Source organism: Rahnella sp. RcJ3, assembly GCF_009498575.1.
GTDB classification, from domain to species: Bacteria; Pseudomonadota; Gammaproteobacteria; order Enterobacterales; family Enterobacteriaceae; genus Rahnella; species Rahnella aceris.
On sequence record NZ_QSNX01000014.1, the window covers coordinates 1 to 115,343 of the forward strand.

97 protein-coding genes and 1 pseudogene (1 of these 98 running past the window's edge) are annotated in these 115,343 nt (G+C 53.8%); 58 read left to right on the plus strand and 40 right to left on the minus strand.

Annotated features, from left to right (window positions below; all coding sequences use genetic code 11):
* Positions 1 to 111: 111 nt before the first annotated feature.
* On the minus strand, positions 112 to 705 hold the full coding sequence (locus tag DXU84_RS17835; protein ID WP_013573548.1) for a YhgN family NAAT transporter: 594 nt from the start codon (positions 703 to 705) through the stop codon (positions 112 to 114).
* Between the two features lie 210 nt (positions 706 to 915).
* On the opposite strand from DXU84_RS17835, the gene asd reads away from it, so the two are divergent.
* The 6 genes from asd (at position 916) to glgP (ending at position 11,927) form a co-directional block, all read left to right on the plus strand.
* Positions 916 to 2,019: an aspartate-semialdehyde dehydrogenase gene (gene asd, locus DXU84_RS17840; RefSeq protein ID WP_013573549.1), complete on the plus strand. Its 1,104-nt coding sequence runs from the start codon at positions 916 to 918 to the stop codon at positions 2,017 to 2,019.
* Between the two features lie 412 nt (positions 2,020 to 2,431).
* Positions 2,432 to 4,615 (plus strand): 1,4-alpha-glucan branching protein GlgB, encoded by a 2,184-nt coding sequence (glgB, locus tag DXU84_RS17845; RefSeq protein WP_013573550.1) that lies wholly within the window; start codon positions 2,432 to 2,434, stop codon positions 4,613 to 4,615.
* On the plus strand, positions 4,615 to 6,639 hold the full coding sequence (gene glgX / locus DXU84_RS17850; protein WP_153376408.1) for a glycogen debranching protein GlgX: 2,025 nt from the start codon (positions 4,615 to 4,617) through the stop codon (positions 6,637 to 6,639). The genes glgB and glgX overlap by 1 nt, the downstream gene beginning before the upstream one ends.
* Positions 6,640 to 6,656: 17 nt before the next feature.
* Positions 6,657 to 7,934: a glucose-1-phosphate adenylyltransferase gene (glgC, locus tag DXU84_RS17855; RefSeq protein WP_013573552.1), complete on the plus strand. Its 1,278-nt coding sequence runs from the start codon at positions 6,657 to 6,659 to the stop codon at positions 7,932 to 7,934.
* Positions 7,935 to 8,005: 71 nt separating this feature from the next.
* Positions 8,006 to 9,442 (plus strand): glycogen synthase GlgA, encoded by a 1,437-nt coding sequence (glgA, locus tag DXU84_RS17860; RefSeq protein WP_013573553.1) that lies wholly within the window; start codon positions 8,006 to 8,008, stop codon positions 9,440 to 9,442.
* Between the two features lie 37 nt (positions 9,443 to 9,479).
* Complete coding sequence (gene glgP, locus DXU84_RS17865; RefSeq protein ID WP_014411488.1) at positions 9,480 to 11,927, plus strand: glycogen phosphorylase; 2,448 nt, start codon at positions 9,480 to 9,482, stop codon at positions 11,925 to 11,927.
* A 144-nt stretch (positions 11,928 to 12,071) separates the two neighbouring features.
* Here the strand turns inward: glgP and glpD are convergent, their stop codons facing one another.
* From glpD to DXU84_RS17890, 5 genes are all read right to left on the minus strand, one after another.
* On the minus strand, positions 12,072 to 13,583 hold the full coding sequence (gene glpD, locus DXU84_RS17870; RefSeq protein ID WP_370461810.1) for a glycerol-3-phosphate dehydrogenase: 1,512 nt from the start codon (positions 13,581 to 13,583) through the stop codon (positions 12,072 to 12,074).
* Positions 13,584 to 13,860: 277 nt separating this feature from the next.
* Complete coding sequence (locus DXU84_RS17875; RefSeq protein WP_013573556.1) at positions 13,861 to 14,619, minus strand: DeoR/GlpR family transcriptional regulator; 759 nt, start codon at positions 14,617 to 14,619, stop codon at positions 13,861 to 13,863.
* A 9-nt stretch (positions 14,620 to 14,628) separates the two neighbouring features.
* A complete protein-coding gene (glpG, locus tag DXU84_RS17880; RefSeq protein ID WP_037033718.1) occupies positions 14,629 to 15,462 on the minus strand; it encodes a rhomboid family intramembrane serine protease GlpG in 834 nt (277 codons plus the stop codon).
* Positions 15,463 to 15,570: 108 nt separating this feature from the next.
* Entirely contained in the window at positions 15,571 to 16,839 is a 1,269-nt protein-coding gene (locus tag DXU84_RS17885) for a type II toxin-antitoxin system HipA family toxin (RefSeq protein ID WP_013573558.1), read from the minus strand.
* Positions 16,836 to 17,243: a helix-turn-helix transcriptional regulator gene (locus DXU84_RS17890; RefSeq protein ID WP_232829664.1), complete on the minus strand. Its 408-nt coding sequence runs from the start codon at positions 17,241 to 17,243 to the stop codon at positions 16,836 to 16,838. Before DXU84_RS17890 ends, DXU84_RS17885 begins: the two co-directional genes overlap by 4 nt.
* Between DXU84_RS17890 and DXU84_RS25175 the strand changes: the two genes are divergently transcribed.
* A complete protein-coding gene (locus tag DXU84_RS25175) occupies positions 17,183 to 17,329 on the plus strand; it encodes a hypothetical protein (protein ID WP_223509957.1) in 147 nt (48 codons plus the stop codon). The genes DXU84_RS17890 and DXU84_RS25175 overlap by 61 nt on opposite strands.
* Positions 17,330 to 17,443: 114 nt before the next feature.
* On the opposite strand, the gene DXU84_RS17895 is transcribed toward DXU84_RS25175, so the two are convergent.
* The 4 genes from DXU84_RS17895 to ulaG form a co-directional block, all read right to left on the minus strand.
* The gene (locus DXU84_RS17895) at positions 17,444 to 18,634 is read right to left on the minus strand and encodes a PLP-dependent aspartate aminotransferase family protein (RefSeq protein WP_153376412.1); all 1,191 of its coding nucleotides are present in this window, start codon (positions 18,632 to 18,634) and stop codon (positions 17,444 to 17,446) included.
* 140 nt (positions 18,635 to 18,774) lie between these two features.
* Positions 18,775 to 19,095, minus strand: a complete 321-nt coding sequence (gene glpE / locus DXU84_RS17900; protein WP_014411491.1) for a thiosulfate sulfurtransferase GlpE — start codon at positions 19,093 to 19,095, stop codon at positions 18,775 to 18,777.
* Positions 19,096 to 19,179: 84 nt separating this feature from the next.
* Positions 19,180 to 19,935, minus strand: a complete 756-nt coding sequence (gene ulaR, locus DXU84_RS17905; protein ID WP_013573562.1) for an HTH-type transcriptional regulator UlaR — start codon at positions 19,933 to 19,935, stop codon at positions 19,180 to 19,182.
* A gap of 114 nt (positions 19,936 to 20,049) precedes the next feature.
* Positions 20,050 to 21,114 (minus strand): L-ascorbate 6-phosphate lactonase, encoded by a 1,065-nt coding sequence (ulaG, locus tag DXU84_RS17910; RefSeq protein ID WP_013573563.1) that lies wholly within the window; start codon positions 21,112 to 21,114, stop codon positions 20,050 to 20,052.
* Between the two features lie 412 nt (positions 21,115 to 21,526).
* Between ulaG and ulaA the strand changes: the two genes are divergently transcribed.
* The 8 genes from ulaA (at position 21,527) to malQ (ending at position 30,731) form a co-directional block, all read left to right on the plus strand.
* Entirely contained in the window at positions 21,527 to 22,930 is a 1,404-nt protein-coding gene (gene ulaA / locus DXU84_RS17915) for a PTS ascorbate transporter subunit IIC (RefSeq protein WP_153376414.1), read from the plus strand.
* A 56-nt stretch (positions 22,931 to 22,986) separates the two neighbouring features.
* Positions 22,987 to 23,295 (plus strand): PTS ascorbate transporter subunit IIB, encoded by a 309-nt coding sequence (gene ulaB, locus DXU84_RS17920; RefSeq protein WP_013573565.1) that lies wholly within the window; start codon positions 22,987 to 22,989, stop codon positions 23,293 to 23,295.
* A gap of 10 nt (positions 23,296 to 23,305) precedes the next feature.
* Positions 23,306 to 23,776 (plus strand): PTS ascorbate transporter subunit IIA, encoded by a 471-nt coding sequence (ulaC, locus tag DXU84_RS17925; protein ID WP_112151939.1) that lies wholly within the window; start codon positions 23,306 to 23,308, stop codon positions 23,774 to 23,776.
* 25 nt (positions 23,777 to 23,801) lie between these two features.
* Positions 23,802 to 24,458, plus strand: a complete 657-nt coding sequence (locus DXU84_RS17930; RefSeq protein ID WP_013573567.1) for a 3-keto-L-gulonate-6-phosphate decarboxylase UlaD — start codon at positions 23,802 to 23,804, stop codon at positions 24,456 to 24,458.
* 10 nt (positions 24,459 to 24,468) lie between these two features.
* The gene (locus DXU84_RS17935) at positions 24,469 to 25,329 is read left to right on the plus strand and encodes an L-ribulose-5-phosphate 3-epimerase (protein WP_013573568.1); all 861 of its coding nucleotides are present in this window, start codon (positions 24,469 to 24,471) and stop codon (positions 25,327 to 25,329) included.
* Positions 25,326 to 26,015 carry an L-ribulose-5-phosphate 4-epimerase gene (locus tag DXU84_RS17940; RefSeq protein WP_014411493.1) on the plus strand — a complete coding sequence of 230 codons (690 nt, stop codon included), beginning with the start codon at positions 25,326 to 25,328 and terminating at the stop codon, positions 26,013 to 26,015. Before DXU84_RS17935 ends, DXU84_RS17940 begins: the two co-directional genes overlap by 4 nt.
* 217 nt (positions 26,016 to 26,232) lie before the next feature.
* Positions 26,233 to 28,647: a maltodextrin phosphorylase gene (gene malP / locus DXU84_RS17945; RefSeq protein ID WP_013573571.1), complete on the plus strand. Its 2,415-nt coding sequence runs from the start codon at positions 26,233 to 26,235 to the stop codon at positions 28,645 to 28,647.
* Between the two features lie 8 nt (positions 28,648 to 28,655).
* Complete coding sequence (gene malQ / locus DXU84_RS17950; protein ID WP_153376416.1) at positions 28,656 to 30,731, plus strand: 4-alpha-glucanotransferase; 2,076 nt, start codon at positions 28,656 to 28,658, stop codon at positions 30,729 to 30,731.
* A 53-nt stretch (positions 30,732 to 30,784) separates the two neighbouring features.
* Here malQ and nfuA read toward each other — a convergent pair whose 3' ends face one another.
* The gene (nfuA, locus tag DXU84_RS17955) at positions 30,785 to 31,360 is read right to left on the minus strand and encodes a Fe-S biogenesis protein NfuA (protein ID WP_013573573.1); all 576 of its coding nucleotides are present in this window, start codon (positions 31,358 to 31,360) and stop codon (positions 30,785 to 30,787) included.
* 97 nt (positions 31,361 to 31,457) lie between these two features.
* Positions 31,458 to 32,147 (minus strand): DNA utilization protein GntX, encoded by a 690-nt coding sequence (gene gntX / locus DXU84_RS17960; RefSeq protein ID WP_013573574.1) that lies wholly within the window; start codon positions 32,145 to 32,147, stop codon positions 31,458 to 31,460.
* A 46-nt stretch (positions 32,148 to 32,193) separates the two neighbouring features.
* Here gntX and bioH point away from each other — a divergent pair, with 46 nt between their 5' ends.
* The 12 genes from bioH to DXU84_RS18020 all read left to right on the plus strand — a co-directional run bounded on the left by bioH (position 32,194) and on the right by DXU84_RS18020 (position 41,635).
* Positions 32,194 to 32,976 carry a pimeloyl-ACP methyl ester esterase BioH gene (gene bioH / locus DXU84_RS17965; RefSeq protein ID WP_013573575.1) on the plus strand — a complete coding sequence of 261 codons (783 nt, stop codon included), beginning with the start codon at positions 32,194 to 32,196 and terminating at the stop codon, positions 32,974 to 32,976.
* 220 nt (positions 32,977 to 33,196) lie between these two features.
* The gene (locus DXU84_RS17970) at positions 33,197 to 33,466 is read left to right on the plus strand and encodes a YdgH/BhsA/McbA-like domain containing protein (protein ID WP_014333504.1); all 270 of its coding nucleotides are present in this window, start codon (positions 33,197 to 33,199) and stop codon (positions 33,464 to 33,466) included.
* Positions 33,467 to 33,773: 307 nt separating this feature from the next.
* Positions 33,774 to 35,435, plus strand: coding sequence for a malonate decarboxylase subunit alpha (mdcA, locus tag DXU84_RS17975; RefSeq protein WP_153376418.1), 1,662 nt, complete (start codon positions 33,774 to 33,776; stop codon positions 35,433 to 35,435).
* Positions 35,436 to 35,440: 5 nt separating this feature from the next.
* On the plus strand, positions 35,441 to 36,298 hold the full coding sequence (locus DXU84_RS17980) for a triphosphoribosyl-dephospho-CoA synthase (protein ID WP_037033698.1): 858 nt from the start codon (positions 35,441 to 35,443) through the stop codon (positions 36,296 to 36,298).
* A 40-nt stretch (positions 36,299 to 36,338) separates the two neighbouring features.
* On the plus strand, positions 36,339 to 36,641 hold the full coding sequence (locus DXU84_RS17985) for a malonate decarboxylase subunit delta (protein WP_013573579.1): 303 nt from the start codon (positions 36,339 to 36,341) through the stop codon (positions 36,639 to 36,641).
* The gene (locus tag DXU84_RS17990; protein ID WP_153376420.1) at positions 36,631 to 37,473 is read left to right on the plus strand and encodes a biotin-independent malonate decarboxylase subunit beta; all 843 of its coding nucleotides are present in this window, start codon (positions 36,631 to 36,633) and stop codon (positions 37,471 to 37,473) included. Before DXU84_RS17985 ends, DXU84_RS17990 begins: the two co-directional genes overlap by 11 nt.
* Positions 37,470 to 38,285: a biotin-independent malonate decarboxylase subunit gamma gene (gene mdcE / locus DXU84_RS17995; RefSeq protein ID WP_153376422.1), complete on the plus strand. Its 816-nt coding sequence runs from the start codon at positions 37,470 to 37,472 to the stop codon at positions 38,283 to 38,285. The genes DXU84_RS17990 and mdcE overlap by 4 nt, the downstream gene beginning before the upstream one ends.
* 190 nt (positions 38,286 to 38,475) lie before the next feature.
* Positions 38,476 to 39,438: an AEC family transporter gene (locus DXU84_RS18000; RefSeq protein WP_013573582.1), complete on the plus strand. Its 963-nt coding sequence runs from the start codon at positions 38,476 to 38,478 to the stop codon at positions 39,436 to 39,438.
* A gap of 17 nt (positions 39,439 to 39,455) precedes the next feature.
* Positions 39,456 to 40,082, plus strand: a complete 627-nt coding sequence (locus DXU84_RS18005; RefSeq protein ID WP_153376424.1) for a malonate decarboxylase holo-ACP synthase — start codon at positions 39,456 to 39,458, stop codon at positions 40,080 to 40,082.
* A gap of 27 nt (positions 40,083 to 40,109) precedes the next feature.
* Complete coding sequence (gene mdcH / locus DXU84_RS18010; RefSeq protein ID WP_013573584.1) at positions 40,110 to 41,045, plus strand: malonate decarboxylase subunit epsilon; 936 nt, start codon at positions 40,110 to 40,112, stop codon at positions 41,043 to 41,045.
* Positions 41,046 to 41,145: 100 nt separating this feature from the next.
* Entirely contained in the window at positions 41,146 to 41,385 is a 240-nt protein-coding gene (locus DXU84_RS18015) for a DUF4160 domain-containing protein (protein ID WP_013573585.1), read from the plus strand.
* Positions 41,369 to 41,635: a DUF2442 domain-containing protein gene (locus DXU84_RS18020; RefSeq protein ID WP_013573586.1), complete on the plus strand. Its 267-nt coding sequence runs from the start codon at positions 41,369 to 41,371 to the stop codon at positions 41,633 to 41,635. The genes DXU84_RS18015 and DXU84_RS18020 overlap by 17 nt, the downstream gene beginning before the upstream one ends.
* Here DXU84_RS18020 and DXU84_RS18025 read toward each other — a convergent pair.
* The 6 genes from DXU84_RS18025 to greB form a co-directional block, all read right to left on the minus strand.
* Positions 41,615 to 42,535, minus strand: coding sequence for a LysR family transcriptional regulator (locus tag DXU84_RS18025; protein WP_013573587.1), 921 nt, complete (start codon positions 42,533 to 42,535; stop codon positions 41,615 to 41,617). The genes DXU84_RS18020 and DXU84_RS18025 overlap by 21 nt on opposite strands.
* 68 nt (positions 42,536 to 42,603) lie before the next feature.
* Positions 42,604 to 42,843, minus strand: coding sequence for a FeoC-like transcriptional regulator (locus DXU84_RS18030; RefSeq protein WP_013573588.1), 240 nt, complete (start codon positions 42,841 to 42,843; stop codon positions 42,604 to 42,606).
* An 8-nt stretch (positions 42,844 to 42,851) separates the two neighbouring features.
* Positions 42,852 to 45,170, minus strand: coding sequence for a Fe(2+) transporter permease subunit FeoB (feoB, locus tag DXU84_RS18035; RefSeq protein WP_013573589.1), 2,319 nt, complete (start codon positions 45,168 to 45,170; stop codon positions 42,852 to 42,854).
* A gap of 86 nt (positions 45,171 to 45,256) precedes the next feature.
* The gene (gene feoA / locus DXU84_RS18040; protein ID WP_153376426.1) at positions 45,257 to 45,481 is read right to left on the minus strand and encodes a ferrous iron transporter A; all 225 of its coding nucleotides are present in this window, start codon (positions 45,479 to 45,481) and stop codon (positions 45,257 to 45,259) included.
* A gap of 398 nt (positions 45,482 to 45,879) precedes the next feature.
* On the minus strand, positions 45,880 to 48,210 hold the full coding sequence (locus DXU84_RS18045; RefSeq protein ID WP_153376428.1) for a Tex family protein: 2,331 nt from the start codon (positions 48,208 to 48,210) through the stop codon (positions 45,880 to 45,882).
* Between the two features lie 111 nt (positions 48,211 to 48,321).
* Positions 48,322 to 48,795 carry a transcription elongation factor GreB gene (greB, locus tag DXU84_RS18050; protein ID WP_013573592.1) on the minus strand — a complete coding sequence of 158 codons (474 nt, stop codon included), beginning with the start codon at positions 48,793 to 48,795 and terminating at the stop codon, positions 48,322 to 48,324.
* 231 nt (positions 48,796 to 49,026) lie between these two features.
* On the opposite strand from greB, the gene DXU84_RS18055 reads away from it, so the two are divergent.
* On the plus strand, positions 49,027 to 55,044 hold the full coding sequence (locus DXU84_RS18055) for an MG2 domain-containing protein (RefSeq protein ID WP_153376430.1): 6,018 nt from the start codon (positions 49,027 to 49,029) through the stop codon (positions 55,042 to 55,044).
* 56 nt (positions 55,045 to 55,100) lie between these two features.
* Complete coding sequence (gene pbpC, locus DXU84_RS18060; RefSeq protein WP_121019995.1) at positions 55,101 to 57,470, plus strand: penicillin-binding protein 1C; 2,370 nt, start codon at positions 55,101 to 55,103, stop codon at positions 57,468 to 57,470.
* Positions 57,471 to 57,484: 14 nt separating this feature from the next.
* Here the strand turns inward: pbpC and DXU84_RS18065 are convergent, their stop codons facing one another.
* From DXU84_RS18065 to DXU84_RS18080, 4 genes are all read right to left on the minus strand, one after another.
* Entirely contained in the window at positions 57,485 to 58,600 is a 1,116-nt protein-coding gene (locus tag DXU84_RS18065) for a fimbrial protein (RefSeq protein WP_112198406.1), read from the minus strand.
* Between the two features lie 9 nt (positions 58,601 to 58,609).
* Positions 58,610 to 61,153 carry a fimbria/pilus outer membrane usher protein gene (locus DXU84_RS18070; RefSeq protein ID WP_153376432.1) on the minus strand — a complete coding sequence of 848 codons (2,544 nt, stop codon included), beginning with the start codon at positions 61,151 to 61,153 and terminating at the stop codon, positions 58,610 to 58,612.
* Between the two features lie 72 nt (positions 61,154 to 61,225).
* Positions 61,226 to 61,912: a molecular chaperone gene (locus DXU84_RS18075; RefSeq protein WP_013573597.1), complete on the minus strand. Its 687-nt coding sequence runs from the start codon at positions 61,910 to 61,912 to the stop codon at positions 61,226 to 61,228.
* A 104-nt stretch (positions 61,913 to 62,016) separates the two neighbouring features.
* Complete coding sequence (locus tag DXU84_RS18080; RefSeq protein WP_013573598.1) at positions 62,017 to 62,565, minus strand: fimbrial protein; 549 nt, start codon at positions 62,563 to 62,565, stop codon at positions 62,017 to 62,019.
* Between the two features lie 589 nt (positions 62,566 to 63,154).
* Here DXU84_RS18080 and ompR point away from each other — a divergent pair.
* Positions 63,155 to 63,874, plus strand: coding sequence for a two-component system response regulator OmpR (gene ompR / locus DXU84_RS18085; protein ID WP_009635740.1), 720 nt, complete (start codon positions 63,155 to 63,157; stop codon positions 63,872 to 63,874).
* Positions 63,871 to 65,232: a two-component system sensor histidine kinase EnvZ gene (envZ, locus tag DXU84_RS18090; RefSeq protein WP_013573600.1), complete on the plus strand. Its 1,362-nt coding sequence runs from the start codon at positions 63,871 to 63,873 to the stop codon at positions 65,230 to 65,232. The genes ompR and envZ overlap by 4 nt, the downstream gene beginning before the upstream one ends.
* Positions 65,233 to 65,444: 212 nt before the next feature.
* Here the strand turns inward: envZ and DXU84_RS18095 are convergent, their stop codons facing one another.
* The 7 genes from DXU84_RS18095 to DXU84_RS18125 all read right to left on the minus strand — a co-directional run bounded on the left by DXU84_RS18095 (position 65,445) and on the right by DXU84_RS18125 (position 72,410).
* Entirely contained in the window at positions 65,445 to 65,924 is a 480-nt protein-coding gene (locus DXU84_RS18095) for a twitching motility protein PilT (protein ID WP_013573601.1), read from the minus strand.
* Positions 65,921 to 66,133 carry a plasmid stabilization protein gene (locus DXU84_RS18100; protein WP_013573602.1) on the minus strand — a complete coding sequence of 71 codons (213 nt, stop codon included), beginning with the start codon at positions 66,131 to 66,133 and terminating at the stop codon, positions 65,921 to 65,923. Before DXU84_RS18100 ends, DXU84_RS18095 begins: the two co-directional genes overlap by 4 nt.
* 103 nt (positions 66,134 to 66,236) lie before the next feature.
* On the minus strand, positions 66,237 to 67,859 hold the full coding sequence (pckA, locus tag DXU84_RS18105; RefSeq protein ID WP_121019993.1) for a phosphoenolpyruvate carboxykinase (ATP): 1,623 nt from the start codon (positions 67,857 to 67,859) through the stop codon (positions 66,237 to 66,239).
* Positions 67,860 to 68,086: 227 nt separating this feature from the next.
* Positions 68,087 to 68,971 carry an Hsp33 family molecular chaperone HslO gene (gene hslO, locus DXU84_RS18110; protein ID WP_153376434.1) on the minus strand — a complete coding sequence of 295 codons (885 nt, stop codon included), beginning with the start codon at positions 68,969 to 68,971 and terminating at the stop codon, positions 68,087 to 68,089.
* 58 nt (positions 68,972 to 69,029) lie between these two features.
* On the minus strand, positions 69,030 to 69,434 hold the full coding sequence (hslR, locus tag DXU84_RS18115) for a ribosome-associated heat shock protein Hsp15 (RefSeq protein WP_153376435.1): 405 nt from the start codon (positions 69,432 to 69,434) through the stop codon (positions 69,030 to 69,032).
* 24 nt (positions 69,435 to 69,458) lie between these two features.
* Entirely contained in the window at positions 69,459 to 70,148 is a 690-nt protein-coding gene (gene yrfG / locus DXU84_RS18120; protein ID WP_131638455.1) for a GMP/IMP nucleotidase, read from the minus strand.
* 114 nt (positions 70,149 to 70,262) lie between these two features.
* Positions 70,263 to 72,410, minus strand: coding sequence for an intracellular growth attenuator family protein (locus DXU84_RS18125; protein WP_153376438.1), 2,148 nt, complete (start codon positions 72,408 to 72,410; stop codon positions 70,263 to 70,265).
* A 442-nt stretch (positions 72,411 to 72,852) separates the two neighbouring features.
* On the opposite strand from DXU84_RS18125, the gene nudE reads away from it, so the two are divergent.
* Positions 72,853 to 73,410, plus strand: coding sequence for an ADP compounds hydrolase NudE (gene nudE / locus DXU84_RS18130; protein WP_013573609.1), 558 nt, complete (start codon positions 72,853 to 72,855; stop codon positions 73,408 to 73,410).
* Positions 73,411 to 73,484: 74 nt separating this feature from the next.
* Here the strand turns inward: nudE and mrcA are convergent, their stop codons facing one another.
* The gene (gene mrcA, locus DXU84_RS18135) at positions 73,485 to 76,040 is read right to left on the minus strand and encodes a peptidoglycan glycosyltransferase/peptidoglycan DD-transpeptidase MrcA (protein ID WP_013573610.1); all 2,556 of its coding nucleotides are present in this window, start codon (positions 76,038 to 76,040) and stop codon (positions 73,485 to 73,487) included.
* A gap of 121 nt (positions 76,041 to 76,161) precedes the next feature.
* On the opposite strand from mrcA, the gene pilM reads away from it, so the two are divergent.
* From pilM to trpS, 11 genes are all read left to right on the plus strand, one after another.
* Positions 76,162 to 77,001, plus strand: coding sequence for a pilus assembly protein PilM (pilM, locus tag DXU84_RS18140; protein WP_013573611.1), 840 nt, complete (start codon positions 76,162 to 76,164; stop codon positions 76,999 to 77,001).
* Positions 77,001 to 77,564, plus strand: a complete 564-nt coding sequence (locus DXU84_RS18145; protein WP_013573612.1) for a PilN domain-containing protein — start codon at positions 77,001 to 77,003, stop codon at positions 77,562 to 77,564. The genes pilM and DXU84_RS18145 overlap by 1 nt, the downstream gene beginning before the upstream one ends.
* The gene (locus tag DXU84_RS18150; protein WP_013573613.1) at positions 77,561 to 78,421 is read left to right on the plus strand and encodes a hypothetical protein; all 861 of its coding nucleotides are present in this window, start codon (positions 77,561 to 77,563) and stop codon (positions 78,419 to 78,421) included. Before DXU84_RS18145 ends, DXU84_RS18150 begins: the two co-directional genes overlap by 4 nt.
* Complete coding sequence (gene hofQ / locus DXU84_RS18155; protein WP_013573614.1) at positions 78,421 to 79,683, plus strand: DNA uptake porin HofQ; 1,263 nt, start codon at positions 78,421 to 78,423, stop codon at positions 79,681 to 79,683. The genes DXU84_RS18150 and hofQ overlap by 1 nt, the downstream gene beginning before the upstream one ends.
* Before the next feature lie 348 nt (positions 79,684 to 80,031).
* On the plus strand, positions 80,032 to 80,553 hold the full coding sequence (gene aroK / locus DXU84_RS18160) for a shikimate kinase AroK (RefSeq protein WP_014333540.1): 522 nt from the start codon (positions 80,032 to 80,034) through the stop codon (positions 80,551 to 80,553).
* A gap of 57 nt (positions 80,554 to 80,610) precedes the next feature.
* Positions 80,611 to 81,693 (plus strand): 3-dehydroquinate synthase, encoded by a 1,083-nt coding sequence (aroB, locus tag DXU84_RS18165; protein WP_013573616.1) that lies wholly within the window; start codon positions 80,611 to 80,613, stop codon positions 81,691 to 81,693.
* A gap of 127 nt (positions 81,694 to 81,820) precedes the next feature.
* Positions 81,821 to 82,870, plus strand: a complete 1,050-nt coding sequence (locus DXU84_RS18170; RefSeq protein WP_112151928.1) for an SPOR domain-containing protein — start codon at positions 81,821 to 81,823, stop codon at positions 82,868 to 82,870.
* Between the two features lie 82 nt (positions 82,871 to 82,952).
* Entirely contained in the window at positions 82,953 to 83,768 is an 816-nt protein-coding gene (gene dam / locus DXU84_RS18175; RefSeq protein ID WP_013573618.1) for an adenine-specific DNA-methyltransferase, read from the plus strand.
* Positions 83,769 to 83,818: 50 nt separating this feature from the next.
* Positions 83,819 to 84,496, plus strand: a complete 678-nt coding sequence (gene rpe, locus DXU84_RS18180) for a ribulose-phosphate 3-epimerase (protein WP_153376442.1) — start codon at positions 83,819 to 83,821, stop codon at positions 84,494 to 84,496.
* Complete coding sequence (locus DXU84_RS18185; protein ID WP_013573620.1) at positions 84,489 to 85,187, plus strand: phosphoglycolate phosphatase; 699 nt, start codon at positions 84,489 to 84,491, stop codon at positions 85,185 to 85,187. Before rpe ends, DXU84_RS18185 begins: the two co-directional genes overlap by 8 nt.
* 1 nt (position 85,188) lies before the next feature.
* Positions 85,189 to 86,205 (plus strand): tryptophan--tRNA ligase, encoded by a 1,017-nt coding sequence (gene trpS / locus DXU84_RS18190; protein ID WP_013573621.1) that lies wholly within the window; start codon positions 85,189 to 85,191, stop codon positions 86,203 to 86,205.
* 79 nt (positions 86,206 to 86,284) lie between these two features.
* Here trpS and cysG read toward each other — a convergent pair whose 3' ends face one another.
* The 3 genes from cysG to nirB all read right to left on the minus strand — a co-directional run bounded on the left by cysG (position 86,285) and on the right by nirB (position 90,670).
* The gene (gene cysG / locus DXU84_RS18195; protein ID WP_112151927.1) at positions 86,285 to 87,679 is read right to left on the minus strand and encodes a siroheme synthase CysG; all 1,395 of its coding nucleotides are present in this window, start codon (positions 87,677 to 87,679) and stop codon (positions 86,285 to 86,287) included.
* A gap of 91 nt (positions 87,680 to 87,770) precedes the next feature.
* The gene (nirD, locus tag DXU84_RS18200; RefSeq protein ID WP_119261122.1) at positions 87,771 to 88,121 is read right to left on the minus strand and encodes a nitrite reductase small subunit NirD; all 351 of its coding nucleotides are present in this window, start codon (positions 88,119 to 88,121) and stop codon (positions 87,771 to 87,773) included.
* A complete protein-coding gene (gene nirB / locus DXU84_RS18205) occupies positions 88,118 to 90,670 on the minus strand; it encodes a nitrite reductase large subunit NirB (protein ID WP_013573624.1) in 2,553 nt (850 codons plus the stop codon). Before nirB ends, nirD begins: the two co-directional genes overlap by 4 nt.
* Before the next feature lie 223 nt (positions 90,671 to 90,893).
* Between nirB and DXU84_RS18210 the strand changes: the two genes are divergently transcribed.
* The 8 genes from DXU84_RS18210 to DXU84_RS18245 all read left to right on the plus strand — a co-directional run bounded on the left by DXU84_RS18210 (position 90,894) and on the right by DXU84_RS18245 (position 98,856).
* Positions 90,894 to 92,177, plus strand: coding sequence for a cytosine deaminase (locus tag DXU84_RS18210; RefSeq protein WP_370461811.1), 1,284 nt, complete (start codon positions 90,894 to 90,896; stop codon positions 92,175 to 92,177).
* Positions 92,178 to 92,322: 145 nt separating this feature from the next.
* Positions 92,323 to 92,889 (plus strand): peptidylprolyl isomerase A, encoded by a 567-nt coding sequence (gene ppiA, locus DXU84_RS18215; RefSeq protein ID WP_013573626.1) that lies wholly within the window; start codon positions 92,323 to 92,325, stop codon positions 92,887 to 92,889.
* Positions 92,890 to 93,030: 141 nt separating this feature from the next.
* Positions 93,031 to 94,554 carry a helicase HerA-like C-terminal domain-containing protein gene (locus DXU84_RS18220; RefSeq protein ID WP_153376444.1) on the plus strand — a complete coding sequence of 508 codons (1,524 nt, stop codon included), beginning with the start codon at positions 93,031 to 93,033 and terminating at the stop codon, positions 94,552 to 94,554.
* Between the two features lie 243 nt (positions 94,555 to 94,797).
* Positions 94,798 to 96,003 (plus strand): aldose 1-epimerase family protein, encoded by a 1,206-nt coding sequence (locus DXU84_RS18225; RefSeq protein WP_013573628.1) that lies wholly within the window; start codon positions 94,798 to 94,800, stop codon positions 96,001 to 96,003.
* Positions 96,004 to 96,100: 97 nt separating this feature from the next.
* Positions 96,101 to 96,271: a YhfG family protein gene (locus DXU84_RS18230; RefSeq protein ID WP_013573629.1), complete on the plus strand. Its 171-nt coding sequence runs from the start codon at positions 96,101 to 96,103 to the stop codon at positions 96,269 to 96,271.
* Positions 96,261 to 96,863: a putative adenosine monophosphate-protein transferase Fic gene (locus tag DXU84_RS18235; RefSeq protein WP_153376447.1), complete on the plus strand. Its 603-nt coding sequence runs from the start codon at positions 96,261 to 96,263 to the stop codon at positions 96,861 to 96,863. Before DXU84_RS18230 ends, DXU84_RS18235 begins: the two co-directional genes overlap by 11 nt.
* Positions 96,864 to 96,939: 76 nt before the next feature.
* A complete protein-coding gene (locus DXU84_RS18240; protein ID WP_013573631.1) occupies positions 96,940 to 97,515 on the plus strand; it encodes an aminodeoxychorismate synthase component II in 576 nt (191 codons plus the stop codon).
* Between the two features lie 123 nt (positions 97,516 to 97,638).
* Complete coding sequence (locus tag DXU84_RS18245) at positions 97,639 to 98,856, plus strand: aspartate aminotransferase family protein (RefSeq protein ID WP_013573632.1); 1,218 nt, start codon at positions 97,639 to 97,641, stop codon at positions 98,854 to 98,856.
* Between the two features lie 695 nt (positions 98,857 to 99,551).
* On the opposite strand, the gene DXU84_RS18250 is transcribed toward DXU84_RS18245, so the two are convergent.
* Entirely contained in the window at positions 99,552 to 101,627 is a 2,076-nt protein-coding gene (locus DXU84_RS18250; RefSeq protein ID WP_119261126.1) for a YccS/YhfK family putative transporter, read from the minus strand.
* Positions 101,628 to 101,688: 61 nt separating this feature from the next.
* Entirely contained in the window at positions 101,689 to 102,321 is a 633-nt protein-coding gene (gene crp / locus DXU84_RS18255; protein WP_013573634.1) for a cAMP-activated global transcriptional regulator CRP, read from the minus strand.
* Between the two features lie 362 nt (positions 102,322 to 102,683).
* Between crp and DXU84_RS18260 the strand changes: the two genes are divergently transcribed.
* Positions 102,684 to 103,091 carry an OsmC family protein gene (locus tag DXU84_RS18260; RefSeq protein ID WP_013573635.1) on the plus strand — a complete coding sequence of 136 codons (408 nt, stop codon included), beginning with the start codon at positions 102,684 to 102,686 and terminating at the stop codon, positions 103,089 to 103,091.
* Positions 103,092 to 103,094: 3 nt separating this feature from the next.
* Here DXU84_RS18260 and DXU84_RS18265 read toward each other — a convergent pair whose 3' ends face one another.
* Both DXU84_RS18265 and allS read right to left on the minus strand, forming a co-directional pair.
* Positions 103,095 to 103,964, minus strand: coding sequence for a phosphoribulokinase (locus DXU84_RS18265; protein ID WP_013573636.1), 870 nt, complete (start codon positions 103,962 to 103,964; stop codon positions 103,095 to 103,097).
* 135 nt (positions 103,965 to 104,099) lie between these two features.
* Positions 104,100 to 105,014 carry an HTH-type transcriptional activator AllS gene (allS, locus tag DXU84_RS18270; protein WP_013573637.1) on the minus strand — a complete coding sequence of 305 codons (915 nt, stop codon included), beginning with the start codon at positions 105,012 to 105,014 and terminating at the stop codon, positions 104,100 to 104,102.
* Positions 105,015 to 105,228: 214 nt separating this feature from the next.
* Between allS and DXU84_RS18275 the strand changes: the two genes are divergently transcribed.
* From DXU84_RS18275 to DXU84_RS18290, 4 genes and pseudogenes are all read left to right on the plus strand, one after another.
* Positions 105,229 to 105,735, plus strand: coding sequence for an ureidoglycolate lyase (locus tag DXU84_RS18275; protein WP_013573638.1), 507 nt, complete (start codon positions 105,229 to 105,231; stop codon positions 105,733 to 105,735).
* 86 nt (positions 105,736 to 105,821) lie between these two features.
* A complete protein-coding gene (allR, locus tag DXU84_RS18280) occupies positions 105,822 to 106,631 on the plus strand; it encodes an HTH-type transcriptional repressor AllR (RefSeq protein ID WP_013573639.1) in 810 nt (269 codons plus the stop codon).
* Positions 106,632 to 106,745: 114 nt separating this feature from the next.
* Positions 106,746 to 108,473, plus strand: a pseudogene (gcl, locus tag DXU84_RS18285) (glyoxylate carboligase); the annotation flags it as partial.
* A 309-nt stretch (positions 108,474 to 108,782) separates the two neighbouring features.
* Positions 108,783 to 109,928 carry a glycerate kinase gene (locus DXU84_RS18290; RefSeq protein WP_153376449.1) on the plus strand — a complete coding sequence of 382 codons (1,146 nt, stop codon included), beginning with the start codon at positions 108,783 to 108,785 and terminating at the stop codon, positions 109,926 to 109,928.
* A gap of 67 nt (positions 109,929 to 109,995) precedes the next feature.
* Here the strand turns inward: DXU84_RS18290 and allE are convergent, their stop codons facing one another.
* Genes allE through allD form a run of 3 tightly spaced genes read right to left on the minus strand, consistent with a single transcriptional unit; the run spans position 109,996 to position 113,111 of the window.
* Positions 109,996 to 110,787, minus strand: a complete 792-nt coding sequence (gene allE / locus DXU84_RS18295; protein WP_153376451.1) for a (S)-ureidoglycine aminohydrolase — start codon at positions 110,785 to 110,787, stop codon at positions 109,996 to 109,998.
* 22 nt (positions 110,788 to 110,809) lie between these two features.
* On the minus strand, positions 110,810 to 112,036 hold the full coding sequence (allC, locus tag DXU84_RS18300; protein WP_013573648.1) for an allantoate deiminase: 1,227 nt from the start codon (positions 112,034 to 112,036) through the stop codon (positions 110,810 to 110,812).
* A gap of 25 nt (positions 112,037 to 112,061) precedes the next feature.
* Positions 112,062 to 113,111 carry an ureidoglycolate dehydrogenase gene (allD, locus tag DXU84_RS18305; RefSeq protein ID WP_153376453.1) on the minus strand — a complete coding sequence of 350 codons (1,050 nt, stop codon included), beginning with the start codon at positions 113,109 to 113,111 and terminating at the stop codon, positions 112,062 to 112,064.
* 297 nt (positions 113,112 to 113,408) lie between these two features.
* Here allD and fdrA point away from each other — a divergent pair, with 297 nt between their 5' ends.
* Both fdrA and DXU84_RS18315 read left to right on the plus strand, forming a co-directional pair.
* The gene (gene fdrA / locus DXU84_RS18310; RefSeq protein WP_153376455.1) at positions 113,409 to 115,076 is read left to right on the plus strand and encodes an acyl-CoA synthetase FdrA; all 1,668 of its coding nucleotides are present in this window, start codon (positions 113,409 to 113,411) and stop codon (positions 115,074 to 115,076) included.
* A gap of 33 nt (positions 115,077 to 115,109) precedes the next feature.
* Positions 115,110 to 115,343: the start of a DUF1116 domain-containing protein gene (locus DXU84_RS18315; protein WP_037033614.1), read on the plus strand. Its footprint extends 1,035 nt past the window's final position; only the first 234 of its 1,269 coding nucleotides appear in the window; its start codon is at positions 115,110 to 115,112; its stop codon lies beyond the right edge, outside the window.

Genomic DNA, 115,343 nt, shown 5'->3' on the forward strand with positions numbered 1-115,343 from the left:
AGGGTCCATGATGAGCATGAACCCTTTTTACACGAGCCACCGGATCGGTCAACTGATCCTTAAACGATCGGCATTAAGCCACGTGGCTCGCCTTTTTCGTTTTTTCTGCTGCTAAATCTTCAGATACGCCCTGATCCCATCAAGGAACATTTGTGTTGAGAGCATCACCAGAATCAGGCCCATCAGGCGTTCGAGGGCGCTGACGCCTTTGTCGCCGAGCAGGCGCAGGAACAAGTTCGACAGCAGAAGGATCGCCATCGACATGCCCCAGGCGATAAACAGCGCCAGCGTGAGATGACTCATCTGATTCGGGTACTGGTGCGAAAGCAGCATCAGCGTCGCGAGAATCGACGGGCCAGCAACCAGCGGGATGGCCATCGGTACGAGGAAGGGTTCTTCACCGGCTGGCAGGCCGCTGCTGCTTTTCTCTTCTGACGGGAAAATCATTTTGATGGCAATCAGGAACAGAATAATACCGCCGGAAATCGACACGGTTTCGGTACGTAAATTCAGGAACGACAGGATTTTTTCCCCGGCGAACAGGAAGATCAGCATCAGGATCAGTGCGATCAGCATTTCGCGGATTAACACGACCCGGCGACGTTTCGGGTCGAGATGTTTTAAAACCGACATAAAAATCGGTAAGTTGCCCAGCGGATCCATAATTAAAAACAGCAAAATGGTTGCTGAAATCATTTCGGTCATGACTACCTCAGAAAAAATGCCTGTTATAAGTTGCGCTGCTATTAAAAGCTGCACTATTGATTAAATTCACTTGCCACTTCTACTACATTTTGTAAGGTGGTAGACCAGCGCGTTAACGGGGCACAGTGCATCAAAACAGGCACTAACTTAGTGCAAACGCGCGTTCAAGCCGTTTTAAGCAGTTATCACCCTCAGGGCAGGACAGATATTATGAAAAATGTAGGTTTCGTTGGCTGGCGCGGGATGGTCGGTTCTGTACTCATGCAACGCATGATTGAAGAACGCGATTTCGACGCTATCCGTCCGGTATTCTTCTCCACCTCTCAGCACGGTCAGGCCGCGCCTTCTTTCACGGGTCAGTCCGGAACCTTGCAGGATGCCTATGATCTGGACGCTCTGAGCGCGCTGGACATTATCATCACCTGTCAGGGCGGCGATTATACCAATGAAATCTATCCTAAGCTGCGTGAAATCGGTTGGTCTGGCTACTGGATTGACGCAGCATCCTCTCTGAGAATGGAAGATGACGCGATAATCATCCTTGACCCGGTGAACAGCGCAGTGATCCATCAGGGCATCGACAAAGGCATTAAAACCTTTGTGGGCGGTAACTGTACCGTCAGCCTGATGCTGATGTCGCTCGGCGGCCTGTTTGCGAATGACCTGATCGAGTGGGCGTCTGTTGCCACGTACCAGGCAGCTTCCGGTGGCGGCGCGCGTCATATGCGTGAACTGCTGACCCAGATGGGTATGCTGCATAGCAGCGTGGCGAAAGAGCTGGAAAACCCGGCGTCCGCCATTCTGGACATCGAACGTAAAGTGACCGCGCTGACCCGCAGCGGTACGTTGCCAACCGATAACTTCGGTGTTCCGCTGGCGGGCGGTCTGATCCCGTGGATCGACAAACAGCTCGATAACGGCCAGACCAAAGAAGAATGGAAAGGTCAGGCGGAAACCAACAAAATTCTCGGCACTTCCAGCATTATTCCGGTGGATGGCCTGTGTGTTCGTATCGGCGCGCTGCGTTGTCACAGCCAGGCTTTCACGCTGAAATTGAAACAAGACGTGTCAATTCCGGAAATCGAACAGATGCTGGCTTCGCATAATGACTGGGTTCGCGTGATCCCAAATGACCGCGAACTGTCGATGCGTGAACTGACGCCAGCGGCTGTCACCGGCACCATGAATACACCGGTCGGCCGTCTGCGTAAACTGAATATGGGCCCGCAATATCTGTCTGCATTCACCGTGGGTGATCAGCTGCTGTGGGGCGCGGCAGAGCCTTTACGCCGCATGCTGCGTATTCTTCTCTAACGCGATGCAATATTGAAAACTGCCCTGTTTTCTTTGTAAAGATTTCCCTGCGGGACACCAGCACGGTGTCCCGTTTTTGATTCTGTCATCAATCACTTCACCGTTTATCCGCCTTTTTCCAGCGCAACTCTCTGTATTTCATTTTGCGAAAAATTCATCGGTTTCTTCCCGCTGATTTTTCGAACCTTTGTCTATGCTTAGTAGAAGAGCTATGCCTCTTTGAGAAGCTGAAATAAGCACTTATTTGGAAATTGTGAGCGTAAGCGTCATCGCGCACTTTTTGGCAAAACCGAAACACAGCCGGATCACAAAGCGGCGATAAAAAGGGGAGCACACTGGGATCACGTTTCGTATTGAATACCTGAATGATTTTATTGGATTTATTGATTTAATTAATCATAGGACGAAATACATGTCTGTACTTCCCGATCAGCACGTCATTAACCAAATTATATCTGGCCACTACGCTGATCCTTTTTCTCTTTTGGGTATGCATTCTGTGGCCGCCGGGCTGGAAGTGCGTGCCCTGTTGCCGGATGCGGATCAGGTCTGGGTTATTGATGTAGAAAAAGGTAAACAGGTGGCGGAACTGCGTCGTTACGATGATCGCGGTTTCTTTGTCGGCCTGATCCCGCGGCGTAAAAATGCCTTTCGTTACAAGCTGGAAGTCCGCTGGGGCGAGAATCTGCATGTGATTGACGATCCGTACCGGTTCGGCACATTGTTGCAGGAACTGGATATCTGGTTGCTGGCAGAAGGCACGCACCTGCGGCCATACGAAAAACTCGGCGCACATCTGCAAACGCTGGATGACGTCGAGGGTGTCAGTTTTGCCGTCTGGGCACCGAACGCCACGCGGGTTTCCGTCGTGGGTGAATTCAACTTCTGGGACGGCCGCCGACACCCGATGCGCCAGCGCCGTGAAAATGGTATCTGGGAACTCTTCATTCCCGCCGTCCGCGAAGGTCAACTGTATAAATTCGAAATTATCGACTGCCGCGGGCATGTCAGCCTGCGCGCCGACCCTTATGCTTTTGAGGCGCAGATGCGTCCGGATACTGCCTCGTGCGTGCGTAAATTACCGGATGTTGTGCCGCATTCAGAAAGCCGAAAGAAAGCCAATGCGCTGAATCAGCCGGTTTCCGTGTATGAAGTGCACCTGGGTTCCTGGCGTCGTCATACCGATGATAATTTCTGGCTCAGCTATGGTGAACTGGCCGAGCAATTAGTCTCATATGCCAAATGGATGGGTTTTACGCACATCGAACTGATGCCGGTCAACGAACATCCGTTCGACGGGAGCTGGGGTTATCAGCCGCTTGGCATGTATGCGCCGACCCGTCGTTTCGGCACGCCGATGGAATTCAAAGCCTTTGTTGATGCCGCGCATAACGCCGGGCTGAACGTCATTCTCGACTGGGTGCCGGGACATTTTCCGAGCGACACCTATGGTTTAGCGCAGTTTGACGGCACCGCGCTGTACGAATATGCCGATCCCCGTGAAGGTTATCATCAGGACTGGAACACGCTGATTTATAACTATGGCCGCCATGAAGTGCGTAACTATCTGGCAGGCAATGGTTTTTACTGGATTGAACGGTTTGGCATTGACGGCCTGCGTGTCGATGCGGTGGCTTCCATGATTTACCGCGATTACAGCCGTAAAGCCGGGGAGTGGATCCCTAATTATTACGGTGGCCGCGAAAACCTCGAAGCCATTTCCTTCCTGAAATACACCAACCAGACTATTGGTCGTGAACTCGGCGGTGCGGTGACGCTGGCGGAAGAATCGACCGATTATCCTGGCGTCACCATGCCGCCGGATGCTAACGGGCTGGGTTTCCATTACAAGTGGAATATGGGCTGGATGCACGACTCCCTGACCTATATGCAGCTTGATCCGGTTCACCGCAAATATCATCACAATCTCATGACATTCGGCGTGCTTTACGCTTACAGCGAGAACTTCATATTGCCGCTGTCGCACGACGAAGTGGTACACGGTAAAAAATCCTTGCTGGATAAAATGCCCGGCGATGTGTGGCAGAAGTTCGCCAACCTGCGCGCCTACTACGGCTTTATGTGGGCACATCCGGGTAAGAAACTGCTGTTTATGGGCAATGAATTTGCGCAGGGGCGTGAGTGGAATTTTGACGCCAGCCTCGACTGGCATCTGCTTGACGATCCAAGCGGCTGGCACAGCGGCGTACAACATCTGGTACGCGACCTGAACCAGACCTATCAGGCCAATGCGCCGTTGTATGAGCTCGATTACAACCCGCGCGGTTTCGAATGGCTGGTGGTCGACGATCACGAAAACTCGATTTTCGCCTTTGCCCGCCGTGACGAAAATGGCGGTGAAGTGATCGTCATCAGTAACTTTACGCCGGTTCCGCGTGAGCATTATCGCATAGGCATCAGTCAGCCTGGGCGTTATCACGAAATCCTCAATACCGATTCGCATTTCTACCGTGGCAGTAATGTCGGCAACGGTTGCGATATTTACAGTGAAAATATTGGCCATCATCAGCGTGACCATTCGATCAGCGTGACTATTCCGCCGCTGGCGACGGTTTATTTGCGAAGGGAGGCGTAATGAAACAGCTCGGTCCCGGTCTGCCCGCACCTTTTGGTGCGCATCTCAGAGATAGTGGCGTCAATTTTTGCCTGTACTCTGCACATGCGGAAAAAGTGGAACTCTGTCTTTTTGATGAGACCGGCAGCGAGCAACATTTGCCTTTGACCGGGCGCACCGGCCATCTCTGGCATGGGTTTGTGCCGGGGCTGAAAGCCGGACAACGCTACGGCTACCGGGTTTACGGACCGTTCGACCCGAAAAAGGGTCACCGGTTTAACCCGAAGAAAGTGCTGATCGACCCAAGCGCACGTGCGATTGACGGCGTACTGCTCGACAACGCACGGTTCACCGGCGGCACCGATGCGCCCGACGATAAAGACAGCGCCGTGGTTGCGCCGAAATCCGTGGTGGTCGCCGGAAATTTCGACTGGGGTGATGATCAACCGCCCGCGAAACCCTGGGGTGAAACGGTGATTTACGAGGCGCATGTGCGCGGCCTCACTCGCCAGCATCCCCATATTCCGGCAGCCCTTCGCGGCACCTATGCCGGGCTGGCGCATCCGGTGATGCTTGAATATTTGCAGCATCTGGGCGTCACCGCGATAGAACTTTTGCCGGTGCAGCATCATGCCGACGAACCACGCCTGCAACACCTTGGACTGAGTAATTACTGGGGCTACAACGTGCTGGCACCGTGCGCGGTTGAACCGCGTTACGCCAGCGGGCTGGGCGGTGTATCGGCGCTGAATGAATTTAAATCGGCGGTTAAAGCACTGCATCAGGCGGGTATTGAAGTGATCCTCGATGTGGTGTTCAACCACAGCGCTGAGCTGGATATCGACGGGCCGTTTATTTCGTTTCGTGGCATTGATAACGCCAGCGGGTACTGGCTTAACGACGACGGTTCCGACAACAACATGACCGGCTGCGGCAACACGATACGGCTGATGGACGAGGACATGATCGCCTGGACCCTCGATTGCCTGCATTACTGGGTACGTGAATGTCATGTTGACGGCTTCCGTTTTGATTTAGCGACAGTTCTCGGCAGAACGCCGGAATTCACCGCACAATCGCCGTTGTTCCTGGCCATTAAACACGATGACATCCTCTCGAAAATCAAACTGATTGCCGAGCCGTGGGATATCGGGGCCGGGGGCTATCAGCTCGGAAATTTCCCCGCACCCTTTGCCGAATGGAGTGATGTGTGGCGCGACGATATGCGCCAGTTCTGGCTGCATGGCGATCTTTCTCTGGGGCAGTTTGCCGGGCGTTTTGCCGCCTCCGCCGACAAGTTCAACCCCGCGCAGCGTGAGCCTTACTCCAGCATCAACATGCTGACGGCGCACGACGGCTTCACGTTGCGCGATCTCGTCAGTTTTAACCAGAAACATAACCAGGCCAACGGTGAAGAAAATCGCGACGGCCATAACGAAAATTTCAGCCAAAACCACGGTGAAGAAGGGCTTGCGGCGTCTGAAGGCGTATTACAGCAGCGCCGTCTCAGCCAGCGTGCCTTGCTGGCGACGCTCTGTTTGTCACAGGGCACGCCGATGTTGCTGGCCGGTGATGAACTCGGCAACAGCCAGTCGGGCAACAACAATGCCTACTGTCAGGACAATCCGCTGACCTGGCTGGACTGGGAGAACGCCGATGAAAGCCTGACAGCCTATACCTGCGCGCTGATTGCGCTGCGCCGGAAAATTCCGGCACTGACGCAAAACCGCTGGTGGCAGGAAGGCAGCGATGACGTGCAATGGCTGAATCAACAGGGGCAACCGATGAGCCCCGGCGACTGGGAGCAGGGGCCGCAGCAGTGGCTGCAAATCTGCCTGTCACAGCGCTGGTTGGTGATCGTTAATGCCTCACTGCACGAGGTGGATTTGCACCTGCCGCCGGGAAACTGGCAGCCAGTGGCACCGTTCAACAGCGTGCTTTTTGATGAGGAACCCCGGCGTGTCATGGAAGGCTCGCAATGGCGGGCAGCAGCAAAAACCCTCTGTGTCCTACAAGATTTCACTTCACAGAGCCGGTCATTATAAAAACAAAGGAGTCAGATATGGCGACATTAGATAACCGGGACCCGGTCATGCTGGCAAGGCAGTTGCCGCTGAAATCCGTGGCATTAATCCTTGCCGGGGGCCGTGGTTCAAGACTGAAAGATTTAACCGCAACCCGGGCAAAACCCGCCGTTCACTTTGGCGGAAAATTCCGCATCATTGATTTCGCCCTGTCAAATTGCCTGAACTCCGGCATTCGTCGCATCGGCGTGATTACACAATATCAGTCACACACGCTGGTTCAGCATATCCAGCGCGGCTGGTCTTTCCTTAACGAAGAAATGAACGAATTCGTGGATTTACTTCCGGCGCAGCAACGCCACAGCACCGAGCACTGGTACAAAGGTACCGCCGATGCGGTTTATCAGAATCTGGATATCATCCGCCGCTATAACGCCGAGTTTGTGGTGATCCTGGCGGGTGATCATATCTACAAGATGGACTACTCGCGGATGCTGATCGACCACGTGCAGAAGGGCGGTGAATGTACCGTCGCCTGCCTGGAAGTGCCGCGCACCGAGGCCAGTGAATTCGGTGTTATCGGCGTCACTGAGGATTATCACATCACCAGTTTCGTCGAAAAACCCAAAGACCCGCCGCCGATGCCCGGCAATCCCGATATGGCGCTGGCGAGCATGGGCATCTACATTTTTAATGCAGACTATCTGTTTCGCATGCTCGAAGAAGATATGGCGAGTGAAGAGTCGAGCCACGATTTCGGCAAAGACCTGATCCCGAAACTGACCCGTCAGGGCGTCGCCCGCGCGCATCCGTTTGGTCTTTCCTGCGTCACGCAAAACGATGAAGCGCCGCCGTACTGGCGTGATGTCGGCACGCTCGATGCCTACTGGCGCGCTAATCTGGATCTGGCGTCAGTCACGCCGGAGCTGGATATGTACGACCGCGACTGGCCGATCCGTACCCACATGGAGCCGCTGCCGCCCGCCAAATTTGTACAGGATCGCTCAGGCAGCCACGGCATGACCATGAATTCGCTGGTGGCCGGTGGCGTGATTGTTTCCGGTTCGGTGGTGGTGCATTCCGTGCTGTTCCCGCGGGTACGCGTCAACTCTTTCTGCAATATCGATTCGGCCATCATCCTGCCGGATGTGAATGTGGGGCGTTCATGCCGTCTGCGCAAATGCGTCATTGACCGCGCTTGTCAGATCCCTGAAGGCATGGTGATTGGTGAGAATGCCGATGAAGACAGCCGCCGTTTCTACCGTTCGGAAGGTGGCGTGGTGCTGGTGACCCGCGCAATGCTGGCGAAACTATAAACAGACGATAGAAGTACGACTTTTCGTCATCCCGGTGAACGCCGGGATGACCGGGATAATCAGGAGCGCGAATGCAGGTTTTACATGTTTGTTCTGAGCTGTTTCCGCTGTTAAAAACGGGCGGCCTTGCGGATGTCGCCGGTGCATTACCCGCCGCTCAGATTGCGGAAGGCGCGGATGTCCGCGTGCTCATTCCGGCTTTCCCTGACGTCAAAAAAGGACTGGGGGAAACACAGGTGATTGGCACGCTGGCAACTTTTGCCGGGCATGTCACCCTTTCACTGGGTTACTTTGATGGCGTGGGTATTTATCTGATTGATGTGCCGGGATTGTATGACCGTCCCGGCAGCCCGTATCACGATCAATCGTCGTTTGCCTATCCGGATAACCATCTGCGCTTTGCGTTGCTGAGCTGGATGGCCTGCGAACTGGCACTGAATTTCGATCCACACTGGCAACCCGATATCGTCCACTCTCATGACTGGCACGCCGGTCTATGTTCCGCGTATATCCGCGCCCGTAATGCGCCGGTGCGGACGGTTTTCACCGTACATAATCTGGCGTTTCAGGGGCTGTTTGGCGCGCATCATCTCGATGAGCTGTATATCCCGCGCGAGTTCTTTCAGATGCACGGGCTGGAATTCTACGGCCAGATATCTTTCCTGAAAGCCGGTCTGTTCTATTCCGACCACGTGACCACCGTCAGCCCAACGTACGCGAAAGAAATCACCCGTCCGGAATTTGGCTATGGCATGGAATCGCTGCTGCTGGAACGTGAAATGCAAGGGCGGCTGACGGGGATCCTTAACGGCGTCGATGATGCTATCTGGCAGCCGCGTGATGACGTGCTGCTGTCAGCGCGTTACGACGCGGAGGATTTACGCTCGAAAGCGGTCAATAAAGCCTATCTGCAACGGGCGATGGGGCTGGATGTGGATGATTCGCGGCTGGTATTTGCTGTCGTCAGTCGCCTGACCAGCCAGAAAGGGCTGGATCTGGTGCTGGAAGCCTTGCCGGATTTACTCGAACGCGGCGGTCAGCTGGCGCTGCTGGGCGCGGGTGACGCGGTGCTGCAACAGGCATTTCTGGCAGCCGCGGCGGACAACCCTGGCCAGGTCGGCGTGCAGCTCGGCTATCACGAAGCGTTTTCCCATCGCATTATCGGCGGGGCGGATGTCATTATGGTGCCGAGCCGTTTTGAGCCTTGCGGATTAACCCAATTATATGGCCTCAAATACGGTACGTTGCCGCTGGTGCGCCGCACCGGCGGGCTGGCCGACACGGTGGTCGATTGTGCACTGGAAAATCTGGCCGACGGAACAGCCAGTGGTTTTGTCTTTGAAGAAGCAACGGGGAAATCGCTGGGAAATGCGATCCGCCGGGCATTTGTTTTGTGGAGCCGACCGAAACACTGGCGACACGTCCAACAACACGCCATGGGTATTGATTTTGGCTGGAAGGTGGCTGCGCAGGAATATATCACCCTGTATAACCGCCTGCTGTCCTGACCCTGAACGTAGCTAACTTGATCGGGAATGTAACGCTATGACTTCACCGTTTAATTACAACTCACCGACAGTCAGTGTCGAAGCGCTTAAGCATTCTATTGCCTATAAACTGATGTTTATCATCGGCAAGGATCCGTCTATTGCGACACAACACGACTGGCTGAACGCCACATTGTTTGCGGTGCGCGATCGCATGGTGGAACGCTGGTTGCGTTCTAACCGGGCGCAAACCTCACAGGACGTCCGGCAGGTTTATTACCTGTCGATGGAGTTTCTGATTGGACGGACGCTTTCCAATGCGTTGCTGGCGATGGGTATTTACGACGACCTGAAAAGCGCGCTTGATGAAATGGGCTTTGATCTCGAAGAACTGATCGGTGAAGAAAATGACCCTGGTTTAGGCAACGGCGGTCTCGGACGACTGGCGGCCTGTTTCCTTGATTCGCTGGCGACGCTGGCGCTGCCGGGGCGCGGTTACGGCATCCGGTATGAATACGGTATGTTTGCGCAAAGCATCATCAACGGTGAGCAAAAAGAAGCGCCGGATTACTGGCTGGAATACGGTAACCCGTGGGAATTCCAGCGTTACAATACCCGTTATAAAGTGCGTTTCGGCGGACGGGTGCAGCATGAAGGCATCAAAACCCGCTGGCTGGAAACCGAGGAGGTCATCGCCTGCGCCTATGATCAGGTCATTCCCGGCTACGACACCGACGCGACCAACACGCTGCGCTTGTGGGGCGCGCAGGCCAGTAACGAAATCAATCTGGGGAAATTTAATCAGGGCGATTACTTCGCGGCGGTGGAAGATAAAAACCATTCTGAGAACGTGTCCCGCGTGTTGTATCCCGATGACTCAACTTATTCTGGCCGCGAGCTGCGGTTGCGTCAGGAATATTTTCTGGTGTCGGCGACCGTGCAGGATATTCTCAACCGGCATTACACCACGCACCATACTTACGACAATCTGGCCGATAAAATCGCCATCCACCTCAACGACACGCACCCGGTATTGTCGATCCCTGAGCTGATGCGCCTGTTAATCGACGAGCATAAATTCGAGTGGCAAGCCGCGTGGCAAACCGTGTGCAGCGTGTTCTCTTACACCAACCACACGCTGATGAGCGAAGCGCTGGAAACCTGGCCGGTAGACATGATCGGCAAAATCCTGCCGCGTCATCTGGAGATTATTTTCCAGATTAACGATCACTTCCTGAAAGAAGTGGCGGAAAAGATCCCCAATGATAATGGCCTGCTGTCGCGTGTCTCGATTATCGATGAAGGCAATGGCCGCAAAGTGCGGATGGCATGGCTTGCGGTGATCGCCAGCCACAAAGTTAACGGTGTGTCTGAGCTGCATTCCGAGCTGATGGTGCAGTCGTTGTTTGCTGATTTCGCCCGTATTTATCCGGACCGTTTCTGTAATAAAACCAACGGCGTGACGCCGCGCCGCTGGCTGGCACTGGCCAACAAACCGCTGTCAGCGGTAATTGACGATGCCATCGGCCAGACCTGGCGTTCTGATCTCAGCCAGCTGGCGGAACTGAAACAGAATCTGGATTACCTGAGCTTCCTGCAGGCAATCCGCAAGGCCAAGCTGGACAACAAAAAACGGCTGGCGCTGTATATCGCCCAGAAGCTGAATATTGTGGTGGATCCGAAAAGCCTGTTCGACGTGCAGATTAAGCGTATCCACGAATATAAACGTCAGCTAATGAATGTGCTGCACGTCATCACCCGTTATAACCGCATTCTCGAAGAGCCAGATGCCGAATGGGTGCCACGCACAGTGATTTTCGCCGGCAAAGCGGCCTCGGCGTATTATGCGGCGAAGCAGATCATCCGGCTGATCAACGATGTGGCGGCGGTGATCAACAACGATCCGCGTATTGGCAACAAGCTGAAGATCGTTTTCATTCCGAACTACAGTGTCAGCCTGGCGCAACTGATCATTCCGGCGGCAGATCTTTCCGAGCAAATCTCTCTGGCCGGTACCGAAGCCTCCGGCACCAGTAACATGAAATTTGCTCTCAATGGCGCGCTGACTATCGGTACGCTTGACGGTGCCAACGTCGAAATGCTCGAACACGTGGGCGAGGAGAATATCTTTATCTTTGGCAATACCACGCCGCAGGTCGAGGAATTACGCCGCAAAGGCTACAACCCGCATACTTACTTCGAGCAGGACGCCGAGCTGCATCAGGTGCTGACGCAAATCGCCACCGGGGTCTTCAGCCCAGGCGAGCCGAAGCGCTACACCAACCTGTTCGATACGCTGGTCAATCTCGGCGATCACTATCAGGTGCTGGCGGATTACCGCAGTTATGTCGATACGCAGGATAAAGTCGATGAGCTGTATAAACTGCCGGAAGAATGGACGCGCCGCACGCTGCATAACATCGCCAACATGGGCTATTTCTCCTCGGACCGTACCATTCAGGAATACGCCGATGAGATCTGGAACATTAAGCCGGTGAAGTTGTAGAGGAGTCGCTCCCTCCCCTGCGAAGGGGAGGGTTGGGGTGGGGTATTAAGGTCAAAAACAAGATGTTAAGTGTGCATAAGCACTTGTTTTGTCTGTTAAACCCCCTCCCGGCCTCCCCCTTCGCAGGGGGAGGAGCTAACTAAATCAAGACGCCAGCGACAGATGTTTCTTCTGCTGTTTGTGCGTTTCCAGCCACTCGGCGACGCGTTGTTGCTGGGTTTTATCCAGCCACATACCGAGTTTGGTACGACGCCAGATGGCATCATCAAGCTGTGAAACCCACTCTTTTTCCACCAGATAACGCAGTTCAGCTTCGTAGAATCCGTGACCGAAATCTTCGCCCAGCGATTCAAGACTGGTCGCGTCATTCAGGAATAACTCTGTCTGGCTGCCGTACGTACGCGCATAACGGCGTGCCAGTGATTCCGGTAACCATTTGAAGCGGGAACGCAGATTGGCGCTGTAGGTATCACGGTCTCCGTTCAGTTTCCCGCCAGGCAGCACGGCCGTTTTGGTCCACGCCGGGCCGGCTTTCGGATAGTACTTCACCAGTTTTTCCAGCGCGTGTTCTGCCAGTTTACGGTAGGTGGTCAGCTTGCCGCCGAATACAGAAAGCAGCGGCGCTTTGCCATCCTGATCGTGAACGTCGAGCGTGTAATCGCGGGTCACCGCCTGTGGTGAATCTGATTCGTCATCGCACAGCGGGCGCACGCCGGAATAAGTCCAGACGATGTCTTCAGTGGTCAGTTGTTTCTTAAAGTGGTCGTTATACACTTTCAGCAGATAACCGATTTCATTGTCATCGATTTTCACGTCTTTCGGATCGCCGTGATATTCCACGTCGGTGGTGCCGATGATGGAGAATTCATCCATCCACGGGATCACGAAAACAATGCGGTGATCTTCGTTTTGCAGAATGTAGGCCTGCGGCTGATTGTGTGCACGGGGCACCACAATATGGCTGCCTTTGATCAGACGGATGCCGTATGGCGATTTCAGCTTCAGGCCGTCGTCGAAGAAATGTTTTACCCACGGACCGGTAGCGTTCACCAGACCTTTGGCGTGCCAGGTGAAGGTTTTGCCGGTGTCGATATCTTCGGCTTCCACCATCCACATGCCGTCCTCACGCCATGCGCGGGTCACGCGGGTGCGGGTACGAACTTCGCCGCCACGTTCTTCCACTTCCTGTGCATTGACGACCACTAAACGCGCATCGTCGACCCAGCAATCCGAGTATTCAAAACCTTTGGTCAGTTCTGGTTTCAGCACGGACTCGCTGCCGAATTTCAGACCTTTACTGGCCGGCAGGCTGGTGCGTTTGCCCAGATGGTCGTACAGGAACAAACCGGCGCGGATCATCCAGGCCGGGCGCAAATGCGGCTGATGCGGTAAACGGAAACGCATCGGGAATGCAATATGCGGTGCCATTTTCAACAGCACTTCACGTTCAGCCAGCGCTTCGCTGACCAGACGGAATTCGTAATGTTCCAGATAGCGCAGGCCACCGTGGATCAGTTTTGAACTGGCCGAAGAGGTCGCGCAGGCCAAGTCTTGCGCTTCAAGCAGCAGAACAGACAGCCCGCGGCCAGCTGCGTCGACTGCGATGCCGGTACCATTAATACCGCCACCAATTACGATCAAGTCTTTGGTTTCCACGTCATCTTCCTCCAGATGTTCGCAATAGCTCTTTTATGTTCGTTTTCGCTCACGATTGTAATCGAGAATCGACAAACAAGCCAAGCGTTAACCAAATAAAAACAATTATGCGTGATGAAGGTAACATTTTTGTGTCGGTTTCGAGCAAAATAGCAAGGCGGGGACGAAACCGAACGCCGCTACGCGTGGAATTTTTCGAAATTGTTCGTTTTGCCGGGCGGGGCGGAGGGAGGAAAAGCAGGAGCGCCAGCCGCAGCGCTCCTTAAATGCAGGCAAATCAGCACAGTTCGAGATGCACGTCGTACTTGTCGATTATCTGCTTCACGCTGTCCGGCGGCTGTTTATCAGTGAACAGATAATGAATCAGATCCATTTTGCCGAGGTTGACCATCGCGTTTCGGCCAAATTTGGAATGGTCCGTCACCAGCATCACGCAGCGGGAGTTTTCGATAATCGCGCGTTTGGTACGGGCTTCGTGATAGTCGAATTCGAGCAGCGAACCGTCCATATCGATGCCGCTGATGCCGAGAATGCCGTAATCAAGGCGGAACTGAGAGATGAAATCGAGCGTTGCCTCGCCCATGATGCCGCCGTCGCGGGCGCGCACTTCACCGCCTGCGAGGAACAAACGAAAATCCTCTTTGGCTGTCAGCAGCGTCGCGACGTTCAGGTTGTTGGTCACGATGCGCAGATTTTTATGGTTAAGCAGCGCATGCGCCACGGCTTCCGGCGTGGTGCCGATATCAATAAACAGCGTTGAACCGTCAGGGATCTGGCTGGCGACTCGTTCGGCGATACGCGCTTTCGCTTCCGACCACATCACTTTACGGTCGTTGTATGCCGCATTCACCGAGCTGGACGGCAAGGCTGCCCCACCATGGTGACGGTGAATTTTATTCTGTTCCGCCAGATCATTCAGATCACGGCGGATAGTTTGCGGGCTGACTGCAAAATGCTCCACCAGCTCTTCGGTGCTGACATACCCCTGCTGGCGGACTAAATCGATAATCGCATCATGGCGTTGTGTTTGTTTCACCCGAATCCCCTACTTATTTTTTTTGTTGCGCGGAGTGCGCGTGTCAACAAATGCCATGACCAGGCCGAGACCCAGACCAAACGCATGCGCGGCATTCGACACGGCCGCGCCGCCCGTAGCATAGCCAATGAACATAAAAATCAGCGAAATGACCAGTAATCCGCCGGGCACATACAGACGACTTTCCGGTTTCAACTGGCCGGTCAGCCAGGCGTAACCCATCAGCGCGTACACCACACCGGATAATCCGCCGAACCACGAACCGCTGACCATCGACTGGCCCCAGCCGCTGATCAGGGCCGAAATGAGTGTCACGGTGAACAGTTTGCCGCTGCCCAGATGCATCTCAATCTGGCTGGCGAGATACCACCACCATGCCAGATTAATCAGCAAGGCAATAAAGGAGAAATTCATCAGAGCCGGGGTGAACCAGCGCCATAACTGGAAAACGCGCGAACTGTCCGGCCAGGCGAGCCAGCTCATCACCAGTTCGTCGCCGACCATCTGTTGCAGGATAAACACCGCCAGACTCAGCACAATCATGCCTATCGTCAGCGGCCCGGCGCGGCTGCGCAGGGTTTTCAGGAAGGGCGTGTGCGACATCTTTAAATGTGGCTGTGCCTTGCCGGTTTTCCAGCTTGCTTCCTGATAGCGTGGATGCAGGGGATCGCGCACAAACAGCGCCACCTGCTTCTCGGCCTCTTCCAGACGGGATTCATCTTCCAGCCAGAGCTGCACTTCCTGACTTTCGTGTTTCATCGTCAGCGTAAAACCCTGGGTTGCCATGTAATCGACAAAAGCCTGAGCCAGGCGGGGGTTGTTCAGGTTAAGAATGCGCACCATAGCGTTTAGCGGTTTCCCTAATTGTTTGACTGCGGTAATTCATTGTTATGTAGACAGGCGATAATGGTATCGCCTGATTATCTGTCAGCAGGCTTCTGGTTAACAGGGTCATGCTAACCTAAATGCTGATGACATCGCATTTTGCTCGCGTACAGAGAGGCCAATTTTGCTGGCAATCGTTGGCCACTGTCTGACGATTTGCTGGCAGCGACGGATGATATCCAGCGCATCGCTGTTTGAAATCCTAAACACCGGCGCGACAGAAAGCGCTAAATCGAGATCCATCGCATTATCGGATTCGCTGATATTCAGTTTTAATCCTGTGCTTTGCGCCACCGGATTCATGTCATAGGCGGGTGAAAGACGCCATCCTTTTCCCGGTTCCAGTAGAAAACCGTGATTGCGCAGATGATCGTCGGTATTGGATACCAGCAAATTGAACACGATACGCGACCAGAGTTCGCGTAAATCCTGATTTGGCTGCGCGCCCTGATTAATAATTACCGCCGCCAGCTCAAGGTAGCTGATACCTGAAGAGGCGTCGTCGCCATCCTGATGGCCGGTCAGCGTCATCGCCGAGGCAAAGTGTTTACGCTGACCCTCTGTCGTCCGGTCAAAACGCTTCACTAAAAAACAATGATGAGGATTGGCGTAGCGGCGGGCAAGGCTTTCAGGCACATTCAGACCACAGGCTTTTGCCAGCGTATTGACGACCAACTCCCATGCACCGATATCATATTCGTCATTAATGCTGGGAAATTTTGCTATCCACAGATGACCATCTGGTGCGCTGACGCTGGCTTTTGGGCGGGCGCCGCCAAGCGATCCGCCTGGTGCAATCAGTAAACGTAACCATTCATCTCCTGCGGCATCCTGATTTTCACGGTCCTTTTCCAGCGCCCGGCTGGCGGCTTCGAGTTCACGAATTTGAATGAAAGGAGGAGCAGCGACATCATGACGGTCATCCAGAAAATTGCCTTCATCATTGAGCCGAAACCGCAGCGCGCCGATACGAAAACTGTCATGCACGCCCAGCAGGTAATCAGATTCATAAAGACGCTGGCTTGCAGAGGCCACACCTGCCCGTTTTTCACGTTCCAGCCGTCTTTTCATCAACAACCGTCCCCAGCGATCCGGACTGGTATCCGCAAAGGCACCAAAAATATCCTGCCTTTGTGCCGGATATTGGGGGCCAGTGAATAACCCTATTCGTGGATCAAGCTGAAGATGGGCAAAATCAGGATGCTCCAGCGCAGCCTGATCATATTCAAAGGCAAAAATTTCGCGACCTGCAGCCTGATGCACATTGAGATAACCGATGCGCAAAGGCGATGGGAGGGGCGCCCAGTCGGCATACACGGCAATCCTTACCGTCATTTCTTCGTCCTTTTATGGGTTTTTTTACCGGTATTTTCACCACCTTGAAGCAGTGACGCTAATGAACCCGCACTTAAAAAATCATCCTTAGCCCAGTCACTTTCTGTATCCGGTTCATCTTGTTTTAAAAGAGTATTATCTGAGGACACAGAGGAAGGCGTCCGTTTTGAACGGGAGTTGCGTGAGGTGGGTTTACGGGGAATTAATGTAGCGTCCTGCAACTGGCGGCCGAACGGATCATCTTTGAGCAACAAATTGAGATCTTGTTCTACGCCCAGAACCTGCATTACCGCCAGACAGGCACCGAGAGTGACGCCTGTGTTGCCGCGTTCAAGATTGCGCAATGTCATGGGAACCATACCTGCCCGTTCTGCGACCTGTGCTGCCGTCAGTTTGCGGCGCAACCTCGCCAGACGAAGACGATCGCCAAACTCAGTTAATAGCGATTCAGTTGCCGGAAGCAAGGGCGATGTTTTTCGGGGCATGGTAGCAGCCAATTTGAAGTGTAAACTGAAAGTATTATGGCGATATATGCTCTATATCGCCATAATAATTACACTTTAGCATGCAGGAGATGTGATGCTGAGCGTGATTTCAGATCCGCTTAAAGCCCTTCCAGCGCCTGTTGCAGATCAGCAATCAGGTCTTCGGTATCTTCGATACCGATGCTGATGCGCACCAGTCCGTCGGTGATACCGCTCTGGCGGCGAACTTCCGGCGCGACGGCGCTGTGCGTTGTCGATGCCGGATGGCAGGCCAGCGAATCGGTGTCGCCGAGCGATACCGCCTGCGTGATGATGCTCAGCTTATCGAGGAACGTCCGTGCGGCGTTGAGGCCGCCTTTCAGCTCAATGGCCATAATCCCGCCAAACAGTTTCATTTGTTTTGAGGCGGTGGCATGTCCCGGATGCTGCTTCAGCCCCGGATAGAACACGGTGTCTACCGCGCTGTGGCCGTCGAGGAATTCCGCCACCGCCTGTGCGCTCAGCGAACTGGCTTCGACGCGCAGCGGCAGAGTTTTCAGGCCGCGGATCAGCAAACTGGCTTCGAACGGGCTCAGGTTGCCGCCGAACTGCTTCAGACTCAGGGTGCGGATTGGCGTGATTAATGCCGCCGAACCGGCCACTACGCCACCGGTCGCATCGCCGTGACCGCTGATGTATTTGGTCGCGGAATGCAGAACGATATCAATGCCCAGTTCCAGCGGGCGCGTCAGGTACGGTGTGGCAAAAGTATTATCCGCCACACTGACTGCACCGGCGGCTTTCGACAGACGGGCGACTTCAGCCAGATCGGCGATATCCAGTCCCGGGTTAGCCGGGGTTTCCACCAGCACCACTTTGGTGTTTTTTGTGAATGCCGCTTCCAGTTCGCTCACATGGGTAACGTGAACCGGTTTGATGCCATAACGTGGCAGCAGGTTACGCACCACGCCTTCAGTGCCGCCATACAGCGTGCCGATATGAATGATTTCATCGCCGGGAACCAGCAGGGCAAACAACGTGGCGCTGATCGCTGCCATGCCACTCGCGCAGGCAACGGCGGTTTCTGCACCTTCGAGCGCCGCCAGTTTCTGTTCAAAAACGGCCACCGTCGGATTGGCGAAACGGCTGTAAATATAACCCGGTTCTTCACCACTGAAACGGCGTACGCCGCTGTCAAAATCCGGATATGAAAATGCCGATGCGGCGGTGATAGGTGTCGCAATCGCGCCGGTCAGGGCATCGGGCTGCTGTCCGCCATGAACGGCGAGCGTACGCATCCCTAAAGAACGTGAAGTGTTCAGTTTTTTCATCTTGGAATCCTGTCGATAGTAGGCAGAAATTATATCAACACTGGAGAAAGGTAGCTTTTTCAGCTTAAGAACATTTTCGGCGCAAACCCGATAGCCTGGTTATAAAGACTATAGCGTGCGCCGGCGTCAATAAAGGGGGATCAGGCTTCGATATCTTGCGGGAAGGTTTGCGACCAGGCTTCGAAACCGCCGTCAACGCTGTAGACCGATTCGAAACCCTGAGAAATCAAAAATTGCGCGGCACCGCGGCTGCTGATGCCGTGATAACACATCACCAGTACCGGTGTTTTGGCATCGGCATGCTGGATAAACGCAGGCAGGCTGTCGTTGCTCAGGTGATAAGCGCCAGGTGCATGTGCTGCGCCGAAGCTTTGCGGGTCACGAATATCGACCATCACGGCTTCGCCTGAGGTCAGGCGGGAATGTGCTTGTTCAACGCTGATTGCTTCAAATTGTTCCATTCTGGTCTTGCCTCATAAAAGGTTATGCCGCCATTCTACCCAATAATTGCACAACTAAGACCAGACGAAATACAGGGATAAAGGCTAAACCAGGATCACCTGCACGCCTTTCTGACGTAATTGCCCGATGATTTCATCATTCGCTTCTTTGCCGGTGATCAGCACATCGATTTGTTCGGTGCGGCTGAACAGCATGCCCGCGCGCTGGCCGATTTTGCTGCTGTCGACCAGTACCGCCAAATTCCCAACATAATTCAACATCTTCTGCTCGGCCATCGCGGTCAGCATATCGGTTTTGTACAGGCCATCGGCGGTCAGCCCCGCGCCGCTGGTGAACATCCAGTGCCCGGCATACAGGCTGGCATCGCCGTCTTGTGGTGCCAGCGTAATTGACTGACTTTTATTGTACTGACCGCCCATGATCACCACGCTGTCGTGCTCCTGTTCAATCAGATAATTGGCCAGCGGCAGATAATTGGTAATGACCTGAATATCTTTTCCGCACATTTCACGGCCGAGCAGAAACGCCGTCGAACCGCAGTTTATCACCACGCTTTCACCCGGCTGGCACAGTTCGGATGCCGCTTTGGCGATGCGCATTTTCTCGTTGAGATTGTGCGTCTGATGGATATTCAGCGGTGTCCAGTTCTGGCGTGGCTGATTCACGGCTTCAGCGCCATTGCGCACTTTCCGCAATTTGCCCAGTTCGTTGAGCTTGGTGATGTCACGACGCGCCGTAGCGGGTGAAATATCAAACTGATCAATCACATCAGCGACGGAAATCTGCCCCTGACGTTGCAGCAGATCGAGAATAGCATTGTGGCGTTGTGGCTCAGTCATGGTGGCTCCGCAGGTAAATAGGTGATTACCGCGTGATTATAAACGAGCAGTAATGGCAATTACATGGTTTATAAAAAAGCGGAGTCTGCTGCCTCCGCCTGTTCATAACATACTTTATAAGAAAGACTTGAATGGCAGATCAGTCTCTGTCGTAAAGCAGTCGTCAAAGCCACGCGGATAGTGATACTCGAAGTTATCCTTATCATCCGGATACGTGAATTTACCGCCGACCTGCCAGATAAACGGCTTGAAGCCGTATTTCAGGCGATCTTTTTTCATCTCCCACAGCACGCGGATTTCCTGCGGATCGGCCTGGAAATTCGACCAGATATCATGGTGGAACGGAATAACGACTTTGGTGTTGAGGGATTCCGCCATGCGCAGCATATCGACGCTGGTCATTTTGTCGGTCACACCACGCGGGTTTTCGCCATAAGAGCCGAGCGCCACGTCTATCTGATATTCGTTACCGTGTTTGGCGTAGTAGTTGGAATAGTGCGAATCGCCGCTGTGATACAGGTTACCGCCCGGCGTTTTGAACAAATAATTCACCGCGCGCTGATCCATCATATCCGGCAATACCCCTGCGGCTTTCTGGTCTGCGGGCAGGGTGATCAGCACCGTGCGGTCGAAAGAATCCAGTGCGTGAATTTCCACGTCTTTGATCCTCACCACTTTGCCCGGCGTCATCACGATGCAACGACTGGCGGGCACGCCCCAGCTCATCCACAAATCCACACAGGTTTGCGGGCCGATAAAGGGCACGTCAGCAGCACAGTTTTGCATGACAGCGGCGGCCACGTTCACATCGATATGATCGTTATGATCGTGGGTGGATAACACCGCGTCGATCTCCCTGATCGCAAAGGGATCGAGCACAAACGGTGTGGTGCGCAGATTCGGCTGGAGCTTCTTTACACCGGCCATGCGCTGCATCTGGTGGCCGGTTTTCATCAGCGGGCTGCTGTGATTTTGCTTGCCGACGCCACACCAGAAATCGACACAAATATTCGCGCCGCCCTCAGACTTCAGCCAGATCCCCGTACAGCCCAGCCACCACATGGCAAAGGTGCCCGGCGCGACCTTTTCCTGCTCGATCTCTTCGTTTAACCAGGTGCCCCATTCCGGGAAAGTGCTGAGGATCCAGGATTCGCGGCTGATCGTTTCTACTTTGCTCATAGTATTCCCTCATCTGAGTTGGCTTTGAAATAGAGTCACAATAAATCATTTAGTGATTATATATGATTTGTTTGTGAGAAGTTATCATCGAAAATTCATAATGACAATGATTATAAACGAGCGATTTTTAGCATTAAGCAGGGGGTGACAAAGGAGGATGGGAGGATTTCAGGCGGTTTTCACATGCCTTTTTTTGTAGTATATGGCTGATATTTATCATAAAAACAGAGTGATTTAGTTTGTTAGCTCATTCTGCCGATGACGATATCTTGCGAGACTGCTCACAAATAATCATTGCGAATCTTTATTTGATTCGATGTGAGCATTAGAGTGCGTTTGTCCCTCACTTTTTAGCGCAGCGGTTATGTTCAAGTGCGTTGAAGAGATCAAACAAGGTCAGACGGAGAGTCTTATGGAATTCCTCTACACCATCTTCACCGTATTTTTTAATCAGGTAATGACTAACGCGCCGTTGCTGCTGGGTATTGTGACCATGCTCGGTTACATCCTGCTCAGGAAGAGCGCGACGGTGATTATCAAGGGCACCATCAAAACCATTATCGGCTTTATGTTACTGCAGGCGGGGTCCGGCATTCTGACCGGTACCTTCAAACCGGTGGTGGCAAAACTTTCAGAAGTGTATGGCATTAACGGTGCAATATCAGATACCTATGCCTCAATGATGGCCACGGTGGAGCGCATGGGCGAGGCCTATAGCTGGGTCGGTTACGCGGTGCTGATCGCCCTGGCGCTGAATATCCTGATGGTGGTATTTCGCCGCATTACCGGCATTCGCACCATCATGCTGACCGGCCATATCATGTTCCAGCAGGCGGGGCTGATTGCGGTGTTCTTCTTCATCATGGGCTATCCGATGTGGACCACCATCTGGTCAACCGCAATTCTGGTATCCCTGTACTGGGGAATTACCTCGAACATGATGTACAAACCGACGCAGGCCGTGACCGAAAACAGCGGCTTCTCGATTGGTCACCAGCAGCAATTTGCCTCGTGGATCGCTTATAAAATCGCGCCGTATCTCGGCAAGAAAGAAGACAGTGTTGAAGATCTCAAACTGCCGGGCTGGCTGAATATTTTCCATGACAATATCGTGTCTACCGCCATCGTGATGACCGTGTTCTTCGGCATCATTCTGTGTTCCTTCGGCCTCGACACCCTGCAGCAAATGGCCGGAAAAACCCACTGGACGATTTACATCCTGCAAACCGGTCTGATGTTTGCAGTGGCGATTTTCATCATTATTCAGGGCGTGCGTATGTTCGTTGCTGAACTGACCGAAGCCTTTAACGGCATCTCCCAACGCCTGATCCCGGGTGCCGTGCTGGCCATCGACTGCGCGGCTATTTACAGCTTTGCGCCGAACGCCGTGGTCTGGGGCTTTATGTGGGGCACCATCGGCCAGCTGATTGCTGTCGCCATTCTGTTTGGCATGGGCTCTTCCATCATGATCATCCCCGGCTTTATCCCGATGTTCTTCTCTAACGCCACCATCGGCGTGTTTGCCAATCACTTCGGCGGCTGGCGCGCGGCGCTGAAAATCTGTCTGGTAATGGGGATGATCGAAATCTTCGGCTGCGTCTGGGCCATCAAACTCACCGGCCTGAGCGCCTGGATGGGCATGGCAGACTGGTCGATTCTGGCACCGCCAATGGTGCAGGGCTTCTTCAGCATCGGTATGGCCTTTATGGGCGTCATTGCGGTGATTGTGCTGCTCTACATGTTCTTCGCGGGTCGCGCATTGCGGGCCGAAGAAGATGCTGAAAAACAGGCGCTTAATCAGTCCGTTTCTCACTAATGACTGTTCACTAATGACTTCTCACAAATAACTTCTCACCAAACAAAGAGGTTCCCATGACAGTACGAATTCTGGCGGTATGCGGTTGCGGGCAAGGCAGTTCGATGATCATGAAGATGAAAATCGGCCAGTTTCTGACGCAGGAAGGCGTGGATCACACCATGAATAGCTGCGCGGTGGGGGAATACAAATCCGAGCTGAGCGGGGCTGACATTATTGTCGCCTCCACGCACGTGGCGGATGAAATCACCGTCAGCGGCAACAAATACGTGGTCGGCGTGCGCAACATGCTGTCGGCGGCGGACTTCGGTCCGAAAGTGATGGAAGTGATTAACGCGCACTTTTCCGCAGACCTGAAAAAGTAAGGAGCGATGTATGAAACTGCGAGATTCGCTGGCTGAAAACAACTCGATTCGCCTCAACGCAGAAGCAGAAACCTGGCAGGGCGCAGTGAAAATTGGCGTCGATATGCTGGTAGAAGCCGGAGTGGTAGAGCCGCGTTATTACCAGGCGATTCTGGACGGCGTCGAACGTTTCGGGCCGTATTTCGTGATCGCGCCCGGGCTTGCCATGCCGCATGGCCGTCCGGAAGAAGGTGTGCTGAAAACCGGTTTTGCGCTGGTGACGCTGAAAAAACCGCTGGTGTTCAATCATGAAGATAACGATCCGGTGGATATCCTCATCACGCTGGCGGCGGTGGATGCCAATGCGCATCAGGAAATCGGCATCATGCAGGTGGTGAACCTGTTTGATGATGAAGCCAATTTTGACCGCCTGCGTGCCTGCACCACGGCGCAACAGGTGCTGGATCTGATCGACCTGACCTCCGCCACGGCGGTTCACTAATTCGTTAGCAGAGAAGGAATATATTATGTCTCATTCATTACCGATGTTGCAGGTGGCGCTGGATAACCAGTCGATGGACGACGCTTACAAAACCACGCGTCTGATCGCCAGCGAAGTCGACATTATCGAAGTCGGCACTATTTTGTGTGTCGCAGAAGGTGTGCGCGCGGTGCGTGACCTTAAGGCGCTGTATCCGGAAAAAATTGTGCTGGCCGATGCCAAAATCGCCGATGCCGGAAAAATCCTCTCGCGCATGTGTTTCGAAGCCCATGCTGACTGGGTGACGGTGATTTGCTGTGCCGACATCAACACCACCAAAGGTGCGCTGGAAGTGGCGAAAGAATTTAACGGCGACGTGCAGATTGAGCTGACCGGTTACTGGACGTGGGAACAGGCGCAGGAATGGCACGACGCAGGCATCGGGCAGGTGGTTTATCACCGCAGCCGCGACGCGCAGGCCGCCGGGGTGGCGTGGAGCGATGCCGATATCTCGGCGATTAAACGCCTTTCCGCCATGGGTTTTAAAGTGACCATTACCGGCGGACTGGCGCTGGAAGATTTGCCGCTATTTAAAGACATTCCGGTGCACGTCTTTATCGCCGGACGTAGTATCCGCGACGCCAAAGATCCGGTTGACGCAGCACGTCAGTTCAAAAAATCCATTCGCCAGCTCTGGGGCTAAGGAACACCGAATGATGCATAAAGCCGTTCCACTCGGTATCTATGAAAAAGCCCTGCCTGCGGGCGAAGACTGGCTGATGCGCCTGACACTGGCGAAAGAGCTGGGCTTCGATTTCGTTGAAATGTCGGTGGATGAAACCGACAACCGGCTGGCGCGGCTGGACTGGTCACGCGAGCAACGTTTGCGGGTAGTTGATGCAATATCGCGCACCGGCATCCGCATTCCGTCCATGTGCCTGAGCGCGCACCGGCGGTTCCCGCTTGGTGCAGAAGATGATGAAACCCGCAATCAGGGTCTGGAAATCATGCGCAAGGCCATCGTGCTGGCGCAGGATCTCGGCATTCGCGTGATCCAGCTTGCCGGTTATGACGTGTATTACCAGCAGGCCAATGAAAATACCCGCGAGCGTTTTCGCGATGGCTTGCAGGAGTCCGTCGAAATGGCCAGTCGTGCGCAGGTCACGCTGGCGATGGAAATCATGGATTACCCGCTGATGAATTCGATCAGCAAAGCGCTGGGTTACAGTCATTACCTGAACAATCCGTGGTTCCAGCTTTATCCGGATATCGGCAATTTATCGGCATGGGATAACGACGTGCAGATGGAACTGGCAAGCGGCGCAGGGCATATCGTCGCTGTGCATGTTAAAGACACACAGCCCGGCGTATTCAAAAACGTCCCCTTTGGCAACGGCGTGGTGGAGTTCGAGCGTTGCTTTGCCACGCTGCAAAAAAGCGGTTATCGCGGGCCGTACCTGATCGAAATGTGGAGCGAAACCGCCGCCGATCCGATGCAGGAAGTGCGCAACGCCCGCGCCTGGGTGGTCGATAAAATGCAGAAAGCCGGGCTTAACATGGAGGAAACCCGATGACGGATGCACTGAAACAACGCGTATTTGAAGCCAACATGGCGCTGCCCGCTTTTGGTCTGGTGACCTTCACGTGGGGGAATGTCAGCGGTATTGATCGCGAGCGCGGTATTGTTGTGATCAAACCGAGCGGCGTGGAATACGAGAAAATGCAGGTCAGCGATATGGTCGTGCTGAACCTGCAAGGCGACGTCGTGGAAGGGCATTACAAACCCTCTTCAGATACCGCCACGCATCTCGAACTTTACGCCCGTTTCCCGCAGCTTGGTGGCATCGTGCACACCCATTCGACCTATGCGACCTCATGGGCGCAGGCCGGCGTCGCCATCCCGCCACTCGGCACCACACACGCGGATTATTTTGCCGGTGCCATTCCCTGCACCCGGCCTTTATCGCGTAAGGAAGTCAGCGGAGAGTACGAACTGGAAACCGGCAAAGTTATCGCCGCGTCGCTGACCGGCATCGATCCGCTGCATATGCCGGGCATTCTGGTCGCCCAGCATGGCCCGTTCTGCTGGGGAATCACGCCGGAACAGGCGGTACACAACGCGGTGGTGCTGGAAGAAGTCGCGAAAATGGCGTGGATCACCGGTTCAATCCGGCGTGACCAAACCCCGATGGACGATTATTTGCTGCACAAGCACTTCAGCCGCAAGCACGGGCCGGATGCGTATTACGGGCAGAAATAATAGCTATTGAGATGCCATTAAAACCCCTCCCCTGCGAAGGTGAGGGTTGGGGCGCGGTTTTAATGGCATCTCCGCCATCCCTTCGACATGATTTCATGCATTTTTCCTCATCCCCGCAGTGAGCATTTTTCCAGCATAGGGTTTATACATAGATATCGCGATCACACTTTTTCTCGCGGAAGCATTCCGTCCCCTCAGACTGAAAAGAGACTGCCCTATGTCGAAGATCACGTTCAAGCAGGATGTTTTTTTGGCGGCGCTCACCCGCCAGTGGCAAGCGTTCGGACTCACTTCAGCTTCAGATATGACCCGGCACCAGTGGTGGCATGCGGTCAGCGCCGCCGTCGCGGAACAAATTCCCCCGCAAAATGAGCCGGTCAGCAGTAAAAGCAAAAAAGTCATCCGCCACGTTAACTATATCTCGATGGAATTTCTGGTCGGGCGTCTCACCGGTAACAACCTGATTAATCTCGGCTGGTACGAAAAAATTGCCGCTGCGCTGGAACAGTTTGATATCAACCTGACCGACCTGCTGGAAGAAGAAATTGATCCGGCGCTGGGCAATGGCGGGCTGGGACGGCTGGCGGCCTGTTATCTCGATGCGATGGCTTCCGTCGGGCAGCCCGGCATCGGTTACGGCCTGAATTATCAGTACGGTTTATTCCGCCAGCGTTTTGTTGACGGCAAACAGAAAGAGTCGCCGGACGACTGGCACCGCAGCGAATATCCGTGGTTCCGCCACAACAGTTCGCTGGCGGTCAGCGTCGGTATTGGCGGTAAAATCGTGAAAAATGAGCAGGGCGTTTCACGCTGGGAGCCGGAATTTACCCTGCGTGGCGAAGCCTGGGATTTACCGGTAATGGGTTACCGCAACGGTATCACGCAACCGCTGCGCTTATGGGAAGCCACGCATCCGCACCCGTTTGATCTCGAAAAGTTTAATGACGGCGAGTTTCTGAAAGCCGAACAACAGGGTATCGACGCCGCCAAACTCACCAAAGTGTTGTATCCGAACGACAACCATCAGGCCGGTAAACGCCTGCGCCTGATGCAGCAGTATTTTCAGTGCGCCTGCTCGGTGGCCGATATCCTGCGGCGTCATCATTTCCTTGGCCGCAAAATCAGCGAACTGCCGGATTATGAAGTCATCCAGCTCAACGATACGCACCCGACCATCGCTATTCCTGAAATGCTGCGCGTGCTGCTCGACGAGCATCAGTTGAGCTGGGATGACGCGTGGCACATCACCAGCCGCACCTTCGCGTACACCAACCACACGTTAATGCCGGAAGCGCTGGAAACCTGGGACGAGCGACTGGTGCGCAGCCTGTTGCCGCGTCATTTCCAGATCATTAAACAGATCAACGCCAACTTTAAGAAACGGGTCAGCAAAGAATGGCCGGGTGATGAGGCGGTCTGGGCGAAACTTGCCGTGCATCACGACAAACAGGTGCGTATGGCGAACCTCTGCGTGGTCGCGGGTTTTGCGGTTAACGGCGTGGCGGCGCTGCATTCCGATCTGGTGGTCAAAGATCTGTTCCCGGAGTATCACCAGTTGTGGCCGGAAAAATTCCATAACGTGACTAACGGCATCACGCCGCGCCGCTGGCTTAAACAATGTAATCCGGCGCTGTCGGCACTGATTGATGAACGGCTGAAAACCGACAGTTGGGTCAATAATCTGGACCTGCTGAAAGGTCTGGAAGACGGCGTTAAAGACAAAAAATTCTGCAAACAGTACCGCAAAATCAAACACGATAACAAAGTGCGGCTGGCGGAATACGTCTGGCAGCGCATGGGGATCCGGCTTAATCCTGACGCGATTTTCGATGTACAGATTAAACGCCTGCATGAATACAAACGTCAGCATCTCAATCTGCTGCATATTCTTTCCCTGTACCGCCAGATCCGCGATAACCCGAAACTCGACATCGTGCCGCGTGTTTTCCTGTTCGGCGCCAAAGCCGCGCCCGGTTATTACCTCGCCAAAAATATTATTTATGCGATCAATCAGGTGGCGGAGAAGATCAACAACGATCCGATCGTCGCCGATCGTCTCAAAGTGGTGTTCATTCCCGATTATTGTGTGTCGGTGGCAGAACTGATGATCCCGGCGGCGGATGTGTCGGAGCAGATTTCTACCGCCGGGAAAGAGGCTTCCGGTACCGGCAATATGAAACTGGCGCTGAACGGTGCACTGACCGTCGGCACGCTGGATGGTGCCAACGTCGAAATTGCCGAACAAGTCGGCGAGGACAACATCTTTATCTTTGGACTGACCGTTGATGAAGTCAAAGCGCAGCTGAAAAAAGGCTACAAGCCGAAAGCGCTGGTGAAAAAGGACAAACATCTCAAAGCCATTCTCGACGAACTGGCCAGCGGTTTTTATGCCAGTGGTGACAAAAAGGCCTTCGATCTGATGCTCAACAGTCTGCTCGATGGCGGTGATCCGTATCTGGTGCTGGCGGATTTTGCCACCTATTGCGAGGCGCAAAAACAGGTCGATGCGCTTTACCGTAATGCCGATGAATGGACCCGCCGTACCTTGCTCAACACGGCCCGTGTAGGCATGTTCAGCGCTGACCGTTCCATCCGCGATTATCAGCAGCGCATCTGGCAGGCCAAACGATAGGAGCCAACATGGAGGACAAGCAACTCGCTGAGGCCGCGCGCCGGGCAGGCATTGTAGACAGTTTCATTAATATGACGGATGACGTGGAAACGGTGTCAGATGACACGCGCGTCGCCTTGCTGGCGGCGATGGGGCGTGATCCGGCTGACGTGCCGGAAATCACGCCCGTGCCGCCGGTCAAAGTGTTTACACAAGGCAAAAAAGTGTGGCTCACGCCGGAAGGCAGTGGCGCATTTCAATGGCAACTGACGCAGGAAAATGGCAGCCAGACGCAGGGCGAAATCCTGACAGGCAACGTGTTGAACCTCGGGGCTGCGCTGCCTGCCGGCTATCACCAGTTGACGTTATCGCAAAATGATAACGTCTGGCCTTGCCGGATCATCGTCGCGCCGCCGCGCTGTTATGAGCCGGAGGCATTGCTGGCAGGGGAAAAACTGTGGGGCGCGACGGTTCAGCTTTACACGCTGCGCTCGGAGAATAACTGGGGCGCAGGCGACTTCGGTGACCTGAAAAAAATGGTCGAAGAAGTTGGGAAACGCGGCGGGGCGTTCGTCGGGCTGAATCCGATACACGCGCTCTATCCGGCGAATCCGCAAAGTGCCAGCCCTTACAGTCCGTCGTCCCGCCGCTGGCTGAATCTGACCTACATTGATGTGAATGCCGTGGAGGAGTTTACCGCCAGTCGCGAGGCGCAAGACTGGTGGCATTCCACAGAGACGCACGAGGCGTTACTGCAGGCACGCAGCACGGAGTTTGTCGATTATCCGCTGGTGATGGCGCTGAAATCGGCGGCGCTCAAACTGGCCTGGCCGCTGTTTTGCGAGTTGCCGGAAGACAGCCCGCGTAAGCAGGATTTTCGCCGTTTCGTCGCACTTGGTGGCGACAGCCTGCGACAGCAGGCGTTGTTCGACGCACTGCATACGCATCTGCGCGATCTGGATTTAGGCCAGTGGGGCTGGCCGGTATGGCCGGAAGTCTATCGTGATGCGAAAAGTGCACAAGTGCGGGAATTCAGCGAGCGTTACGCCGGTGAAATTGAATTTTATCAGTGGCAGCAATGGCTGGCGCAGATGCAGTTTTCCGCATGTTATCAGCGCAGTGTTGAGCTGAAGATGCCGATCGGCGTGTATCGTGATCTGGCGGTTGGCGTAGCGCAAGGCGGCGCGGAAACCTGGTCCGATCCGGCGCTGTATTGCCTGAATGCCACCATCGGTGCGCCGCCAGATATTCTCGGCCCGCAGGGACAAAACTGGGGGCTTCCGCCCATTGATCCACACGAAATGAAAGCCCGTGCCTATCAGCCGTTCATAGATTTGCTGCGTGCAAACATGGCGGAATGCGGTGCGCTGCGTATCGATCACGTCATGGGGTTGCTGCGTTTGTGGTGGATACCCGCCGAACAGGAGGCGGGCAGCGGCGCGTATGTCCGTTATCCGCTGGAGGATTTACTCGGTGTGCTGGCTTTGGAAAGTCAGCGGCATCAGTGCATGGTGATTGGTGAAGATCTCGGTACCGTGCCGAAAGAAATCCTCGCCAGCCTGCGTGACAGCGGGGTGTATTCCTACAAAGTGTTGTATTTCGAGCACGATAAACACTTCCTTTACCGGCCGCCGGAAGATTATGTTTCACAAGCGATGGCAACGGTCACCACCCATGATTTACCGACGTTGCGGGGCTACTGGGAAGGGGGCGATTTAACGCTCGGAGCGTCGCTGGGCGTTTATCCTGATCCGCAGGTGCTGGAAAAACTGCGCGGGGAACGTGAACGTAGCAAGCAGGGGCTTCTTAATGCGCTGCATCTGACACAGTGTGTGCCGAAATCGATCAGCCGCAGTGCTGAAAACATGCCGATGACGCCGCTGCTGAACCTGGGTTTGCAACGTTATCTGGCGGGCAGCGCCAGCGCGTTGCTGGGTTTGCAACCGGAAGACTGGCTGGACATGGATTTGCCGGTGAATGTGCCGGGCACCAATACCGAATACCCCAACTGGCGGCGCAAACTGACGCGAACCCTGGAGGACATGTTTGCTGATGATCATATCGATGCGCTGCTCAGTGATTTAAACCAGCGCAGGCAGGCATAAAAAAAGCACCCAACGGAAGGGTGCTTTTTATGTTCTGGCTGATCAGCAGGTGATCAGTAGAAGGAGTGTTCGCCGCGCTGGTGCTCGGTCAGGTCGCGCACGCCTTTCAGCTCAGGGAAGTTTTGCAGCAGTTCTTTCTCGATGCCGTCTTTCAGGGTGACATCAATCATCGAACAGCCGTTGCAACCGCCGCCGAATTGTAGGATAGCGATGCCGTCGTCGGTGATTTCCATCAGGGAAACACGACCACCGTGGCTGGCTAACTGCGGGTTAATCTGCGACTGCAACTGATATTCAACACGTTCCATCAGCGGCGCATCGTCAGAGACTTTACGCATTTTGGCGTTCGGGGCTTTCAGCGTGAGCTGGGAACCGAGCTGATCGGTGACGAAGTCGATCACGGCGTCTTGCAGATAAGGCGCGCTTAATTCATCAATGAAAGCAGACAGTTTCTCGAACTTGAGTTCGGTATCCGTCGCTTCTACGGCGTCAGGTGGGCAATAGGAGACACCGCATTCTGCGGTTGGCGTACCGGGATTGATCACGAATACGCGGATTTGGGTGCCTTCTTCCTGGCTTGCCAGCAATTTGGCAAAGTGCTCTTGGGCAGCATCGGTAATAAGGATCATAACATTCGCTCAATAGTTGACTACTCTAGTTGGTTATAATACGCCCTTTGTTTTTACCCGTCACCCTTCACGTTGCCAGTGTGTTAGCAGCACGTGCTTACGCCTGTAAAGTCCGGCAAATACAGGCAATTTGCAGCGAAGCAACGCCCTGATTACGCAGAATCTTGCTGATTTCCCTGACAGTACTGCCGGTCGTGACCACATCATCGAGCAACATCACGTGCTTATCGCGCAGGCTGGCATGGCAGGTGAAGGCTTTGCGCAGATTCCACTTTCTCTCGTGCTCGGTCAGACTTTGCTGCGGCGGCGTGCGCCGGTTGCGGCTCAGGGCATCGGGCAGATATTGGCAATGCAGCCAGCGTGCCAGCGGCTTCGCGAGCAATTCACTCTGATTATACCCGCGCGAGAAATAGCGCTTCTGATGCAGCGGCACGCTGAGAAGCACGTCGGGTCTGGGCAGATTGCTCATCCGGTAGCGTTCCTGCCAGCGCAGAAAAAGTAAACGGGCAAGTGTGGTGTCGAGTTCCGGTTGCCTGGAGAATTTGAACCGCAGAACCAGCCCGCTCACCGGCATTTCATAAGGGCTGGCGAAGATCATCGCGTCCCACGGTGGGGGTTTTAACAAACAACGTCCGCAATCGGCATGGCCCCCGGAAGAGGGCAATCCGCAGCGCAGGCAGCAGGGCGGTGCGACCGGCAGATGTTTCATGCACAAACTGCAAATGCCCTGAACCGGGAGATGCAGCGGACACTGGCATAGCCAACAGCGGCTGGCAATTGTTAGCATAGCGGCGGGTTCCTTTTGCCAATCAGACAGACACGGACAATACGCTATGAATACGCTTTACCGGGAGACTATCGGCGAAGGAGATCGCCATCTTGTGCTGCTTCACGGATGGGGGCTGAATGCCGAAGTGTGGCGTTACACGGCAGAGCGACTTGCGCCGCAATTTTGTCTGCATCTGATTGATCTGCCGGGCTATGGCCGCAGTGAGGGTTTCGGGGCGATGACGCTGGAAGAGATGGCGGAAACCGTGCTTGCCGCAATGCCGGAGAAAAGCGCATTACTTGGCTGGTCGCTGGGCGGCCTGGTGGCCAGCCAGATAGCCCTGAGTGCGCCGCAGCGCGTGGAAAAACTGATTACCGTGGCATCATCGCCCTGTTTTGCAGCCCATGAAAACTGGCCGGGGATCCGCCCGGACGTATTACAGGGTTTTCAGCATCAGTTAAGTGAAGATTTCCAGCGCACGGTTGAGCGTTTTCTGGCGCTGCAGACGCTGGGCAGCGACAGCGCCCGTCAGGATGCGCGGCTGCTTAAATCGATCGTTCTGAATCTGCCGATGCCGCCGGTGGCCGTGCTCAATGGCGGGCTGGAGATTTTACGCAACGTGGATTTGCGCCAGCCGGTGACGCAACTGACCTTGCCAGTCCTGCGTATTTACGGTGCGCTCGACGGGCTGGTACCGAGAAAAATGGTGCCGCTGATGGATGCGATTCTGCCCGATTCCTGTTCGGAAGTCGTTGAAAAGGCTGCACATGCGCCGTTTATCTCCCACCCTGATAGGTTTTGTGAACTTGTCGAGCGTTTCCTGATTGCAGACTGCAAGCCAATGTAAATATTTTTTTCAATTTTCTGGCTAATTCTCAAGGGTGACTAATACTTAAGCCGATGATGACGGGGTGAAAGGTGGGCGTAAGTTGTTACGCGAGCCTGTTTGCGTCTCTGGGGAGTTTACTGGCGTTTAACCATGAAGGTCATGCCAGCGCAGATACACCCGCTGTTCATATCCTGACTGCTTTCTTTGAGAACTATTCATCCAATTTAGAGGTAATGTCATGAAATCAAACAAAATTATCGTTGCGGCAATTCTGACAGGGTTATTCTCACTCAACGCGATGGCGGCAGAGATGATCTCGAAAGAAGAAGCCAAAGATAAGGGTTACACCAGTCTGGGCGTGGTCACGACCAGCAATGAATACACTGCGCCAATGGATGCGAAAGAAGAATTGTCCAAACTGGCTGATGAAAAGGGCGGCAAATACTATGTGGTGATTGCGGCTCAGGAGAAGAAGAAAATCACCGCAACGGCTGAAGTCTTCAAATAATCGCTTTTATGCTGCTCTGAACCCCGGGATGCCTTTGTGCATCCCTTTTTTATTCCCGTTTTCTGTGCGCTCCTTCTCTTTCTTTGTTCTGTATCAATTTGTTTTTAAAGAAATACGTCAGATCGTTACTCTCAGCGTAACGAAGTGTCCGGACGCTTAATTGATGCAATATTCTTCGCTGCTTACACTTAGCAGGCTATCAAAACAGGTCAAATGTGATGCAACCGCCACTTGACTGAACTTCCCGATGCCTCTTGTTTCATCACGCCGGGAAAGATTCAGCAAGCTCAACCCAGGGAGGTTTGGCATGCCGCAACATCCGCAGACCACGAAAGTGTGGGACACCCGCCGCAATGAAAAACAACGGCGTATCGACAGTGTCCGTTCCGTGGCAGAGGGTAAAGTTTTACCCACAGATAAAATTATCCCCATCCTCGAAACGCTGATTGCCTCCGGCGACCGCGTGGTGATGGAGGGTAACAACCAAAAACAAGCTGACTTCCTTTCCCGATCACTGGCGAAAGTGAATCCTGAAAAGCTGCATGATTTACATATGATCATGCCGAGCGTCAGCCGCGCTGAACATCTGGATCTCTTTGAACGTGGCATCGCCCGTAAGCTCGATTTTGCGTTCTCCGGTCCGCAAAGCCTGCGCATCGCGCAGTTGCTGGAAGACGGTCAGATGGAAATCGGTGCGATCCACACCTATATCGAACTGTATTCCCGTCTTTACGTCGATCTGGTGCCGAACATCGCACTGATCGCCTGTTTCAAAGCTGACCGCAAAGGCAATCTGTATACCGGCGCAAGCACCGAAGACACCCCGGCGCTGGTCGAAGCCGCAGCCTTCAAAAACGGTATCGTAATTGCGCAGGTGAATGAACTTGTTGAAGAAGACACCGATCTGCCGCGCGTCGATATTCCGGGCGACTGGATCGATTTCGTGGTCGTCGCCGACAAGCCATTCTTCATCGAACCGCTGTTCACCCGTGACCCGCGCCTGATCAAACCGGTTCACGTGCTGATGGCCATGATGGCCATTAAAGGCATCTACGCCAAACACAACGTGCAGTCGCTCAACCACGGTATCGGTTTTAACACCGCCGCTATCGAACTGCTGCTGCCCACTTACGGCGAACAGCTCGGCCTGCGTGGCAAAATCTGTAAACACTGGACACTGAACCCGCATCCGACGCTGATCCCGGCGATTGAAAGCGGCTGGGTGGAAACCGTTCACTGCTTCGGCGGCGAAATGGGGATGGAAGAATATATCCGCGCCCGTCCTGACGTGTTCTTCACCGGCTCCGACGGTTCTATGCGCTCCAACCGTGCGTTCTGCCAGATGGCAGGCCAGTACGCGGTAGATATGTTCATCGGTTCGACCTTGCAGGTTGACGGGCTGGCGAACTCGTCAACCGTGACCCGCGGTCGTCTGGCCGGTTTCGGGGGCGCGCCTAACATGGGGCATGATCCGCACGGTCGCCGTCACTCCACGCCAGCCTGGCTCGACATGATTGAAGAGCCGGACCCGATGGCACGCGGTAAAAAACTGGTCGTACAGATGGTGGAAACCTTCCAGGCCGGGGGCAAACCGACATTCGTTGAGAAACTCGAAGCCGTCGATGTGGGTAAAGAATCCGGTATGCCGCTGGCGCCGGTGATGATTTACGGCGACGACGTGACCCACGTGCTGACCGAAGAAGGTATCGCCTATCTTTACCGCGCCCGTTCTCTCGAAGAACGCCGTGCGATGGTGGCGGCAGTTGCCGGTATCACTGACATCGGTCTGGGCGTTGACGCCAAACGCGTCGCCGACCTGCGTCGTCAGGAACTGGTGGTCTTCCCGGAAGATATGGGCATCCGCCGCACCGACGCCACCCGTTCATTACTGGCGGCGGGCAGCGTGAGCGAGCTGGTTGACTGGTCCGGCGGCTTGTATAACCCGCCAGCCAAATTCCGTAGCTGGTGATCACTATGCCGCAGACTTTAACGACTGGCGCTCTGCTCACAGCGGAAGAACTGGCCGAAAGGCTGGCAGAAACGGCGACGCAGGCGCTGATCGACGAAGCGCGGCTTAGCCCGAAACCGGGGCTGGTAGACAGCCGGAGTGCCGGTGCCCATCAGGATTTAAGTTTAGATCTGATGGTGCGTTCGGCGCGCAGCCTGACGTCCACGTTCTATTTGCTGGCTTTACACAGCTGGCAGCGCCCGGCGGATATCGCCCTGCGTCAGGAAGTGGGCCGTTTAGGTCGTGCTGGCGAAGCGCAGATGATGGCGGAAACCGGCGGCGTGAATACTCACCGGGGCGCTATCTGGGCGATGGGGTTGCTGGTCAGCGCCGTTGCCATGCAGCCGGAAAGTTTACTGCCGCTGCATATTGCGCAGCGCGCCGCGAAAATTGCGGTGTTGCCCGATGCTTTCAGCCCGAAAAAATTCAGTAAAGGTTCGCACGCCGTGCAGCGTTATCAGGTGCCGGGTGCACGCGAAGAGGCACAAAGCGGTTTCCCGCACATTATCGGTTGTGCACTGCCGCAGCTTCATCACAGCCGGGCACACGGCGCCAGCGAAAGCGAAGCGCAGGTCGATGCCTTACTGGCGGTGATGTCCACACTGGCCGACACCTGCGTGCTGTCACGCGGTGGCTTACCGGCGCTGGAAGCCATGCATCAGGGCGCGCAGGCCGTGCTGGAAGCCGGTGGCACCAGCACGATGGCGGGCAAACAACGGTTGCGCCATCTCGAACACCGGATGCTGGCGGACAACACATCGCCCGGCGGTGCCGCTGATTTACTGGCTGCGACGCTGTTTCTTGACCGCGTCAGCGTGGTCTGAACCGGATACGCATTAACTAACATCAGTACAAAGAGGTGTTATGGAACGTTTTGAATTTAACTACCCGGCGGCAAAACCGCTGGCAGGCCGTGCCGAAGCAGGCGTGGTAGGTTCCGGCGATTTAGAAGCGCTGTATGAACCAAAAACAGTCAATGAACTGAACATTATCGTCACCACCTCGGTCGACGGCAGCCATACCTTATGGCAGAACTTTTTTAACCGTCTGAGCGCGCTGCGTGAATTACCGGCCGGTCGTCTCGACATCAATGATTTTGGCGCCACACCCGGGGTTGCCCGTCTGCGTATCGAACAGGTCTTTGAGGAGGCAGAAAATGCCAACTGATACTGATCAGAGCTTTATCGAACTGAGCGCCCGTCAGCGCGCCCGCAAATTGCTGGACGACGGCACTTTCCGCGAACTGCTCGGGCCGTTCGAACGCATTATGTCACCGTGGCTGGAACCGCAGGGCATCGTGCCACAGGCCGATGACGGCATGGTCGTCGCCAAAGGTCAGATTAACGGCCAGCCTGCTGTCGTTGTGGCGATTGAAGGCAGCTTCCAGGGCGGCAGCATGGGCGAAGTGTCCGGTGCCAAAATGGCCGCTGCGCTGGAAATGGCTGCAGAAGATAACCGTAACGGCATCCCGACGCAGGCCGTTCTGCTGCTGGAAACCGGCGGTGTGCGTTTGCAGGAAGCCAATCTGGGTCTTGCCGCTATCGCCGATATTCACGCCGCCATTGTTGATTTGCGCCGCTATACGCCGGTGATCGGCGTCGTTGCCGGTACTGTTGGTTGCTTTGGCGGGATGTCGATTGCCGCCGCGCTGTGCAGCTATCTGATTGTCACCCGTGAAGCCCGTCTGGGACTGAACGGTCCGCAGGTTATCGAACAGGAAGCCGGTATCGATGAATACGATTCCCGCGACCGTCCGTTTATCTGGAGCATGACCGGTGGCGAAGTGCGTTATCACAGCGGGTTTGTTGATGCGCTGGTGAAAGATTCCCTGAATGAAGTGAAAGACAGCGTGCTGGCCTTTATTAAAGCGGGCGTACCTGCGACACATCGTTCTGATAATTATGATTATTACCTGCCAAAACTGACCGGTTTTGACACCGCGCAGCAGGCCAGCCGTGAAGTGACGGAAGCCTTGTTTAACCGGGAGGATCGCGCATGAGCAACGTAGCAAATAATGCAGCCAGCCGGGGTGATTACTGGTTCGCTGAACTGACCAAAGACGCCACTCCGGTAACCGGTCTTTGCCCTTCCGTGAAAGCGGCTGACGGCAAAATGAATGACCAGCCGGTACGTTTCATCGCCGTGGTGCCGGACAAAAATAACCAGTATCCGCGTGCAGCGTGCGGCGAAGTCGGTTTGCTCGAAGGCTGGAATCTGGCAAAAGTCGTTAACGACGTGATTGACGCCGACGCGGATGCCAGCACCAAACGCGCCATCGTGGCGGTCATCGACGTACCAAGTCAGGCTTATGGTCGCCGCGAAGAAGCATTCGGTATCCATCAGGCGCTGGCCGGTGCCGCAGGCGCTTACGCCAAAGCGCGTCTGGCCGGGCATCCGGTGGTCGGGCTGATTGTCGGTAAAGCGATGTCCGGTGCGTTTCTGGCGCACGGTTATCAGGCTAACAAACTGATCGCCTTCAAAAACAACGGCGTGATGATCCACGCGATGGGTAAAGAATCCGCCGCACGTATCACCTTACGTTCTGTGGATGCGCTGGAAAAACTGGCTGCCACCATTCCGCCGATGGCTTACGACATCGAAAACTACGCCACGCTGGGCCTGCTGTCGCAATTACTCGACATCGCTGATCCGGATAAGGCCACACCCGACGACATCAGCAACGTGCAAAACGTTGTCTGGCAAAACATCCAGGACGCACGCAAAGAAGGCGTTAGCCTCAGCAACCGTCTGGGTGCAGAAAACCGCGCAAGTTCGCAGCGCGTTCGCCAGCAGATGCGCCAGGAATGGTAATTCGTTAACAACTTTCAGTCTCAACCGGTAACGCACCTGCAAACAGCGTGACGCAGCCGCATTGCGGGTTCCCGCCCTGACATACCGTCCGGGCGAGGGCCTGCTGTTGTCTGCAACTGGACTGTCATACTAAAAAAACCATCGCACCGGCGCCGACTGAGCAATCATTTTTTGCCTCAGGAAAAACGCTATGACTTACGTAATATTGCACGCGCTTGCCCCTATTTTCGTCATCATGATCCTCGGTTTTTACGCCGGGAAAGCGAAAATGGTGGATAACCAGAATGTCTCTTTACTGAATATTTTCGTGATGGATTTTGCTTTACCTGCTGCGCTGTTTGCAGCCACCGTACAAACCCCGTGGGCGGGCATTGTGGAACAGTCACCGCTGATTCTGGTGCTGGTTCTGGCGATGTGGATAACCTACGCAGCGATTTACTTTATTTGCACCAAAGTCTTCAAAAAGTCTGCGCAGGACGCGGCGGTGCTGACGCTGACTGTCGCACTGCCGAACTATGCGGCACTGGGTTTGCCTATTCTGGGCAGCGTGCTGGGTGATGCGCCGTCAACATCACTGTCCGTCGCGGTATCTATCGCCTGCGGTTCCGTGCTGATGACGCCGTTCTGTCTGCTGATCCTTGAACGTGAAAAAGCGCGTCTCAGTGGTGAAAATCAGGGATCTTCCCTGGCATTACTGCCGGTTCTGATGTGGCGTTCAGTGAAAAAACCGATCGTCTGGGCACCATTGCTGGGCGTGATCCTGTCAGCGATTGGCATTAAAATGCCGGAAATTTTCCTGGCTTCGATCAAGCCGCTGGGGTTGTCAGCGACCGCATCTGCGCTGTTCCTGACCGGTGTGATCCTGTCAGCCCGTAAACTGAAAATTAACGGTCCGGTGTTGTTGTCTTGTGTGGCGAAAAACCTGATCCAGCCGTTCATCGCCTGGGGTCTGGTTCTGGCATTTGGCCTGAGCGGTCAGGTTGCTGTGACCGCAATACTGATGATTGCGCTGTCTGCCGGTTTCTTCGGTATCGTGTTCGGTAACCGTTTCGGTGTGCAGTCCCCGGATGCAGAAGCATCACTGCTGATCAGTTCCGTATTGTGTATCGTGACTTTGCCGCTGTTTATCTCACTGACCGCTGCATTGCATTGATTTAAGAAGGATTGAATATGTGTGACCCGCGTGCCCATGATTTTGTCTGGATAAGCGACCGTTCAGCGCTGCAAAGCGACACAACCTTACCCGAATGGGTAAACACCGGCTGGCGCACTGCGCTGCCGCTGGTAGTGCGTCGCGATAAGCGTGCTGACGGTGCGGTTCCGGTGGGTATTCGCGGGCTGACCCGTATTCAGCGAGCCGCGGCCTGGATTGACCCGGCGGCGGTGGTGCGGGTCGTCACGCCCGAATCACTGGTCAGCGACGTCAACGCACTTTTGCACTCGCCGTTTGTGTCTCAGCAACCGGTGCAGGCGCTGATCACGTTATGCAGTCTGCAACTGCCTTTCGCGTGGGGCGTGACGGGCAGTTGCGCCTACGCGCTGGTCAGTGACCTCCCGGTGATGCATGCCGACAGCGATCTCGATTTACTGGTCCGTTGCGACACATCGGCAGAACCTTCTCAGTTTTCCGATTTTTACGACCAGCTTCAGCGGCTTCCCTGCCGCGCCGATGTTCAGATCAATACGCCGCAGGGGGGATTTGCCCTCAGCGAATGGTTGCGTGGCGGTGACATCATGCTGAAAACGGCGTCCGGCCCGTTGCTGGTGCGTGACCCGTGGCAATCGCCGGCAGGCTAAGGCCCGCAAAAAGAAGCAAGGAGCACGATGAAAATCTTATTTACCTTCCCCGGGCAAGGGCCGCAGGTGCCGCAAATGCTGCATCGCCTGCCGGATAACCCGCTCACGCATTCCCTCATCGAACAGGCCAGCCTCGCGCTGGATGAAGACGTTCTGCTGCTCGACAGCGCCGATGCTCTGCGTTCCACCCGCGCGGTACAACTGTGTTTACTGATTGCCGGTGTGGTCTGGGCGAAACAATGTCAGGCCGAAGGAATCGAAGCCGATTTTTGCAGCGGGCTGTCGATTGGCGCGTTTCCGGCGGCGGTGATTGCCGGTGCGCTCGACTATTGCGATGCTGTACGTCTGGTCGCGCTGCGCGGTGAGCTGATGCAACAGGCTTATCCGCAGGGCTTTGGCCTCTCGGCGATCACCGGTCTGCGTCAGATGCAGGTTGAAGATCTGGTGGCGCAGGTCAACAGTGCAGAATCGCCGGTATATCTGGCGAATATTAACGCGGAAGATCAACTGGTGATTGCCGGCAGCGATGCCGCGATGGCGCAGGTGATGCAACTCGCTAAAGCGCAGGGCGCACAGAAAACCCATCAGCTGGCGGTCAGTGTGCCGTCACACTGTGCGCTGCTTGATCAGCCTGCGGCGAAACTGGTTGAGGCGTTTAAACAGATTCATATTTCCCGCCCGATCAGCGGTTATCTCAGCGGAACAACCGGGCGTGTGTACTGGCAACCGGAAAAAATCGCTGACGACCTGGCGATGAACATGGCCCGTACTGTCAACTGGCGTGACGCCATGGTTGCCGCGTATCAGCGCGATGTGCGACTGGCAATTGAAATGCCGCCGGGCGCGGTGCTGAGCGGCCTGACACGCCGCGCGATGGAGCAGGGCGAAGCGCTGTCGTTATGCCAGTCGGGTATGCAGGTTGCGCGACGTCTCGCAACACGGTTACGGCAAAACGAACGCTGATTAAAGGCGTGATAGGTTGGTGATGCTACGGAATAAAAGCCTTTCCTGAGTGAAAGGTTTTTTGTTTTTATCGGACTGTTTATACAGGGAAGTCACCGCCATGCCAGTGATACTACGCTTTAAAAATTACCGTTTTTTCTTCTATTCCAATGAAGGAAATCCTCTTGAACCGCATCATATTCATGTAAGATCTGGTCAGAAAGAAGCCAAACTATGGCTTTCACCTGTTGCCCTATGTCGCCAGACAGGTTCTTCTGCCAAAGAGATCAGGGAAATTATAACGTTAACTAACGTTTATCAGACACTATTTCAAGGAGCATGGAATGAATATTTCGCCTAAAAGTGTTCGTTTTGATGAAAGTACAATGTGGGTGACTCTTGAAGATGGCCAGATCCTGACAGTGCCGCTGGCGCAATTTCCTGTTCTGCTGAACGCAACACCCGCACAGCGTCAGGATTGCGAAACCAGTGCTTATGGTTTGCATTGGGATGCTCTGGATGAAGATATTTCCATTGAGGGCTTAATCGTGGGAAAGCCGATCGCTAAACCGGCGACCCATACGAATGCGTCAGCGCTTTCTGCTCGCTAGCGCATACATCCGGCTTTCAGCGGCGAGGGCGAGCAGATTCGGGTCGTGCTCGCGGCTGTGCGGAAAGACCAGCGAAATGGTCTGGCGCATCTGGTAGGCTTCGGCCAGTGGCAGTAATTTTACCGTATTCTCATACACGCCTTTCATCCTGCCGGGAATCAGTGTGTAACCGACACCCGCCTGCACCAGACTCAGCATCGAGAAAATATCATTCACCCGCGTCACGATATCCGGTTCGAAACCGGCGACCTGGAAGGCTTCCTGAAAGCCGTGATAGGTGGCGAACCCTTCAGCCAGCGACACGAATTTCTTCTGTTTGTAATCGCGTAAATCCGCTGTGCCTTCTGAAATCAGTTCTGCGCTGGCCGGTGCGGCGAGGAAGATATCGTCCTGAAACAGCGGCAACTGATCGTAACGCTGGGCATCGACATTGGAATCACTGGTCGAAATCAGGATGGCATCCAGCTGACCGTCTTCCAGCTTGTGCAGTAAATCATTGTTGGACCCCATCACCAGTTCCAGTTCAAGCTCCGGACGGCGCAGTTTCAGCCCCATGATCAGGCGCGGAATGGTTTCCAGCGTCAGCGAATATAACGTGCCGACTTTCAGCCGCTTATCGCCAAAACCGGCGGCGCGCCGGGTCGCCAGGATACCGTGTTCCATTTGCTCGATGACCTGCGTCGCGTGCTCCAGCAGCGCTTCAGCCGCAGGCAGCGGCAGCAGATTGCGGCCACGATGGATAAACAGCGGGCAACGTAAACCTTCTTCCAGTGAATGCAGGGCGCGATGCACGCTGACGCTGCTCAGACCGAGTTGTTCAGCAGTACGCGTGATGTTTTGCTTTTCCATATAAGCGAGGAAGATTTCGAGTTTACGGAAGGTGATTTCACTGTCGATCATGCAGGCTCCTGCGGGCGTAAACGAGGAGTGATGATAGCCGCGACGCGGCTATCAGGAAAGGCTTTGAATCAGTGTCGGGTGAGCTGATAGCTCACCGTGAGGCATTTCTTGCCGTCGGCGCAGCTTTTACAACTGCCGCTCAGACAACTGTCATCAGCTTCGACCACTTCTGCTTTGCGCATGGCGACCAGCCGTTCAAGCATCGCCTGCACCAGCGGTTGTGGTGCATTAAGCTGATGGCTGAGCTGGCGGGCATCTGCCCGCCCGGCCAGTGCGAGACTGTCGCGAACCTGAATCAGACTGGTCATCTCATCTCCTAATGGCAATCGCTGCCGGTAGCGGGTTTACAACAGGCCGCCACATTGCGCGGTTGCAGATGAACGCTGACCCGGCTGCGGGCTTTGCGCAGGGCGGTTAAGACGAGGGCATTGAAGATCAGTACGATCAGGATAATGCCCGCGCTGTGTGCCGGATGCGTGCTGAACGTTGCCGCCTGATAGAACAGGGTTGCCAGTGAGTACGCCACGTTCAGCCCCCAGAAGATCGAGAACGTCATCCAGCTACGGCTGGTTTCACGGGCAATCGCCCCCATCACCGAGACGCAAGGCACGTAAAGCAATACAAAGATCAGGTAGCTGTAAGCCGAAATCGCCGAACCAAATTTGGTGCTCATGACGCCCATTGAGCTGACGCCCATTTCACCGTCGCCTTTGCTGGCTTCGATCGGGTTCGACAGCACGCTGATGCTGAAGGTATCTTTCAGACCCTGCCAGGTTTCTTTCACCGCGCCGCCCAGTTCATCGAACAGGTTGAAGCTGGCTGCATCGAAGGCTTCATTGGTGATGTGTTCGGCGGTATATAGCGTGTTCAGCGTACCGACCACCACCTCTTTTGCCATCGCACCGGTGACCAGACCCACGGTCGCCTGCCAGTTGTCAGGATGTACGCCCATCGGCGAGAGCACCGGTGTCAGCACTTTACTGACTGACGCCAGCGCCGAGTCATTGATGTTATCCACCGCCTTGCCGCTGAACGAGAAACTGTTCAGTGCGCCGATGAAAATACTGGCAATCACGATTACCTTACCGGCGCGCAGTACGAAACCTTTCAGACGTTGCCACGTTTGCAGCAGCAGGCTTTTCAGGTGCGGAACGTGATACACCGGCAGTTCCATCACAAACGGCGAGGCTTCGCCGCGCATGATGGTGTATTTCAGCAGCAGTCCGGTCAGGATAGCGACCACGATGCCCAACAGATACAGCGAGAACACCACGGATGCGCCGTCCTGCCCGAAAAAGGCCGCAGAGAACACCGCAAAAATCGCCAGACGTGCGCCGCATGACATGAACGGCGCCATCATCACGGTGATCAGCCTTTCACGCGGCGCATCCAGCGTGCGGGCACCCATAATAGACGGCACGTTACAGCCGAAACCGACAATCAGTGGCACGAAGGATTTACCCGGCAGGCCGAGCGACTGCATCAGCCTGTCCATGACGAACGCAGCACGCGCCATATAACCGGAGTCTTCAAGGAACGACAGGAACAGATACATCATGCCGATTTGTGGCACCAGAGGCAGCACGGTATTGATACCGCCACCCAGCCCCTGTGCCAGAAAAATGGTCAGCCATTGCGGGAAATGCAGGGTAAAGCCAATCCACTGCGTACCCTGAATGAAAATCGCGGCGGAGCCGATATCGAAAATCGGCTGCAGCGCACCACCGATGTTGATGGCCAGCACGAACATCAGATACATCACCAGCAGGAAAATCGGTACGCCCAGAAAGCGGTTGAGGATCACGCGATCGAGCACCTGCGTCAGTTTATTCGGCGCCGTAAGGTGGGAGTTGCTGATCTCTGCGCAAAGCGCCGCGATGCTCTGATAACGCGCATCGGCGATCAGCAGTGCCGGATCGTCCAGTTTCTGCTCAGCCAGCCGGGCTCTCACCTGCGGCAATAATGCCTGTGCGTTGCCTGCGTGCGTCTGGCTATAAATATCCCCTTCAAGAATTTGCAGTGCCAGCCAGCGGCGTTGTTGCAGCGCCATGGCTGGCGGCATTTCGGCGGCCAAGACATCGACTTCCTGTTGTAAAACCGGATGATATTGCACACGTTCCAGCACAGCCACTTGTGGCAATTCGTCGATGGCGGCTTTCAGTTCTTTGATGCCGCTGGCACGGGTAGAAACCAGCGCCACCACCGGGCAACCCAGACGAGCAGACAGCGCAGGGATATCAATATTGATGTTCTGTATTTTGGCGATATCCAGCATGTTCAGCGCCACGATGCATGGCACGCCCAGTTCCAGCAGTTGCAGTGTCAGGTATAAATTGCGCTCGAGGTTTGAGGCATCGACGACGTTGATCATCAGATCCGCGTCGCCGCTCAGAATGTAATGGCAGGCAATTTGTTCATCGAGCGAAGTTTGCTCGGAAATGGTGGTCAGGGAATAGGTGCCCGGTAAATCCACCAGCGTAATCTGGTGCGCTGCGGTGGCAAACTGACCTTCTTTGCGCTCGACGGTCACGCCTGCCCAGTTACCGACACGCTGGCGTGAACCGGTTAACTGATTGAAAAGCGTGGTCTTACCTGAGTTTGGGTTACCAATCAGGCCGATCGTTAATGGTTTCATTCGATAAAATCTACGTGTCAGAAAAGGTAAACATGCAAGCCCGGGGCCGCCGCGAAAAATGAACTGTCAAAGGCCTGATGTTGGGATCAGGCCATCATCTCGAGCTGGAGGAGATCGAGGTCTTTTCTGCGGACGACGAGGCTGGTACGGCGGGTTTCGATTTGTACCGGATCACCCATGGGCGCAACGCGGATAATGTTGAAAAATGACCCCGGTAACATCCCGAGTGACAACAGTTTCTGCCGGTAAGCCGGGCTGATTTCGTGTGAAAAGCCGGTAATTTTATAAGCACATTTTGATTGAAGTTGCATAGTTCCTCGCGAAGCATTCAGGCATTTTGGGGGCAGCGTGACAAAGGTTACGCCGCGCTTCCGTGCCCGGTGATCTCACTTAACTGCGAAATATTGCTCAGAAATTGTCCATGGTGCGAAATTGTCAGCCTGTGGCTGACGGCGTATTGAATACGCAAAGAAGTACAAACGAGAATAGTTATCATAATTAGTACGCGTATAGAGACAAAAGAAAAGAGGGGGAGCCTCTTCACGGGAATCTCCACCGCGTCGCTATCGTATGCCTGCCGGATGGCCGATTTATTGATTTACCTCAGTGATTGATTCATTAAGACAGAGTTTAAAAAGTGTCGAAAAAAGATACATAAAAAAAGCCGCTGGATATCAGCGGCTTTGGTGTGGCGGGGAAAAACGAAGAATTAACGTTTTTTGCCGAGCGCGGCGGCCAGAGCATCGGCCATCGCGTTATTGCCTGCTGGCGCGGCATTGCGGCCCGACGGTTTGTTTGGCGCGTGGCGTTTCTGATTGTCTCGTGAATCTGACGCTGGCGTGGAAGAACGGCGCGCGGGTGCTTCGCCCGGTTGCTCGTCCAGTCGCATGGTCAGCGCGATACGTTTGCGTTGCAGATCGACTTCCATCACTTTGACTTTGACGATGTCGCCTGCTTTCACCACTGTGTGGGGATCTTCGACGAATTTGTTCGCCAGTGACGAGATGTGAACCAGGCCGTCCTGATGGACACCAATATCGACGAACGCACCAAAGTTGGTGACGTTAGTGACAGAGCCTTCGAGGATCATGCCCGGCATCAGGTCGTTCATGGTTTCAACGCCCTCGGCAAAGGTCGCGGTTTTAAACTCTGGACGCGGATCGTGCCCCGGTTTTTCCAGCTCTTTGATAATGTCGGTGACCGTCGGCACACCGAACTGCTCATCGGTGAATTCGCTGGCTTTCAGGCCACGCAGCACATTGGAATCGCCCATCAGTTCTTTCAGCGCCAGCTGTGTCGCCGCCAGAATGCGTTCCACTACCGGATAGGTTTCCGGGTGAACTGTCGAGGCATCAAGCGGGTTGTCGCCGTGGTTGATACGCAGGAAGCCCGCGCATTGCTCAAAGGCTTTTGGCCCCAGACGGCTGACTTTCAGCAACTGTTCGCGGTTACGGAACTGACCGTTTTCGTCGCGCCAGTTAACGATATTCTGCGCCATCATGCGTGTCAGACCGGCCACGCGGGTCAGCAGGGGAACGGATGCGGTATTGAGATCAACACCCACGGCGTTCACGCAGTCTTCGACCACGGTATCGAGTTTTTTCGCCAGCTGAGACTGGCTGACGTCGTGCTGATACTGACCAACACCGATGGATTTCGGGTCGATTTTCACCAGCTCCGCCAGCGGATCCTGTAATCGACGGGCGATAGAGACTGCGCCGCGAATAGAAACATCCAGATCCGGGAATTCCAGCGCCGCCAGTTCGGAGGCAGAATACACCGATGCACCAGCTTCACTGACAATCACTTTCTGCGCTTTTACCGCCGGGAACTGTTTTTGCAGCTCAAGGAAGAAACGCTCGGTCTCGCGGGATGCGGTGCCATTACCGATCGCCACCAGTTCGACATTGTGTTTGATACACAGCGCGGCAACCTGTTGTGCGGCTTTTGCTGCCTGACCGGTATGGGGATAAACCGTATCGATATCCACCAGTTTGCCGGTGTTATCCACAACGGCGACTTTTACACCGGTACGTAAACCCGGATCGAGACCCATAGTGGCGCGCATACCGGCGGGGGCGGCCATCAGCAAATCGTGCATGTTGCGGGCAAAAACGTTGATCGCTTCATCTTCGGCGCGTTCGCGCACGGTGCCCATCAGCTCGGTTTCGAGGTGCAGCAGCACTTTGATACGCCATGTCCAGTTGACCACGGCACGACGCCAGACGTCAGCAGGCGCGTTGTTCAGGCGCAGGCCCAGATGGTCGACGATCAGTTGTTCGGCATAGCTTTCTTTTGGCGGCTCGTCATGCTGCGGATCGGCATTCAGCGCCAGTTGTAAGATACCTTCGTTGCGGCCGCGGAACATCGCCAGCGCGCGGTGCGAAGGCACCTGAGAAATCGGTTCGTGATGGTCGAAATAGTCGCGGAATTTCGCGCCTTCCTGCTCTTTACCTTCCACCATCCGGGACGTCAGATGGGCGTTTTTCCACAGGTAATCGCGGACTTTCGCCAGCAGCGCGGCATCTTCTGCAAAGCGTTCCATCAGAATGTAACGTGCGCCATCAAGGGCAGCTTTGGTGTCGGCCACGCCTTTATCGGCATCAATGAATTTTGCGGCAGCAGCGTCCGGCTCGTTTTGTGGCTCGTTCCACAGCAATTCGGCCAGCGGCTCCAGACCGGCTTCGATAGCGATTTGTCCGCGCGTGCGGCGCTTGGGTTTGAACGGCAGGTAAAGGTCTTCCAGCTCGGTTTTGCTCAGCGTGGTATTAATGGCTTTTGCCAGGTCGTCGCTGAGTTTGCCCTGTTCTTCGATAGATTTGAGGATGGTCTGGCGACGATCTTCCAGCTCCCGCAGATAACCCAGACGGGTGTCCAACTGACGCAGTTGGGTATCGTCCAACCCACCGGTGACTTCCTTACGATACCGCGCAATAAACGGCACGGTATTACCTTCATCCAGCAGACGCACCACGGAAGCAACCTGCTCCGGGCGAACCTGCAATTCACTTGCGATAATGCGGCTCAGTTGATCATTCATAGGTCTGATATCAGTTTTTTTCGTTTAAAAAGCAGGGCACAGTTATACGGTTTGAAGACATAAAATGCCAGTCATCAGGCTGTCCGCCTGCGTGTTTTGAGAGTTAGCTGATCATTTCCCGTAGTCAATCTCATTGACGTACCAGGTCGCGTCGCCAACCGGCGTGGTGACCACCAGACTGTCGCCGACTTCTTTTTTCAACAGCGCGCGCGCCATCGGCGAGTCGATAGAAATGTAGTCTTTGCGGCCAAAAATTTCGTCATATCCGACAATGCGGAAACGCTTGATGTCGCCGTCGTCATTTTCGACTTCCACCCAGGCACCAAAGAACACTTTGCCGTCCTGTTGCGGTGAATAATCGACGATGCGCAGCTGTTCCATGCATTTGGTCAGATAGCGGATGCGGCGGTCGATTTCACGCAGCCGTTTCTTATTGTACTGGTAATCGGCATTTTCACTGCGGTCGCCCAGGCTTGCAGCCCAGGTGACCTTTTTGGTCACTTCGGGGCGTTCATCGCGCCACAGGAAATCCAGTTCAGTTTTGAGCTTGTCGTAGCCTTCACGGGTAATCAGTTTCGTCTTCATGTCACCTGTCGCTTTGCGCAAAATCCTCGCGCTATTGTTTCACACAATCGTGTCGCTGGCAGCGCAGAAATCAGCCGGAAATCCCCGGTTGCTGCTACGCTTTATCTGATGGCTTTTTAGGCGAATAATCATTATCCTGCGGCGCAATGCGTTGAATTTAATAAAAGTCCTGATTCGCATAAAAATATCACTTCTGGCGATGGTTCACAGGGATTAGGGGTACAGCAACAAATGGATTTATTAAAATTCTTACTTCGTCTGCCTTTTACATTGATAAAAGGTGTTTTCCGCGTGCTGGCTTTTGTTCTGGGCCTGCTGGGGCGTGTCTTCAAACCGCTGGTCGGGAATATTGACTGGCGGGCGCCTGCCTGGTGGACGGCCACTTCCGGCTGGCTGAAGCGCAGCTTTACACGGATGGAAAATGGCGTAGATAAATACCCGAAAGCCATCAGTCTGGCGATTCTGGTTTTGCTGTGCGCCGCAGGTGCTGGCGTTTACGGCTGGCACTGGTGGCTCAATCGCCCGCAGCCGATAGAACCTGCACCAATGGTTTATCAGAACACCAGCGTGAGCGTCAGCGGCCCCGAGTCCGTCAATTACGCCGCGCAAAAGCCTGCACCGCAGCAAGTCATTTTCAGTTTCCGTCATTCTGCCGCGCCCGTGACGGAAGTGGGCAAAGTGGTCGAAAAAGGGATTTCCCTGAAACCTGCCACGGAAGGTGAATGGAAATGGGTAAGTGGTTACACCTTAGTGTTCACGCCTAAAAATCCGCTGCCGATGGGCAACAAATATGATGTGAACTTCACCCCTGATGTGCTGCTTGCGCCACAAATTAAACTGGCGAAAACTCGCTATGAATTTTCTGCCCCGGCTTTCAGTTATCAGTTGGGTCAGGCCGAGTATTATCAGGACCCGCAGGATCCCCAAAAACGCAGCGCGATTTTTAACGTTAAATTCAACGCACCGGTGGATGTCGCCAGTTTCGAAAAACAGATTTCGCTTGGCCTGACCGAAGGGAAAGCCAAAACCGGGACGAAACTCAATTATTCTGTGGTCTATGACCAGAAGAAACTCAATGCCTGGGTACATTCCGAACCGCTGAAATCGCTGGATCACGGTGGTTCCGTGCGTGTCATCATTGGCGAAGGCGTGAAAGCCTCTGTACCCTCAAATGCCACCGCGCAGGCGAAGAATGGCGTGGTGTCCGTGCCGACGCTCTATAGCCTGACGGTGAACGAAGCCAGCGCGCAGGTGGTGGATGCCGATGGCGTGAAAGGCCAGCGTGCGCTGATCGTCGGGTTCAGCGACGCGGTCAAAGACAAAGATATCCGCCAGGCAGTCAAAGTGTGGTTACTGCCACAGCATAATCCAAACGATCAGGACGAAGCCAAAGGCCCGGATGATTACGCAAGCTGGGCAGTCGACAGCGTCGAGAATAATGTGCTCGCGCAGGCCACCCCGCTGAATATCCAGCTTAATGACGCGGAAAGTGATTATCAGCCGCAGTTCAGCTTCCGTTTCGATGCGCCAGCCCACCGTGCCATGCTGGTGGAGATTGACAATATTCTGACATCTTCCGGCGGCTATAAAATGCCGGAAAAAGTCTACCGCATCGTTCAGGTTCCGGATTATCCGAAATCCCTGCAATTTATGTCGCAAGGCTCGTTGCTGTCGGTCAACGGTGACAAGCAAATCAGCGTCGCGGCGCGTAACGTACCGGGGCTGCGCCTGGACATCAAACGGGTGATCCCTAGCCAGCTGCAACACATCGTGTCGTTCAAAAGTCGTGAATATTCATCGGCGGAATTTAACCGCCTGAATGACGAGTATTTCACCGAGCACTTCAAATATCAGACGGCGGTGAATAACGACAAGCCGGGTGAAGTGAATTATCAGGGCGTCGATCTTTCGCGTTATCTCTCCACCGATCCGACCTCGCATCGCGGCGTATTCCTGCTGACGCTGTCGGAATGGGATCCGAAAAAGAAAGAAGTGAAACCGGAAGCGGATGACGACGGCAATGTGTATCAGGATGAAGACCAGAGCGGAGATGAAGCGCCGGTTGGCGATTCGCGATTCGTTGTTGTCACCGATTTGGGGATTATTGCCAAGCGTTCGCAGGATAAAACACGCGACGTATTTGTGCAGTCAATTCACAGCGGCACACCGGTGGCAAATGCGAAAGTCTCGGTTATTGCTAAAAACGGCGTCACGCTGCTGACTCAAACCACCGGTGCTGACGGGCATGTACGTTTCCCGGCGCTGGACGTTTATACCAGCGAGCGTCAGCCGGTGATGTTCCTGGTGGAAAAAGAGGGCGATGTCTCCTTCCTGCCAGCGGACCGGAATAACGATCGCGGCCTCGACTTCTCCCGTTTTGATGTCGATGGCGAAATCACCCCCAATGACCCGCGTACGCTGAGCAGTTATCTGTTCTCCGATCGCGGCGTTTATCGTCCGGGGGATACCTTCAATATCGGGTTGATCACCCGCGCTGCCGACTGGAGCAACGGGCTGACGGGTGTGCCGGTGCGTGCGGAAATTCACGACCCGCGCGATAAGCTGATGAGCACCATCCCGCTGACGCTCGGTGCCAGCGGTTTCAATGAGCTGAGTTATACCACTGACGATAATTCACCTACCGGTGAATGGAATGTCTATCTGTATCTGATCGGCAAAGACAATGAGTCTTCCACTTTGCTGGGACATACCTCAGTTAACGTCAAAGAGTTCGAGCCGGATCAGCTGAAGGTGAAATTACAACTGACGCCGGAGCGTAAACAAGGCTGGGTGAAACCCTCAGAATTGCAGGCCAATATTGACGTACAGAACCTGTTCGGTACGCCTGCGCAGGACCGGCGCGTGACCTCGAAACTGACGCTGCGCCCGATGTATCCGAGCTTCGATCAGTTCCCGGATTACGCTTTCTATGAGAACCGCCAGAACAGCGACGGTTTCGAAACGGAACTGGAAGAGCGCACGACGGATGAAAAAGGCGCGGCGAATATCCCGCTGGATCTGAAATCTTACGCTGACGCGACCTATCAGTTGCAACTGCTGTCCGAGGCGTTCGTGGCCGGTGGCGGACGTTCCGTGGCCGCAACGGCTCGGGTGCTGGTATCGCCGTATGACTCTCTGGTCGGCGTAAAAGCCGACGGCGATTTAGGCTATATCAACCGCGATGCAGCGCGCCATCTGAACATTATTGCGGTCGACCCGTCGCTGAAGCAGATTGCGTTGCCGGATCTGAAAGTCGCGCTGATTGAACAGAAATACATTTCAGTGCTCACCAAACAGGATTCCGGCGTTTACAAATATCAGTCGAAAATGAAGGAAGTGCAGTTGTCGGAACAGCCGCTGTCGCTGACGGCGCAGGGCAACGACCTGACGCTGGCGACGGATAAACCGGGTGATTTCGTGCTGGTTATTGAAGATGCGAAAGGCAATGTGCTGAACCGCATTGGCTATACCGTGGCCGGTAACGCCAACCTCAGCCGTTCGCTGGACAGGAATGCCGAACTGAAGCTGAAACTCAATCAGGCGGAGTACCAGCCGGGTGAGGAAATCGTGGTATCCGTTAACGCGCCGTACACCGGCAGCGGGCTGATTACCATCGAGAAAGATAAAGTCTACAGCTGGCAGTGGTTCCATACCGACACCACCAGTTCGGTGCAGAAAATCCGTGTTCCTGCAGGCATGGAAGGCAACGGCTACATCAACGTGCAGTTCGTGCGTGATGTGAATTCCAATGAAATCTTTATGAGCCCGCTGAGCTACGGCGTGATGCCGTTCAAAATCAGCACTAAAGCCCGCCAGAACACTCTCGACGTCAACGCGCCTGAGGTGATTAAACCGGGGGAAAACCTGGTCATGACGGTGAAGACCGACGGCCCGCAACAGGTGGCGCTGTTTGCCGTCGATGAGGGAATTTTGCAGGTGGCGCGTTATCGCCTGAAAGATCCGCTGGAGTACTTCTTCCGTAAACGTGAACTGGGCGTGGAAAGCTCGCAGATTCTGGATCTTATCCTGCCGGAATTCAGCAAGCTGATGCAGCTCGCCGCCGCGCCGGGCGGTGACGCCGGTGAAGGTCTGGATCTGAACGTCAATCCGTTTAAACGTAAGCGCGACAAGCCGGTGGCGTACTGGTCGGGCATTACCGAAGTGAACGGCGAGAAGCAGTTTGATTATCCGGTGCCGGATTATTTCAACGGTAAAATCCGCGTGATGGCGATTTCCGTGACGCCGGACAAAATCGGTAAAGCGCAGACCTCGGCAACCGTGCGCGACAACTTCATCATGACGCCAAACGTGCCGTCGATGGTGGCACCGGGTGATGAGTTTGATGTCAGCGTAGGTGTCAGTAACAACCTCGAAGGGCTGAACGGCAAAAGCATTCCTGTTGCTATCCACCTGACTGTACCGCCGCAGCTTGAAGTGGTGGGCCAGGCCGATCAGAACCTGTCGCTGGCTGAAAAACGCGAGGGCGTGATTAATTTCCGCTTACGCGCCAAAGCCTTGCCGGGTGATGCGCCGCTGGTGTTTGAGGCGACGTATGGCGATAAAACCAGCCGCCGCACGATCAGTACGTCGGTGCGCCCGGCAATGCCGTTCCGCACGCAGTCGGTGATGGGACGCATGAACGGCAGCAGCCAGAACGTCGATAATCTGCGTCAGATGTTTGATGCTTACGCGGTGCGTAACGCGGCGGTGTCCAACTCGCCGCTGGTACTGACCAGCGGGTTATCCCAGTATCTGGCGGATTATCCGTATTACTGTTCTGAGCAGATTGTCAGCCGCTCGGTGCCGCTGATCCTCGAAACCGTGCATCCGGAAATGCGTGGCAATCTCAGCCCGGCGGACAGCAGCAAGCAACTGAAAGATATGCTGGGGGTGCTGCGTTCACGACAGAACGACAGCGGCGCGATTGGCCTGTGGCGTTCATCGCCGCAAACCGATCCGTTCGTCACGCCGTATGTAGTGCAATATCTGCTGGAAGCCAAAGCGGCGGGCGTTGCGTTGCCAGCCGGTATGCTGGAAGAAGCCAATTCGGCACTGCGCGAACTGGCAGCGAATCAGAATGATGATTTGTATACCCTGCGTCTGCGCGCATGGGCGGTTTATTTGCTGACGCGTCAGGGTGAAATCACCACCAGTTCGCTGGCCTCGGTGCAGGATACCTTGCAGCAGCGCTATCCGGACACCTGGAAAACCGATCTCAGCGCGATGTATCTGGCGTCTTCTTACCGTCTGCTGAAAATGGATGATGAGGCGAATACGCTGTTGCAACCAACGTGGGCGCAACTGAGCAAGGCGTATGACAAAGCCTGGTGGACGCAAAGTTACTTTGATCCGCTGGTGCAGGACGCGACGCGGCTGTATCTGATCACCCGTCACTTCCCGGAAAAAGTCTCCGCGATTCCGCCACAGGTGCTGGAAAATATGGTCAAGGCACTGAAAGAGGAACGCTACACCACGTATTCCTCGGCAATGAGCATTCTGGCGCTGGAGAGTTATTCCGCACAGGTGGCGGCGCAGGCCACGGCACCGGATGCGCTGAAAATTACGCAACTAAGCAAAACCAAAAATGTGGAACCGCAGCTGATTTCACAGGTTCAGGGGCTGTTTGCTAAAGCGAATTTCACCGCTGACGCACAGGCACTTCGCATTGAAAACGGCAATAACGCGCCCGCCTGGTACGTGGTGACGCAGGCGGGTTACGATCTGGCAGCGCCGAAGAAAGCCATTTCCCGCGGTCTGGAAATCACCCGCGATTACACCGATGAAAAAGGCAACGCAGTCACGCAGGTGACGCTGGGGCAGAAGATCGATGTGCATCTGAAAGTCCGCGCCAACTCGCAGGAAGGGCAGGACAATCTGGCGATTGTGGATTTGTTGCCGGGCGGATTCGAAGTGGTCCAGCAAACGCCACCGGAACCGGAATCTGACAGCAGTGATGAAAACAGTGAAGCAGAAGCTTCAGCGTCCTGGCAGTCACCGCTGGCGGCATCGGGTTCTACGTGGGCACCGGATTACAGCGATATTCGTGAAGATCGCGTGGTGATTTACGGCAGCGCCAGCACCGATGTGCAGGAGTTTGTGTATCAGATTAAAGCCACCAACACCGGCAGTTTCGTGATCCCTCCGGCTTACGGGGAAGCGATGTATAACCGTGAAGTTCAGGCGTTGTCGGTCAGTGATAAAAAACTGGTGGTCGTGCCGGCTGATGAAGCGGCTGTTGCTAAAAAATAACACAATGCAGAAGCCCCGCTGCTGATGGCGGGGCTTAACCTGTTCTGAGTAGCAAGATGATCACCTTTCGCGCATTTTCTAAAACAGCCAAACGTCTGCTGCAAAACATCGCGATGGCGGTTTTTTTACTGGCGATGATTATTGTGGCATGCCGCCTCTGGCCACATCCGCTCCTTTCTCAGGGCCAGCCTTTTTCCACCGTCTATTATGACCGTCAGGGTACGCTGATGCGCATCACGCTGGCGAACGACGACCGTTATCGCCTCTGGACGCCGCTTGAACAGGTTTCTCCACTGGCGGTGAAAAGCTTGTTGCTGCATGAAGATCGCTGGTTTTATATCAACCCCGGTTTTAACCCGTTCAGCCTGATGCGGGGGTTCTGGCGCAGCTATGTGACGGGTGGAAAGATGCAGGGCGGCTCCACTATCACGATGCAACTGGCGCGGATGCACTGGCATCTGAACACCCGCACGCCATCGGGTAAAATCATGCAGGTTCTGCGCGCGGTGCAACTGGAACTGAGTTATTCCAAACATGACATTCTCGAAGCCTATCTGAATACCGCACCGTACGGGCGAAATATTGAAAGCATTGGCGCGGCCAGCCTGATTTATTTCAACAAAGCCCCGAAGGATCTGACGTTACCGGAAGCACTGACGCTGGCGGTTCTGCCACAATCGCCGAGCTACCGTATCGACTCTAAAACGGGTGTTGTCGGTGCGGCGCTGACGCAGGCTCGTAACCGGCTTTTCCAGCGCTGGCAGGCCCATTATGCAACCGACAGCAGCCAGACTTCATTGTTCAGATTGCCGCTGGCACTGCGCCAGCCCGAACAGATGCCTTATATTGCGCCGCATTTCATCGAGCAGTTACGCCAGCAGAACCCGCAAATTATCCGCACGGATACCCGTATCGACACCACGCTGGATGCCGGTTTGCAGCGGCTGATCGAGCGGCAGGTGAATGCGTTTATCACCCGCAACGAAAGCCGTGGGATTCACAATGCTGCTGTTGTGCTGGCCGATACCCGTGATATGGGTGTGCGTGCGCTGGTCGGTTCCGCCGATTACTACAACCGTACGATTCAGGGGCAGGTGAACGGCACCAATGCGAAACGCTCGCCCGGTTCGGCGCTCAAACCGTTTATTTACGCGCTGGGCATGGAGCAGGGCGTGCTGCATCCGATGACTATTCTCAAAGATGTGCCTTCAGCATTTGGGGCATATGCGCCGGAGAATTTCGACCGGCGATTTCTCGGACCAGTGACTGCCACCGATGCGCTGAACTTCAGCCGCAACATTCCGGCCGTGTATGTGGCTTCACAGCTTCGCCAGCCGACGTTCTATCAGTTTCTGCGTCTTTCCGGCGTGGCGGATATGTCCAGCGAGAACCATTATGGTTTATCGCTGGTGCTGGGCGGTGGCGAAGTGACGATGCAGGAACTGGCAAAACTGTACGCATTGCTGGCGAACCGTGGCGTCTTACAGCCGTTACGGATGCAGAAATCCGATCCGCGGCAGACAACGCCGGTCAGGTTGCTGAGTGAAGAGGCCAGTTTCATCACCCTCGATATGCTGCGCCAGCACCGCCGTCCGGGCGATACGCTGGCACAGGCACCGTCTTCACTGCCAGTTTACTGGAAAACCGGCACGTCCTGGGGCTTTCGTGATGCCTGGAGCGTGGGGGTTTTCGGGCCTTACGTGCTGGTGGTGTGGGAAGGGAATTTCGACAGCAAAGGCAACAACGTGTTTGTCGGTGCCGATGCGGCCGCGCCGCTGTTCTTCAATATTATCGACAGCATTACCGCCAGTTATCCTGATTTGCAGGAACCCAAACGCCCGTTTCCCAAAGGGTTGAAAAGGGTGGATATCTGCCTGGCCAGCGGTGATTTGCCGACGCCGTGGTGCCAGCAAAAAGGCAAAACCTGGTTTATTCCGGGCAAGTCGCCGATCAAAGTCGATACGGTTTACCGCCCGGTGCGCCTCGATAAACTGACCGGTGAAGTGGCATGCCCGCCTTATGAGGAGGACGAAACCCGTACGGAAGTGTTTGAGTTCTGGCCATCGGATCTGGCGAATGTTTTTGCACAGGCAGGGTTGCCAAAACGTAAGCCCCCGGCGAATCACTGCAAGGATGAGGGCGTTGACGTGAGTGGCAATCCGCCACGCATCACGTCACCGCTGAAAAATACCACCTACACGCTGCGGCAGTCACAGCAAGGCCGTGACCGGATTTCCTTTAATGCGGTCACGGATGCGGACAGTAAAACGGTGTACTGGTTTGTCGATGACATCTACCTCGGCAGCTCCGCCAGCAAATCCGCTATCGACTGGCGGCCTATCAATAACGGCCAGTATCGCATTCGCGCGGTGGACGACCACGGGCGCGCGGACAGCCGGTTGGTGAGTATTGAGATTGTGAACTGAACAGCGTGGCAGGCTTATCGGATATCTATTTTCAAGGTCGCCATCCCACTGAATTCGCCGGTATCCAGCCCGCCACCAATGAGGTTAATTGGGTAAGCCGTCATAGAGATGTTTCCCATACCGTTTTGATTCATGGGTAAGTTTCCAGATTCAAAAGGGATCGCTGTACCGCTGGCATTCTCAACGCGAATGCCAATATCGGCTTTATTGTCAGAAGGCCGGCGTCTGGCGACCAGCGTGTACTGATCTGTCAGGTCGTCCCCCTTCAACAGCATGGCAAGCTGTGTACCTGCCGGGATCTTCGGCAATCCATTGGCTGTGCAGTCATACGTAATGTTGAACGTTACAGGAATAAACCCTCTGGGAGGCTGATTGAGCGTGGTGAATTTATTGGTGGCGATGGCACCGAAATTGACCGTGATCGTTTCACCTTTATTGATTTCGCAGCTTTGGGGTACGGTCAGTTTTCCGCTGACGTAGACGCGGGCAACAGGGGAGCCAAGCGGAGGGGCGGTCACTATGGCCGTACCTGATGACAAATAAATCTCAGCGATCTCTGTTCTTGGTATATCCAGTTCTCCGATAAAAGGGGTGGTGATATAAAAAGTTAATGAACCTTGAGAACCAATGTCGAGGCTGGCACGGGTATTTTGCTGCACGCAAACGCCGTTATTATTTGCATCTGTGTGATGCGTGGCATCGCCAAGTGTTTTGGTCGTCGGCACCGGAACATCAGTTGCCGGAGGCAGATCAAGGCTTGCTTTGACATCAATGTGGTCATTAATTTTGTAATATCCCGGCTCAGTTCCCTTAGGTAAGGCGGTTTTTACGGTGTACATCAGCAGTACTCCACTGCGGCTGCTGGCATCTTTGTCGGTACAATTGCAGGCAATGGTGTAATTTTGCATTCCACCATTCATGCTTTTTTCATACTTTTTCCCTCTCTCGTTGTCCGACGCGGGGATGTCTTCATGAAGAAAGTTTTCATAACTCACGCCGGCACCATTTTCTGGCGAGCACATTGCCGATCCCGCTTGTGCGAGGGATGAAAAACTATTTATGGCGATCCCCAACAGTGCGAGCTTTATGAGTGATGTCAGGTTGTGCAAAACCTGTTTTTTAGTGTGCATGAATTATCCTTAAATACACTGAGCCTTCAGCGAATTCACCTGAGAGGTTGAGGCAGAAATGTTGAGTTGAGCCTGACATTGCTGAGATGCGTTATTCCCCCATTTGACATGAAGTAAAACAGGTTTTTCTAACGGGATACCTGACAGATAAACGACGCCGCCCTCATCCACGATATTGCTTTGTTTATCAGTGGCCGCCACGGCACCAAACGGGACTGTGGCCCCGTTTGGTCTGACAAGTGTCACCAAAACTCTGGCCCCCACTCGGGCATCAAAATGTGCCGTCACCATGGCGCCGGAATTCGGGATCACAATGGCTGAGGTATTTTCGATATCTACGTCGTCAGGCAGGGTGGTGGTGTCCATGGCGATACGGTTTTCGTTATACGCAGTCAGATACGGGACGACAGCAAAACCACGCCAGTCTGTTCTGACGCCAGGAAGATTTTGCAGACGTGCCCCACTGGCCCCATTGGTATCTATCAATGCAAAGGAATCACCGAGAGGTTGAGACAAAGTGGCACCCCGGGAATGCGCCACGATCCCGCCGGCAATGCCGTAGCTGAGTTGCTGAGAATCCCTGCTGTAATTGTAACCTGCATTGAGATTGCCAAAGGAGGAGCGGTAAGAAGAGTAAAGGTTGCTGCCGCTTTCACTGTTATGAGCGGTATAACTTTGCTGAACTGAATAGCTCAGGCGACGATCGTCAAGCGCGGTTCCGCTTAATCCAACCTGATGCCGTGTCCCTTCGCCTTTCTGGTGAGAGACATTGTATGTCCCCCAGCTTTGTGGCAACCAACGGCTGAGCGGAATACGGACGTTCAGGGATATCTGTTGATCGTTATCCTGATCCTGTAACTGGCTGTAGGAATAGCTCAGGTTATAGCTGATACCAAACAGACTGTTGTTTAAGCCCAGTGAGAGATTCTTCTCCTTGCCGCTGTTATTCCAGTAGTCCTGTTTGTATCCTGACAGATACAGGCTCGCGCCTTGCCACAATGTCTGATTGATATTGAACTGGATTTTACTGCGTTTGTGATAATCAAGTTCCGGAACATTGTCGCCATCAAGATATTGTGTGGACTCATCGAAGTCGTAATATCCCGCACTTGAGTACCGATAGCTTGCCAGACTGAAATCTGTGTCGGTCATTTCAATATTTTTCGAATACTGGACGCGATATGACTGACCTGAGGTGGTTTGATTATTGTCCAGTGTAGAACGGGCATGGGTAACATCAGCCGAAATGCCGCCCAGCCACCGGAGGTTATAACCCATGCCGATGAGTCCTGAGAGGTAATCTTCAGATACCACAGAGCCACCGTAGGACGTAATGGTGTTTGAAATACCATAGATAGCCGTACCTTGAGCAAAGGTTGGCTCTTTCTCATTGTTATCTGTCGCGCGATAAGTCCCCGCTGTTGCGCTGTATTTCAAACGACCAGGGCGTTGCATGATGGGAATCGCTGAAAAAGGCTGATTAAACCGGCGTTCAGTCCCGTCAGCTTCTTTCACCGTTATCTCAAGATTTCCGCTGTAGGATGAGGGATAAAGATCGCTAATCTCAAAGGCACCCGGAGGGACAAAAGACTGATAAATAATGTGATCATTTTGCCGGATAGTGACTTCTGCATTTGAGTTTGCAATACCCCGTATGGTGGGTGCGAAACCGCGCTGGCTGTTTGGCAGCATATTATCGTCAGAAAAAAGCTGAACCCCGGAGAACGGGACACTGCTGAGAATTTCTCCGGAGGTCGAATTTTCACCGATTTGGAATTTTGATTTTAAGGTTTTGATATCCCGTTCGGCGTAGGTTGAGATCGTATCCCAACGCTTCTCACCTCCGCTGTTGCTGTAAGTCGTATAATTACGTAAGCGCCACGGGCCTACGTTGAAGCCATTTTGCAGATTCAGGTATTGGCTGGAATCATCACTGCCATTTCGGTAACTCCTCTGGCCGCCTGAATAGGAGTAATTTGAGAAAAGTACAGGTGCGCCGTCATCCCATTTTTCCGGATCAATATAGTCTTCAGCTTTTTGAAGGATCGCTGCCTGCGGAATGCTGAAATTAAGCTGCATGAGGTAGAAATCAAATTTGACGTCTGCAGCAGGGATATATTGTGCAAGCGAACCCAAAGGTGCGTCCGGCTGATGATTTTTTAACGCCGGAAACGCATCAACATTGACGCCCAGTAACCGCAATATATCAGGCGTGATCTGTGGCTCAAGCGTGCCGTCTGGTTTGGACAAGTAGCTGATTGAATGACGTATTTTTAATTTTTTATTCACATACAATGCAGTGTCATAGTTACCTGGTAACTGTGCCTGGTCATTACTCTGGAACAACGAGAGGTCGACATCCCCAACATCACCGGCTTGACGCTCGATGAACTGAGGATCGAAATAGACATTTTCTGAACGGGCCGGGTGAGCGGCGAGTAATCCCAAAGCCGTACTGGCCAGCAGGCCACCCAGTTTTAGCACGAGTGGCGCGGAGGTCTTTTTAATGTCTCCAGACAAGCTCTTCTGTAAAAATTTTTCATCCGTGAGCATAGTTTTCTCGTGCTTCTGAGTTGCCGTAATTAGGCGATTGCTGTGAGTTATGGCGTGGCTTTATTGGTCCGGTTACAGAGGTTGCTCATATCGTTCTGTCGTGCCGCCATAGTCATTTATCGCTTCCCATTTCACACTGTTGCCTGAGATTTTCGCGGGAAGAATGACATCCAGCTCGCTCAATGGCGCAATCATGGCCACCTCTTTTAAAAAAGTTGAGCCAATGCTGAGTGAACTGAAAACAACGTGATAAGGGCTCTGATTCTTGATAACGAGATGCCCGTTATTTCTGGAGAAAGTGAGCGCCTTCGGTGCTTCAAACGATTTTCCGGGCAGTTTTGTTGGCCGGTAAAAGAGCTTTATCCGCGTATTGACCACCAGTTTAAGTTCGTTTTTTGTATTTTTTGGCGTTGAAGGTATCGCTTTAACATTGATATAGAAAACGGACTCTCTGTCTGTCGGGAGGACGCTGCCGTTATAGGAAATGCGCAGGTTACTTTCCTGTTGAGCATTCAGTCGAAATAGTGGCGGGGTGATAATAAAAGGACCGCGTGTTTTTTCTCCCCCCGCATCAACCCACGATTGTATGAGGAAAGGATTGTTATCGGCATTATTTTTAACGGAAAGGGTAGCTTCCCTTTTATCTGCATCATAAATAACGCGTGTCCGTCCGACAATAATTCCGCCGGCATAGGTTATTTGTGATGTAACTACTGAAGTTATAATGAAAAGTAATGTTAATATTTTTGACTTACCCATTCGAATATGAATCCTTACAGTAGCAATATATTCATGCGGTAATTGAATAAACGTATAAGAGATGCCCTGTAGAATTAATTTTTACAGGGCAAGGCTCAAAGTACTTATCTGTAATCGAGAGTGACTTTCACGCGCGCGTCTGCTGCACCGGCAGTGATATCGCCAGGCAATTTAAACGACTCATAGTATGCGAGAAGGTTGACATTCATAACCTTTCCGGGGATTGGATAGATGATGTCAGGTAATCCGTTGATTTTCATTATCTCGTTGGTTTCTGCATCTTCGATTCTGATGCCGACACCATCCGCCATTTCATCACCGTAATCATTGCCAAGTGCAATCAAATCAGTGGTATCAGCAACGGTATCTGACTCCAGCCATATCCGGAAGTGAGGAGTAGGATTACTTTCAGTAACGACAGGACAGTTATCAAGTGGCAGGGTAAAAGGGATCTTCGGAGAGAGATCACCAATTTCCTGGAATTGAGCTGCTGAATAAGTCCCTAAAGGTATATTGAGCTCTTCACCCCCATTGATTTCACAGGCCTCTTCAACAATCGCACCCGTAAAATTAATAGCGCCATCGATCGCATAGCTATTTGCAGCCATAGCCAAAAATATCCCACCCGCTAAGAGCTTGAACTTGGTTTTCATTTTTTGCGTCCATTCAGAAATAAAAATTAGTGGTTAATCTAAAGATGACTTTATCGGATTAAATAAAGTGAATTCATCACCTTCAGACGCCGGATTCTATCAAGTGTTCTATACATTGAATAGTCGGTGGCATCCTGTCTAATTAAATGATAATGAGTTTTTAATCTGAAATATCACTGTCTATGATCTTTATGGTTTGGTTAATTCATTCAAATGATCAGTTGGTGGGTAAATGATCTATTTCTCAAATAAAATATTATCCTTATCACTTTATTATTAATCAAACGAATAAGTAAAATCACCAAACTTTTATCCCCACGGGCACATTGAGATGATCATTTTCCTGATACTTTCGGCAGAAATGCTCAGATAATGACCAGAAAAACGGATGAGCAGGTTTGCAGAGCGGGACACCCCGTAACAAACCAACCTTCGCTTGCAGAAGACTCCTCTGATATTGTTGATAAATTAGGAAATCCATAATCATTGTTACAATTTCGACTAGAATATATACCATTAAACGCTGTCTGTTTTGGCTGACTTTTCTAACAATACAAGCTTGAGGCATTCACGCCTTTGGGAGATTTAAATGCAAGAAAATCACAAGATTCTGGTGGTCGATGACGATATGCGCCTGCGTGCACTTTTGGAGCGTTATCTGACTGAACAGGGCTTCCAGGTGCGTAGCGTTGCCAATGCTGAACAAATGGACCGTTTGCTGACCCGTGAGTCATTCCACCTGATGGTTCTGGATCTGATGTTGCCTGGCGAAGATGGTTTATCTATCTGCCGTCGTCTGCGCAGTCAGAGCAACCCGATGCCGATCATTATGGTCACGGCGAAAGGGGAAGAAGTTGACCGTATCGTGGGCCTGGAAATCGGCGCCGACGACTACATTCCTAAGCCATTTAATCCGCGTGAACTGCTGGCGCGTATCCGCGCAGTCCTGCGGCGTCAGGCCAATGAACTGCCAGGCGCACCTTCTCAGGAAGAGGCGGTTATCTCATTTGGTAAGTTCAAACTGAACCTCGGCACCCGCGAAATGTTCCGTGAAGATGAGCCTATGCCACTGACCAGTGGTGAGTTTGCCGTGCTGAAAGCGCTGGTAAGCCATCCGCGTGAGCCACTGTCCCGTGACAAGCTGATGAATCTGGCGCGTGGCCGTGAATACAGTGCGATGGAACGCTCTATCGATGTGCAGATTTCCCGTCTGCGTCGTATGGTAGAAGAAGATCCGGCGCATCCGCGTTACATTCAGACTGTCTGGGGTCTGGGCTACGTATTTGTACCGGACGGCAGTAAGGCATGAAGCGAATACGCTTTTCACCGCGTAGCTCGTTTGCCCGAACACTGTTATTAATCGTCACCTTGCTGTTCGTCAGCCTGGTGACGACCTATCTGGTGGTGCTGAACTTCGCCATTCTGCCCAGCCTGCAACAGTTCAATAAGGTATTGGCATACGAAGTCCGTATGCTGATGACTGACCGGCTGCAGTTGGAAGATGGGACGTTGCTGGCGGTTCCACCGGCATTTCGTCGCGAAATCTACCGCGAACTGGGCATTTCTCTTTATACCAACTCTGCGGCCGAGGAGAGTGGCCTGCGCTGGGCGCAGCATTACGAATTCCTCAGTCAGCAGATGGCGCAGCAACTCGGTGGTCCTACTGACGTGCGCGTCGAGGTCAATAAAAATACCCCGGTGGTGTGGCTGAAAACCTGGTTGTCGCCTGACATCTGGGTGCGGGTTCCCCTTACTGAAATCCATCAGGGCGATTTCTCTCCGCTGTTCCGCTATACGTTGGCGATTATGTTGCTGGCGATTGGTGGCGCGTGGCTGTTTATCCGTATACAGAACCGCCCCCTGGTTGAGCTGGAGCATGCGGCGTTGCAGGTAGGGAAAGGTATTATTCCGCCGCCGCTGCGTGAATACGGTGCGTCTGAAGTGCGTTCGGTGACGCGGGCGTTTAATCAGATGGCTGCCGGTGTCAAACTGCTGGCCGATGACCGTACCCTTCTGATGGCGGGCGTCAGCCATGATCTGCGTACGCCGCTGACGCGCATTCGTCTGGCGACCGAAATGATGAGTGACGATGACAGTTATCTCGCCGAGTCGATCAATAAAGATATCGAAGAGTGCAACGCGATTATTGAGCAGTTCATCGATTATCTGCGCACCGGACAGGAGATGCCGACCGAGATCACCGATCTTAACGGTATTCTGGGCGAAGTGATTGCGACGGAAAGCGGTTATGAACGTGAGATCGACTCTGGTCTGGCGGACGGCGAATTGCTGGTCAATGCTCATCCGCTGTCTATCAAACGTGCCGTGGTGAATATGGTGGTGAATGCCGCCCGTTATGGCGACGGCTGGATTAAAGTCAGTAGTGGTCGCGAATTGCAGCGGGCCTGGTTCCAGGTCGAAGACGACGGCCCGGGCATTGAGCCTGACCAGCTTAAGCATCTGTTTCAGCCATTTGTGCGTGGCGAAAGTGCGCGAACTACCAGCGGAACCGGACTCGGGCTGGCGATTGTTCAGCGCATTATTGATGCCCACTCAGGCACGCTGGATATCGGGAAAAGTGACCGCGGGGGATTACGAATTCGGGCCTATCTGCCGTTACCGGTTGAGATGCTGAAAGCGGTGGCGGTACAGCAAAAACTGGTTTGATTAAGGGGAGCCTTAATGATCCCTTTTATTCAGACAGGTGAAAGTTTCGGTTTCTCAATTTCGGCGATCACTTATCGCGCTGCGGCAGCTGAAACATAGCCAGCGCGGAGCGCGCAATAGAGCCCGGGATTCCTTAAGGGGGGTGGCGATAAGCCACCTTTAAGGCCGGTGTGGGTGGCAACCCACGGTTTAACAGCAGCCCAGCCGCTGGCTTAATTCTTCCTGCTCATCACATAATACTCTGCCGCTTCTTCCCGCCATCGTGGTGTTTCCGCCGTATCCCATGGATTAACTAACACCACGCCCGTGTGTGCAAACACTTCTGCGTGATCTGTGGCAAGCCCCGCCTGATGGTTCAGGCAGATTGCCGCGAGCTGCATATCACGCTCCGCCATCTCAATATTGGCCGCCTTCGATAAGGCCATCACACGCGGGTAATACAGCGCGCTGGCCGCATCAAACGGCAACAGCCTGCCCGCGAAATCCTGGTTCATCATCTCCAGCAAAGCGTCCGAAAGCGCGGCTTTCGGCTGATTCTCCGGCAGACTATCCGCCCAGCTGAAAAGCGCCGCGACGCTCAGGCTGGTCAGATACAGTTGTGTGGCGTCCTGCGCGTCCAGCCATTGCAGCACGTTCTTTTGCGGGAAGGGGCTAATCATCTCAAGGATGACGGCAGTATTGAGGATGATCATTTCGGTGGCAGTTCCAGATGTTCCACGCTCAGGGAAGAAAAGCGCTGGCGCAGCTGACTGCCCAGACCAAAATCAGGCACAGTAGTGGTCAGCGCCTGTTTTAGTATCAAACGTGCTTCTTCTTCCATCGAATGGCCTTTTCTGGCCGCCGCAATGCGCAGTAATTCCTTCACATCATCATCCAGATTACGAACGGTAATCGTCGCCATATCAGGCTCCTCTGACAGCAATGCTGTCATTCTGAAATGCCGCTGGGCTGGTTGCAATAAAAAAGGCGCGGAAGCCCGCGCCTGATAAGAGTTTGCCAGCAGATTAGCGTTTCGGTCCGGCACTGACCAGTGCGGCGCCAGCCGGGGTATCGGTGTATTTGTCGAAGTTATCGATAAATAACTGTGCCAGATGTTCAGCTTTTTCCTGCCACTGTTCACGGCTGGCGTAAGTATTGCGCGGATCCAGAATATGCGTGTCGACGCCCGGCAGCTCAACCGGCACCGCCAGATTAAACAGCGGCAAGGTGAAGGTTTCCGCATCATCAATGGTGCCGTTGAGGATCGCGTCGATAATAGCGCGGGTATTTTTCAGCGAAATACGTTTGCCGGTACCATTCCAGCCAGTGTTCACCAGATAGGCCTGAGCGCCTGCAGCTTCCATGCGCTTCACCAATACTTCGGAGTATTGCGTCGGGTGCAGCATCAGGAACGCCGCACCAAAGCAGGCAGAAAAGGTTGGCGTGGGTTCAGTGACACCGCGCTCAGTTCCGGCCAGCTTCGCAGTGAAACCGGACAGGAAATGGTATTGCGTTTGCGCGGCTGTGAGACGGGAAACCGGCGGCAATACGCCAAACGCATCGGCTGTCAGGAAAATCACTTTACTGGCGTGACCGGCTTTCGATACCGGTTTCACGATATTTTGAATGTGATAAATCGGGTAGGAGACGCGGGTATTCTCAGTCTTGCTGCCGTCATTGAAGTCGATTTTGCCGTCTGCGCTGACCATCACGTTTTCCAGCAAGGCATCGCGTTTTATCGCACCGAAAATTTCCGGCTCGGCGTCTTTGCTCAGTTTGATGGTTTTGGCATAGCAGCCACCTTCAAAGTTAAAGACGCCGTCATCGTCCCAGCCGTGCTCATCATCGCCGATAAGCTGACGCTTCGGATCGGTGGATAAGGTGGTTTTGCCGGTACCGGAGAGACCAAAGAACACCGCCACATCGCCTTTTTCGCCGACGTTCGCTGAGCAATGCATTGAGGCGATACCCTGCAATGGCAGCAGATAGTTCATGACTGCGAACATGCCTTTCTTCATTTCGCCGCCGTACCACGAGCCGCCTATCAGCTGGATACGCTCGGTCAGATTGAAAGCGATGAAGTTTTCAGAATTCAGGCCCTGTTTCTGCCAGTCCGGATTGGTACATTTCGCGCCGTTCATCACGATGAAATCAGGCTCGAAATTTTCCAGTTCATTGACTTCGGGGCGAATGAACATGTTCTTGACGAAATGTGCCTGCCAGGCGACTTCCGTAATAAAGCGTACTTTCAGGCGCGAGTCTGCATTGGCACCGCAGAAGGCATCAACGATAAACAAACGTTTCCCGGATAGCTGGTTGCTGACAAGCGCCTTGAGTGATGTCCAGATTTCCTGCGACAGCGGTTTGTTATCATTTTTCCCTTTGCCCTGATCAGCCCACCAGAGCGTATCGCGTGTGGTGTCATCACGGACGATGTATTTATCTTTCGGCGAGCGGCCGGTGAAAATGCCAGTATCGACATTCACTGCACCGAGCTCTGTCACCTGCCCGCGCTCATAACCTTCCAGGCCCGGGGCCGTCTCTTCTGCAAAAAGAGTTTCGTAATCAGGGTTATAGACAATTTCGCTATTCTGGTGGATCCCATACTGGGAGAGTGTTTCGGCCGTGATCCCGATAGTGGTAGGCATTTCCCTGCTCCTTGCTGAATTTGAATCCCGTAAATAGGGATAAATCAGTTGCTATTGTAGGTATATATCGCTTTTGTGCCACGACAGCTCTCAAAGAATAACGGTAGATGTGAATGTTTTTCCAGAATTGTGATGGAAAACCCGAAAGGTGTGCAAATGAGGTTATGGAATAGCAATAAAAAAGGGACTTTTCAGTGAAAAGTCCCTCAGGCTGCGTGTGTTAACGATCAATGAACGTGGTCATCTCCGGAATGAACGTCGCCGCCAGCTTTCAGTGTCGCCATATCCATCGCGTCAAATTCATAGTCCGTGCCGCAATAATCGCAGTGCATCTCTATTTTTCCATCAGTTTCCAGCATGTCGAGCACATCTTCATCCGGCAGCGTCAGCAGCGCTGCTGCACAACGTTCGCGGGAACAGGTGCAACGGAAACAGACATTCTGCGGTTCATACAGGGTGACCTCTTCCTGATGATACAGACGATAAAGCACTTCGTTGGCAGGCAGGCTCAGCAGCTCTTCCGCTTTGATGGTGGTGGTCAGTTGTGCCAGATGGCTGAACTCTTCCGGATCAGTATCTTGCGCTGGCAGAACCTGCAACAACATGCCGCCTGCAGCAGGCTGGCCTTCAACTTCACCCGTGCGGATGAAGATGCGGGTTGGCAGCTGTTCTGACTGCATGAAGTAGTTTTCCAGACACTCTGCCAGGTTTTCGCCTTCCAGCCCCACGACGCCCTGATAGCGTTCGCCGACGGTCGGAGAAATCGTGATCACCATGTAGCCGTTGCCAATCATCTCTTTCAGCGAGCTGCCTTCGGTAATGTCACCCTGCAGACGTGCGACGCCGCGCAGTTCCTGCTTGTTGTTACCGTTGATCACGGCCAGTTTCAGCGGACCATCACCTTGCAACTGCACGGTAATATCGCCGTCAAATTTCAGGGTGGCAGTCAGCAGGCTGGTCGCCACCAACATTTCACCCAGCAGATTGCGCACTTCTGCCGGATAGTCGTGACCGGCAATAACCTGCTGGAAAGTCTCTTTGAGCGAGACCAGTTCACCGCGAACGGCGTGATGATTGAACAGGTAGCGATGCAGTTGGTCGTGATTAGACATAATTTTCTCTCTGTTTAGCGAACTCAAATCCTTCATCCCTCCTGGAAGGACTTTGGATTTATTCAGAATCGCCATATTTAAATTTGATCAGGTTGCGGCGTTCCTTTTTGTCCGGACGTCTGTCCGGATGCGGCATCGCGTTCATTTTGCGTGCTTCGGAGATTTTTTCCCGGCTGACAATGCTCGCCTCAGTTTCCTGATACAGTTTCTGTGCTTCTTCTGCACTACGGCGCTGAGTGGTCAGCCCCAGAACGATGATCGTTTTTGAGTCATTTCCCTGACGCAATGTAATTTCGGCATTCAGTTCCATCAGCTTGCTGGGTTTCCCCCGCTGACCGTTGTAATGCACTTTGCCGCCATCAATCATCTCGCGTGCCAGCGCGCGGGTCTTATAAAAACGAGCCGCCCACAACCATTTATCGAGGCGCACTGCATTATCGTCGTCTTCCGTTTTACCTTTCATATTCTTCCCCTGAGCGTACCGGTGTTACTTAGCCGGGCCTGTTACGGGGTGAATTGCAGGCAACAGGCTGCGGTAATCATTGATGGAAGGATGTTCTTCAAATGACTTATTTGCCATGGTTGAGTCCGGATTTTCTATACCCAGACAATAGCGGATGCCGAAGGTTTTTGCCGCATTCAGGATCGGTTCGCCGTCATCGACAAATAATGTCCTGTCGGGATTAAAGCCCGTTTGTTGCTGAACTGCAGACCACAGCCGCTGATCTTCCTTCGGATAACCAAATGTGTGGGTGGAAAGTAATAAATCAAGGTGCTGGTCTAATCCGGTATGTTCAATTTTAACGGAAAGACTGTGCGGATGCGCATTGGTGAGCAAAATTGTCTGTCGTCCGCTTTCACGCAGATGAGCCAGAAACGGCAGCGTGTCGTCGCGAAGACGCGCATTTTTGCCGATGTTCGTCGTCATCTGGTAGATATCCAGACTCAGCCTTTCACTCCAGTAGTCGAAGCAATACCAGTTCATGGTGTGCTGGACGGCGAGATATTCGTCATGAATTAACTGGCGCGCGTTTTCAAGCGGGATCGCACGCTGCTGGCTAAGGGCAAGAGGGACATCCTGCAACCAGAACTGGCTGTCAAAAGCCAGATCCAGCAATGTGCCGTCCATATCCAGTAAAACAGTATCGATGCATTGCCAGTCAAAATCGGGGGGCATGAAGACTCCAGGTTCTTGCGGCTGTGAGAAACCGCAGGGGCGAACAGATGAAAGCAGGGAAGGGCGTCAGGGTAGCATAATCTGACAGGGTGGCGCAGGGACACCCGGTGGTTTTCAGCCCAGTTTTTGCACGGGGATTGGCATTAATGTGGGATGAAAGCAGGAGTTATAATATTGCTGAATATCGTCGATTCTGCGCTTATCTTTGATGAAACGGCGGGTAAACAGCACGAGATTGACCGCCAGAACACCGATTAACAGTAACAGTAATAAGCTGGTGCCCAGATAGCGCCAGAGCGTTGAGATATCCGGCTCGCTGTGCAACGAAATGTGACGGGTTCCGTTAGCATCAATGCTGATACTGGTGATCACGCCCTGCGCACTGAACGGTGTATGTAGCAGGAGTGTCGATAATTGTTGCAGTTGCTTCCACTGCTCCTGAGGCGGGTTAGCAAACACGCTGACCGGAGGCGTGGGCATTTCAATCAACTGGCGTCCTTCATCGTTACTGATCAAGAATCCGCCCGGTGGCGGGCTGTTAAGGCTGTCAGCGGCGCGACGGGTTTCCTGAACAAAGAAAGAAGCCGTTGCGTTATTCACCAGTTCACTCAGCGATTGCGCGCTGACCGGACGCAGCAGAACGTTAATCCCCTGCAATGTGCCTGCTTTTGCCCGCTTCACCAGCGAATTCCAGTTGCTCGAATTGCCCAGATTCACCAGCGCATTTTTCAGACGAACACAATCGTTACTGTTTCCGCATAGCGTTTCGGTTTTCAGCACGATATCCGCGAAATCATCAAGCAGGATCATCCCGGATTTCTCGATGGCGGTGGCCAGTTGCGGGTTAATGTTTTGCTCGGGGGTTTGGTTCTGGCCGGGATGCAACTGGTTGTTCACCGTGGTTTGCAGCGCTGTAGCTGCATCAATAATTTCTGACTGCGGCACCGGCAGCGGCGTCGCGGTATTCCAGTAAATCGCGGAACAATCAAAAGGCATAAAACCGGATGCAGAACGGCTGGCCGCCGGTGGCACATAACACATGCCGGTACCCTGAACTTTCAGGGTGTCGCCGACGCGCAGGGCAGCCTTTTCCAGTTCCTGTACGCTGTTAACCTGCGAACTTTGTGCACCTTGCAGCCAGGCTACGCTGAGTTTGAGCGGCAGGCCAAGCGGCACATAAACCAGTAACGCCAGCAGCAAGAGGAAAGCGCTGGTGGCGAGCACCAGGTTTCTTCCCCACTGCTGGAGCGGGAATCTTTTCACTTCCTCGTGCAGTGTCAGATAGCTTCCCTGGCGGACAACGTGGCTGTTCATATAGACTTCCACGTCCGTTGGCTGTCCGAGATCACGACCAATATAGGGCTGCCAGTGAGGCGGATAAATCAGGTCTACCGCACCGAGCGAAATATTGCTGATATCACCTTGTTTGGATTCACCGAACAAACCCCAGCGTTTAGGTAAGCCGCGCAGGCAATGAATTTCCTTACGATTTTTACCTAAACGTTCAGACACAAACCGCCAGATAACCCAGGCGGCTAATCCTGCCGAAATCACCAGCAACCAGGGCAGAAATATCACCGGACTTTGCAGTGTGATGAAAAGCAGAAGCAGAATAGCGGAAACAGCCAGCGCTTCTTTTACACCATTCGAACGGGTCAGCGCATGCTCTTCACGTGTTTCGCGACGCACTTTGACCAGTTCAATATGCTCGCTTTCTTCATGACGGATAGACGCATTTTGCGGCTGAGAAGGTATCACCGCCGAAACCGGCGCCGGGCCTTCGTAAACGTGCTCGGTCAGCGTATGACCGTTGAGTGAAATCACCAGCGGCAGAGTCTGTGTTTTGATCAGCTCGACCTGGTTTTCCTGAGCAATGTATTGCTCCCAGAATGGCGGCAGGTGAATTTCAGTAGAATCGAGGAAGTAACGCCATTTGTTAGGATCTTCGCTCGCCACCCCATAACGGGTGATCGCGCGGGTCAGGCTATAAACATTTTCGCTTTTGGTGGTCAGCGTCAGTTTATCTCGCAGGATAATCAGATTATTGCGGTGGGTGATCGGTGTCTGGCCGAGGCCTTCATTTTGTCGCAGATAGCGTTCTACTGCGTCGCGTTCTTTCTGGGAGAGTTTGCGCTGACTGGGTGTGGAAAAACGCACGACTGACTCGCCGCGTTGGCGGCGACGCAATACGAGCCAAAAATAAGACGCTGTGGCAATAATTGCGATACACAACAACACCAGTGTCACGACTACTGTGCTCATCCGATCCCCGTTCAGACGTGGGTGACTTACGTCAACTCTGTGAAAGTATTATACATATAACGAAATGCACATTCTGCGCATGGGTGCTTTTTGATAGGAATTTTATTATTGTTAACCTGAATCGCGTGCACAAAAATACCACGCTAGAGGATACCTGCATTTGGGAATTAACGGGTATCGGTATAATCCTATTTTTAAGTGAGAGTGTTTTTGTTAAAGCAAAAATGTGACAGCCATGAGTCAACGTGTTTTTTTTGCGCGATTAACGGCGATTATTTAGTGACATTTTGAACGGGAAACAGGCAGGACAAAGACAGTTTTTCAGTAAAGATTGCGATGCTGACGCTCCTTAACGCACAATGACTACCGGTAGCGGCTTTTGAACAGACAAACGAACCCATTAGAACACCTCTGGTCAGGTGAATAATAAGTTGGGGATGAGATGACACAACACCTGCAAAAACCGAAAATTACGAAGGTGGAAACCGTAGCCCGTTCGCGATTATTCACCATCGAATCTGTTGATCTGACATTCAGCAATGGCGCTGAACGCGTGTATGAACGCATGCGTCCTTCCGATCGCGAAGCGGTGATGATTGTACCGATCATTGATGATGAGCTGTTGTTAATTCAGGAATATGCCGTTGGGATTGAAAGCTACGAGCTGGGTTTCCCCAAGGGCCTGATTGATCCGGGTGAAGGTGTGCTTGAGGCGGCGAACCGGGAACTGATGGAAGAAGTGGGCTACGGTGCACGGCACTTTGACGTGCTGGCAAAACTGACCATGGCACCTTCTTACTTCTCCAGTCGCATGAATATCGTCATTGCTAAAGATTTGTATATGAAAAGCCTGGAAGGTGATGAGCCGGAACCTTTGCCACAAACGCGCTGGCCGGTGTCACGCATGATGGAACTGCTGCAACATCCCGATTTTTGCGAAGCCCGCAACGTGAGTGCGTTATTTCTGGCGCATGAGTTTCTGATGCGCAATGCCCGCTGAGCCTGCGATAAAACATCATTAAAAAAGCCGGTCATGCATTACGCAGACCGGCTTTTTGCTTTACAGCTCAGGCATCAGAACAGTTCGTGTTCCTGACCGTTATCCATGATGGTTGTTCCGACCTCATGCACAGCATGTTCTGTCGGCTGAGTCCCGTCGATAAAGTATTCCGGGCGACTGTTACCGCCGCCGTCAGAAAGCTTACCGGTACTCTTATCGATAGTGACGGTCACCACACCCGGAGGCGGAGTCTGTGGCTGTTCCGGCACTCCTTCCAGCACGGCTTTCATGTAATCATCCCAGGCTGGCTGAGCACTTTTCGCGCCGCCTTCGGCACCGGAGATTTGATCCGGGATGACACCGGAAGCCGTCGAACGACCCAAATCACGACGGTGATCGTCAAAGCCAATCCAGACTGATGTCACCACGTCAGGGCCATATCCGGAGAACCAGGCATCTTTCGAGCTGTTGGTTGTCCCGGTTTTGCCGCCAATGTCGTGACGTTTCAGGTCGCGTCCTGCGCGCCAGCCCGTCCCCATCCAGCCCGGTTCCCCGAAGATGTTGGAGTTCAGTGCATCACTGATCAGGAATGACAGAGGAGTACTGATCACATGCGGTGCGTATTGCTGTGCGGCATCAACCTGTGGCGAGTTCGGCGGAACCTGCTCAAGTTGTGGCGTTGGCACACTGGTATTGTTATTGATGGTGGACGTAGCAACATTTTCTACGTTGTCATCCGACAGCACGGCAGATTTCTGCGTATCCCCATAAATAACCGGAATATTACAGGTACGGCAGGCGATTTTAGGTTTAGCTTCAAACTGAACCTGGCCGGATTCATCCACGATTTTGGTGATGAAATACGGGTCAACCAGATAACCGCCGTTGGTCAGTGTGGCGTAACCGCGCACCACCTGTAACGGAGTGAATGAAGCAGAACCCAATGCCAGTGATTCGGAATGAACAATGTTCGCCGCCGGGAAGCCAAAACGCTGCAGATATTCAGCCGCGTAATCCACACCCATCGCACGCATCGCACGCACCATCACCACGTTTTTAGACTCGCCCAGACCCTGACGTAAACGGATCGGACCGTAATACGTTGGCGGGGAGTTCTTCGGCCGCCAGTCGGTACCGGCACCGGCATCCCAGCGGGTGATTGGCATGTCATTCAGGATAGTCGCCAGCGTCAGGCCTTTATCCATTGCTGCGGTATACAGGAAAGGTTTGATGTTCGAACCGAGCTGACGAACCGCCTGATTGGCGCGGTTAAACTTACTCTGGTTGAAGTCAAAGCCGCCGACCAGTGCTTCAATGGCACCGTCGTTTGGATTGAGTGAAACGATGGCTGAGTTGACATCAGGCACCTGCGCCAGCCACCAGTCATCACCCACTTTACGTACCCAAACTTGCTGACCAGGGCGCACCACGTCAGTGACTTTTTTCGGTGTCGGGCCCTGAGCATTGTCATTACGGTAAGGTCGCGCCCAGCGCATGCCGCTGAATGGCAGGCTGATGACCGCGCGGTTGGACATCGTTGCCGTCGCCTGAGCGTCGTCCGTTGCGGTGATAACGGCCGGGAACAGCGGGCCATACACCGGCAGGGTTTTCAGCGACTGAACAATCTTGTCCTGATCCCACGCAGGTTCACCCACTTTCCATAACTGATTTGACGGGCCACGGTAACCGTGGCGCATATCGTAATTGAGCACGTTGGTGCGCAGGGCTTCCTGCGCGGCCAGCTGGGTTTTCTTGGTAATGGTGGTGTAAACCATGTAGCCATCGTTATAAGCGTTGTCGCCATAACGTTTCACCATCTCCTGACGCACCATTTCGGTCAGATACGGCGCAGAAAACTCGATATGTGGAGCATGATAATTCGCCACCAGCGGCTCAGCACGCGCCTGATCGTACTGGGCCTGCGTGATGTATTTCTCATCCAGCATACGCGCCAGTACGGTGTTGCGACGCGCCAGAGAACGATCGTGAGAATACAGCGGATTGAAGGTTGACGGTGCTTTTGGCAGACCGGCAATCACCGCCATTTCACTGAGTGTCAGTTGGTTGACATTTTTCCCGAAGTAAACCTGTGCAGCGGCACCCACGCCATAAGCGCGATAACCGAGATAGATCTTATTCAGATACAGCTCAAGGATTTCATCTTTGGACATCATCTGCTCAATGCGGATGGCCAGAAATGCTTCCTTGATTTTACGGGTCAGCGTGCGTTCAGGACTCAGGAAGAAGTTACGGGCCAGTTGCTGAGTAATGGTACTCGCGCCCTGTGAGGCGTGGCCGGACACCAGCGCAACGGAAGCCGCACGGAAAATACCGATCGGGTCCACGCCGTGATGTTCATAGAAACGACTGTCTTCTGTCGCGATAAACGCATGCACCAGTTCCGGTGGGATCTGGTCGAGTTTCAGTGGGATACGGCGCTTTTCACCATATTGAGCGATTAAATCACCCTCGGCACTGAAAACTTGCATCGGTGTTTGCAAGCGCACGTCTTTAAGCGTGGCGACATCGGGTAGCTGTGGCTCGATATATTTATACAAACCGAAGATCGAGGCGGCTCCCAGCAAAATGCAACACACTGCAAGAATCAATAAATACTTTACGAACTTCACCTGAGATTTCCCATTAAGTGTCAATTGGGCAGTTTATAAACAACCGCGCGGTAGTATAAAGGCAAGCCAGCAACATGGATACGTTCTTTTATTTACCTGACGATATGGAGATTGGGCGAAAATGCGACTACAAGCATGGCAGGTAGGTCTGGATATTCAAGCCGGTTTTGCCCGTGCGATCGCCGTTCAGCGGCGGCGTCATGGCTGGCAATTACGTCACTGGTGGCAGCATCCTTTGCCTCCTTTCACATTGCGGGAGGGGATATTACATGAGACCGCGCCGCTGATCGCCCTTTTATCGTGCTGGCGAAAAACGCTGCCGACGTCTTTTTCATTACGAATAAGCCTTCCTGCACAACGTATTATGCAACAGCGAATGGCCGCGCCCGATGCCCGGTTGGGTGAGCCGCAGCGCAGTGCGTTTATTTTCGCTAACGCCGCGAAACAATTCCCCCTCGGCATGGAACATCTGGTGATGGACTACCGGGCTGATCCTCATGGAGATAATCAGTTGGTGGTTACAGCCGCAAGGCAGCAGGAAATTGAACAGTGGGTGCGATGCATGGCGCAGGCACGGTTGTTCCCGGATGCTATTGAACTGGCCCCTTGCGCACTTCAGATGGCGGCCTGTGCTGCCGGCGTTCCGGGTGATGCATTGCTGATTCATCCCCTTGACGATGCCTTTCTCTGGGCTTCGCCGCACAGCTTGCCGTTCCAGTTTGGCTTGCTGGATCACGCAGAGGCCATGACTGAAACCTCAATTTCTCAGAAGATCCGCACACAGTATCGCGCGGCCGCATTATGCCACGCGGAGGACTATTTCAGTGGCGAATCGCCATCTGCGGTAATGCAATGCTGGTCGCCATTAAGCGCAATCGCGCAATTGTCCGCGCCTTTGCCTGCGAATCCCGGTGCATTTGCGCCCGCCGTCGGGCTGGCTATTCGTCAGGCGGATTACTGATGCTCCAGGTCAATTTATTACCGTGGCGAAAGCTGCGCCGTCAAAAGCGGATGCGTTGCTGGCTGAAGATTTTCGTTTCGTTTCCGGTCTCTGTGGTGGTCTGTGCCTGGCTTCTGGCCGCTTTCATTGTGCAGGAGCGGACGTTATTGCAGGTGAAGCTGTCAGCGCTAAATTCAGGCATTCAAAAGATTATGCTTCAGCAGCGTCGTGTGGAGGCCGCATCAGCACAGGTAAAGGTTCTGACTGAAGCACGTCTTTTGAGCCACCAGCGTGTGCAGCGGAGCCGGGACTATCTGCAATTATTGGAGCTGCTGGCGTTAAAAATGCCCGAAGAACTGTGGCTGACTGAGCTGACAGAACATCAGGGAATGCTGACGTTAAAAGGTGAAGGGCGGTTGTACCACGACATTCTGGCATTGAGCGACATGCTGTCGGCAGGAGACTTGCTCAGCAAGGTCAGTCTTTCTGATGTACAGCAACAGCCCAACCAGAATCTGAGCTTCGTGATGAAAACGCAGTTTCGCGCTGAAAGGCCACTGCCTGCGCCGGAAGTACCGCAATGACCGGTTTTCTATCAGAGCGTATTGAACCGCTGATGGAAAAACCCGGCTGGCAGCGGGTATTCATTCTGACCGCATGTTTAGTGATGATGGTTTTAACGCTGTATCAGTTCGGATTGCGCGGATTATGGCAGCAACAGGAAACCCTGAAACGGGAGATTGACATCGCACAACAGACCCTTTCCCTGGCTCAGGTGACGCTAATGCGCATGATTCCACTGGAAAGACTGGAGCAGGAACTGGCCGGTAATGCGACATCACTGCGCAAAAGCCTGCCTCTTGAGCAAGCGTTTTCCCGGCCACTGAAAGACTCTCAGGCGGTGCTGATTCGCTGGCAACCCGTTTCGCAACCGAAACAAGAACCGCAGGGTGAGTTGCAGTTGCAGGTGACTTTTACCGAACTGATGCATTTTCTTCATGCGCTGTTGCAACGTCCCGAACAGCCTGCGTTTAGCGAGCTGAATCTGCATACCACCGGTGGTGGTGGGATGAAAGCATCAGTGTTACTGACACAAACCGCGCCAGCGGCGGAGTTTGTTAGCAGTGTCGTCGCGTCGAAAGCCGTGCGTGATCCGTTTAATACGCCACAGACACCCGACTGTGCTGGTGTTTCTCCGTTATCTGAATGGCTGTTAAGCGGGATTTCAGATGTCGGAGGGCAACGTTATGGCTGGCTGCTTTCTCCGCAGGGGCGCTGGAATAAAGTCGAAACAGGTTCACTCGTTGGGATGCCGCAATGGACGGTTGAAGTGCTCAGCAGTGTGCAGGTTGAACTTAGCCTCAGTGACGCACGTTGCGGCTTACAGCGTCAGATTATCAGGCTGGGTAAAGGTAATGATTCTCCAGGGAAAGGAAAATAATGAAATACGTAAATAAACGGATTGTGCTGTTTTTGCTGTGTTTATGTCTTAGCCCGGTGAAAGCCGGTACGCCACCGCTGATTTCGCTGGAGTTTCAGTCCTCGCCGGTCGGCTTGGTATTGCAGGCGCTGGCGGATGCCCGGCAACTGAATCTGGTCACCGCACCGGGTTTGGACGGGCAGATGAGTGTGAAACTCAAAGATGTGCCGTGGCAGCAGGCGCTCGACATCATTCTGCAAATGAACCATCTCACCAGTCAGTTGCAGGGCAACGTTTTATTGGTGTCGCCTGAAGAAGACCCGCAGGTTGTACAACAGCGGATAAAAGATGCCGCCGATCAGCAGGCGCTGCAAAGCCCGCTGATCAGCCTCACCGTCCCTTTGCAATATGCGGATGCGAAAGAGACGGCGCTTAGCCTGAACGCTCAGAAAGGATCGCTGTTGTCGCAAAAAGGCAATGCTTCTGCAGATACCCGCACCAATACGCTATTGTTACGTGACACGCAGGCGGCGCTGGATGTGGTGGCACCGTGGGTAAAGGAGATGGATTTGCCCCTCCAGCAGGTCCAGCTGGCGGCGCATATCGTCACCATGAACAGCGAAAGCCTGCGCGAACTTGGAGTGCGCTGGGGATTTACCGGGGAGGAACCCATTACAAAAGCGGTGCGCATGAACAATTTCAGTATGGGAATGCCGGTCGAAAATCCGATATTTACTGCCGGCTTCAATCTTGCACACATCAGCGGGCGGATCCTTGATCTCGAACTGACGGCGCTTGAGCAGGAAGATAAGGTCGATATTATTGCCAGCCCGCGGCTGCTGACGGCGCATATGCAGACTGCCAGTATTAAACAGGGAACGGAAATCCCGTATCAGGTTTCCAGCGGGGCGAGTGGCAGCACGTCGATCGAATTCAAAGAAGCGGTGCTGGGAATGGAAGTCATGCCGAAAATTCAGCGTGACGGGCGTATTCAACTGGCGTTGCAGATTAGCCAGAACATGCCGGGGCGAAGTATCAAACAGTCCGAAGGCGAGGCGCTGGCGATCGATAAGCAGGAAATAAAAACCCAGGTGACGGTAAAAAACGGGGAAACGATCGTACTCGGCGGGATATTCCAGCGTAAAAACCAAAAAACGGATACGAAAGTCCCTGTCCTGGGTGACATTCCGGTGGTCGGTTCTTTGTTTAAACACCAATACACCAATGAACAGCGGCGTGAGTTGGTGATTTTCATCACTCCGACCTTAATCCTCACCCGTTAAATGGGTATTCTTACCCCTTGTAAATGACTTAATAACGTTGAGCGCATGCAACTTTTTGTGTTGCAAGAGGCTTCTGAGTTTGACGCTGCCGTCGATTTAGCTTACAAGGGTTACCGAATTGAGCACCGTGATCTTTTTATTACGACAGACACGCCGATAAAAACGTACGGTTTCCCTCCTGCGGCGTGCAAAGTGATTTATTCGGTTGCCAAACTACCAAGAGTGTTGAGATAATTTTTTTCTGATCTCGCACTATATCGCTCATGAGGTTTCAGTTTAGGTCCCGCCGCTAATTTGATTGGCGGGGCGGGTTATCATCAACGAATTGTCTTAGTAATACCGAAAAACATGGCAGAGAAACGCAATATCTTTCTGGTTGGGCCTATGGGTGCCGGCAAAAGCACTATTGGTCGACAGTTAGCTCAGCAACTCAATATGGAGTTTTTCGACTCCGATCACGAAATTGAGCGACGTACCGGAGCTGATGTGGGCTGGGTATTTGATTTGGAAGGCGAAGACGGATTCCGCGACCGCGAAGAAAAAGTGATCAACGAACTGACCGAAAAACAAGGCATTGTTCTGGCGACAGGTGGCGGTTCCGTGAAATCACGTGAAACCCGTAACCGTTTGTCAGCGCGTGGCGTTGTCGTCTATCTTGAAACTACCATCGAAAAACAACTGGCGCGTACACAACGCGACAAAAAACGTCCATTATTACAAGTGAGTGCTCCGCCGCGTGAAGTGCTTGAAGCACTGGCGAGAGAGCGCAATCCTTTGTATGAAGAGATTGCCGACGTCACTATTCGTACCGATGATCAAAGTGCCAAAGTCGTTGCTAACCAGATTATCAATATGCTGGAAAGTAACTGATTATTGGTGTCCATCATTGCCTGAGGGTGTCAGTTAAAGAAGGTCACAGAGCACGACATGGAGAGGATTACCGTAACGTTAGGGGAGCGTAGCTACCCCATTACGATTGCTGCCGGATTGTTCCACGATCCGGCTTCTTTTATGCCGGTAAAGGCAGGCGATCAGGTCATGATAGTGACCAATGAAACCCTTGCCCCTCTCTATCTGGATGCAATTCGTTCAGTGCTGGAGCAGGCAGGCGTTCGTGTTGATCAGGTCATTTTGCCTGATGGTGAACAATACAAATCCCTGACTGTTCTAAATGACGTGTTCTCCGCGCTACTCGAAAAGCCGCACGGACGTGATACGACTCTGATCGCTCTTGGTGGTGGCGTAGTCGGTGATTTAACCGGCTTCGCTGCAGCCAGTTATCAGCGCGGTGTACGCTTTGTTCAGGTGCCAACCACGCTGCTTTCTCAGGTTGATTCCTCCGTTGGCGGTAAAACAGCGGTAAACCATCCGCTCGGAAAAAACATGATCGGCGCTTTTTATCAGCCTGCGTCGGTGGTGGTTGATCTCGACTGTCTGCGAACTCTGCCTGCCCGTGAAATGTCATCGGGTCTTGCGGAAGTTATCAAATACGGCATTATTTTGGATGCTGATTTCTTTGTGTGGCTTGAAGACAACATGGATGCTTTACTGGCGCTGGATATGAATGCGCTGGCGTATTGCATCCGTCGTTGCTGCGAGCTGAAAGCCGAGGTTGTGGCTGCCGATGAACGTGAAAACGGACTGCGCGCCTTGCTGAATCTGGGCCATACTTACGGCCATGCTATTGAAGCAGAAATGGGTTACGGTAACTGGTTACATGGCGAAGCTGTGGCAGCTGGAATGGTGATGGCGTGTTATACAGCTCATCGCCTGGGGCAGTTCAGTCTGGGTGATATCGCCCGGGTGAAAGCCCTGCTGACCCGCGCAGGTTTGCCTGTGACGGGCCCCGAAGTTATGGACGCGCAGTCTTATCTGCCGCACATGATGCGTGATAAGAAAGTACTGGCTGGCGAGCTGCGTCTGGTTTTACCGAAAGCAATTGGTCAGTCTGAAGTACGCTCCGGCGTATCGCATGAAATGGTGCTGGCTTCGATTGAAGATTGCCGTTAAGACTGTGGCCATAATGATGGCCAGATAACGACCGATTTTACGTTTGCCAGCAAAGCTTTATATTTTTAGTCAGGATAGTTGCTCCGCGTAAAGCCTCTTGAGGCTTTTGCCGGGTTGGAGGTTTTAGATGGATGATTTAACACCGGAAGACGATCTCAAACCAGACACCAGCGATCGCCGCCCACCGCGCGCGCGCAAACCGTCTCCTTCCATTCCAAAAGTCGCTGTATCCCGTCAGTACGTGATGATCGGCATCGGGATTGTGGTGCTGGTATTGCTGATTGTCGGTATCGGCTCAGCCATGAAGTCACCTTCCTCCAGCCAGCCTGCTCAGCAGACCAATGGTCCGAAAGACATCAGTCTCTCAGGTAACGATGCGGCGGCACCTGCTCAACCTTCTGCTCAGGCTCAGGCTAATACGGCGCAAGCCGTAGACGGTCAACAGCCAGCTGATGGCCAGCAACCGAAGAGTATCGGTTTACCGCCAGTTTCCCCGACACCAACCGAAGCCGAGCCTGTTCCCAATAATGGTCAGGCGAAAGAACGTGTCGATTTGCCGGGTGATATGAGCGATGCGCTTTCTTCCCAGCAAAATCAGGTCGATGGCGTGGCACAAGGCAGTATGGCACCTGCGGCTCAGTCACTGACTTCTTTGCCGACCGCACCAGCGACCGTCAACGGTTCAGCTCATACTCAGGCGCCGGCAGGTTCTCAGCCGTCAGCCACCCATGTACGTCCGGCACAGTCTTCGCGTAATGCGCAGCCTGCTCATACCTCGAAACAGGCTGAGCATAAGACATCAGCAACGGCGTCGCATACCGCGAAAACGCCGGCAACCAAATCCTCCGCGTCACCTGCTCCGGTTGCCTCTGCACCGGCAACAGCTTCTGGCAGCACATCTGCCATTAAGTCTGCGCCAGGTACGCACTTTACCCTGCAACTGAGCGGCGCTTCTCAGTCCAATACACTGAATGCGTTTGCAAAACAGCAGGGCCTGAAAAATTATCTGGTTTATCAGACCGCCCGCGACGGGAAGCCGTGGTTTGTACTGGTGAGTGGTAACTACGCTTCTTCTGCAGAAGCCAAACGTGCTATTTCCAGCTTGCCTGCGGAAGTTCAGGCGAAAAAACCGTGGGTCAAGCCTGTACATCAGGTACAGCAAGACCTGAAAAAATGAAACTGATCTCAACGCGATTTGCTGTCTAAAAACAGGATACAATCCGCGGCTGTGAATTGTATATAAGTAGCTAACTGACGGCATGAAGAAGAACCGCGCGTTTTTGAAGTGGGCTGGCGGCAAATACCCGCTGATTGATGACATCAAACGTCATCTTCCGGTGGGAGATTGTCTGATTGAGCCTTTTGTTGGCGCGGGCTCCGTATTTTTGAATACCGAGTATGACGCTTATATTCTGGCGGACATCAATAGCGACCTGATCAATCTCTACAACATTGTGAAGACACGCACTGAAGAATTTGTGCGTGATGCTCACGTGCTTTTTACGCCAGAGTTTAACGAATCAGATCGTTTTTACGGCCTGAGGGCTGAGTTTAATGCCAGCAGCGATACTTATCGTCGCTCGGTACTTTTCCTCTATCTTAACCGCCATTGTTACAACGGCCTGTGTCGTTATAATCTCAGTGGCGCGTTTAATGTGCCTTTCGGGCGTTATAAAAAGCCTTATTTTCCTGAAGAAGAACTCTACTGGTTTGCTGAAAAAGCGAAGAATGCAGTATTCGTGTGTGAGCATTATCAGGACACGTTGCTGAAAGCGCAGTCTGGCTCGGTGGTTTATTGTGATCCGCCTTATGCCCCGCTTTCTGCGACAGCAAATTTTACGGCGTACCACACCAACAGTTTTAGCATGGATGATCAGCGTAATCTGGCTCGTCTGGCGTATCAGCTTTCCAATGAGAACGATGTGCCGGTGCTGATTTCCAACCACGAAACACCACTTACGCTGGAATGGTATGCACAGGCGAAACAGCTGCACCGCGTGTCAGCGCGTCGCACTATCAGCAGTAAAGTTGCCCAGCGCAGCATGGTGAATGAACTTTTAGCGCTATATCGCTGATTACCGGCCAAGCGGTGATCATCGGATAAACCTATCGTTTGGAGAAGCGGATGAAACAGTTTTTGATTGCACCGTCCATTCTGTCTGCTGACTTTGCCCGTTTGGGCGAAGACACAGCGAAAGCTCTGGAAGCGGGCGGAGATGTGGTCCATTTTGATGTGATGGACAACCACTACGTCCCCAATCTGACGATGGGGCCAGCCATTCTTAAATCACTGCGTAACTACGGCATTACCGCGCCGATCGATGTTCACCTGATGGTCAAACCGGTTGATCGTCTGATCCCGGATTTTGCCGAAGCCGGTGCCTCTTACATTACTTTCCATCCCGAAGCGTCCGAGCATGTTGACCGCTCCCTGCAGCTGATTAAAAGCCATGGCTGTAAAGCCGGTCTGGTGTTTAACCCGGCAACCTCCCTGAGCTATCTCGAATACGTGATGGATAAACTCGACGTGATCCTGCTGATGTCGGTGAATCCTGGCTTCGGCGGGCAGTCGTTTATTCCGGGCACACTGGATAAACTGCATCAGGTTCGCAAGATTATTGATGCCAGCGGTTATGACATTCGTCTGGAAGTAGACGGTGGTGTGAAAGCCGACAATATCGGCGAAATCGCCGCTGCCGGTGCAGATATGTTTGTCGCCGGTTCCGCTATCTTCAATCAGCCGGATTACCGCACGGTGATTGACCATATGCGCAGTGAACTGGCTAAGGTCTCACATGACTGAAATTCTCGCCGCCCGCGGTTTAGGTTTTGACCTCGACGGTACGCTGGTCGACAGCGCGCCGGGTCTCTCTGAAGCCATGGATATGGCGCTGCGTGATTTCAATTTACCTGTCGCAGGCGTTGAGCGTCTCAGTACCTGGATTGGCAATGGTGCTGACGTGATGGTTGAACGTGCCGTTCGCTGGGCCGAAGGTGATTTGTCGCCAGAGTTTCTGCAGAAAGTGCGCGATAAATTCGATCACTATTATGCCGATACTGCCGCAGGTGGCAGCCGTTTATACCCGCAAGTCAAAGAGACGCTGGCTGCACTGGCCGCAGCCGGGCTGCCAATGGGGCTGGTGACCAACAAACCCACGCCTTTCATCGCGCCTTTGTTGCAATCGTTGGGTATCGACAGCTATTTCACGGTCGTGATTGGCGGCGACGATGTCGTGGCGAAAAAACCGCATCCGGCACCGGTCTACATGACCCTGGCACTGCTCGGATTGCGCGCCAGTGAAATGGTTTTTGTCGGTGATTCTCGCAATGATATTCATGCTGCGCAGGCCGCTGGTTGTCCGTGTGTGGGCATGACTTACGGCTATAACTACGGTGAAACTATCGCGCTGACCAAACCCGATCGCGTACTGGATAATTTCGCCGACCTTTTGCCCACTTTAGGGCTGTTATCTTTAAAAGATCAGGAAGCATAAAATGAGTAAACCCATCGTATTTAGTGGCGCACAGCCCTCAGGCGAATTGACCATTGGCAACTACATGGGTGCGCTGCGTCAATGGGTCAAAATGCAGGACGATTACGAATGCATTTACTGCATCGTCGATTTGCACGCGATCACCGTGCGTCAGGATGCGGAAAAGCTGCGCAAAGCGACGCTGGACACGCTGGCGCTGTATCTGGCGGTCGGCATTGATCCGAAGAAAAGTACCATCTTCGTGCAGTCTCATGTTCCTGAACATAGTCAGCTAAGCTGGGCGCTGAATTGCTACACCTATTTCGGTGAGCTGGGTCGTATGACGCAGTTTAAAGACAAATCAGCGCGCTATGAAACCTCCAACAGCGAAAGCATCACCGCTGGCCTGTTTGATTATCCGGTGCTGATGGCGGCGGATATTCTGCTGTACCAGACCAATCAGGTGCCGGTGGGTGAAGACCAGAAACAACATCTGGAACTGAGCCGCGATATCGCCGCACGTTTCAACGCGCTTTATGGTGATGTGTTTACCGTGCCGGAGCCGTTCATTCCGAAATCCGGTGCACGCGTGATGTCATTGCAGGAACCGACCAAGAAGATGTCAAAGTCGGATGACAACCGTAAAAACGTGATTGGCCTGCTGGAAGATCCGAAAGCGGTGACCAAAAAAATTAAAAGCGCGATGACGGATTCTGAAGAGCCGCCAGTCATCCGTTACGATATTAAAAACAAGCCGGGCGTTTCTAACCTGCTGGATATCCTTTCTGGTGTGACGGGCAAAGCCATTCCTGAGCTGGAAGCTGAATTTGAAGGCCAGATGTATGGTCATCTGAAAGGTGCCGTTGCTGAAGCGGTTTCAGGCATGCTCACTGAAGTGCAGGAACGTTTTAACCGCTTCCGCAGTGACGAAGCTTACCTGCAACAGGTCATGAAAGAAGGGGCTGAGAAAGCCCGTGCCCGTGCCAGCGTGACGCTGAAGAAGGCCTACGAAGCTATTGGCTTCGTCACTCTTCCCTAATTTCTGCTTTGGCCGTTAAATCAAAACCACGTCTTTGGACGTGGTTTTTTGCTTTCAGATCCTCAGTAAACCGCTGTGCTCAATCCGATGGCATCGCTACGGTTTCGCTGGCAAACCAGTTGAGTTTCTGACGTAAGCTTACCACGCTGCCGACAATAATCAGACTGGGGCTTTGCACCTTTTTCGCCAGATTTTCGAGCTCTGTGAGCTTCCCTGTCACCACTCGTTGTTGCTGGCTGGTGCCGTTTTCTACCAGTGCGACAGGCGTTTCTGCTGCCAGGCCATTCTCCAGCAACCGGCGCTGGATCTCTCCGGCCTGCGTAAGCCCCATATAAAACACCAGTGTTTGCTGAGTTTGCGCCATGCAGGCCCAGTCTAAAACTCCATCCTGCTTCGCATGGCCGGTGATCAGCCGCACGCTTTGCGCGTGATCGCGGTGGGTCAGCGGAATACCGCTGTAAGCGGAACAACCGGAGGCCGCCGTGATGCCCGGCACCACGGAGAACGCGATGCCTGCGGCTTTCAGTGCTTCCAGTTCTTCGCCGCCACGACCAAAGATAAACGGATCGCCCCCTTTGAGACGGACAACGCGTTTGCCCATCTGCGCCTGTTCCAGCAGGATTTCATTGATGCGCTCCTGCGGCACACAATGGTGTCCGGCACGTTTGCCCACGAAAATCCGCTCCGCGTCGCGACGTGCCAGATTAAGCACGCTGTCAGAAACCAGCCGGTCGTAAACCACCACGTCGGCCAGTTGCATCTGTTGCAAGCCTTTGAGCGTCAGTAATCCGGCATCGCCCGGTCCGGCACCGACCAGAATCACTTCGCCATGTTTATCCACGGGCTCGCGGAATAACCCTTCAAGATATTCGTGGCTTTGCGCGTTGTCATTGTTCGCCAGCGACTGCGCCAGGCGATGATGATTAAACAGTTTTTCCCACCAGCGACGACGCTCAGAAGCATCAGGAAAATGTGTTTTTACCCGCGCCCGCAATCCGCCCGCGACCTGTGCCAGTTTGCCCAGATGCTGCGGCAGAATGGATTCCAGACGTTCGCGCAGCAAACGCGCGAGTACCGGCGCATTACCGCCGGAAGACACCGCGATCATCAGCGGAGAACGGTCAATGATCGACGGCATGATCACGCTGGCACTTTCCGGCGCATCGACCACGTTGCAGAACACGCGGCGGTGATCTGCGGCTTCGCTGACTTCCTGATTCACCAGATCGGAATCGGTCGCAGCGATCACCAGCCATTTTTCATCCACCAGCAGCGGTGAAAATTCACCGCGTAACAGGCGGACTTTGCCTTCATCTGCCCAGATCTGAAATTGCGGCGTAAAGGTGAGGGCGTTCACCGTTAGTTTTGCGCCAGCTTCCAGCAGCAAACGCGCTTTACGCTCTGCAACATCACCGGCACCGACCAGTAAGCAGGCTCTGTTTTTTAACTGACAAAAAAGGGGCAGGTAATCCATAGATAATATTCTCTGAGGCGGCGTTCTTTGAAATAGCGTTCTTTGGAATGAATAATAACGCCGCCCGGAGGCGGCGTGGAAGGCGCGGCGTTTAGCCGATTTCAGCCCGAAGCCTGGCGGTGTTGATTTCCACATTTCCGTCCTGTACGCGGACCTCGTAAGCCGGAATCGAATACTGCTCGTCTTCCATGCAGACACCGTCGGTCAGGCGGAAATGCTGTTTTTTCAGCGGACTGGCTACCCAAAGCTCGCCCTGATGTTCAGCGATAATCCCGCGTGACAGCACGCTGGCCTGTGCGAAAGGGTCGATGTTCGACAGCGCAAAAATCTGCTCATCAGCATAAGGACGAAACAGCGCGACCTGCTGATCGCCTGCCAGTGCGCAAACACCGCATGCAGGCAGGATCTGGTCGACAGAACAAAGCGTTAACCATTGGCTCATAATACTTCCTCCCCGTCGGCGATTTGTCTTACCGGGATACGTTCGTCAGGACGCGCCGGACGATGTTGCTGACGCTCACCGACGAACTGCACGTTCGGGTCACGCTGGCTGCTGTTGATAAAGTGACTGAAGCGGGTTTGCGCCGCCGGATCGTTCAGCGTTTCCTGCCATTCACAAACCGCTGAGTCACGCAGGCGTGTCAGTTCGGCTTCAAGCTGGTCGTTAAGTCCCAGTTTGTTATCGATGATGACTTTACGCAGGTAGTCGATGCCGCCTTCGAGATTGTCCATCCAGACCGAGGTACGTTGCAGTTTATCGGCAGTGCGGATGTAGAACATCATGAAGCGGTCGAGGTAACGCAACAGGGTATCGTTATCCAGATCGGCCGCCAGTAAATCGCCATGACGAGGTTTCATGCCGCCGTTGCCGCAGACATACAGGTTCCAGCCGTTTTCCGTGGCGATAATCCCCACGTCTTTGCCCTGTGCTTCCGAGCATTCACGGGTACAACCGGACACGCCAAATTTCATTTTGTGGGGCGTGCGGATGCCTTTGTAGCGGTTTTCCAGGCTGATGCCGAAACCGAGGCTGTCGCCCACGCCGTAACGGCACCAGGTGCTGCCGACGCAGGTTTTTGCCATACGCAGGGCTTTGGCGTAGGCCTGACCGGTTTCGAAGCCGGCGTTAATCAGTTTCTGCCAGATGGCGGGTAAATCGTCCTTTTGCGCGCCGAACATGCCGATACGCTGCGAGCCGGTAATTTTGGTGTAGAGATTGTATTCAGCTGCGATTTCACCAATTGCCTGCAAGCCTTGCGGTGTGATTTCACCGCCCGGCGAGCGCGGTATAACGGAATAGGTACCGTCTTTTTGCATGTTAGCAAGGAACACATCGTTGGTATCCTGCAATGGCGTGTGCTGCGGTTTCAGCACGTAATCGTTCCAGCAGGAAGCCAGCAGCGATCCGACGGTCGGTTTACAGACTTCACAACCGTAGCCTTTGCCGTATTTATTCAGCAAGTCGTCGAATGAGCGGATACCTTCCACGCGGATCAGGTGATAAAGCTCCTGGCGCGAATAGGCGAAGTGTTCGCACAGATGATGGTTAACTTCGATGCCTTGTTTGCTGAGTTCAGCATTTAGCACCTGCGTTACCAGCGGGATACAGCCGCCGCAACCGGTACCGGCTTTGGTCGCCGATTTCAGTGCCGCCACGGTGTGACAACCGCCCTGAACCGCTTTGATGATATCGCCTTTGGTGACGTCAAAACACGAACAGATTTGCGCGCTTTCCGGCAGGGCATCGGTGCCAATCACCGCGCCACCGCTGCCTGCGTGAGCGGGCAGGATCAGCGCATCGGGATTTTCCGGCAGTGGAATACTGTTCAGCACCAGTTGCAGCAGATTGCCGTAATCGCTGGTATCACCGACCAGCACGGCACCGAGCAGCGTTTTATTGTCTTCGCTGACCACCAGGCGTTTGTACAACGCTTTGGTTTCATCCAGATAAACGTAGCTGCGTGCGCCCGGCGTGCGGGCATGCGCGTCGCCGATACCGGCCACATCCACGCCTAACAGTTTCAGTTTGGCGCTCATGTCTGCGCCGGTGAAGGCGTTATCGCGACCGAGTAAATGATCAGCGGTGACCTGCGCCATTTTGTAGCCCGGTGCCACCAGACCGAAAGTACGCTGATTCCACGAAGCACATTCGCCGATGGCGTACACATCCGGGTCACTGGTCTGGCACTGGTCGTTAATCACAATGCCACCGCGCGGAGCGATCTCTAAATCACACTGGCGCGCCAGTTTGTCCTGCGGACGGATACCGGTGGAGAATACGATGAAATCGACTTCAAGGAAGGTGCCGTCGGCGAACTCCATCGTTTTACGGGCAGACGTGCCGCCCTGAACAATCTGTTGAGTATTTTTGGCGGTGTGGACGCGTACGCCCATGCTTTCGATTTTCTGGCGTAGCTGGCTGCCGCCCTGCGTATCGAGTTGTTCCGCCATCAGGCCGGGGGCGAATTCTACCACGTGGGTTTCAACCCCGAGGTTTTTCAATGCACCGGCGGCTTCGAGGCCGAGTAAACCGCCGCCGACCACGGCACCGCGTTTGCTACGACGGGCGCAGGATTCGATGGCATGTAAGTCTTCAATGGTGCGGTAAACGAAGCAATCCTGACTGTCAGAACCCGCGATCGGCGGCACCCACGGGTAGGAGCCGGTGGCGATAATCAGTTTGTCGTAATACACCGTGCGGCCGCTGCTGGAATGAATGACTTTTTCACTGCGGTTGAGCGTAATCGCCCGTTCGCCAATCAGCACATTGACGTTATGTTTTTCGTAGAATCCTTCGCGAACCAGCGACAGTTCTTCGGCAGTATGATGTGAAAAATAAGAGGAAAGATGGACGCGGTCATAGGCCACGCGCGGCTCTTCACAAAATACCGTGATATCGAACTGGCCCGGTTCTGCTTTATCCAGTAAATCTTCGATAAAGCGATGGCCGACCATGCCGTTGCCAATAATCGCGATTCTGACTTTGCTCATAATTGCCTCAATATTGATTTTCTGAGGCTAAACATAACCCGCGCGTAACAGGGGGTATTGATGCAAATCAAGCCAGTTCCAATATACTCCTTAGGGGGTATTTGACTGATTTTATTGGGTTTTTGCGTAACCTTTCGATTTATAAACACTTTCAGGCTATTGTTCTAAGATTGGCTTTAACATCACCGACAACGCAGTCTTACTAAAAATGATGAGGTAACGCGTGACGAAAACTCTTTTGCGTACCGTGAAAAATGTACGGTTGCCTGACCGGGAAGGGTTGTGGCAGATAGATATCGAAGGCGGCGTGATACGCCAGATTGTCCCTCAATGGGATAATGCCGACTATGGCGAGCATATCCTGGATGCTGAAGGGGGGTTGGCAATCCCTCCTTTTATCGAGCCGCACATTCATCTCGATACCACTCAAACCGCCGGTCAGCCAGCATGGAATCAGTCCGGTACGTTATTTGAAGGCATTGAACGCTGGGCAGAACGCAAGGCGCTGTTGTCGCATGAAGACGTCAAACAGCGCGCCTGGCAGACGCTAAAGTGGCAGATAGCCAACGGCATCCAGCATGTGCGCACCCATGTGGATGTGTCTGATCCGACGCTGACGGCACTCAAAGCCATGCTGGAAGTGAAAGCTGAAGTCGCGCCGTGGGTCACGCTGCAAATTGTGGCGTTTCCGCAGGAAGGCATCATGTCGTACCCGAACGGCGAAGCCTTGCTGGAAGAGGCGCTGAAGCTGGGCGCTGACGTCGTCGGTGCGATTCCCCATTTCGAGTTCACCCGCGAATACGGTGTGGAATCGCTGCATAAAACCTTCGAACTGGCGAAAAAATACGACAAGCTGATCGACGTCCATTGCGATGAAATTGACGATGAGCAGTCGCGTTTTGTCGAAACTGTGGCCGCGCTGGCCTTGCGTGAAAACATGGGGGCGCGCGTTACCGCCAGCCATACCACGGCGATGCACTCCTATAACGGCGCGTACACTTCGCGTTTATTCCGCTTGCTGAAAATGTCAGGTATCAACTTTGTCGCCAATCCGCTGGTCAATATCCACCTGCAGGGACGGTTTGACACCTATCCGAAACGCCGCGGTATTACGCGTGTGAAAGAAATGCTGGAGGCGGGGATCAACGTCTGTTTCGGCCATGATGATGTGTTTGACCCGTGGTATCCGCTCGGCACCGCCAATATGTTGCAGGTACTGCACATGGGGCTGCATGTCTGTCAGCTGATGGGATATCAGCAAATTAATGACGGGCTGAAGCTCATCACCACCTACAGCGCCCGCACGATGAATCTGCAAGGTTACGGTCTGGAAAGTGGCTATGCTGCCAGCCTGGTGATCCTGCCTGCACAAAATGGTTTCGACGCGGTGCGCCGCCAGACACCGGTACAATATTCTCTGCGCGAGGGCGTACTGATCGCGCAAACACAGCTGGCAAAAACCCTCATCCATCTTGATGAAGATCACCCTGTGGATTTCAACAGCTAAGGCAGTGAAAAATATGATGTAATATTCTGAAATAATTGGAATATTTATTCCCAAGCGTAAATAAAGGTAAAGGTCTGGCGCTAAGCGTAAAGCCTCTTTAGAATCAGTGGGATCTGTTGTTTGTATTCTGAAGAAAGGAACCGTCATGTTTAAACGTACTTTAGTGGCCCTGACTGCGCTGCTATCCCTGACTGCAATGGAGCCTGTTCTTGCGGCCGCCCAAACCCATGTCATGCTGACCACTTCAGCGGGGAATATCGAATTGGAACTCGACAGTGCGAAGGCACCGGTTTCTGTGAAGAATTTCGTTGATTACGCTCAGAGCGGCTATTACAACAACACCATTTTCCACCGCGTGATCCCGGGCTTCATGGTGCAGGGTGGCGGTTTTACGGCTGACATGCAGCAAAAAGCGCCCAAAGAGCCGATCAAGAACGAAGCGGACAATGGCCTGCGTAACCTGCGCGGCACCATCGCCATGGCGCGTACTGCCGATAAAGACAGCGCGACCAGCCAGTTCTTCATCAACGTGGCAGATAACGCCTTCCTCGATCACGGTCAGCGTGATTTCGGCTATGCCGTATTCGGTAAAGTCATTAAAGGCATGGATGTGGTAGACAAAATGTCTCAGGTCAAAACGGATAATGTCGGGCCTTACCAGAACGTGCCGACGACGCCGATTGTGATCCTGTCTGCGAAAGTGCTGCCTTAATTTTTCAGCCCTTCCTCCAGAATACTGTTTTTCTAAGCCTCCGGTTCCGGGGGCTTTTTATTGCCTATTTATTGACGCCCCTTTGATGAGACTTATAGTTTTATAGAAAGCTCCCCGCCTGCCACTTTCAAGGACAATGAAATGAGTGAAGCCCGTCTGATTGCCAAAGCCATGAATGAAGGTAAACCGGTACAGGATCTGGTGATCCTTCCTGCGCTGGCGAACCGACATGGACTGATTACCGGCGCGACCGGTACCGGTAAAACCGTCACGCTGCAACGAATGGCCGAGCAGTTTTCCCGTATCGGTATTCCGGTTTTTCTGGCCGATGTGAAAGGGGATTTATCCGGTATTGGTGCTGAAGGTGTGGCGTCGGAAAAACTCGCCGCGCGGTTGAATGATATTGGCGTGACGGACTGGCAGCCGCAGGCATGCAGCATTATCCCGTGGGATATCTTTGGTGAAAAAGGCCATCCGATCCGCGCGACGATTTCTGACCTCGGGCCGCTGCTGCTGGCGCGATTGCTCGATCTTAATGACGTGCAAAGCGGCGTGCTGCAACTGGTGTTTAAGATTGCCGACGACAACGGCTTGTTGCTGCTCGATATGAAAGATTTGCGTGCCATGGTGCAGTTTACCGGTGATAACGCTAAACAGTTCCAGACGCAGTACGGCAATATTTCTTCCGCTTCCATCGGCGCCATTCAGCGAGGCTTGCTGACGCTGGAAGGTCAGGGCGCAAATCAGTTCTTCGGTGAGCCGATGCTGGATATTAATGACCTGATGAAAACCGACAAGAAAGGCCACGGTATTATCAACCTGCTGGCCGCGGATAAGCTGATTAATCAGCCTAAACTCTACTCCGTTTTCCTGCTGTGGCTGCTGGCTGAACTTTTTGAGCATCTGCCGGAAGTCGGTGACCCTGAGCAGCCCAAACTGGTGTTCTTCTTTGACGAAGCTCATCTGCTGTTCAATGACGCCCCGCAGGCGCTGCTGACAAAAATTGAACAGGTCGTGCGGCTGATCCGCTCCAAAGGCGTGGGTATTTACTTCGTGACGCAAAACCCGCTGGATATTCCTGACAGCGTGCTCGGGCAGCTCGGTAACCGCGTACAGCATGCCTTACGCGCCTTTACGCCGCGTGATCAGAAAGCGGTCAAAGCGGCGGCGCAAACACTGCGCGCGAATCCGGCTTTCGACGCTGAAACGGCGATCACTGAACTGGGCGTTGGCGAGGCGCTGGTGTCATTTCTGGATGAAAAGGGGCGTCCTGAAATCGTTGAGCGGGCGATGGTGATAGCGCCGGAATCGAAAATGGGCATGACTGGCGACGACGAACGTAACAAAGCGATCAACCAGTCGCCTCTGTATGGTCGCTATGAAGACAGCATAGACCGTGAATCGGCCTACGAAAAAATCACCGCACAAGGTTTCGGCACGATCAACACGCCGCAATCCACAGGCCCGGCCAAACCGGCGGCGCAAACCCCTTCCGGCGGTGGGCTGATGGGTGGACTGAATGAAATATTGTTCGGCAGCACCGGACCACGGGGGGGTAAATGTGACGGTGTGGTACAGGTTGCGGCAAAAAGCATGGCGCGTGATTTAGGTCGTCAGATCCTGCGTGGGGTTCTCGGTTCCATTATGGGAGGCCGTAAAAAGTAACATCCTTCTGCTAACGCGCATAAGCTGAAACGCATCAGCTTATGCGCGTCTCTTCCTGCCTGAGATCTCAGTTTCATTTGCAATTTCTCTCTGAAATTACGATTTTTTGCGAGGTCTGGCACGTTACTGCCTGTCATTTAGCATAAAAACCGCTCAACTTGAAGGCTGTCACGTTTTTCGCCTGCCGGACTTTGTAGGCTGAATTGCTTTTGGGCTAAATCAATTCAGCAAAAAGGGGTTATTGTGAAAAAATTACTCGTTACCGGGATCGTTCTGGGGCTTTTTTCGTGGCAGGCCACTGCACAAACCATCGTGCTGACGGATGCTGAAGCCGGTACAGAACTGGGAAACTGGAAGACTGACAACAAAAAGCTGAACATCGCGGGCGCGGATTTCAGCATCGAACAAAAAGTGCTTCACGGTGGCAAACAGGAAGGGTCAAAAGTCATCACTATTACCAGCAAAGGGCTGACGATTGCACTGAGCCCGACGCGCGGGATGGATTTACTGCACGTGACCGGCGATAACATCCGCTTAGGTTGGGATTCTCCGGTTCAGGAGGTGGTGAATCCGGCCTATATCAACCTTGAAAGCCGTAACGGCGTGGGCTGGCTGGAAGGTTTCAACGAAATGATGGTGCGTTGCGGCTTTGAATGGACCGGACATCCTGTTACTGCTGACGGCATGATTTACACGCTGCACGGTCGGGCGGGCAATACACCAGCCTCGAAAGTGGTGGTTGATATTGCCGATAAAGCCCCTTATGAAATCACGGTGCGCGGCTTGCTGAAAGAAGACACCTTTAAGAAAGCCAAGCTGGAAACCTGGACTGAGCTGCGTTACGTGCCGGGTAGTCATTCGTGGACCATCCACGACACCCTGACTAACCAGTCGGATTATCCGCACGACTACCAGATTATTTATCACAGTAATTTCGGTCAGCCGATCCTTGAGCAGGGCGCCCGTTTCATTGCGCCGCTGAAATCAATTTCTCCGTTCAATGATTACGCCAAAAAAGGTTTAGCAGACTGGCAGACTTACGCCGGGCCAACCAAAGGCTTCGACGAGATGGTCTTTAACATGGTTCCGCTGGCGGATGCACAGGGTAAAACCATTGCTGGCGTAGTGAACAAAGCGGGCAACAAAGGAGCATCGATTGAATTCGATACCCATCAGTTGCCGCTGCTGACGCTGTGGAAAAACACCGACACTCTGAAGCAGGGTTACGTTACGGGTATTGAACCGGGCACCAACTATGCGTATCCGGTCACTATCGAACGTAAACAAGGCCGCGTGAAACAACTGCAACCCGGCCAGAGCACGGTGTTTGAACTGAAATATTCACTTCTGCCGGATGCGCAGGCGGTGAAACAGCTTGAGGATCGCGTGAAAACGCTTCAGGCAGATCATAAAACAGACGTGAACGAGACCCCTATCGCTGTTGAATAATCCGAGTTTAGGGCGCTGAAGCTGGCGCCCTTTTTTCTCTGTCTATACTTAACTCCACAAGGTATGTGCCCGAATGGCTGTACCCAGGGAGGAAATAATGGCGAAGAAACTGACACTCAGGCAGCAGGAAAAACTTTTTCGCGAACGTCAGCGGCAGAACTTTCAGGCCAGTAGCGCGCTGGATGGTTTGCAGGTTGAGGTTATCACGTTAGACAACGAACAAATTTCACAACGCCTCACCGAACTGAGGAAGCACTATGAACGATAAACTCGTGCCCGGTGCCGACCCTTACTATTATACCGGCATCAATGTGCTGAAAAACCGGCTGGAAATCCGTGAAGAACATCGTCTGTTGCAGGCCGAACTCGCATTTACTGCCCTGCGCGCGTCAGCGATGCCGCTTGGGCCTGCGGTGATGGGACTGCCGCATCTATGTGCGGTGCATCTGTCTTTGTTCGAGGATATTTACGCCTGGGCAGGCGAGTTCCGTGAAATCGATATCTACAAGGATGACACTCAGTTTTGCCATTTCGAATACATCGAAAAAGAGGGCAACGCGCTGATGCAGGAGCTTGAAGAAGAAGCGTTTCTGGTCGGGTTACCCCTGGATAATCTCGCTGAGCGTCTGGCTCACTATTACACCGGCCTGAATCTGCTGCATCCGTTCCGCGAAGGTAACGGACGTGCGCTGCGGATCTTCATCGAGCAACTGGTCATTCATGCTGGCTACGATATTGACTGGTCCAAAGTGGATCGTGAGCGCTGGCTGGCGGCCAATAAAACGGCGGTGTTTGGTGATGAATCCGAGCTGGTGGCAATTTTTAATACTGTTGTCAGTGAAATCCCGGAAGAACATTGATCGACAAAATACTGAGCCCGAGCTGAAAAATGCGTAGAATTGCCCGGTAAATTTTCCGACTTTTACCGGGTACACTATGCTGCTGCTGATCGACAACTACGATTCCTTCACCTACAACCTCTATCAATATTTTTGCGAGTTAGGTGCAGAGGTGAAAGTGATGCGTAATGATCAGCTGACGCTCACCGACATTGAACAGCTTTCCCCCTCACATCTGGTGATTTCTCCCGGCCCGTGTACGCCTGATCAGGCTGGCATTTCCCTGCAAGCGATTGCCCATTTCTCCGACCGTTTACCGATACTTGGCGTGTGCCTCGGGCATCAGGCGATGGCGCAGGCGTTCGGCGCGAGCATCGTCCGCGCCCGGCAGGCCATTCACGGCAAAACATCCCCTGTCCGCCATACCGGCAGGAGTGTCTTTACCGGGCTGAATAATCCGCTGACCGTGACGCGCTACCATTCGCTGGTGGTCGCGCCACAGACGCTGCCCGATTGTTTCGAGGTTACTGCATGGACAGAACGGGATGGTGGTCGTGACGACATTATGGGCATCATGCACAAAACCTTGCCGCTGCATGGCGTTCAGTTCCATCCTGAAAGCATTTTGAGCGAGCAGGGGCATCAGCTTTTGGATAATTTCCTTAAAATCTAATCAGTTAATATTGCTGAAAAAATTACTTACCCATCAGATGCGATTTCTGTTTGCCTGTGTGTGATTTTTTATGCATATTTTGTGATTATATTTTCATATCAATGGTCGTGAGGGAGAAGGGTAATGGCGGAAAAATCATCGGTAGATCGGGGCACATTCGATAAAGTTATTTTGCCGGTTTATTCACCTGCGAAATTCATTCCCGTGAAAGGTAAAGGCAGTCGCGTGTGGGATCAGCAAGGGAACGAGTATGTTGATTTCGCCGGGGGTATCGCTGTGACGGCGCTTGGACATTGCCATCCGGCACTGGTGAAAGCGTTGCACGAGCAGGGCGAAACCCTGTGGCATGTCAGTAACGTATTTACCAATGAACCCGCCCTTCGACTGGCGCAGAAGCTGATCGACGCCACCTTTGCCGACCGCGTATTCTTCGCCAACTCCGGCGCTGAAGCCAACGAAGCGGCCTTTAAACTGGCGCGCTATTACGCTTCGCACCGTCACAGCCCGTACAAAAGTAAGATCATCGCTTTCCATAATGCCTTCCACGGTCGCACGCTGTTCACGGTTTCCGTGGGTGGCCAGCCGAAATACTCCGACGGCTTCGGCCCGAAACCCGCTGATATTGTGCACGTGCCGTTCAACGATCTGGATGCCGTAAAAGCGGTGATCGACGACCACACCTGCGCCATTGTTGTCGAGCCTGTGCAAGGGGAGGGCGGTGTCACACCTGCGACCAAAGCGTTTCTGCAAGGTCTGCGTGAGCTTTGTGACAAACATCAGGCGCTGCTGGTGCTGGATGAAGTACAAAGCGGCATGGGGCGCAGCGGCAAGTTGTTCAGCTACATGCATTACGGCGTGACGCCGGACATCCTGACCACTGCTAAAGCGCTCGGCGGCGGTTTCCCGGTTTCCGCCATGCTGGCAACCGAAGACGTGGCCTCGGTGATGGAACCGGGCAAACATGGCACCACCTACGGCGGTAACCCGCTGGCCTGCGCCGTCGCTGAAGCCGCGCTGGATATCATCAATACGCCAGACGTGCTGGCCGGGATCAACGAGCGCCGCGAGAAATTCATCAGCGCGCTGGAGGCCATCAACCAGAAATATCACATCTTCAGCGAGTTCCGCGGTCAGGGCTTGCTGATCGGCGCCGAGCTTTCTGATGCGTATAAAAACCGCGCCGGAGAATTCCATGCCGCCGCGGCAGAATTCGGATTGATGATGCTGGTCGCCGGACCAAACGTGATGCGGTTTGCGCCATCGCTTGTTATCGACTTCGCGGATATTGAAGAAGGGATGGAAAGGTTTGAGAAAGCCGTGGGGAAAGTTTGCGGGGGGTGAGCCCCACGCCTTCGTCTTTAAACGCTTGATCGAGACAATTTCGGTTTCTCACTAACATTTATCACATGGCCTCTCGCGCCGAAACCGACCAAGAGGGAAAAGTGCTTTTTCCCTCTTGGATCTCCCTTCGCTTTTTCACTGCGCGCTGTCGCGGGCACGGCGGACATGTTCTGGCGCATTAGTGTGTGGCGCAAAATGTCATCGCTGCGCGATTCCCGAATTTCAGGCTTCGAGCCATAGGTCTCGAACCGTTCATTCGGTGCCATTTTTGAGCACGCCAATCGACATTTCTAAAAGATAAAACCCTTCTGCTTTTGAATTTAGAATCCTGCGGGCGATTCAGAAATCTTGCTGAACGGAGCGGCTTCGAGACCAGTGGCTCGAAGACCGAGAGAAGGAACCGCAACGCGGCAAGATTTCCAGCCTGTCGCTGTGGTTGCTGGAACATAGCCTACGAGCGAAGCGCGCAGTTTAAGACGTGGAGATTCCAAAGAGGGCTCGTCTTAGCCCTCTTTGGTCGGTTTCGGCTCGGTGAGTTAAGCGAACACGGCAATTGAAAAACCGAAACTTTCTCAATCCGTTTAAAAGAACGTCAGTACACGGCATCCGTACTTGAGAAACCGAGATATTCGCAATTTCAAAAAGCAGTCTGGCTGCAAGCCAGTAAAAAGGGGATTTGAAAGGGGTCTCCCCCTTCACGCCCGCCGCGTCAGCCAGATCCCATGATGCGGCCTCTGCTTCCACGCCAGTGACGAGATGGTATGCATCACGCTGAGATGTGAAATTACGCGCCGCAGATGGCGTTCCATTTCTGTCAGTGGCATATCCGGGTGAAGTTCCGGCGCATTAAACAGGTTGTTCTCGCTGCCCGGCCCGTCGTAGAGCAGTCGTTGCTGACAGCTTTGCAGCGCGATTTCGCAGGTCTGTAAATACTCCGTCGCCAGTTTTTCCGGCAGCATGTAATGCTCGCGGGCGAGGATCGTCATCGCGTTGATATGCTCAACCACAAACTGACTGTGCGTCACCCACAAACGCATATCCGCCAGATAATGTGAGTTAAAACCCGGCTCCTGCATCGCCTGATTTAGCGAAGTGAACAGCTTATTGTGCGCCTGATTGACCTGCATACGGGTGTACGCCAGTTTGGCGGTGTCGGGGCTTTCCTCGAGCAGCAGGCGGATAGCGTCCTGATAGATTTCCAGCGCCTGGTGTGCATTCTGGCGCAGCAAACCGCTTTGCCATTGCGGCCACAACCAGATAGTGCCACCAAAGGCCAGCGCGCAGCCGATCAGGGTATCGACCAGTCGTGGTACCAGAAAATGCACGCCGTTCATCGCCAGCAATTGCAGGGTATACACTGCAGTCACCGTCATGCCGACCATCGCCAGTCCGTAGTTTTTGCGCAGAACGGTATAGGACAACAGGGTGATCAGCAACATGCACAGCAGCGTGGTGCCTTCCGGCAGTTCCAGTTTGAGCAAGCCTGAGGCAATCAGCAATCCAGCCAGCGTACCGAGTGCACGGTGCTGGATCCTCACCCGCGTGGCGTTATAACCGTTCTGGCTGACCAACATGATAGTCAGCAAGATCCAGTAGGGTTTGGGCAAATTGAAGAACAGACCCAGACTGCTGCCAATCGCCAGAATAATGCCCAAACGTGCGGCATTACGCAGTGCCACGGATTTGAAGGAAAGATAGCTTTTCAGCGCGGGCCAGAAGGGCAAACGCGGCTGGGTGTTCATCAGGTCACGTTTGTACAACGGCCGCTGTGTGCGTAACAGACGGGCAATGCGGCTGAAATGGTAATAACAAAACTGACCTACCGGATTGTCCGGGTTGCGCGCGGCGATTTTCTCCAGCGCGGTCAGCTCATTGGCCATCGTAAAGCGCCCGGATAAACGGTGATAAAGAATATCGTCGGCAATCACCCGAAGACGGGTGGAAATCACCTGTGCATTTCGGCGGATAACCGCTTCGGCATGGCTTTCCTCCACCAGTTTCTGCACTTCTTCCGGCTGATGCAGGCTCACTGTAATGTGCTCCTGCAAATCGAGCGCCACCTGAAAACGCTGAAACAGCCGCTTATGGTGATGATGATGTCCGTGCTGGGGCAACATGTGTAATTGCTGATAAAGCAGGGCAATCAGGTCGATAACCTGCTGCTGGCGGGCTAGCAGTGGGGGTAACGCGGTTTCGGGATCGGTGTGTTGCGTCAGCAGGCTGTACTTGGCTTCGAAATAATCCGCGAGTTGCAGATAGAGCTGGCTGAGTGTTTCGCGCATCGGCTGTTCTTCCGAAATACGAAACCACGCCCAGTTAAACAATCCGTACCAGGCTGTGCCAGCGGCGAACAACACCGGGGCCTGCCACATCGGGCGCACGCCCACCATACTCAGCGTGAAGATAGTCGCCACCAGCGCACCGGGCAGCAGGCGCGCATGCAGCGGGCTGATTTCACCGGTGACGCCGAGCAGTAACGCCAGCGACAGCATGATCAGCGGCAGCGGTATATGCCAGCTTTCGAGCATCAGTTGCAGCAGAAGGCTGCTCACGGCAAAGAGTGAACCGCCGACGAGCAGGCGTTTGAAAAAGCGTTTATGCGGGGTATCCAGACCGGCGATGTTACAACAGGCCGGGCAGAGGGAAAACAGCAGGCCCATTTGCAAATTGCCAAACAGCCAGCAAATGCCAACAGGTAAGCACAACACCAGCGTCTGGCGCAGCGCGTAGTTCACTTCAGGATGGTAAAACAGTCTTCGCCATAGCGTCATGGGTAAAGCTTAGCCCATAAAAAAGGCGCGACAGTGTTTTGCCGCGCCAATTTTTGAGGGATTAACGTGTGCCGTAAACGACAATCGTTTTACCGTGTGCGGAGATCAGGCTTTGATCTTCCAGCATTTTGAGAATGCGTCCGACTGTTTCACGTGAACAACCGACGATTTGGCCAATTTCCTGGCGGGTAATCTTGATTTGCATCCCGTCCGGATGGGTCATTGCATCAGGCTGTTTAGCCAGATTGAGCAAGGTTTGAGCGATACGACCGGTAACGTCAAGGAAGGCAAGGTTGCCGACTTTCTCTGACGTCACTTGCAGACGGTTGGCCATCTGCGCGGAGAGACGCATCAGAATATCCGGGTTAACCTGAATCAGCTGGCGGAATTTTTTATATGAAATTTCAGCCACTTCACAGGCAGTTTTAGCACGTACCCAGGCACTGCGTTCCTGACCTTCTTCGAAGAGTCCCAGCTCACCGATGAAGTCACCTTGGTTAAGGTAGGACAGTATCATTTCCTTGCCTTCTTCATCTTTAATCAGGACAGCAACTGACCCTTTCACGATGTAGTAAAGCGTTTCGGCTTTTTCACCCTGGTGAATCAGCGTACTTTTAGAAGGATACTTATGTATATGACAGTGAGACAGGAACCATTCAAGAGTCGGGTCTGTTTGTGGCTTGCCGAGAACCATTTGCTATTATCCTCTGTTGTTATCGCTGCCCAAAATCACAGGGCTCAGAGTTCCCTGTACGGCACTTCAAATCCAAAGCGCCCTTTCAGCATATAACTCTCCAGAAATGCTGCAAGCGGATGTCGGAGTGCAACAGCCTGTTTATTGCTGTCATCACCGTGGGTTCTGTACTTAAACCGCAAAAACCGTCACCGCAATTTACTGGAAAGTATGTTTCGGCTTTGTTTGTAGCACAGGTTTGAGATGCTGTCTTCTGTTGTCTCGCTTCAGCATGATGGCGATCGGGTTACGTTGCCAGATTTTAGGTGAAAGGGTACTCTGAGAGCAGATTTCGACAAGTTTATTCACCGGGAGAATAGTTCATGCATGCACGTGTCAAATGGGTTGAAGGACTGACATTTTTAGGTGAGTCTGCATCGGGTCATCAGATTTCAATGGATGGAAACGCGGGTGATAAAGCCCCAAGCCCGATGGAAATGTTACTGATGTCCGCAGGGGGGTGTAGTGCAATCGACGTGGTGTCAATTTTGCAAAAAGGTCGTAATGACGTGCGTGATTGTGAAGTGAAGCTGACCTCACAACGCCGCGAAGAAGCGCCGCGTCTGTTCACTCACATCAATCTGCATTTTATCGTCACCGGTAAGGATCTGACCGATAAGATTGTTGAACGTGCGGTCAGCCTGTCTGCCGAAAAATACTGTTCTGTGTCTCTGATGCTGGGGAAAGCAGCCACAATCACCCACAGCTTTGAAGTGATTGCAGCCGAATAAAGTTTACTCGATCTTCTTGCCTTCCATCAGGCGCTGCACCAGCGGCGCCATGATCAGCTCCATCGCCAGCCCCATTTTGCCGCCCGGCACCACCAGTGTTTTGATGTGCGAGATAAACGACCCTTGCAGCATGGCCAGCAGATACGGGAAATCGATGTCATCCAGTCCCTGAAAATGAATCACCACAAAGCTTTCATCCAGTGACGGAATGGCTTTGGCGGCAAACGGGTTCGAGGTGTCGATGGTGGGTACCCGCTGGAAATTGATGTGTGTGCGGGAAAACTGCGGCGTAATGTAATTGATATAGTCATCCATCGAACGCACGACGGAATCCATCACCGCTTCACGGGAATGCCCGCGCTCGCCGGTATCGCGCACCAGTTTCTGGATCCATTCGAGGTTGACGATAGGCACTACGCCGACCAGCAGGTCGACCTGCGCGGCAACGTCAATTTTGTCCGCCACCACACCACCGTGTAACCCTTCGTAAAACAAAATATCCGTCGGTTCCGGCAACGCCTGCCACGGCGTAAAGGTACCCGGCACCTGATTGTAGGGAACGGCTTCGTCATAAGTATGCAGATACTTACGTGAACGGCCAGTGCCTGTTTTACCGTATTCGATAAAGCTTTTTTCCAGCAAACCAAAGTCATTGGCTTCCGGCCCGAAGTAGCTGATATGACGTCCCAGATCGCGCGCCTTGCGTATTGCCGCATCCATTTCAGGACGGGTGAAATGATGAAAACTGTCGCCTTCCAGTTCCGCCGCACGCAAACCAAGCTGCTGAAATATTTTACGAAATGCCACGCTGGTGGTCGTGGTGCCTGCACCGCTCGAACCGGTCACGGCAATAACAGGATGTTTGGCTGACATAATGCGCTGTTCTCCATAAAGGTGATGCAGGCAGGCGAGACGCGGTCTTTTCTGTGGTCGAAGATCTGGCGTCAAGGCTGCGCATAATTAAGCCTATTGTTACCATATTTATTCGCGAAGCCAAAGAGGGCATCACTATTCTAAACCCGCCAGCAACGGTTGGATCAGCGGGTCTTTCTGGTGGAACAGAGAAACAATGTCATGCAGCGCCTTGCCTGTGTACTCCTTTTTCCACGCCAGACTGAGCGGGGAAGGGGCGCGCGGATAGCGGATTTGCCGGGCGATCAGCTCGCCGCTGTCGAGATACGGCTGGCACAGATGGCGCGGCAGAAAACCGATACCCATGCCCTTCAGGTGACAGGCCAGTTTAGTCGCCACATCTGCCACGATGATCTGCCGTTGCCCGGTCAGCAACCAGGCTACCCGCTTGTTCAGATGGCGCGAGGTGTCTTCCACATTGATGGCAATGTACTGACGCAACACCGCTTCTTCCAGCATGCCAGTGATGTGTTGCAGCGGATGAAAGGGCGCATGAACAAAAACCCAGTCCACTTCACCCAGCGGCAGCAGATTCACGGCGTTAGAAAGGGATTCGGTGCCGGTGACGCCAATCGCCAGCTGAAAATCTTCGTACAGCAGCGTATCCCATACCCCCATGTAAATCTGCCGTGTGAAAGTGAACTGCGTGAACGGGTAGCGCTGCGTCAGACAGCTTAATAACGCCGCCAGAGTTTCAGGGCAGTACATCAGATTGTTCACCACCACATTCAGCTGGCGCTCAATGCCGTCGTTAATCTGCTGCAGTTCTGCCGGTACACCCTCCAGCCAGGTTAGCCACTGGCGACATCGTTCAAGCAGATGCTGTCCGGCGGGCGTCAGCGACACCGTGCGGGTCGTGCGGTTGAGCAATAACGTCCCGGCACTGTCTTCCAGCATCTTAATTCGATAGCTGATGGTCGCAGGCGTTTTATGCAGCATCTCTGCCGCGCGGGAAAAGCTGCCTGTTTGTGCGACGTGCATAAAGGTTTTAATCGACTCCTCATCCAGCATAGGTCACCTGAAGTAATGTTAATGCATTGAATGAAAAAGATTTTATAGATTTAACCTGATGAGAATTGTGGACTTCATCAATTTTATGGAATCTTTTTCCATATTTCGATTGAGCAAGTTGGAAAAAGTTTCTACAGTAATTGCATTGAGGATAAATCCGCCAATCTGGCGGGCTTATCTCACCGGTTTTATTTTAAATGCAGGGATGAATGCCATGGAACTTCCGGTTTACCCGCTGACCCAGGCGGCCTTCGCGGTTTACGGCGATGTGATTGAGACGACAGGTCGCGATTTTTTTCATATCAACGACGGCAAGGTTGAGCGGTACCACGATCTGACCAACGTGGAAATCCTCGGGCAGGATCGCCCGCTGGTGAGCATCAACCGCGCCCAGCCAGCACCGTTGCCCATTGTGGTGACGCAACTCGAAAAACACCCGCTCGGTTCACAGGCGTTTGTGCCGATGCAGGGCGAGCGCTTTATCGTGATTGTTGCGGCAGGGGGCGAGACGCCGGACATCTCCACGCTGAAAGCCTTTATCACCAACGGCCTGCAGGGCGTGAATTATCACCGGAATGTCTGGCACCATCCGCTGTTTGCGTTTGAGACGGTGACGAATTTTCTCACCGTCGATCGTGGCGGCGCAGACAACTGTGATATCAGTCAGTTACCTCAGGGCTATCAGCTTATTTTACCCGTTGCGGCGGGATTAAAGTCGTGACGCTATAAAGCATCTTGCATAAGATACAAGCATCTGAAAACAAGCGAAACGCGGGCGCTCAGCGCCTGATGCTGGAGAAATGTGAGATGGCCGAAGTAAAAAAACGGGGGCGTCCTAGCCAGCCTGGTTCTGGTTCGCAAAAGGGCGCTCAGGCCTTAGAACGCGGCATTGCGGTGTTGAATTATCTGGCGCAGTCCGGCGGCAGTTCTTCTGTCAGCAACATTGCAGAGAATTTGTCGCTGCCCCTTTCCACCACCTTTCGACTGCTGAAAGTGCTGGAAGAGGCCGATTTTGTTTATCAGGATGCGCAACTGAGCTGGTGGCACATTGGCTTACAGGCGTTTACGGTCGGATCGTCTTATATCCATAACCGGGATGTATTGTCAGTCGCCGCGCCTTATATGCAGCGCCTGATGTTGTTGTCGGGCGAAACGGCCAATCTGGCGATCCGCAACGGTTTCGAAGCGGTACTGATCGGCCAGCGGGAATGCCAGTCGATGGTGCGGATGTGCGCGCCGCTTGGCAGCCGTCTGCCACTGCATGCCTCCGGTGCCGGGAAAGCGTTGCTGTATTCGCTGGATGACGAGGCGCTGATGAGCCTGATGATGCAGGCGGGGTTGAAGAACTTTACGACGCACACGCTGGATAATCTGAATGCGTTGAAAAAGGATCTGCAACACGCGCGTCAGCAGGGTTTTGCACAGGACAGCGAAGAGCATGTGACAGGGCTGAACTGTCTGGCCTCGGCGATTTTTGACAGCAATAACAATGCGGTGGCGGCGATTTCGATCTCCGGCCCCAGCTCCCGCTTAACGACGGAGCGTTTTACCGATTTAGGCGAACTGGTGCGGGATACCGCGCGTGACATCAGTCTGGCCCTGGGCCAGCGCCACTAACCGGTTCGTCCTGCGATCCCCGCTCTGTCGTGAGCGGGATTTTTTTCAGTTAAATTAAAGTTGGAAACTTTTTCCGTTATTTTATGCAAAGCGGAATTACCTGAGGATTTAGCTATGGCTCGTATGACAGCTGCACAGGCAGCAATGTATGTGTTGGAAAAAGAAGGGATCACCACCGCGTTTGGTGTACCGGGCGCAGCGATTAACCCGTTTTATAACGCCATGCGCCTGCATGGAAAAATCCGTCATGTGTTAGCCCGTCATGTGGAAGGTGCATCGCATATGGCCGAAGGTTATACCCGTGCGAAAGCCGGGAACATCGGCGTTTGCCTGGGGACGTCTGGCCCGGCGGGTACCGACATGATCACCGCGCTGTATTCCGCCTCGGCGGATTCCATTCCGATCCTGTGTATTACCGGTCAGGCACCGCGCGCCCGTCTGCATAAAGAGGATTTTCAGGCGGTGGATATTCAGGCGATTGCCGGGCCGGTGAGCAAAATGGCGGTGACCGTGCTGGAACCTGCGCTGGTGCCGCGTGTTCTGCAACAGGCGTTTCATCTGATGCGCTCCGGTCGCCCCGGTCCGGTACTGGTCGATCTGCCGTATGACGTGCAGACCGCCGAAATCGAATTCGATCCGGAAACTTATGAATCGCTGCCCGCTTACAAGCCTGCCGCCACCGTCGCTCAGGCCGTCAAAGCGATGGAAATGCTCAACGCCTGTGAGCGTCCGCTGATTGTGGCCGGTGGCGGTGTGATTAACGCTGATGCCGCCGCGCTGTTGCAGCGCTTTGCTGAAATAACCCAAGTGCCGGTGATCCCGACGCTGATGGGCTGGGGCGTGATCCCGGACGATCACCGCCTGATGGCTGGCATGGTCGGATTGCAGACCGCGCACCGCTACGGTAACGCCTCACTGCTGGCGTCGGATCTGGTATTTGGCATCGGTAACCGTTTTGCCAACCGTCATACCGGCTCGGTAGAGAAATACACCGCAGGCCGCAAAATCATCCACGTTGATATCGAACCGACACAAATCGGCCGCGTACTTTGTCCTGATTTAGGCATTGTGTCTGACGCCGGTGAAGCCCTGAAACTGCTGATTGAAGTGGCAGAAGAACAGAGAAAAGCCGGCAAACTGCCGTGCCGCGAAAGCTGGATCCAGGAATGTGAAGAACGCAAACGCACCATGCTGCGCAAAACCCACTTCAACGATGTGCCGGTCAAACCGCAACGCGTCTATGAAGAAATGAGCAAAGCCTTTGGCCGCAATGTGAATTACGTAACCACGATCGGCCTGTCGCAAATTGCGGCGGCGCAGATGCTGCACGTGTTTGAGCCGCGCCACTGGATCAACTGCGGCCAGGCGGGCCCGCTGGGCTGGACCATTCCTGCGGCACTCGGCGTCTGCATTGCTGCGCCGGAACGTCAGGTGGTCGGGATTTCAGGCGATTACGATTTCCAGTTCATGATCGAAGAGCTGGCGGTCGGTGCGCAGTTCAACATTCCTTACATCCACGTCCTGGTGAACAACGCTTATCTTGGCCTGATCCGCCAGTCGCAGCGCGCCTTTGATATGGATTACTGCGTCCAACTGGCGTTCGAAAATATCAACTCTGAAGACGTGAAAGGTTACGGCGTCGATCACGTGAAAGTGGTGGAAGGGTTGGGATGTAAAGCGATACGCGTCTTCAAGCCGGAAGATATCGCCCCGGCGTTTGCAGAAGCTAAACGTCTGATGAAAAAACATCAGGTGCCGGTGGTGGTGGAAATCATGCTGGAACGCGTCACCAATATTTCCATGGGCGGCGAAATTGACAGCGTGAATGAGTTTGAGCCGGTTTTCGCCCGTATCCCGTTGAGCATCAGCAGCGCCGTGTTGCTGGTGTCTTATCTGCCTCTGCTCAGTTCGTCGCTGTCATTTCTGCCCCACATCAGGCTCAGCAGCCGCAATGTTTACCGTCTGGCGATCCCGCTGTTTGCCGGGATTTTCCTGATGGGGCTGCCTGCCGGATATGTGCAGCAGGTGCCGCTGTGGCTGCGTCCGCTGCTGAGTAATGGTTTGCTGACCGGCGTGATGCTGGCGATTGTGCTGGAAAATTTATTGCCCTGGGACCGGGTTCACTGAGTCCCCATTACCGAAGGATTGAAGATGAAAATTATTATTGCGCCCGATTCATTCAAGGAAAGTTTAAGTGCGGAATGTGCGGCGATGGCGATTGAAGACGGGTTTCGCGCTGTGTTCCCGGAACTCGAGGCTGTCCGTCTGCCGGTTGCTGACGGCGGCGAAGGCACGGTGGATGCGCTGATTGCCGCGACCGGCGGGCATCGCATTGATATTGAAGTGACAGACCCGCAGGGACATCGCGTGCGTGGTTTTTACGGCGTGAACGGCAAAGGTGATTGTGCGGTGATTGAAATGGCCGCCGCCAGCGGTCTGATGCTGGTGCCCGCCGGACAGCGTGACCCGCTCGCGGCCACCAGTTTCGGCACCGGTGAGTTAATCCGTCATGCACTGGACGGCGGTATCCGCCATATCATTTTAGGCATTGGTGGCAGCGCGACCGTTGATGGCGGCATTGGCATGGTACAGGCGCTCGGCGGCCGTTTTACCGATGCGCAGGGCATTGATCTGCCGTGGGGCGGCGCCGCGCTGGCGCAACTGGCGGCTATTGATCTGAGTCAGTTGGATCCGCGTTTAGCGCAGTGCCGGATTGAAGTGGCGTGCGATGTGGAAAATCCGCTGACCGGTCCGTGCGGTGCGGCGGCAGTATTCGGCCCGCAAAAAGGCGCATCGGTGCAAGATGTTCAGGTTCTGGACGCGGCGCTGGCCCATCTGGCGGCGGTTATTTTCCGCCATCTCGGGGTTAACGTGCTTGAGTGGCCAGGCGGTGGCGCAGCGGGCGGAATGGGTGTGGCGGCTCGGTTGTTCCTGCGTGGCAACATGCGTTCCGGTATCGACATTATTATGGATGCCATCGGGCTGGATGAGGCGATGCAAGGTGCTACGCTGGTGATCACCGGCGAAGGGCGGCTGGATCAGCAGACCATTAACGGCAAAGCACCGGTCGGTGTGGCGCGGCTGGCACAACGCCACCATGTGCCGGTGATCGGGCTGGCGGGCATTCTGGGCGAAGGAGTGGAAGTCGTGCATCAGCACGGGCTGGATGCCGTATTCAGTATTCTCCCACGCCTCGCGCCACTGGAAACGGTGCTGGAGCAGGGGGAGGAAAACCTGCGCTACGCTGCGCAAAATCTTGCCCGTGTTTACCGGCTGGGCATGAAGGCCTCTTCCTGACGTTATCGGTTTCTCAAAACACAAAAACCGCCAGCGATGGCGGTTTTCTTATTACATTCACGAACCGTTAAAGTTCGACGTCGCGGTTACAGTCTTTCGAATAGATATAGCTCAGCGGCTCATCGCGCCCCACGGCATAACAGGCCTGCGGGCAGTACGCACCCATAAAGATATAGTCGTTTTTCTTCACCGGGATCCAGTGGTTATCCAGGTTATACATGCCTTCACCGCTGAGGATCAGCGCACCATGCTCCTGCACGTGCGTCTCCACATAGCCGTGGCAGGCACCTGGCGCAAACGTCAGAATATGAATGTTCATATCGAACCCCAGATCCGCAGGGAGTAAATCCTGCACAATCACATCCGACATGCCTTCGTAGTGGATTTTTTCCAGCTGATGCACGTTGTTGCTCACCACATGCGGCTGGAAACCACTGACTGGCGTATAGCGTTTTTTATAGAGGAATAAGCGGCTGTTCTGGCCGCCGTTGGCATTCACCAGCGTCATGCTCACGCCCGGCGGGCAGTAAAGATATCCGCCGCTTTCCAGCCGGTAATCCTGACCTTCGGCATTCGCAGTGATGTTACCGTCGATCACGTAGACGAAGGTTTCGATATGCGCGTCGCCGCCGAAGCCCACCAGGTTTTTCCCCCCTTCCAGCATGTTGACCAGATAATCCACAAAGGTCGCGCCCAGTTTCGGCGTCGCCAGAATGGTGATTTCACAGCGCTCAAAACCGGGCAGGGTATTTTTGACCAGACCGTCGGGTTCAATCAGCGCATAATTCCCGCGTTTGATGATGGAACGGTTAGAAAGTAAATCATTGATATAGCCTGTGTTTTGGTTGATATAACCCATTGTAAACTCCCTTTAAGACAGATTAATAAGCCAGTTGATGCAGCATTTTCGCCAGCATTTCCACGCCCGCGGCCAGATCGGCAACAGCGGTGTTTTCTGCCGGGTTGTGGCTGATACCCGCAATGCTGGGAACGAACAGCAGGCAGGTCGGTACGCAGGCGGCGAAAATCTGCGCGTCGTGCCCGGCGCCGCTGTGCATCACGCGGTAACGGCTGTTTTGTTCACGGCACAGGGCGTCGAGTTGCGCCACCAGTTGTTTGTCCATGGGCACCGGCGCTTCATCCATCCATAAATCAATGTCGATGCCGATGCCGCGTTCCTGGCAAATCCGCCGCATGGTGGCGTCCAGTTCTGTGGTAAACGCCAGCAGCGCCTGCTGATCGGTGTGGCGGCAATCAATGCTGAACACGGTTTTACCCGGCACGACATTAACGGTACCCGGCACCGGCACCACTTTGCCGAAGGTCAGCACCAGCGGATCGCCGTGCGCTTCGGCGCTTTCGGTAGCCGTCACGCAAATCTGACTGAATGCCTGAAGGGTATCTTTGCGGTAACTCATCGGCGTAGTGCCCGCGTGATTGGCGGTGCCGGTCAGGGTCACGGTATAGCGGCGCTGACCGACAATCGCATGCACCACGCCAAGTTGCTGCTGATTGCGTTCGAGCACGCTGCCCTGCTCGATATGCAGTTCGACAAAGGCTTTGATGTCGCGGCGGGCGGGCAACGGAGAACCGGGCAGCGTGAAACCGCATTGCTGCATCGCATCGGTAAATTTCACGCCCTGCGCATCGGTGATGTTGCGCACATCGGCAGGATCGGCCTGTCCGACGATGTTTTTACTGCCCCAGAAAACATAGGGAAAACGGCTGCCTTCTTCTTCGGCCAGCGACACCACTTCCAGCGTGCGGCGCGGCGTGCCAAAGGTGTCTTTCAGATAGCGCATGGCGATAAAGGCGGCGAGCACACCGAACTGTCCGTCGAGATGGCCACCGCTGACCACCGTATCGATATGCGAGCCGGAGAGAATGACCTCGTCTTTGCGGTCACTGCCTTCGATGCGGCCATATAAATTGCCGACGGCGTCGAAACGGGTGGCAAACCCATTCTGCGTCATCCGCTGTTTTAACTGATTTTGCGTTTCCAGCCATTCGGGGGAATAAAGCAGGCGGGAAATACCGCCAGCCGGATCTGCGCCAAATACCGATAACCAGTCGAGCTGACTTTCTACGTGCTGATAAAAGGGCGACATAGCATATTCACCTTTAAATAAATAATTAATGTGCGAAAGGAGATTGTGTTTGATAAGTGTGGGTATAAAGCTCATCGGAAATTAAATAACGATAAATATCATCTATCAGTTCTATTCCATTGTCTTTCGTATGCTCTTCATAAATATCCAGGTTCTGGCCCGGATACAGCACTTTTTCAAAACCCGGCGCCGGACGAAGTGCCACTAATTCGGCCAGCATCTGGCTGATATTTTTTCTGAATATCTGAGAAGAGGTAAAGAACGCCGGATTAATCACAATGTGCAACTGGCCGAGGTCACGACCGGCGGTGAGGTCTTCATACATCGAGCTGACGGAGCGCCCGAACGGCAGGCCGAGCAAAATACCGGACAACACATCGACCATCATCATCAGACCGTAGCCTTTCGGGCCGGACATCGGCAGAAGCGCTTCGACGGCATAAGGATCGGTGGTGGGATTGCCTGCGCCATCTACCGCCCAGGTGTCAGGGATTTTTTCATTGCGCGCCCGGGCATCAAGGATTTTCCCCCACGCCTGCACGGTGGTCGCCATGTCAAAGGTGATGATTTGCTCCCCTTCGCCGGGTGCGGCAAAGGCAATCGGGTTGGTGCCGTAATAGATGTCGGCGGAACCAAACGGCACCACCATCGGGTCAGACTGGCAAACGGAAACCGCGATCAGACCGGCTTTGGCCGCGCGGTGAACGAAATAAGACAGCGCGCCGCAATGCCCCATCTGACGGATTCCCACCACGGCGACGCCTTTGGTTTTTGCCATGTCGATGGCATGTTCCATCGCCAGGTTTGCTGCGACATGGCCAGGTCCGTTATCGGCATGCAGAATGCCGCTGCACGGCCCGGTTTCTTCCCACTGCAACGCCGGAGAGGTGTTGGTGCCGCCTCTGGCAATACGTTCGGCATAATATTCAACCCGCACCGCGCCGTGAGAATGGATGCCTCTGGCATCAGCATAAGAGAGCACGTCGGCCACCACGGCGGCATGTTCCGGCGTTAAACCGGCGGTGGTGAGTTTGCGGGCAATAAGCTGGTGTAATTCTTCGCGACTGACCTTCATCTGGCGTTCCTTATTTGCAGCGAATGAGGCGTTGAATAGCGAAGAAAATACGGGATATCCCGCGTGAGAATGTGATCTGAATAACTAATCAGGGATAGCGAAAATCAATTTGCTAATGCGCATTTTTTCTTATTAATTTTTTATTTAATCGTTATTCATTATTTAATTTTTTCACATGTAAATCAGCGTGGTTATTTAATTAAACCTGACAATAAATCAAGTGTGAGCCAGTTCACCTTGCGAGGTTTTATTTCTGCGTAGCCTGCGTCTCACCGTCTGAAAATATAAGGGAAGCAGATGATCCACGCCTGTATTAAAAAAGGAAGTTTTCAGGATTCCGTCAGCCTGATGATTATTTCCCGCCAGCTCAGTGAATCACCGGACGTTGACGATGTATCGGTGATGATGGGGACACCCGCCAATAAAGCGTTATTAGAAGCCACCGGTTTCTGGCATGCCTGTTTTGAACAGGCGACGCCGAATGATATCTGCGTGGCGGTGCGTAGCGAAAGTCGCGAAGCAGGCATTATTGCTGCGATTACCGCACAGCTTGAAGACGCCTTAAAAGCCATGTCAGCCGGGCAACGCGGCGGGCGATCTCTGCCGGTAGCGCGCCGTTTTTCCAGCGCGGAACAACGCCTTCCTGACGCTAATCTGATGCTGATTTCCATTGCGGGCGAGTATGCCGCCGGGCTGGCGCATCAGGCGCTCGACAGTGGCCGCAACGTGATGATTTTCTCTGATAACGTCACGCTGGAAGACGAAATCGCGCTTAAACAAAAAGCCTGTGAGAAAGGGCTGCTGGTGATGGGGCCGGATTGCGGCACCGCCATTATTGCCGGTGCACCGCTGGCGTTTGCCAATGTGTTGCCGCAAGGCGTGATTGGCGTGACCGGCGCATCCGGTACCGGCATTCAGGAACTGACGTCGCAAATTGCGCTGAACGGACAGGGCATTTCGCAGGCTATCGGCCTCGGAGGACGCGATCTTTCCGCGCAGGTCGGCGGCATCAGTGCGCTGACGTCGCTGAAGATGCTGGCGGAGGATCCGCAAAGTCAGGTGCTGGCCTTTGTCTCCAAACCCCCGGCAGACGCCGTTCGCCTGAAAGTGATGGCGGCGATGAAAGCTATTCGTAAGCCAGTGGTGGCGCTGTTTCTCGGTGCGCCGGTCAGCCAGGCGCGTGACGGCAATGTCTGGCTGGCATCGACCCTCGATGAAGCGGCACGCATCGCCTGCCTGCTGGCGCGGGTGGTTCAGGTTGCCGCATCGCAGCCTGATGTCACGGGTAAAAAAATCGCCGGATTGTTTACCGGTGGCACGCTGGCCGCCGAGGCCGCAATGGTGCTGGCCGGTCTGCTGGACGTGGAAGCCGATCATGTCCATCGGCACGGCACCATGCTTGACCACAACGGACACCGCATCATTGATTTGGGCGACGATTTCTACACCGTTGGCAAACCGCATCCGATGATTGACCCGACCTCGCGGGAACAGCTGATTCTCGGGCTGGCCGGTAAATCTGAAACCGGCGTGCTGCTGCTGGATGTGGTCATTGGTTATGGTGCGCAGCGCGATCCGGCCGGTTCGGTGGCAACGGCTGTCAGGCAACTGATGACGCAGCGCGCCCGACATGCGCCGCTGGTGGTGATCGCCATGGTGACGGGCAGTGAGCAGGATCCGCAGTGCCGTTCGCAGCAAATCGCCCTATTGCGCGAGGCGGGCATTTTGGTGGTGCAAACCCTGCCGGAAGCCACGCTGCTGGCACACACCTTATGTACCCAAACTGCCGTGACACCTGCGGCATCAACTTGCCCGCTGTTGTCGCAGGTCGCGGTGATCAACGCCGGACTGCGCAGTTTTGCGCTGGATTTGCAATCGGCTTCGGTGCCGGTCGTGCACTACCCATGGTCGCCCGTTGCGGGTGGCAATCTCCGGCTGGCCAGCTTGTTAAAACAACTGGGCTGAGCCGCTTCCCCTCTTCGGATAACGAGACATCTTATGAAAAATACCCTCGAACAGGCCAATACCGCCGTTATCGAACGCATTCGTCAGGCGCGCCCGCACTGGCTTGATGTTCAGCCCGCCCGTCAGGTGATCCCGGTGCTGAATCAGGGAAAAACCCTGCTGCATGCAGGCCCGCCTGTCTGCTGGGAAGACATGACCGGCCCGGTGCGCGGTGCCTGCATCGGCGCCTGTCTGTTTGAAGGCTGGGCGCAGGATGAACAACGTGCG

Excerpts from the sequence above, each read along its gene's own strand:
- DXU84_RS17835 (WP_013573548.1), bottom strand. The coding sequence starts at position 705 with ATGACCGAAATGATTTCAGCAACCATTTTGCTGTTTTTAATTATGGAT.
- asd (WP_013573549.1), top strand. The coding sequence starts at position 916 with ATGAAAAATGTAGGTTTCGTTGGCTGGCGCGGGATGGTCGGTTCTGTA.
- glgB (WP_013573550.1), top strand. The coding sequence starts at position 2,432 with ATGTCTGTACTTCCCGATCAGCACGTCATTAACCAAATTATATCTGGC.
- glgX (WP_153376408.1), top strand. The coding sequence starts at position 4,615 with ATGAAACAGCTCGGTCCCGGTCTGCCCGCACCTTTTGGTGCGCATCTC.
- glgC (WP_013573552.1), top strand. The coding sequence starts at position 6,657 with ATGGCGACATTAGATAACCGGGACCCGGTCATGCTGGCAAGGCAGTTG.
- glgA (WP_013573553.1), top strand. The coding sequence starts at position 8,006 with ATGCAGGTTTTACATGTTTGTTCTGAGCTGTTTCCGCTGTTAAAAACG.
- glgP (WP_014411488.1), top strand. The coding sequence starts at position 9,480 with ATGACTTCACCGTTTAATTACAACTCACCGACAGTCAGTGTCGAAGCG.
- glpG (WP_037033718.1), bottom strand. The coding sequence starts at position 15,462 with ATGGTGCGCATTCTTAACCTGAACAACCCCCGCCTGGCTCAGGCTTTT.
- DXU84_RS17885 (WP_013573558.1), bottom strand. The coding sequence starts at position 16,839 with ATGACGGTAAGGATTGCCGTGTATGCCGACTGGGCGCCCCTCCCATCG.
- DXU84_RS25175 (WP_223509957.1), top strand. The coding sequence starts at position 17,183 with ATGTCATGGGAACCATACCTGCCCGTTCTGCGACCTGTGCTGCCGTCA.
- DXU84_RS17895 (WP_153376412.1), bottom strand. The coding sequence starts at position 18,634 with ATGAAAAAACTGAACACTTCACGTTCTTTAGGGATGCGTACGCTCGCC.
- glpE (WP_014411491.1), bottom strand. The coding sequence starts at position 19,095 with ATGGAACAATTTGAAGCAATCAGCGTTGAACAAGCACATTCCCGCCTG.
- ulaR (WP_013573562.1), bottom strand. The coding sequence starts at position 19,935 with ATGACTGAGCCACAACGCCACAATGCTATTCTCGATCTGCTGCAACGT.
- ulaG (WP_013573563.1), bottom strand. The coding sequence starts at position 21,114 with ATGAGCAAAGTAGAAACGATCAGCCGCGAATCCTGGATCCTCAGCACT.
- ulaA (WP_153376414.1), top strand. The coding sequence starts at position 21,527 with ATGGAATTCCTCTACACCATCTTCACCGTATTTTTTAATCAGGTAATG.
- ulaB (WP_013573565.1), top strand. The coding sequence starts at position 22,987 with ATGACAGTACGAATTCTGGCGGTATGCGGTTGCGGGCAAGGCAGTTCG.
- ulaC (WP_112151939.1), top strand. The coding sequence starts at position 23,306 with ATGAAACTGCGAGATTCGCTGGCTGAAAACAACTCGATTCGCCTCAAC.
- DXU84_RS17930 (WP_013573567.1), top strand. The coding sequence starts at position 23,802 with ATGTCTCATTCATTACCGATGTTGCAGGTGGCGCTGGATAACCAGTCG.
- DXU84_RS17935 (WP_013573568.1), top strand. The coding sequence starts at position 24,469 with ATGATGCATAAAGCCGTTCCACTCGGTATCTATGAAAAAGCCCTGCCT.
- DXU84_RS17940 (WP_014411493.1), top strand. The coding sequence starts at position 25,326 with ATGACGGATGCACTGAAACAACGCGTATTTGAAGCCAACATGGCGCTG.
- malP (WP_013573571.1), top strand. The coding sequence starts at position 26,233 with ATGTCGAAGATCACGTTCAAGCAGGATGTTTTTTTGGCGGCGCTCACC.
- malQ (WP_153376416.1), top strand. The coding sequence starts at position 28,656 with ATGGAGGACAAGCAACTCGCTGAGGCCGCGCGCCGGGCAGGCATTGTA.
- nfuA (WP_013573573.1), bottom strand. The coding sequence starts at position 31,360 with ATGATCCTTATTACCGATGCTGCCCAAGAGCACTTTGCCAAATTGCTG.
- gntX (WP_013573574.1), bottom strand. The coding sequence starts at position 32,147 with ATGCTAACAATTGCCAGCCGCTGTTGGCTATGCCAGTGTCCGCTGCAT.
- bioH (WP_013573575.1), top strand. The coding sequence starts at position 32,194 with ATGAATACGCTTTACCGGGAGACTATCGGCGAAGGAGATCGCCATCTT.
- DXU84_RS17970 (WP_014333504.1), top strand. The coding sequence starts at position 33,197 with ATGAAATCAAACAAAATTATCGTTGCGGCAATTCTGACAGGGTTATTC.
- mdcA (WP_153376418.1), top strand. The coding sequence starts at position 33,774 with ATGCCGCAACATCCGCAGACCACGAAAGTGTGGGACACCCGCCGCAAT.
- DXU84_RS17980 (WP_037033698.1), top strand. The coding sequence starts at position 35,441 with ATGCCGCAGACTTTAACGACTGGCGCTCTGCTCACAGCGGAAGAACTG.
- DXU84_RS17985 (WP_013573579.1), top strand. The coding sequence starts at position 36,339 with ATGGAACGTTTTGAATTTAACTACCCGGCGGCAAAACCGCTGGCAGGC.
- DXU84_RS17990 (WP_153376420.1), top strand. The coding sequence starts at position 36,631 with ATGCCAACTGATACTGATCAGAGCTTTATCGAACTGAGCGCCCGTCAG.
- mdcE (WP_153376422.1), top strand. The coding sequence starts at position 37,470 with ATGAGCAACGTAGCAAATAATGCAGCCAGCCGGGGTGATTACTGGTTC.
- DXU84_RS18000 (WP_013573582.1), top strand. The coding sequence starts at position 38,476 with ATGACTTACGTAATATTGCACGCGCTTGCCCCTATTTTCGTCATCATG.
- DXU84_RS18005 (WP_153376424.1), top strand. The coding sequence starts at position 39,456 with ATGTGTGACCCGCGTGCCCATGATTTTGTCTGGATAAGCGACCGTTCA.
- mdcH (WP_013573584.1), top strand. The coding sequence starts at position 40,110 with ATGAAAATCTTATTTACCTTCCCCGGGCAAGGGCCGCAGGTGCCGCAA.
- DXU84_RS18015 (WP_013573585.1), top strand. The coding sequence starts at position 41,146 with ATGCCAGTGATACTACGCTTTAAAAATTACCGTTTTTTCTTCTATTCC.
- DXU84_RS18020 (WP_013573586.1), top strand. The coding sequence starts at position 41,369 with ATGAATATTTCGCCTAAAAGTGTTCGTTTTGATGAAAGTACAATGTGG.
- DXU84_RS18025 (WP_013573587.1), bottom strand. The coding sequence starts at position 42,535 with ATGATCGACAGTGAAATCACCTTCCGTAAACTCGAAATCTTCCTCGCT.
- DXU84_RS18030 (WP_013573588.1), bottom strand. The coding sequence starts at position 42,843 with ATGACCAGTCTGATTCAGGTTCGCGACAGTCTCGCACTGGCCGGGCGG.
- feoB (WP_013573589.1), bottom strand. The coding sequence starts at position 45,170 with ATGAAACCATTAACGATCGGCCTGATTGGTAACCCAAACTCAGGTAAG.
- feoA (WP_153376426.1), bottom strand. The coding sequence starts at position 45,481 with ATGCAACTTCAATCAAAATGTGCTTATAAAATTACCGGCTTTTCACAC.
- DXU84_RS18045 (WP_153376428.1), bottom strand. The coding sequence starts at position 48,210 with ATGAATGATCAACTGAGCCGCATTATCGCAAGTGAATTGCAGGTTCGC.
- greB (WP_013573592.1), bottom strand. The coding sequence starts at position 48,795 with ATGAAGACGAAACTGATTACCCGTGAAGGCTACGACAAGCTCAAAACT.
- DXU84_RS18055 (WP_153376430.1), top strand. The coding sequence starts at position 49,027 with ATGGATTTATTAAAATTCTTACTTCGTCTGCCTTTTACATTGATAAAA.
- pbpC (WP_121019995.1), top strand. The coding sequence starts at position 55,101 with ATGATCACCTTTCGCGCATTTTCTAAAACAGCCAAACGTCTGCTGCAA.
- DXU84_RS18065 (WP_112198406.1), bottom strand. The coding sequence starts at position 58,600 with ATGCACACTAAAAAACAGGTTTTGCACAACCTGACATCACTCATAAAG.
- DXU84_RS18070 (WP_153376432.1), bottom strand. The coding sequence starts at position 61,153 with ATGCTCACGGATGAAAAATTTTTACAGAAGAGCTTGTCTGGAGACATT.
- DXU84_RS18075 (WP_013573597.1), bottom strand. The coding sequence starts at position 61,912 with ATGGGTAAGTCAAAAATATTAACATTACTTTTCATTATAACTTCAGTA.
- DXU84_RS18080 (WP_013573598.1), bottom strand. The coding sequence starts at position 62,565 with ATGAAAACCAAGTTCAAGCTCTTAGCGGGTGGGATATTTTTGGCTATG.
- ompR (WP_009635740.1), top strand. The coding sequence starts at position 63,155 with ATGCAAGAAAATCACAAGATTCTGGTGGTCGATGACGATATGCGCCTG.
- envZ (WP_013573600.1), top strand. The coding sequence starts at position 63,871 with ATGAAGCGAATACGCTTTTCACCGCGTAGCTCGTTTGCCCGAACACTG.
- DXU84_RS18095 (WP_013573601.1), bottom strand. The coding sequence starts at position 65,924 with ATGATCATCCTCAATACTGCCGTCATCCTTGAGATGATTAGCCCCTTC.
- DXU84_RS18100 (WP_013573602.1), bottom strand. The coding sequence starts at position 66,133 with ATGGCGACGATTACCGTTCGTAATCTGGATGATGATGTGAAGGAATTA.
- pckA (WP_121019993.1), bottom strand. The coding sequence starts at position 67,859 with ATGCCTACCACTATCGGGATCACGGCCGAAACACTCTCCCAGTATGGG.
- hslO (WP_153376434.1), bottom strand. The coding sequence starts at position 68,971 with ATGTCTAATCACGACCAACTGCATCGCTACCTGTTCAATCATCACGCC.
- hslR (WP_153376435.1), bottom strand. The coding sequence starts at position 69,434 with ATGAAAGGTAAAACGGAAGACGACGATAATGCAGTGCGCCTCGATAAA.
- yrfG (WP_131638455.1), bottom strand. The coding sequence starts at position 70,148 with ATGCCCCCCGATTTTGACTGGCAATGCATCGATACTGTTTTACTGGAT.
- DXU84_RS18125 (WP_153376438.1), bottom strand. The coding sequence starts at position 72,410 with ATGAGCACAGTAGTCGTGACACTGGTGTTGTTGTGTATCGCAATTATT.
- nudE (WP_013573609.1), top strand. The coding sequence starts at position 72,853 with ATGACACAACACCTGCAAAAACCGAAAATTACGAAGGTGGAAACCGTA.
- pilM (WP_013573611.1), top strand. The coding sequence starts at position 76,162 with ATGCGACTACAAGCATGGCAGGTAGGTCTGGATATTCAAGCCGGTTTT.
- DXU84_RS18145 (WP_013573612.1), top strand. The coding sequence starts at position 77,001 with ATGCTCCAGGTCAATTTATTACCGTGGCGAAAGCTGCGCCGTCAAAAG.
- DXU84_RS18150 (WP_013573613.1), top strand. The coding sequence starts at position 77,561 with ATGACCGGTTTTCTATCAGAGCGTATTGAACCGCTGATGGAAAAACCC.
- hofQ (WP_013573614.1), top strand. The coding sequence starts at position 78,421 with ATGAAATACGTAAATAAACGGATTGTGCTGTTTTTGCTGTGTTTATGT.
- aroK (WP_014333540.1), top strand. The coding sequence starts at position 80,032 with ATGGCAGAGAAACGCAATATCTTTCTGGTTGGGCCTATGGGTGCCGGC.
- aroB (WP_013573616.1), top strand. The coding sequence starts at position 80,611 with ATGGAGAGGATTACCGTAACGTTAGGGGAGCGTAGCTACCCCATTACG.
- DXU84_RS18170 (WP_112151928.1), top strand. The coding sequence starts at position 81,821 with ATGGATGATTTAACACCGGAAGACGATCTCAAACCAGACACCAGCGAT.
- dam (WP_013573618.1), top strand. The coding sequence starts at position 82,953 with ATGAAGAAGAACCGCGCGTTTTTGAAGTGGGCTGGCGGCAAATACCCG.
- rpe (WP_153376442.1), top strand. The coding sequence starts at position 83,819 with ATGAAACAGTTTTTGATTGCACCGTCCATTCTGTCTGCTGACTTTGCC.
- DXU84_RS18185 (WP_013573620.1), top strand. The coding sequence starts at position 84,489 with ATGACTGAAATTCTCGCCGCCCGCGGTTTAGGTTTTGACCTCGACGGT.
- trpS (WP_013573621.1), top strand. The coding sequence starts at position 85,189 with ATGAGTAAACCCATCGTATTTAGTGGCGCACAGCCCTCAGGCGAATTG.
- cysG (WP_112151927.1), bottom strand. The coding sequence starts at position 87,679 with ATGGATTACCTGCCCCTTTTTTGTCAGTTAAAAAACAGAGCCTGCTTA.
- nirD (WP_119261122.1), bottom strand. The coding sequence starts at position 88,121 with ATGAGCCAATGGTTAACGCTTTGTTCTGTCGACCAGATCCTGCCTGCA.
- nirB (WP_013573624.1), bottom strand. The coding sequence starts at position 90,670 with ATGAGCAAAGTCAGAATCGCGATTATTGGCAACGGCATGGTCGGCCAT.
- ppiA (WP_013573626.1), top strand. The coding sequence starts at position 92,323 with ATGTTTAAACGTACTTTAGTGGCCCTGACTGCGCTGCTATCCCTGACT.
- DXU84_RS18220 (WP_153376444.1), top strand. The coding sequence starts at position 93,031 with ATGAGTGAAGCCCGTCTGATTGCCAAAGCCATGAATGAAGGTAAACCG.
- DXU84_RS18230 (WP_013573629.1), top strand. The coding sequence starts at position 96,101 with ATGGCGAAGAAACTGACACTCAGGCAGCAGGAAAAACTTTTTCGCGAA.
- DXU84_RS18235 (WP_153376447.1), top strand. The coding sequence starts at position 96,261 with ATGAACGATAAACTCGTGCCCGGTGCCGACCCTTACTATTATACCGGC.
- DXU84_RS18240 (WP_013573631.1), top strand. The coding sequence starts at position 96,940 with ATGCTGCTGCTGATCGACAACTACGATTCCTTCACCTACAACCTCTAT.
- DXU84_RS18245 (WP_013573632.1), top strand. The coding sequence starts at position 97,639 with ATGGCGGAAAAATCATCGGTAGATCGGGGCACATTCGATAAAGTTATT.
- DXU84_RS18250 (WP_119261126.1), bottom strand. The coding sequence starts at position 101,627 with ATGACGCTATGGCGAAGACTGTTTTACCATCCTGAAGTGAACTACGCG.
- crp (WP_013573634.1), bottom strand. The coding sequence starts at position 102,321 with ATGGTTCTCGGCAAGCCACAAACAGACCCGACTCTTGAATGGTTCCTG.
- DXU84_RS18260 (WP_013573635.1), top strand. The coding sequence starts at position 102,684 with ATGCATGCACGTGTCAAATGGGTTGAAGGACTGACATTTTTAGGTGAG.
- DXU84_RS18265 (WP_013573636.1), bottom strand. The coding sequence starts at position 103,964 with ATGTCAGCCAAACATCCTGTTATTGCCGTGACCGGTTCGAGCGGTGCA.
- allS (WP_013573637.1), bottom strand. The coding sequence starts at position 105,014 with ATGCTGGATGAGGAGTCGATTAAAACCTTTATGCACGTCGCACAAACA.
- DXU84_RS18275 (WP_013573638.1), top strand. The coding sequence starts at position 105,229 with ATGGAACTTCCGGTTTACCCGCTGACCCAGGCGGCCTTCGCGGTTTAC.
- allR (WP_013573639.1), top strand. The coding sequence starts at position 105,822 with ATGGCCGAAGTAAAAAAACGGGGGCGTCCTAGCCAGCCTGGTTCTGGT.
- DXU84_RS18290 (WP_153376449.1), top strand. The coding sequence starts at position 108,783 with ATGAAAATTATTATTGCGCCCGATTCATTCAAGGAAAGTTTAAGTGCG.
- allE (WP_153376451.1), bottom strand. The coding sequence starts at position 110,787 with ATGGGTTATATCAACCAAAACACAGGCTATATCAATGATTTACTTTCT.
- allC (WP_013573648.1), bottom strand. The coding sequence starts at position 112,036 with ATGTCGCCCTTTTATCAGCACGTAGAAAGTCAGCTCGACTGGTTATCG.
- allD (WP_153376453.1), bottom strand. The coding sequence starts at position 113,111 with ATGAAGGTCAGTCGCGAAGAATTACACCAGCTTATTGCCCGCAAACTC.
- fdrA (WP_153376455.1), top strand. The coding sequence starts at position 113,409 with ATGATCCACGCCTGTATTAAAAAAGGAAGTTTTCAGGATTCCGTCAGC.